The sequence below is a fragment of the Streptomyces sp. NPDC020917 genome (assembly GCF_044333795.1).
In the GTDB taxonomy this organism is placed as follows: Bacteria; Actinomycetota; Actinomycetes; order Streptomycetales; family Streptomycetaceae; genus Actinacidiphila.
In genome coordinates this window covers 106912-212892 of the sequence record NZ_JBIRRR010000002.1, presented here as the reverse complement: position 1 = coordinate 212892, position 105981 = coordinate 106912, and the positions used below count along the sequence as shown (strand labels likewise).

Below are 105981 nucleotides of genomic sequence, written 5' to 3'. Positions count from 1 at the left end.
ACGTACCCCCCCCCCCCCCCCCCCCCCCCCCCCCCCCCCCCACCCCCCCCCCCCCCCCCCCCCCCCCCCCCCCCCCCCCGCCGGCGCGGGGGGGCCCCCCCGCCCCCCCCCCCCCCCCCCGCCGGCATGTGAGGCTGTGTCCATGCCTGTTGTGCGCGACCTTCGCGTGCTGCTGCGGCTGCCCGATTTCCGGCGGCTGCTCGCGGTACGCCTGCTGTCCCAGCTCTCCGACGGCGTCTTCCAGGTCGCGCTCGCTTCCTATGTCGTCTTCTCCCCGGAGAAGCAGACGTCGCCCGCCGCTGTTGCATCCGTCCTCGGCGTGCTCCTGCTGCCGTACTCGCTGCTCGGCCCCTTCACCGGCGTCTTCCTCGACCGCTGGCGCCGGCGGCAGGTGCTGCTCTGGTGCAACCTGCTGCGCGCCCTGCTGTCGTGCGGCACCGCCGGGCTGGTCCTGCTGCACGTGCCGGACTGGCTCTTCTATCTGTCCGCCCTGTCGGTGACCGCGATCAACCGCTTCGTGCTGGCCGGGCTGTCCGCGGCACTGCCCCGTGTGGTGGACGCACCCCGGCTGGTCACCGCCAACTCGCTGTCGCCGACCGCGGGAACGCTGGCGGCCACCGTGGGCGGCGGCGCCGCCTTCGTCGTCCACCTCTTCCTGTCCGAGGGCGCGGGCGCCGACGCGGCCACCGTGCTGCTGGCCGCGGTCCTGTACGCAGGGGCCGGACTGTCCGCGCTCGCTCTGGGCCGCGACCTGCTCGGCCCCGACTTCCAAGAGCGCGTCCCCCGGCTCGCGACGGCGGTCGCCTCCACCGGACGCGGGCTGCTCGACGGGCTGCGGCACCTGAGGCGCCGGCCGGCCGCACGGCGGGCGCTGGCCGCCATGACCGCCATGCGGTTCTGCTACGGCGCGCTCACCGTGATGCTGCTGATGCTGTGCCGCTACACCTGGTCGGACGCCTCCGACAGCCACCACGGCCTCGCCCTGCTGGGCCTGGCGGTCGGCGTGTCCGCGGCCGGATTCTTCACCGCGGCCGTCGTGACCCCCTGGACCACCGGGCGACTCGGCGTGGCCGGATGGATCACGTGCTGCTCCGCGGCCTCGGCCGTACTGTTGCCGCCGCTGGCCCTGCCGTTCCGGGTGGGTCCGATGATGGCCGCCGCGTTCGCCCTCGGAGTCACCACGCAGGGCGCGAAGATCGCCACCGACACCGTCGTGCAGACCCATGTCCAGGACCGTTACCGCGGCCGGGTCTTCTCCCTCTACGATGTCGCCTTCAACGTGGCCTTCGTGGGCGCGGCAGCGGTCTGTGCGCTGCTCCTGCCGCCGGACGGCCGCTCATCAGCAGTGATCATCGCGCTGTCGCTGATCTACGCAGTGGTGGCAGTCGCCATGACCCGCGTGGGCCAGCCGGCGCCGGACACTTCCGACACCGCCCTGCATCCGTAGGCCGGTGTTCGTAGGGGGACTTCGTGGCCACTCCGCCACCCATCGGTCAAGCACCCAACGGCATACCGCAGCACCCTTCGCCGTACCCGCCTCCGCAGGCAGGCGCCCCCGCCTCGGGCGCCCCTGTGACGGGTGGTCAGAACCCGTACGGCCAGAACCCGTTCACCCCGGGCAACCAGAACCCGTACGGTCAGAACCCGTACGGCGCCCCTCCGGCCGGGCAGGCCCCGCAGGGCCAGAACCCCTTCGCTCAGCCTCCCGCCGGACAGCCGCAGTACGGCCAGCAGGGGGCACCCCTGGGCGCCGGCGGCACCTGTACGTTCTGCGGGGGCTACCCCGCCGTGCGGGCCACCGTCCGCGGACACCAGGGCTTCCTGGTCATGATGCGGTTCCTGAAGCTCCCCGGGAACTTCTGCCGTTCCTGCGGGATGGCCACGTACCGCGACATGACCACCAAGACGCTCTACCAGGGCTGGTGGGGCATCGCCTCGTTCATCGTGACGCCGATCACCGTGGTGATGAACCTCATCACCCGCGGCAAGTTCAGCAAGCTGCCGCAGCCGACCGGCAGCGTGCAGCCGCCCCGGGACCCGGGCAAGCCCATCTACCAGCGGGCCGGCGCCCTCGGTGCTCTGGTTCCGCTCGGCGTGATCGTGGCGATCGTCGTCGCGGCCTCCCTGCCGGACCACAGCGCCAGCTCGGCGTCCCCGGGTGACTGCGTCAGCGTCACCGGCGGCGAGTACAACCCCGATGTGAAGGTCGTGGACTGCACGTCCACCGACGCGCGCTACACCGTCGTCAAGAAGGTCAGCGGCAACCACAACGGGGACGCGTGCAGCGAGGCCTACAGCGAGTACGACGAGAGCGGCTCGGACGACTTCGCTCTCTGCCTGAAGCCGCTGCACTGAGTCTGATCCGCTTCGGATCCGCGCGCGGCATCGCGAGCGATGTTCCACGTGGAACATCGCGGTTCCACGCTCAGCCGCGTGGAATGTTCCACGTGGAACATCGGCCGCCGGCGCTCACGGTGGCGGATCGGTCATGCAGACTCAACAGGGCCGGGGCGATGTTCCACGTGGAACATCGCCCCGGCCCTGTTGTCGATCCGCGCCGACCTGCTACTGCTGGGCAGCCCACCAGTCCCGGAGAGCGGCGGCGGCCGCCTCCTCGCCGAGCGGGCCGTGCTCCAGCCGCAGCTCCAGCAGATGCTGGTAGGCCTTGCCCACCATCGGGCCGGGCTTGAGGTCGAGGATCCCCATGATCTGGTTGCCGTCCAGGTCCGGGCGGATGGCGTCGAGCTCCTCCTGCTCCTGGAGTTCGGCGATCCGCGCCTCCAGGCCGTCATAGGTGCGCGACAGGGCGGCTGCTTTCCGCTTGTTGCGGGTCGTGCAGTCCGACCGGGTCAGCTTGTGCAGCCGGTCCAGTAGCGGCCCCGCGTCGCGGACGTAGCGCCGCACCGCGGAGTCGGTCCACTCCCCGCTCCCGTAGCCGTGGAAGCGCAGGTGCAGCTCCACCAGCCGGGCCACGTCCTTGATCATGTCGTTGGGGTACTTCAGCTGGGTCATGCGGGCCTTGACCAGCTTGGCGCCGACCACCTCGTGGTGGTGGAAGGAGACCCGGCCGTCGCTCTCGAAGCGCCGGGTCTTCGGCTTGCCGATGTCGTGCAGCAGCGCGGACAGCCGCAGGACCAGGTCCGGCCCCTCGGTCTCCAGGTCGATCGCCTGCTCCAGCACGGTGAGGCTGTGCTCGTACACGTCCTTGTGCCGGAAGTGCTCGTCCCGCTCCAGCCGCAGCGCCGACAGCTCGGGCAGCACGCGGTCCGCCAGCCCGGTGTCGACCAGCAGCCGCAGCCCCTTGCGCGGGTGCTCGGACAGCAGCAGCTTGTTCAGCTCGTCCCTGACCCGCTCGGCGGAGACGATGTCGATCCGGTCGGCCATCGCGCTCATCGCCGCGACGACCTCCGGGGCCACCTCGAAGTCCAGCTGCGCGGCGAAGCGCGCGGCCCGCAGCATCCGCAGCGGATCGTCGGAGAAGGAGGACTCCGGGGTGCCCGGGGTGCGCAGCACGCGGGCCGCCAGGTCGTCCAGACCACCGTGCGGGTCGACGAAGTGGGTGTCGGGCAGGGCGACCGCCATCGCGTTCACCGTGAAGTCCCGGCGGACCAGGTCCTCCTCGATGGTGTCGCCGTAGGAGACCTCCGGCTTGCGGGAGGTGCGGTCGTAGGCCTCGGAGCGGTAGGTGGTGACCTCCACCTGATAGCCGTCCTTCATCCCGCCGACCGTGCCGAAGGCGATGCCGACCTCCCAGACCGCGTCCGCCCACGGCCGCAGGATCTTCAGCACCTCCGCGGGGCGCGCGTCGGTGGTGAAATCGAGGTCGTTGCCGAGCCGTCCGAGCAGTGTGTCCCGCACCGAGCCCCCGACTAGGGCAAGCTGGAACCCGGCGTCACGGAAGCGCCGGCCGAGGTCCTCGGCGACCGGTGCGATGGTGTGGCGGGCCTGTGTGGTCTGGGCGGCGTTGCTGGCGTTCGGCACAACGTCAAAGGGTACGGGTCCGCGACGATCCGCGGCGCCCGGGTTTCACGCCCGTACGGGCGCGGCGGCCCTTCCGGATGATGGACTCTGTAGCACTCAGGCACAGCGGTGCTCGTTAACATGCGAGCACGCACTTCCGAAGTACCACGAACTATCGAAGACGACGAGGGACGGCGAACGCGTGGGCGAGGCGGCACAGGCACCCCGGACGGCTCCGCCTGCGCGCCGCCGGCGGTGGCTGCGGGTGACGGCGGCCATCTGCGGGGCCACACTCCTCACGGGCCTTCTCCAGGGTCTCCAGGCGACGAGCTCCCAGGCCGGGTCCCCGGCCAAGGCACCCATAGGTTCGCGCACCGCCGTCCTGTCGATCGACAGCCTCAGCCCGCGGGTGCCGACCAAGGACGCCACGGTCACCGTCTCCGGCACGATCAGCAACGCCGGGAAGACGCCGATCACCGACGCCCACGTCGGCGTGGAGATCGCCCCCGGCGGCCCGTTCCAGTCCCGCAGCGACATGAAGGCCGCCGCCGGCCACGTCGGGTACACCCGTCAGGCGGACGGCTCGGAGATCTCCGGCCAGACCCTCGGCGTCCCGACCATCCCGTCCGGCAGCACGGTCCCCTACACCCTCAAGATCCCGGTGAGCGCCCTCGACCTCGGCGACACCGGCGTCTACCAGTTCGGCGTCACGCTCACCGGGCAGGACACCGTCGAGCCCTGGCAGCACGTGCTGGGCATCCAGCGCACGTTCCTGCCCTGGTACGCCGACGGGGAGTCCGCCAAGCCGACCGAGATGACGTACCTGTGGCCGCTCACCGACCGGTCGCACATCGCCGCCCGCGGCGACACCGACACCGCGCAGAGCCCGATCTTCCTCGACGACGACCTCGCCAAGGAGCTGGCCCCGGGCGGCCGGCTGGACCAGATGGTGCAGCTGGCCAAGCAGCTCCCGGTGACCTGGGTCATCGACCCCGACCTGCTGGCGACCGTCGAGGCGATGCTGAAGAGCTACCGGGTGGCCGGCCCCGGCGCGGACCTGACCCACACCACGCCCGGCACCGGCACCGCCGTCGCCCGGCAGTGGCTGAACTCGCTGAAGACCGCGGTCGCGGGCGCCCAGGTGGTGGCGCTGCCCTTCGGCGACATCGATTTGGCCTCGCTGGCCCACCACGGCAAGTCCGTCTCCGGCATCACGAGCCATGTGAAGGACGCCACCGTGCTCGGCAAGAGCACCGTGGACACCATCCTGGGCGTGCAGTCCACGGCGAACGTCGCCTGGCCGGAGCAGGGCGCGATCGACCCCTCGATCGTCTCGGTGGCGCGCACCGGCGGCATGAACCGGGTCATCGCCCGCAGCGACACCTTCCCGGAGAACGACCTGTCGTACACGCCGACCGCGGCCCGCCCGCTGAGCGGCGGCGTCACCGGCGTGGTCTCCGACGCCTCGCTGTCGACCGCGTTCAGCGGCGACATGCTCCACGAGCAGAACGCCAACCTGGCGGTCCAGAGCTTCGTCGCGCAGACCCTGCTGATCACCATGCAGGCGCCGGAGAGGCAGCGCTCCCTGGTGGTGGCGCCGCAGCGGATGCCCACGGTGTCCCAGGCGCAGGCGATGGCCGAGGCGATCGCCACCACCGACTCCAGCCCCTGGACCCAGTCGGTCTACTTCGACGCCGCAGCCACCGCCCACCCGGACGCGCGCGCCTCGCACCGGGTGCCGTCATCGAGCGCCTACCCGTCGTCGCTGCGCAAGCAGGAGCTGCCCACCGACGCCTTCGAGCAGCTCGGTGTGACGCAGAAGAGCCTCAACGACTTCGTGGTGATTCTCACCATCAAGGACCGGGTGACGGTCCCGTTCGGCAACGCGATGCTGCGGGCGATGTCGACGGAGTGGCGCGGCGACCCCAAGGGCGCCGAGGGCTACCGCAACGCGATCGGTGGCTATCTGTACGACCTAATCAGCGCGGTGCACATCCTCCCGAAGAGCACGCTGACGCTGTCCGGCCGCAGCGGCACCATCCCAGTCACGGTCAAGAACGACCTCGGCCAGCCCGTCACCGGACTGGTGCTGCAGCTGCGCTCGGGCACCAACATCCGGCTGGAGATCAGCAACCCCGACCAGCCGATCACCATCGACGGTGGCCACACCCGTACCCTGAAGTTCCAGACCAAGGCCAACGCCAACGGCACGGTCAGGATCACCGCGCAGTTGTACACGCAGAACGCCACGGGACGCGCCTTCCCTGGCACACCCGTCCAGTTCGACGTCAAGATCACCAAGGTCACCGACCTGGTGATGCTGATCATCGCGGCCGGGCTGCTGCTTCTGGTGCTCGCGGGCGTACGGATCTACCGTCAACGGAAGCGGCAGGCTGCCGACGGCGACGACGGCGGCTCCGAGGACGGCAGCACTGGAGGCACGAACAACGGCGACGACGGCACCGGCGGCCGGGCCGGCGGCACGGATCCCGGGCAGCCGGGTGACGCTGCCGGGGACACCGGCCGGAACGCCCCGGAGCGGTCCCCGGCAGGTGAGAAGGTGGACGGATAGCCAGCGGACAATAAGGTGGGGCACTGATGAACGCGCCGTACGACGGTGATCGCGACGCTTCGGGCCACATGCCTCCCTCGCCCGAAGACGGTCCCACGCCACCTGACCCGTATCTGCAGAACACCTACGCCTACGATCCGTACCAGCAACAGGATCCGTCGGCGCAGGACCCCGTAGGAGAGGCGCTCTACGACCGGGCCGCGCACCCGCCGCCCCCGCCTTCCCCGTACGGCCAGCAGCACTGGCAGCAGGCCATGTATCCGCAGATGCCGTACAGCGACAACCCGGCGACCCAGTACCTCGGCATCGACGACTTCGTCGGGCAGACCGGTCAGTTCCCGGTGTACGACGCGTACCAGCACCTGTTCCGCGACCAGGCCCCGGACGGCTACGCGCAGCAGCCGCAGCAGCAGCAACCCCCGCAGCAGGACCCTCGGCAGGGCTACTACCAGCAGCCCGAGGGATACCCGCAGCAGCAGTACGGCCAGCCCCAGGACTACGCCCAGCAGCAGTACGGGCAGCAGCAGTACGGCTACGGCCAGATGCCCGCGGACAACGCCGGCACCGGGTACTCGGAGCCCGTCTACGAGGAGCCGCCCTACGGGCAGCCCACGTACTACCAGGGCACCGAGCAGCAGCCGTACGTCGAGCCGGATCCGCGCTACGCCGACCCGCGGTACCACCAGCAGGCCCCGGCGGCCCCGCCGCACCAGCAGCAGCCCTACCCGCCGCAGGGGTACCAGCAGCCGTACCCGCCGCAGGGTCAGCCGTACCCGCCGCAGTCGCAGACCGGCCCGATGCGGACGGTCGACGCCACCGGGCAGATGCCCGCCGCGGCACCGGCCGCGCCGGCGGCCGGCCGGGGCGGCAACATCCTCAAGTCCAGCGCGCTGATGGCCGCCGGCACCCTGGTCTCCCGGGTGACCGGCTTCGTCCGCACCCTGGTGATCGCGGCCGCGATCGGCGTCGCCACCCTCGGCGACTCCTATGCCGTCGCCAACACGCTGCCGACGATGATCTACATCCTCACCATCGGCGGCGGTCTGAACTCGGTGTTCGTCCCGCAGCTCGTCCGCGCGATGCGGGACGACGACGACGGCGGAGCGGCCTACGCCAACCGCCTGCTGACCGTGGTGATGGTGATCCTGGGCGGCATCGTCGCCGTCACCGTCATCGGGGCGCCGCTGCTGATCAAGCTGATGTCGGCGAAGATCGCCGCCAACCCGGACACCTACAACGTGGCGATCACCTTCGCCCGGTACTGCCTGCCGACGATCTTCTTCATGGGCGTGCACGTGGTGATGGGCCAGGTGCTCAACGCCCGGGGCAAGTTCGGCGCGATGATGTGGACCCCGGTCCTCAACAACGTCGTGGTGATCTTCACCTTCGTGATGTTCATCTGGGTATACGGCTCCTACAGCACGACCCACATGGACGCCACGACCATCACTCCGGAAGGCACCCGGCTGCTGGGCATCGGCACCCTGCTCGGCCTGGTCGTGCAGTCGCTGGCCATGCTCCCGTACCTGAGAGACGCCGGCTTCAAGTTCCGGCCGCGCTTCGACTGGCGCGGCCACGGTCTGGGGCACGCGGCCAAGCTCGCCAAGTGGACGTTCTTCTTCGTGCTGGCCAACCAGGCCGGCCTGATCGCGGTCACCCAGCTCGCCACCTGGGCCGGCTCCAACGCCGACAAGGACGGCTACCAGGGCACAGGCATCACCGCCTACAACAACGCCCTGCTGATCTGGCAGATGCCGCAGGCCATCATCACCGTGTCGGTGATGGCGGCGGTGCTGCCCCGGATCTCCCGGGCCGCGGCCGACAGCGACATCTCCGCGGTCCGCGACGACATCTCCTACGGCCTGCGCACCTCCGCGGTGGCCATGGTCCCGGCCGGCTTCGCCTTCCTCGCCCTGGGCGTGCCGATGTGCGGCCTGCTCTACGCCAGCACCGGCGCCGAGTCGGCACGGAACATCGGCTTCATCCTCATGGCGTTCGGCGTCGGCCTGATCCCCTTCTCCGTGCAGTACGTGATCCTGCGCGGCTTCTACGCCTTCGAGGACACGCGGACCCCCTTCTACAACACGGTCATCGTGGCCACCGTCAACGCCGCCGCGTCGGCGGTCTGCTTCCTGGTGCTGCCCTCGCGCTGGGCCGTGGTCGGCATGGCCTTCTCCTACGGCCTCGCCTACGCGGTGGGTGTCGGCGTGGCCGCCAAGCGGCTGCGCGCCCGGCTCCACGGGGACCTCGACGGACGGCGCGTGGTGCGCACCTACGCGCGGCTGATCGGCGCGTGCGTCCCGGCCGCCGCGATCGCCGGTGCCGCGGTCTACGTCATCACCAAGTCGCTGGGCAGCGGCGCGGTCGGGTCGCTGGCCTCCCTCGTCGTCGGCGGCGGCCTGCTGCTCGGGCTGTTCGTCCTGGCCGCCAAGCGCATGAGGATCCAGGAGATGACCGCGATGATCGGCATGGTGCGGGGGCGCCTCGGGCGCTGAAGCCCGTCCTCGAACGCCTGCTGGAAACTGCTGCGCAACCATCGCGGGCTGCCGCGTGTCGTGCATAGAGCCGGAGTGTGGGCACAATTGTCATCGGCTCGATGTGGGATCGCGCAATGGATGGGGAGGCAGGAACGACGGTGGCGGATCGGAGCACGGCCGCCGTCGGAGTGGCCAGTGAGGGCGGCGAAGCGCCCGGCGCTCAGCAGAGCGGTGCCACTCCCGACGGGACGACGAGGGACGACCAGACCAACGGCGAGCCCCAGGGCGAGGCGACCGAGACCACCGGCGAGGACCAGCGCGACCCCACCGCAGAACCTGACGAGAAGCCCGACGAGAACGTGCGCGAGGGCGTCGAGGACACGGACGACGACGAGGACCTCACCGGCAAGACCGGCGAGACGGCCCTGGACGCCGCTGACGACGCCGAGGACACCACAGTCGGGGCCATCACCCCGGACACCCCCTCCCAGCCCGGCAGCGCGGCGTCTGTGACCGTGGCCGCCGAGCCCGCCGCGGACGGCGAACCCGACGCCACGCAGAAGCTCCTGCCGGAGCCCGAGCCGGGCCCCGCTTCCCGGCCGGCCTCCGCGCCGGCGTCCAAGCCGGCATCCGCGGCCAAGCCCGCCCGCCCGGCCAAGCCCCCCAGGACGGAACTGCACAGCGGTCACAAGCTGGCCCGGCGCTACCAGTTGGAGGAGTGCGTCACCCGCGTCGACGGCTTCAGCAGCTGGCGCGCGGTCGACGAGAAGCTGCGGCGGGCGGTCGGCATCCACATCCTGCCCGCCGACCACAAGCGCTCACGGCAGGTACTCGCCGCGGCCCGTTCCGCGGCACTGCTCGGCGACCCCCGCTTCGTCCAGGTCCTCGACGCCGTCGAGGAGAACGACCTCGTCTACGTCATCCACGAGTGGCTGCCCGACGCGACGTCGCTCGCCGATCTGCTGGCCGTCGCCCCGCTGGAGCCGCACGAGGGCTACCAGATGGTCAGCCAGGTCTCCCAGGCCATGGCCGCCGCGCACCGCGAGGGGCTGGCACACCTGCGCCTCGACCCGGGCGCGGTGCTGCGGACCGTCTCCGGTCAGTACCGGATCCGCGGGCTCGCCGTCGCCGCCGCCCTGCGCGGGCTGAACTCCGACCGGCCCCAGCGCCAGGACACCGAGGCGATCGGCGCTCTCCTCTATGCCTCGCTCACCCAGCGCTGGCCCTACGAGGACGACGCCCACGGTCTGGCTGGGCTGCCCAAGGGCGTCGGCCTGGTCGCCCCCGACCAGGTGCGGGCCGGCATCCACCGCGGCCTCTCCGAGATCGCCATGCGCGCCCTGGTGAACGAGGGCGCGACGGCCTCCCGGGAGGAGCCGCCCTGCACCACGCCTGAGGAACTCGCCAAGGCCGTCGCCGGCATGCCCCGTATCCGGCCGCCGGAGCAGGCGCCGCCGAGCTACCAGCCGGCGGGCTTCACGCGGTTCCCCGCGTCCTCGGCTCCGCCGCACGGCGCCACCCGCGCTCCGGCGCCTGCCCCGGTCCCGCCCCCGGCGCTGCCCGGCCGCACCGGGCAGGTCCTCAAGTGGGCCGTGGCCGCGCTGGTGATCGTCGCCATCGGACTCGGCAGCTGGCAGCTCGCCGACGCCCTGAAGTCCAACGAGAGCCGGACACCGAAGCACACCCCCACCGGGCAGAAGGCCGGCGAGAACACCACGGCACCGGCGCCCAAGCCGATCCCGATCGTCACCGCCAAGGACTTCGACCCCCTGGGCGACCAGACCGAGTATCCGGACCTGGTGTCGAAGGTGTACGACCACGACCCCAGCACCTACTGGCAGACCAGCGCGTACTGGCGGGCGGACCTGGGCGGCCTGAAGCCGGGTGTCGGCGTCATCGTGGATCTCGGGCGCGCCCAGAACGTCAGCAAGGTGCGGGTCGACATGGTCGGCACCACGTCCGTGCAGCTGCTGGCCGCCTCCGGGTCGGCATCCTCCATGCCGACGTCCCTCGACGCCTTCAGCAAGGTCGCCGAGACCTCGGGCGAGCAGGTGACCCTCACCCCCGGCACCAAGGTGACGTCCCGGTTCCTACTGGTCTGGTTGACCAAGCTCCCGGAGATCTCACCCGGCCAATTCCGTGGCAAGATCGGCGAGATCAGCGTGACAGGCTGAGCCGCAGTCGCCGGATCCCGGGGGGAGGGCAGCCATGGAGCAGAACCCGCTGGCGGATGTCGCCGATGCCGACCTCCTGGCTCGGCATGTCGCGGGTGACCGTGACGCCTTCGGTGAACTCGTACACCGCCATCGCGACCGCCTGTGGGCGGTCGCGATGCGGACCCTGGGAGACCGCGAGGAGGCCGCTGACGCCGTCCAGGACGCCCTCGTGTCCGCCTTCCGCAGCGCCCACACCTTCCGGGGCCAGTCGGCCGTCACGACCTGGCTGCACCGGATCACGGTGAACGCCTGCCTGGACCGCGTCCGGCGGGCGGCCAGCCGCCGTACCTCGCCCGTCGCGGACGAGCAGAACTTCGAGGCGCTCCTGGAGCCGCACGAGTCGGCCGAGGCGCCGGCCGAGCGGGACGAGTTGCACCGGGAGCTGATCGCGGCTCTGGCCACGCTGCCGGCCGAGCAGCGGGTCGCGCTGGTGCTCGTGGACATGCAGGGATATCCCGTCGCGGAGGCAGCCGCGGTGCTCGACGTTCCCACGGGGACGGTGAAGAGCCGCTGCGCCCGAGGGCGGGCCCGACTGCTCCCGCTGCTCACCCATCTCCGGATGACGGATGCGGGTAAGGGTGATCATCGCGGGGGAAGGAACCCGGCGGAGGGGAGTTCCGTCCCAGAGACGGGAACGGAAATGGGCGGAGGTGGCCACCGATGACGACGGGAAGTGACGCGCATCCCGAGGTCTCGGAGATCTCCGACTTCACGGAGGGCCTGCTGCGGCCCGAGCGGAGCTGCGAGGTCCAGGCGCACCTCGACGACTGCGACCTTTGCGGGGACGTCCTGCGGTCGCTGGAGGAGATCCGGGGGATGCTCGGCACCCTGCCGGGTCCCCAGCGGATGCCGGCTGACATCGCGGGCCGGATCGACGCGGCACTCGCCGCCGAGGCGCTTCTGGACGCCACGCTGCCGCATGTTCCACGTGAAACATCGGTGGGTGGGTCGACGGCATCGGCTCGGACGAACGGTGTTCCACGTGAAACATCGACGGCACCCCACGGCCGCCCTGGTGGGTCGGCCGGCCCGGGGCGCGGCGGGCGGTCCGGCGATCGGAGAGCTGCCTGGCGGCGGGGCGGCTTCCTCGCCGTAGCGGCAGCCGCCGGCATCGCACTGCTCAGCGGGGTGATCTACGCCATCGCCTCCGGGACCGGGGAGCAGAAGAACGCCGCCAGCAGCGCCCAGCGATCGGGAACGGTCGCGGGCGCCCAGGACACGGTCGGCACCCAGGTGCGGCAACTGCTGGACGAGGCGGGCGCCGGCGGGTCCACCAAGCACCCCTCCGGCACCGATCAGGGCACCACGCCGATGCTCCAGCCGAACAACACGGGGGCTCCTGTCGCACCGAAGGCGTCCCCGGCGGCCCTGCCCTCGTGTGTCATCAAGGCCACGCATCGCTCCCAGCCGCCGCTGGCCGCCGAACGTGAGAACTTCCACGGCACGGATGCGTATCTGGTCGTCCTGCCGCATCCGAACGACAGCAGTCAGGTGGACGCCTTCGTCGTCAACGCCTCCTGCACTCCCGCCAGCCCGGGAGCGGTGCTCTTCCAGGGAACCTATCCCCGTTAGGACGGGCGCCCGGGGCCTGGCGCGAGCGGCGCGCTGCCACGGGAATGCGGGACCCGTAGGATCCGTTAGGCAGGACGAGAGTCCAGCCAGGGCCCCCACCGCAGTTCGCAGAGACGAGGAAGACACCCGTGAGCGACGTCCGTAACGTGATCATCATCGGCTCCGGGCCCGCGGGATACACCGCGGCGCTCTACACGGCTCGTGCGTCCCTCCAGCCGCTGGTCTTCGAGGGATCGGTCACCGCCGGCGGTGCGCTGATGAACACCACCGACGTGGAGAACTTCCCGGGCTTCCGTGACGGCATCATGGGCCCGGACCTCATGGACAACATGCGCGCCCAGGCCGAGCGCTTCGGAGCGGAACTCGTCCCGGACGACGTCGTCGCCGTCGACCTGACCGGTGACGTGAAGTCGGTCACCGACTCCTCCGGCACTGTCCACCGGGCGAAGGCCGTGATCGTCACCACCGGCTCCCAGCACCGCAAGCTGAACCTGCCCAACGAGGACCAGCTGTCGGGCCGCGGCGTCTCCTGGTGTGCCACATGTGACGGCTTCTTCTTCCGCGACCAGGCGATCGCCGTGATCGGCGGCGGTGACACCGCGATGGAGGAGGCGACGTTCCTCTCCCGGTTCGCCGACTCCGTGAAGATCGTGCACCGCCGGGACAGCCTGCGGGCGTCGAAGGCGATGCAGGAGCGGGCGTTCGCCGACCCGAAGATCTCCTTCGTCTGGGACAGCGAGGTCGCCGAGATCCACGGCGATGGGAAGCTCTCCGGTCTGACCCTGCGGAACACCAAGACCGGCGAGACGTCCGAGCTGCCGGTGACCGGTCTGTTCATCGCGATCGGCCACGACCCGCGGACCGAGCTGTTCAAGGGCGTGCTCGACCTGGACGCCGAGGGCTACCTCACCGTCCAGTCGCCGAGCACCCGCACCAACATCCCTGGTGTGTTCGCCGCCGGTGACGTCGTCGACCACACCTACCGCCAGGCGATCACCGCGGCCGGCACCGGCTGTTCCGCCGCCCTGGACGCCGAGCGCTACCTGGCGGCTCTGGCCGACGCCGAGAAGGACGCGGCGAAGACCGCCTGACCCGAGAACTCCACCTCACCCCGCACGCATCACGACCCGAGGAGACTGCCGTGGCCGGCAACACCAAGCCCGTGACCGACGCGACCTTTGCCCAGGAGGTGCTCGCCAGCGACAAGCCCGTCCTGGTCGACTTCTGGGCCGAGTGGTGCGGCCCGTGCCGCCAGATCGCCCCCTCCCTGGAGGCCATCGCGGCGGAGCACGCGGACGCCATCACCATCGTCAAGCTCAACATCGACGAGAACCCGGTCACCGCGGCGAAGTACGGCGTGATGTCCATCCCGACGCTCAACGTCTACAAGGGCGGCGAGGTCGTGAAGACCATCGTCGGCGCGAAGCCCCGTGCCGCCCTGGAGCGTGACCTGTCCGACTACATCGGCTGAACCTGAGGCCGGGCTCCCGCAGCTACGACAGAGGCGGGGGGGGGGTGGGGGGGGGGCACCCCCCCCCCCCCCGCGGCGGGGGGGGGGGGGGGGGGGGGGCGCGGGGGGGGCGGGGGGCGGGCCCCCCCCCCCCCCGCGCGCCCCCGCCCCCCCCCCCCCCCCCCCCCCCCCCCCCGCGGGGGGCCGCGCCCCCCCCCCCCCCGCGGGGGGGGGGGGCCCCCCCCCCCCCCACCCCCCCCCCGCCTCTGTCATGTCGGAGGTCAGAGCGGGCGCAGCGCGGGCTCCTTCTGGACGGCACCCAGCAGCCGGTCGATCGCCATCTCGACGTCCTCCTTCCAGGAGATCGTCGAACGCAGCTCCAGCCGGAGCCGGGGATAGCGGTGGTGAGGCCGGACGGTCTTGAAGCCGACAGCGGTCAGATGGTCGGCGGGCAGCATGCACGAGGGGCCGGACCACTTCGCATCTCCGAATGCCTCGATGGCCTTGAAGCCCCGGCGGACGAGATCCTTGGCGACCGTCTGCACCAAGACCCGGCCCAGCCCCTGCCCCTGGTAGCCGGGCAGCACCCGGGAGGTCATCAGCTGCACGGCGTCGGGGGAGACCGGGCTGGTGGGGAAGGCGGTGGAGCGGGGGACGTAGGCGGCGGGGGCGTAGAGCACGAATCCGGCGGGGACCTCGTCGACATAGACGACCCGGCCGCACGAACCCCACTCGAGGAGAGCCGCGGAGATCCAGGCTTCCTTCTCCAGCTCGGGCTTGCCGGCCTGGACGGCCGCCTCACCGCTGACGGGGTCGAGCTCCCAGAAGACGCAGTTCCGACAGGGCTTGGGCAGATCCGGAAGGTTGTCCAGGGTGAGCGGTACGAGCCGACGTCCCATCGGGCCCAGACCCCATTTCTGTCGCGAACCGAACAGCCCGCTGGCACCCCGGCGATCCGCGCCGGGGTGCCCGTGTGTCATTCGGCTTCGTCCTCGTCGACCTCGTCGTCGAGCTTGTTCTCCAGGACTCGGCCTTCGCCCGGGGCCATCGCCCCCAGGATGCGCTCCAGATCCTCTATCGAGGCGAATTCCACGACGATCTTTCCGCGCTTTTGGCCAAGGTCGACCTTCACGCGGGTGTCGAAGCGGTCGGAGAGCCGGGAGGCGAGGTGGGTGAGGGCCGGTGAGACCCGCCGGCCGGCACGCGGTCCTGCTGCCTTGCGAGCCGTCTTGGGCTCGCTGTTCATCAGGGTGACGATCTCCTCGACGGCCCGGACGGAGAGGCCCTCGGCCACGATCCGGTGAGCCAGCCGGTCCTGCTCTTCGACATCCTCGATGGCGAGCAGGGCCCGGGCGTGCCCGAAGGAGAGCACCCCGGCGGCCACCCGGCGCTGGACCGGGGCGGACAGCTTCAGCAACCGCAGCGTGTTGGAGACCTGGGAACGGGACCGGCCGATCCGGTCGGCGAGCTGCTCGTGGGTGCACGAGAAGTCCCGGAGCAACTGGTCGTAGGCCGCGGCCTCTTCCAGCGGGTTCAGCTGGGCCCGGTGCAGGTTCTCCAGGAGGGCGTCGAGGAGAAGCTTCTCGTCGTCGGTGGCCCGCACGATCGCCGGGATGCGCTCCAGACCGGCGGCCTTGCAGGCGCGCCAGCGGCGCTCACCCATGATCAGCTCATAGCGCTCCGCGCCGATCTGCCGCACCACCACCGGCTGCAGCAGACCCACCTCCTTGATGGAGATGATCAGCTCGTTCAGGGCGTCCTCGTCGAACACCTCACGTGGCTGGCGTGGGTTCGGGGTGATGGACTCCGGGAGCAGCTCCGCGAAGTAGGCACCGGAGGCCGGGATCTTCATCCCGGACAGGTCCGGCTCTGTTTCACGTGAAACAGGGATGTCCACCACGGGCGGCGTCGCGTCCGGGGTCCGACGGTCCGTCAGGCCCGCCACCTTGGCGGCCGCGACACCGCGTTCCGACGTCAACACCGGTGTACTCGCGGGCGCTGCGCCGGTCGATGGCGGCCCGGCCGGGATCAGCGCGCCGAGACCACGGCCGAGCCCTCTGCGTCGATCACTCACTGGATCCCCTCCGACATGCTGTGCGGGTTGTGCTCGTTGTGCTGTTCTTCCTGCGCTTCGTACTCGACCGCCACATTGCCGGGCAGGCCACGAAGCGCCATCTCCCGGGCCGCCTCCAGATACGACAGGGCACCGCTGGATCCCGGGTCGTAGGTGAGGACGGTCTGGCCGTAGCTGGGGGCCTCCGAGATCCGGACCGAGCGCGGAATGCTGGTCCGCAGCACCTCCTTGCCGAAGTGCGTACGGACCTCCTCGGCGACCTGCGACGCGAGCCGGGTCCGGCCGTCGTACATGGTCAGCAGGATCGTCGAGACATGCAGCTTGGGGTTGAGGTGAGCGCGGACCAGGTCCACGTTCTTCAGCAGCTGCCCGAGCCCCTCCAGCGCGTAGTACTCGCACTGGATCGGGATGACCACCTCGGCGCCGGCGACCAGTGCGTTGACGGTCAGCAGTCCGAGGGAGGGCGGGCAGTCGATCAGGACGTAGTCCAGCGGCTGCTCGTAGGCGGCGATGGCCTTCTCCAGCCGACTCTCGCGGGCGACCAGGGAGACGAGTTCGATCTCGGCACCGGCCAGGTCGATGGTGGCGGGGGCGCAGAACAACCCCTCGACATCGGCCACCGGCTGGACCACCTCGGACAGCGGCTTGCTCTCCACGAGGACGTCGTAGATCGACGGGACCTCGGCATGGTGGTCGATCCCCAAGGCCGTCGAAGCGTTGCCCTGCGGGTCGAGGTCGATCACCAGCACCCTGCCGCCGTGCAGCGCCAGAGAAGCGGCGAGGTTCACCGTCGTCGTGGTCTTCCCGACGCCGCCCTTCTGGTTGGCGACCACCATGACTCGGGTCTGGGCAGGACGGGGAAGGCCCTCACCAGTGCGGTTCAGTGCCTCGACGGCCAACTGAGCGGCGCGACCGATGGGGGTGTCATCCATGGGAGGCAATGTTTCACGTGAAACATCACCCCCGAACCCCGGGGGCCCAGCAAGGGGTCCCCCGGCTTGTTCAGCTGAGCGGGGACCGGGGACCGGATCGGCCATCGGCCCCGCGATGTTGGCGTCGGACCGCAAGGACTCACACTCCTCGACTTCAGGCTCGCAATGAGAAGAGCCTGCCATGCCCGAGGGGTGCTGAACCAGCGAGCCCCGGCCAGCTGTGGACAAATCACGAGAACTATCCACAGGGCCAGTCGTTTTAGCAGGTTTATTGGCGCGGGCCTCGGCCGCAGCACGGCCTCGGCTGAGGACTCCAGGAAGCAGTGAGCGACGTTTCACGTGGAACACGATGCACAGCACACCGACGCTATATCCGGAGACACTCCGAATTGCGCACTTTTGCCCGTTTGTATGGCGTAGAACGATCGGTGAAGGAACACGCCGTGCGAGTGGCGCTGCGCCAACGCAGCGCCACCACGGTCAGCGCCACGATCAGCGGCGCCGACGGCCGCCGGGGTTCCGTGTCGCCCGGTTGGCCCTGGCCGCCTTGGCCTTACGGGTCGCCGCCCGCACGCCGCCGGGGCTCTCGCCCACCAGCACCCGCACCACCGTGGACATCGGGTCCACCACGCCCTCGCCCACCTGCACCACATGGGCTTCCACCGCGCCGAGCCGGCTCAGCGCCGCCCTGGCCGCCTTGAGCTCCTCCAGTGCGGTGTCGCCCTTGAGTACCGCCATCTCACCGTGCGGCCGGAGCAGCGGCAGACCCCAGCCGGCCAGCCGCTCCAGCGGTGCCACGGCCCGGGCGGTCACCACGTCCACCGGAGGCAGCTTGCCCAGCACCTCCTCGGCGCGGCCGCGGACCACCGTCACGTTCTCCAGGCCCAGCAGCTTGACCACCTCCTCCAGGAAGGTGGTCCTGCGCAGCAGCGGTTCCAGCAGGGTGATCTGCAGATCGGGCCGGGCCAGCGCGAGGGGGATGCCGGGCAGCCCCGCGCCGGAGCCCACGTCGCAGACCGACACCTCGGGGTCGATCACCTCGGAGAGCACCGCGCAGTTCAGCAGGTGCCGCTCCCACAGCCGCGGCACCTCACGCGGGCCGATCAGGCCGCGCCGGACGCCGGCGTCCGCAAGCAGCTCGGCGTAGCGGACCGCGTCGGCGAGCCGGTCGCCGAAGACCTCGCCGGCCGCTTCCGGTGGCACCGGAAGCTCCGCTGCTGCCTCCGTCACGGGGGCCGTCCTTTCCTTCGCTGGGATCCTTGGCTGGGACATCCGGGGCTCCGGAGTCCTGGGGTCGACTTCCAGGCTTACAAGATTCGGCCCCGCCTGCGAACAGACGGGGCCGACGGGGCAGGCACGGGCCGGTCAGACCGGGAGGACGACCACCCTGCGCTGGGGCTCCTCGCCCTCCGACTCGCTGCGGAGGCCGGCGGCGGCCACAGCGTCGTGCACGACCTTGCGCTCGAACGGGGTCATCGGGTCCAGCTTGACCGGCTGGCCGGTCTCCTTGGCCTCGGCCGCGGCCTGGGCGCCCAGCTTGGCCAGCTCGGCCCGCTTGCGGGCGCGGAACCCGGCGATGTCCAGCATGAGCCGGCTGCGCTCACCGGTCTCGCGGTGCACCGCGAGACGGGTCAGCTCCTGGAGCGCCTCCAGCACCTCGCCGTCCCGGCCGACCAGCTTGTTCAGGTCGCGGCTGGAGCCGTCGCCGATGATCGAGACCGAGGCGCGCTCGCCCTCGACGTCCATGTCGATGTCGCCGTCGAGATCGGCGATGTCGAGCAGGCCCTCGAGGTAGTCGGCGGCGATCTCACCCTCCTGCTCGAGGCGGGTCAGGGTGGCGGACGAGCCGCCGTCGGGTGCCGTGCTGGTGTTGACGTCGCTCACGCCTGGACTCTCCTCTTACTTCTTCTTCGACAGGTTGCTCGGCTTGCCCTTGGAGCCCGCCTTGGGGGCACCCGGCTTGCCGGAGCCCGCCCGCGGAGCACCCGCACGCGGCGCCCCGGACGCCTTGCCACCCGAGCCGGAGCCCTTGGCGCCGCCGCCACCCGGCTTCTTCGCGTCGCCCGGCTTCTTCGCGTCGCCCGCCGGCGTCTTGGTACCGCCCTGCTCCTTGGCGCCGTCATCCGTCTTCTGGGCACCGGAGCCCGGAGCGTGACCGCCGCCGTGACCGCCGCCGTGCCCGCTGCCCTGGGGACCGGTCCGCTGGGACTTCGACTGCCGCTTGGGCTGGGTGCGGTTGGCGCGAGCGGTCTCCACCGCTTCCTTGGCCGCGACCTCCTCCGGCGACTCCACCAGCTTGCCCTTGGCCCGCAGCCGCTCCTGGCGCTGCTGGAAGGCCAGGCTGCCCGGGGTGGGGTTGCGGCGGATGACGACCATCTGCTGGCACATGGTCCACACGTTGGTGGTGAGCCAGTACACCAGGACACCGACCGGGGCGATGATGCCGAAGCCCGCGAAGATCAGCGGGAACACGTACATCAGCATCTTCTGCTGCTGCATGAACGGCGTGTTCACCGACATGTCCACGTTCTTGGTCATCAGCTGGCGCTGCGTGTAGAACTGCGACGCGGACATCAGGACGATCATGATGATCGTGACGGTGCGGACCTCGGTCACCGTGGCGCCGAGGTGGGCCAGGGTGGTCGAGTTGTCCAGGAACTTCGCCGGCAGCGGGGCACCGAAGATGTGGGCCTTCTGCGCGCTCGCGACCAGGTTCTCGTGGATCACGCCGACCGGCTTGCCCTTGGCGATGTTGCTGAGCACGTGGTACAGCGCGAAGAAGAACGGGGACTGCACAAGGATCGGCAGGCACGAGGAGAGCGGGTTGGTGCCCGTCTCCTTGTACAGCTTCATCATCTCTTCGGACTGACGCTGCCGGTCGTTCTTGTAGCGCTCCTGGATCGCCTTCATCTTGGGCTGGAGCGCCTGCATGTTCCGCGTCGACTTGATCTGCTTGACGAACAGCGGAATCAGGGCCGTGCGGATCAGCACCACCAGGGAGACGATCGACAGACCCCACGCCCAGCCACTGTCCGCTTGGAAGATCAGGCTGTAGAACGAGTGGAACTGGACGATGATCCACGAGACGGCGTCGTAGAGGGGGTTCAAGATCCCCACGGTCAGGCTCCTTGTGCGTGAGAGGGTCCGGTGGGCTCGGGCGTGACGGGCCCGTCGGAGCCGCCCCGCAGGTAGCGGCGCAGCCGATCGTGCCATGGCGGTCGCTTACGCGGCGGGACATGGTCCACGCCGCCCGGCGACCAGGGGTTGCATCGGAGGATGCGCCACGCGGTCAGGGCGGTGCCCTTGATCGCGCCGTGCCGGTCGATGGCCGTGTAGCCGTAGTGCGAGCACGAGGGGTAGTACCGGCACACCGGGCCGAGCAGTGGGCTGATCGTCCACTGGTACAGCTTGATCAGTGCCAGCAGCGGGTATTTCATGGGGCCACCCTCCCCTCGGCTTCGCCATGGGTACTTCTCCCCAGCAGCCGCTGGAGTGCGGCATCCAGGTCGAGGGCCAGCTGTGTATGGTCCGCACTGCTCGCTCCGGGCAGTGCGCGTACTACCACCAGGCTACCGGGGGGCAGCAGTGACAGACGGTCCCGGACGAGATGACGCAGGCGACGCTTGACCAGGTTGCGCTGAACCGAGCCGCCGACGGCCTTGCTCACGACGAAACCCGCACGCGCCGGGGGTGTGCTCCCCCCAGGCACATGCGGGTCCGTGGCGTCACGACGCAGATGGACGACCAGCAGCGGGCGGCCCGCCCGGCGTCCGCGGCGAACCGCCGCTGCGAAGTCCTGGCGCCGCCTCAGCCGATTCTCGGTGGGCAGCACGGCCTCATCCTGAGATGGTCAGGACGATCAGGCGGACAGGCGGGCGCGGCCCTTGCTGCGGCGGGTCGCGAGGATCGCGCGACCGGCGCGGGTGCGCATACGCAGACGGAAGCCGTGGGTCTTCGCGCGACGGCGGTTGTTCGGCTGGAAGGTGCGCTTGCTCACTCGGGGGCTCCAGAGAAGAAATCGTGTCCTGCGGAACGTCGCTTGGCTGTCACCGTTCGCCCACGAAAGCTCGCGGACCAGAGGTGTACCGCTTTGACGATCTCCCGGGAGCACCCCGGAGGACCTTCGCCCATCGGTAGGCAGGCGGCAGCAGCCATCGACAACTCGACCTCGATACGGTACGTGCGGCTAGGCCATCCGGTCAAACCCGGACCCGCCCGCCCCGTCATTTGTACACACCCTGTGGACAACGACTTGAACCGCGCCTGCCGCCCTGACTACCGTGGCTGAACTCCGTACTCTTCCCGCCCGTTCCCAGAACCACACTTTCGCGGGAGTTCTCAGCACCGAACAGCGACCGAGAGAGCGTGCACTGTGGCCGACGTGACTGCCGATCTTGCCGCAGTGTGGCCGCGGGTTCTCCAGAAGCTGCTCGTGGACAGCGAGGACCTCAAGCCCAAGGACGCGGAGTGGCTCAAGCGGACCCAGCCGCTGGCCCTGGTCGCCGGCACCGCGGTGCTCTCGGCGCCGAACGAGTTCGCCAAGAGCGTGCTGGAGGGGCGGTTGCTCCCGCTGATCACCGATGTGCTCAGCCGTGAGTTCGGTCACTCCGTCGGGATCGCGATCGCGGTCGCGTCCGGCGGCGACCAGGACGGACCGCCGCCGGGCCCGCCGGCGCCCGTGCAGGAGCACGTCGAGCGGCCCGACCCCTACGCCCACCCCGAGCAGCGCCCCGACCCCTTCGCGCACGGCGACCGCCAGGACGGCGACGGGTCCGACGGCCCGCGGATGCGCCCGGCCTACCCGGAGCACCAGGACTGGCAGCAGCCGCGGCTCGGCAGCTGGGGCGTGCCCGCGCCGTCCGGCTTCGACGGCCGCGACCCCTACGACAGCCGGCGTGACGGATACGACAGCCGGCGCGACGGCTACGACTACCCGACCGTCCCGCACCAGAGCCAGCACCCGGGGCATCAGGCACACCAGCCCTACGTGCCGCCGCCCGCCGCGTACCAGCAGGGCGGACCCGGCGCCGGGAACGAGCCGTCCGGCCCCGCGGGCGGCGCCGGCGGGCGCGACGGCCAGGACCCGCTCGGCGGGCCCGGCGCACACCGGGGTCCCGGACTCCCGGGGATGCCCGGCGGCGGCCCCCACGGCGGCCCCGGCAGCCACCTCGGCGGTCCGGGCGGCGCCGGAGCCCACGGTCACGGCGGTCCTGGCTCACCGGGCGGCGTCGGCGGCTCCGGCTCGTCCAACGGCTCGGTGGAGCCGACCGCCCGGCTGAACCCGAAGTACCTCTTCGACACCTTCGTCATCGGCGCCTCCAACCGCTTCGCGCACGCCGCGGCGGTCGCGGTCGCCGAGGCGCCGGCCAAGGCGTACAACCCGCTGTTCATCTACGGCGAGTCGGGCCTGGGCAAGACGCACCTGCTGCACGCCATCGGGCACTACGCGCGCAGCCTCTACCCGGGCACCCGGGTGCGGTACGTGAGCTCGGAGGAGTTCACCAACGAGTTCATCAACTCCATCCGCGACGGCAAGGCGGACGCCTTCCGCAAGCGGTACCGGGACATGGACATCCTGCTGGTCGACGACATCCAGTTCCTGGCGCAGAAGGAGTCGACGCAGGAGGAGTTCTTCCACACCTTCAACACCCTGCACAACGCCAACAAGCAGATCGTGCTCTCCTCCGACCGGCCGCCCAAGCAGCTGATCACCCTGGAGGACCGGCTGCGCAACCGCTTCGAGTGGGGTCTGATCACCGATGTCCAGCCGCCCGAGCTGGAGACCCGGATCGCGATCCTCCGCAAGAAGGCGGTGCAGGAGCAGCTCAACGCCCCTCCGGAGGTGCTGGAGTTCATCGCCTCGCGGATCTCGCGCAACATCCGCGAGCTGGAGGGCGCGCTGATCCGCGTCACCGCGTTCGCCAGCCTCAACCGGCAGCCGGTCGACCTGCAGTTGACCGAGATCGTGCTCAAGGACCTGATCCCGGGCGGCGACGACTCGGTGCCGGAGATCAGCGGCACCGCGATCATGGCGGAGACCGCGGCCTACTTCGGGCTGGCGGTGGAGGACCTGTCGGGGTCGTCGCGCAGCCGCGTGCTGGTCACCGCCCGGCAGATCGCCATGTACCTGTGCCGGGAGCTGACCGATCTGTCGCTGCCGAAGATCGGCGCGCTGTTCGGCGGCCGCGACCACACGACAGTGATGCACGCCGACCGCAAGATCCGCTCGCTGATGGCCGAACGGCGCTCGATCTACAACCAGGTGACGGAGCTCACCAACCGCATCAAGAGCTGAGCGCACGCGCCACGGGCCGGCCGCACGCCACGGGCCGGCCGCACGCCGCGAACCGGCCGCACGCCGCGAACCGGCCGCGCGCACCCCTGCACACCCCCTGCACATCACCGCGCCCCGGGAGTCCAACTCCCGGGGCGCTTCCTGTTGTTCACCCGCGCGGACACCCGCTGTTCGATTAACGGTCGCTCGCACCCGCTTCTCCACAGGTTGGGGGCGATGCGGCTGTCCACAGGCTGGGGACACCGGAGTTGTCCCGATTCCCTCCACAGCGCACCCTCGCCACGGGCCGTCCGCGCAGCTCAGCCGGTTGGGGATATGTGGGCAACCCGAATCCACAGACTGTGGACGGATCGGACATCCCCCAGGGGGAGTTGGCGGTTGTCCACCGCCTGCCCACAGGATGCCCGGGGTTGTGCACAGCTCAGACCCGCTTCTCCACATCTTTGTCCACTGTTCGGCAACGTAATGCCCTCTGTCCCACCGGAGAGTGAAAGGCGTCACACCAAGGAGGTGGGTTGCCCTGGGGAGAACCTGGGTATTTCTGGGGACAGCGCTGGGGAGAACCCGCGGTCCCCTGTGAATCGGGTGTGCACAACTTCCGCCCGTCCACAGCGAGGGCCGGTTGTCCACGTCCCCCACCCACAGGCGCGGTGGACAAAAAACGCGGCCTGACCTGCGCAGGAACCGGTTATCCACGGTATCCACACCCCCTACTACTACTGCTACACGTAGAGAGCGGGGATCAAGCTTCGAAGCGGGGGCTGTGCACAACTCGGCCCGGAGCCGCTCTGCCGCCACGTCTCGGCTTGACGCCAAGGAGCACCGAGTGTCGGTCCGGTGCGTCAGACTGGTCCCCGACAGCCAGCAACAAGCAGGAGGCGGTTCCGGTGAAGATCCGGGTGGAGCGCGACGTACTCGCCGAGGCAGTGGCTTGGGCCGCCCGCAGCCTTCCGGCCCGTCCCCCGGTGCCCGTCCTCGCAGGGCTGCTGCTGAAGGCGGAGGACGGCAAGCTGAGCCTCTCCGGCTTCGACTACGAGGTCTCCGCCCGCGTCTCGGTGGAGGCCGAGGTGGACGACGAGGGCACCGTGCTGGTCTCCGGCCGGCTGCTCGCCGACATCTCGCGCGCCCTGCCCAACCGGCCTGTGGAGATCGCCGACGACGGCGTGCGGGTCACCGTGGTCTGCGGCAGCTCGCGATTCACACTCCACACCCTGCCTGTGGACGAGTACCCGGCGCTGCCGGCGATGCCCACCGCCTCCGGCACCGTGCCGGGCGAGGTGTTCGCCGCCGCCGCGTCCCAGGTCGCCATCGCCGCCGGGCGCGACGACACCCTCCCGGTGCTCACCGGCGTCCGGATCGAGATCGAGGGCGACACCGTCACGCTGGCCGCCACCGACCGCTACCGCTTCGCCGTCCGCGAGTTCCTGTGGAAGCCGGAGCAGGCCGACATCTCCGCCGTGGCGCTGGTGCCCGCGAAGACCCTGCTGGACACCGCCAAGTCGCTGACCAGCGGCGACACCGTCTCCATCGCCCTGGCGGGCGCGGGTGCGGGCGAGGGCCTGATCGGCTTCGAGGGCGCCGGCCGGCGCACCACCACCCGCCTGCTGGAAGGCGACCTGCCGAAGTACCGCACGCTGTTCCCCACCGAGTTCGCCTCGGTCGCGGTGATCGAGACCGCGCCCTTCGTCGAGGCCGTCAAGCGCGTGGCCCTGGTCGCCGAGCGGAACACCCCGGTGCGGCTGAGCTTCGAGCAGGGCGTGCTGACCCTGGAGGCCGGTTCCAGCGACGATGCACAGGCTGTGGAAAGGGTCGACGCCAAGCTGGAGGGCGACGACATCTCGATCGCCTTCAACCCGACCTTCCTGCTGGACGGCCTGAGCGCCATCGACGCGCCCGCCGCCCAGCTGTCCTTCACCACGTCGACCAAGCCGGCGCTGCTCAGCGGCCGCCCGGCCGTCGACGCCGAGGCGGACGAGGCGTACAAGTACCTGATCATGCCGGTGCGCCTGTCCGGCTGAGCCGGTCCGCCCCGCCCCGCGTTCCGCGCGGGGCGCACGAGTCCGGCCCGGCCCACCCGCTGAGTGCCGTCGCATCCGCCGACGTAGGCTCGTGCTCAGGTCAGGCAGGCACGTGTCCAACGCTTCGAACGAAGGATTTGTGATGGAGCTCGGTCTCATCGGTCTCGGCAAGATGGGCGGCAACATGCGCGAGCGCATCCGCCGCGCCGGCCACACCGTCATCGGCTACGACCGGAACCCGGATCTCGCCGATGTCCACAGCCTCAAGGAGCTTGTGGACACGCTCAAGGGACCGCGCGTGGTGTGGGTGATGGTGCCCGCCGGCGCCGCCACCCAGTCCACCATCGACGAGCTGGGCGAGCTGCTGTCGCCCGGTGACCTCGTCGTCGACGGCGGCAACTCCCGCTGGACGGACGACGAGAAGCACGCCGAGCAACTGGCCGCCAAGGGCATCGGCTTCGTGGACTGCGGCGTCTCCGGCGGCGTGTGGGGCCTGGCGAACGGCTACGCGCTGATGTACGGCGGCACCGAGGAGGACGTCGCCAAGGCGCAGCCGATCTTCGACGCCCTCAAGCCGGAGGGCGACTCCGGCTCGGTGCACGCCGGCAAGGTCGGCGCCGGGCACTTCGCGAAGATGGTCCACAACGGCATCGAATACGCGATGATGCAGGCGTACGCCGAGGGCTGGGAGCTGCTGGAGGCGGTCGACTCGGTCACCGACGTACGCGAGGTGTTCCGCTCCTGGAAGTCCGGCACGGTCATCCGGTCCTGGCTGCTCGACCTGGCGGTGGACGCCCTGGACAAGAACGAGCACCTGGACAACCTCAGGGGTTACGCCGACGACTCAGGCGAGGGACGCTGGACCGTGGAGGCGGCGATCGACAACGCGGTGCCGCTGCCCGCGATCACGGCGTCGCTGTTCGCGCGCTTCGCGTCCCGCCAGGACGACTCGCCGCAGATGAAGATGATCGCCGCGCTCCGCAACGAGTTCGGCGGCCACGCGGTCACCGCGGCCGAGTAGTCCGGCCGGCGGGCGCCGCCGCACACCGCACGTCACAGCAGGGAGGCCGGCGCGGCACAGCGCCAAGCACGCGATGCACGTAGCGCACCTGTCGCTCGCCGACTTCCGCTCCTACGCCCGGGCCGAGGTCCCTCTCGACCCGGGCGTCACGGCTTTCGTGGGCCCCAACGGCCAGGGCAAGACCAACCTGGTCGAGGCGATCGGCTACCTGGCGACCCTCGGCAGCCACCGCGTCGCGTCCGACGCGCCGCTGGTGCGGATGGGCGCCGACCGCGCGATCCTGCGCGCGCAGATCGCGCAGGGCGCCCAGGACGGCGCGCGGCAGCAGCTGGTCGAACTGGAGATCAACCCGGGCCGGGCCAACCGCGCCCGGATCAACCGCTCCTCGCAGGTGCGGCCGCGGGACGTGCTGGGCATCGTGCGCAGCGTGCTGTTCGCGCCCGAGGACCTGGCGCTGGTCAAGGGCGACCCGGGCGAGCGGCGCCGGTTCCTGGACGAGCTGATCACCGCCCGCGCCCCGCGCCTGGCCGGGGTGCGCAGCGACTACGAGCGGGTGCTCAAGCAGCGCAACACCCTGCTGAAGACCGCGGCGCTGGCCCGCCGGCACGGTGGCAAGGGCGCCGACCTGTCCACCCTCGACGTGTGGGACCAGCACCTGGCGAGGGCGGGCGCCGAACTGCTCGCCCAGCGCCTGGATCTGGTGGCCGCGCTGCAGCCGCTGGCCGACAAGGCGTACGAGCAGCTGGCCCCGGGCGGTGGACCGGTGGGCCTGGAGTACCGCGGCTCGATCGGCGAGGAGCGGCTGGCCGCCGCGGCCGGCCGCGAGGACCTGTACGGGCGGCTGCTGGAGGCCCTCGGGGAGGCCCGCCGCCAGGAGATCGAGCGCGGTGTGACCCTCGTCGGCCCGCACCGCGACGACCTGGTCCTCAAGCTGGGCGCGCTGCCGGCCAAGGGCTACGCCAGCCACGGCGAGTCCTGGTCGTACGCGCTGGCCCTGCGGTTGGCCTCCTACGAACTGCTGTGTGCGGACGGCGGCGAGCCGGTGCTGGTGCTGGACGACGTGTTCGCGGAGCTGGACGCCCGGCGCCGCGAGCGGCTGGCGGAGCTGGTCGCCCCTGGCGAGCAGGTCCTGGTCACCGCGGCGGTGGACGACGACGTGCCCGGCGTGCTGGTGGGCACCCGCTTCGCGGTGGAGAACGGGACGGTGGAGCGGCTGTGACCCAGAGCGGAGCGGACCGGCCCGGCGGGGCTGGGCAGGAAGCGGGCGGCGCGGAGCCGGCCGGGGTGGACCTGGCGCGCGTCGCGCTGCGGGCCGCCAAGGAGCAGGCCAGGGCGCGTGGCGCGGCGGCCGCGCAGAAGAAGCAGGCCAGGCGGGGCGGGCTGCGCAGCGGCGCCCGTGCCGACGGCCGGGACCCGCTGCCGCTCGGCGCGGCCATCAGCCGGCTGATCACCGAGCGCGGCTGGGAGGCGCCGGCCGCGGTGGGCGGGGTGATGGGCCGCTGGCCCCAGCTGGTGGGACCCGAAGTGGCGCTGCACTGCGCGCCCGACCGCTACGACGAGGACGAGTGCGTCCTCACCGTGCAGTGCGACTCGACGGCCTGGGCCACGCAGCTGCGGCTGCTCGCCCCGACGCTGGTGGCCCGGTTGAACGCCGATCTGGGCCACGGCACCGTCAAGGTGATCAAGGTGCTGGGTCCCGCGGGACCGAATCGCAGCTACGGCAGGCTGAGGGCGCCGGGCAGCCGCGGCCCGGGTGACACCTACGGGTGATCTGCCCCACTTTCGCCCGCCCGGCTCCGCGTGTGCCCGGCCGGCGTTCCGGCGCCGTACCCCGCGCTCCCCAAGGGCCCCCATCCGCCGCCTGACGGGCCCTGACCCCTCTTCCGCCCTTCCCGGCCCCCTGCCTCGGCGCATCCGCACTGGTGAGCGGCCTGGGACTCAGGGGGCGGCGGTGCCCGTGCTCAGCGTAGCCGGGAGTTGACAGCCGGAAGCCCTGGACGCCCGTGTGAGCCGTTTTGGCCCCGGGTCCGCGTGGAGGGAGTCGGACGACGGCGGTTTTGGGCGGCACATGGGAACTGAGGTACCGCCAAAGCCCCATTCACCGTGCCGGTACCGGTAGACTGATGCGAGACCGCCCTCCTCTGGCAGACCGGCAGAGGGACCCCAGCGGAACATGTCGAACGACAGCTAGAGGACACAGCCGATCCCGCTCGGCGGGAGACGGCTCGTGCTGTGCCAGAAAGGGCGCTTCGTGGCCGATTCCGGCAACCCCAACGAGAACTCCACCAAGTCCTACGACGCCAGCGCGATCACCGTGCTGGAGGGACTCGACGCGGTGCGCAAGCGCCCCGGCATGTACATCGGCTCGACCGGTGAGCGGGGTCTGCACCACCTCGTGCAAGAGGTCGTCGACAACTCCGTCGACGAGGCGATGGCCGGGCATGCGGACACAATCGACGTGACGATCCTGGCCGACGGCGGCGTGCGCGTCGTCGACAACGGCCGCGGTATCCCCGTCGGCATCGTCCCGTCCGAGGGCAAGCCGGCGGTCGAGGTCGTGCTGACCGTCCTGCACGCCGGCGGCAAGTTCGGCGGCGGCGGTTACGCCGTCTCCGGCGGTCTGCACGGCGTCGGCGTCTCCGTGGTGAACGCGCTGTCGAGCCGCGTGGCGGTCGAGGTGCGCACCGACGGCTACCGCTGGACCCAGGACTACAAGCTGGGCGTCCCCACCGCGCCGCTGGCCAGGAACGAGGCAGTGGAGGAGACCGGCACGTCGGTCACCTTCTGGGCCGACCCGGACGTCTTCGAGACCACCGACTACTCCTTCGAGACGCTCTCCCGGCGTTTCCAGGAGATGGCGTTCCTCAACAAGGGCCTGCGGATCCGGCTGACCGACGAGCGCCCGGACCACGTGGACGAGGAGGGCAACCCGCTCCGCGTCGAGTACCACTACGAGGGCGGCATCGTCGACTTCGTGACGTACCTCAACTCGCGCAAGGGCGAGCTGGTCCACCCCACCGTCATCGACATCGAGGCGGAGGACAAGGAGCGGCTGCTGTCGGTCGAGGTCGCGATGCAGTGGAACACCCAGTACAGCGAGGGTGTCTACAGCTTCGCGAACACCATCCACACGCACGAGGGCGGTACCCACGAGGAGGGCTTCCGTGCCGCGCTGACCTCGCTGATCAACCGGTACGCGCGCGAGAAGAAGCTGCTGCGCGAGAAGGACGACAACCTCACCGGTGAGGACATCCGCGAGGGCCTGACCGCGATCATCTCGGTCAAGCTCGGCGAGCCCCAGTTCGAGGGCCAGACGAAGACCAAGCTGGGCAACACCGAGGCGAAGACCTTCGTGCAGAAGGTCGTGCACGAGCACTTCAACGACTGGCTGGACCGCAACCCCAACGAGGCGTCGGACATCATCCGCAAGTCCATCCAGGCGGCCACCGCCCGGGTGGCGGCCCGCAAGGCGCGCGACCTGACGCGCCGCAAGGGCCTGCTGGAGTCCGCCTCGCTGCCGGGCAAGCTGAGCGACTGCCAGTCCAACGACCCGACGAAGTGCGAGATCTTCATCGTCGAGGGCGACTCGGCCGGCGGCTCGGCCAAGTCCGGCCGCAACCCGCAGTACCAGGCGATCCTCCCGATCCGCGGCAAGATCCTGAACGTGGAGAAGGCCCGGCTCGACAAGATCCTGCAGAACCAGGAGATCCAGGCGCTGATCTCGGCCTTCGGCACCGGTGTGCACGAGGACTTCGACATCTCCAAGCTGCGCTATCACAAGATCATCCTGATGGCGGACGCCGACGTCGACGGGCAGCACATCAACACCCTGCTGCTCACCTTCCTCTTCCGCTTCATGCGGCCGCTGGTCGAGGCCGGGCACGTGTACCTGTCCCGCCCGCCGCTGTACAAGATCAAGTGGGGCCGGGACGACTGGGAGTACGCCTACTCCGACCGCGAGCGCGACGCGCTGGTGGAACTCGGCAAGCAGAGCGGCAAGCGGATCCGCGAGGACTCGATCCAGCGCTTCAAGGGCCTCGGCGAGATGAACGCCGAGGAGCTGCGCGTCACGACCATGGACGTCGACCACCGGGTGCTCGGCCAGGTCACGCTGGACGACGCGGCGCAGGCCGACGACCTGTTCTCGGTGCTGATGGGCGAGGACGTCGAAGCACGCCGCTCGTTCATCCAGCGCAACGCCAAGGATGTCCGCTTCCTCGACATCTGAGTCGGCCGCACCGCAAGCGCACCCCGCGAAAGGACTGAACACCACCCATGGCCGACGAGATTCCCCCTGTCACGCCCGAGGGCGTTCCCGCCGCAGACGGCCAGACGCTGCGCATCGAGCCCGTCGGGCTCGAGACGGAGATGCAGCGCAGCTACCTCGACTACGCGATGTCCGTCATCGTCTCGCGTGCGCTGCCCGACGTCCGCGACGGCCTCAAGCCGGTGCACCGCCGGGTGCTGTACGCGATGTACGACGGCGGCTACCGGCCGGAGAAGGGCTTCTACAAGTGCGCCCGCGTCGTCGGCGACGTGATGGGCACGTACCACCCGCACGGCGACTCCTCGATCTACGACGCGCTGGTCCGCCTGGCGCAGCCGTGGTCGATGCGGATGCCGCTGGTGGACTCCAACGGCAACTTCGGCTCGCCGGGCAACGACCCGGCGGCGGCCATGCGGTACACCGAATGCAAGATGGCGCCGCTGGCCATGGAGATGGTCCGGGACATCGACGAGGAGACCGTCGACTTCACGGACAACTACGACGGCCGCAACCAGGAGCCGACGGTCCTGCCGGCGCGCTTCCCCAACCTGCTGATCAACGGATCGGCCGGCATCGCGGTCGGCATGGCCACCAACATCCCGCCGCACAACCTGCGCGAGGTCGCGGACGGCGCCCAGTGGTTCCTGGCCAACCCCGACGCCGAGCCCGAGGAGCTGCTCGAGGCCCTGATCGAGCGGATCAAGGGCCCGGACTTCCCGACCGGCGCGCTGGTCGTGGGCCGCCGCGGCATCGAGGACGCCTACCGCACCGGCCGCGGCTCGATCACCATGCGGGCGGTCGTCGAGGTCGAGGAGATCCAGAACCGGCAGTGCCTGGTCGTCACCGAACTGCCGTACCAGGTCAACCCGGACAACCTCGCGCAGAAGATCGCCGACCTCGTCAAGGACGGCAGGGTCGGCGGCATCGCGGACGTCCGTGACGAGACCTCGTCGCGCACCGGCCAGCGCCTGGTGATCGTGCTGAAGCGGGACGCGGTCGCCAAGGTCGTGCTGAACAACCTCTACAAGCACACCGACCTGCAGACCAACTTCGGCGCGAACATGCTCGCGCTGGTGGACGGCGTGCCGCGCACCCTGTCCCTGGACGCGTTCATCCGCAACTGGGTGAACCACCAGGTCGAGGTCATCGTCCGGCGCACCCGGTTCCGGCTGCGCAAGGCCGAGGAGCGGGCCCACATCCTGCGCGGCCTGCTCAAGGCGCTCGACGCGATCGACGAGGTCATCGCGCTGATCCGGCGCAGCGACACGGTCGAGACCGCGCGCGAGGGCCTGATGGGCCTGCTGGAGATCGACGAGATCCAGGCGAACGCGATCCTGGAGATGCAGCTGCGCCGGCTGGCCGCCCTGGAGCGGCAGAAGATCATCGCCGAGCACGACGAGCTGCAGGCGAAGATCAACGAGTACAACGCGATCCTGGCCTCCCCGGAGAAGCAGCGGCAGATCATCAGCGAGGAACTGCAGGCCATCGTCGACAAGTTCGGCGACGACCGGCGCAGCAAGCTGGTGCCCTTCGACGGCGACATGTCCATCGAGGACCTGATCGCCGAGGAGGACATCGTCGTCACGATCACCCGCGGCGGCTACGTCAAGCGCACCAAGACCGAGGACTACCGGTCGCAGAAGCGCGGCGGCAAGGGCGTGCGCGGCACCAAGCTGAAGCAGGACGACATCGTCGACCACTTCTTCGTGACGACCACCCACCAGTGGCTGCTGTTCTTCACCAACAAGGGCCGGGTCTACCGCGCCAAGGCGTACGAGCTGCCCGACGCCGGCCGGGACGCCCGCGGCCAGCACGTGGCGAACCTGCTGGCCTTCCAGCCGGACGAGCGGATCGCCCAGATCCTGGCCATCAAGGACTACGAGGCGGCGCCGTACCTGGTGCTCGCCACCAAGTCCGGCCTGGTGAAGAAGACCGCGCTCAAGGACTACGACTCCCCGCGCTCCGGCGGCGTGATCGCCATCAACCTGCGGGAGTCCGGCGACGCCGAGACCGGCCACGGATCGGACGAGCTGATCGGCGCCGAGCTGGTCTCCGCCGAGGACGACCTGCTGCTGGTCAGCCGGAAGGCGCAGTGCATCCGCTTCACCGCCACCGACGAGGCGCTGCGGCCGATGGGCCGGGCCACCTCCGGGGTGAAGGGCATGAGTTTCCGCGAGGGTGACGAACTTCTCTCCATGAATGTCGTCAGGCCCGGTACTTTCGTCTTCACGGCTACCGACGGCGGCTACGCCAAGCGGACCCGGGTCGACGAGTACCGGATCCAGGGCCGCGGTGGCCTGGGCATCAAGGCGGCGAAGATCGTGGAGGACCGTGGTTCGCTGGTGGGGGCGCTCGTCGTCGAGGAGAGTGACGAGATCCTCGCCATCACCCTCAGCGGCGGGGTCATCCGCACGCGGGTCAGCGAGGTCAGGGAGACCGGCCGTGACACCATGGGCGTCCAGCTGATCAACCTCGGTAAGCGGGATGCCGTCGTCGGTATCGCGCGGAACGCCGAGGCGGAGGATGATCCGGAGACGGCTGTTCCGGTCGCCGAGGTGGAGCAGGGCGAGCACGAGCAGCACAATCAGCAGGAACAGCACGACGCAGTGGCCGAGGGCACAGCGCCCGCGGCCGGTGAACCGGAGGAGTAAGCCGTGAGTGGAGCCACGGGCGCCGCGGATGGGACCGGGAGGACCGGGGGATCCCATGGCTCCGCCAATATCAGCGGCCAGCAGCAGGGGGGACACACCGTGACGGACACGCGCCAGCCGCCGCAGCCGCACCATCCGCCGTCGGCGTACGCGCCTCCGGCGCCCGCGGCGGCGCCGGGCGGCGGCGGCCAGTCCGCCGCGGCGGCCGGGGTGCGCCGGCCGCGGCCGGCGGCCCGTACCGCGCCGCGCACCCGCAAGGCCCGGCTTCGGGTGGCCAAGGCCGACCCGTGGTCGGTGATGAAGGTCAGCTTCCTGCTGTCCATCGCGCTCGGCATCTGCACGATCATCGCGGTGGCGGTGCTGTGGATGGTGCTGGACACCATCGGCGTGTTCAGCACCGTCGGCTCCACGATCAGCGACGCCACCACCTCCGAGGGGGGCAAGGGCGGTTTCGACCTGGTGTCGTTCCTGTCGCTGCCCCGGGTGCTGACGTTCACCACCGTGATAGCGGTGATCGACGTGGTCCTGGCCACCGCGCTGTCCACGCTCGGCGCCTTCATCTACAACCTCTCCGCCGGCTTCGTGGGCGGCGTGGAGCTGACGCTGGCCGAGGACGAGTAACCGATTTGGGGCACGGCTCCACGTGCGCTAATCTTTCGGTGCAGCGCGGGGCTATAGCTCAGACGGTTAGAGCGCTTCCCTGATAAGGAAGAGGCCACAGGTTCAAGTCCTGTTAGCCCCACTCGCAGCAGTACGAAGGGCACCTCCCCAACTGGGGAGGTGCCCTTCGCCGTTGGAGGGAAGCGCACCGCGTGCCGGGGGTGGCAGGTCACCGTTCGGTATCGGCCGATGTGTATAGTCGGGCGCGTCAGATGCTGTCCCCACGCCAGAAGGAGGAGGTCACGTCATGAAGAAGATTCTCCTGATCGCGTTGGCCGCCGTTGCCGGGCTGTTCGTCTACCGACAGATTCAGGCGGACCGCGCCGAGCAGGACCTGTGGACGGAAGCCACTGACTCGGTCCCGGCGGGTTCCGGCGCGAACGCGTGAGAGAACGCTGAGCCGCCGGAAGGCGGCACAGCACTCTCGGGCCCCGGTCGCACAGCGGCCGGGGCCTTCGTTGTTGCCGGACCGTGACAGCAGCCCCTTGTCTTTGCCTGAGCAAACGTTCTAGGTTGCTTGGGCAAACGACGGCAACGCCATGCGTGCAGTGCGGCTGCAAGGGGGAAGTGACGCCATGGAACGACGACCAGCGCCGATATCCCGGCGCGGTGGAGCCCGGCCGCCGCTCGTCCTCGCCGTGGCGGCCTGCACGGTCCTGGCGGCCCTGGCGGCGGTGCTCGCCCTGCCGGCGCCCGCGGCGCACGCCACGCCGGCCGCCGGCGGCGACCCGGCCCTGATCATCGTGCTGGACTCCTCCGGCTCCATGGCCGGCCCCGACGGCTCCGGCCACACCCGGATCGCCGCCGCCCGCACGGCCGTCGGCGCGGTGGTGGACGGCCTGCCGGACGGCTACCCGACGGGACTGCGGGTCTACGGCGCCGAACGCCCGCACGGCTGCGACGACACCTCGCTGGCCCACCCGGTCACCCCGCTGGACCGCGCGGCGATGAAGACGGCGGCGGCCGCGGTGCGGCCCAAGGGCGACACCCCGACCGCGCTCGCCCTGACCAAGGCCGCGGCGGACCTTCCGGCCGGCAGCCGGGGCACCGTGCTGCTGGTCTCCGACGGCGAGTCCAACTGCGGCACGCCCGCGCCCTGCCAGGTCGCCGCGCAGCTCGCCGGCGACGGCATCGGGCTGCGCATCGACACCGTGGGCTTCCAGGTCGAGGGCGCGGCGCGCGACGAGCTGCAGTGCGTCGCCAGGGCCGGCCACGGCGCGTACTACGACGCCCCCGATGCCGCGGCGCTCGCCCGCCAGCTGGTGCGGGCCTCCCAACTCAGCGCGGACGCCTACCGGTTGCAGGGCGAACGGATCACCGGCGGAAGCAGCGCCCGCACGGCCGCGCCGATCAGGCCGGGCCAGTACGTGGACACCATCGGCCCCGGCGAGACCCGCTGGTACGCCGCGGACCTGGACGCCGCGAGCACCGCCGACCTCTCCGCGACCGCCGTCCCCCAGCCCGGCGTGGCCGTCGGCTACGGCGACGGCATCGAACTGGCCCTGACCGCCACCGGCGGCCACGGCGCCACCTGCGACACCCGGTCCGTGCACTTCGGCCAGGACGAGGGCGCCATGACCCTCAGCGGCGCCGTCAGCCGCGTCCCCAGCCACGATCGCACCGGCACCTGCGACAAGGCCGGCCGCTACCTGCTGGCGGTGCACCGGACCACCGCCGACGGCTCCGACCGCGGCCGCTGGCCGGTCGAGCTGCGCTTCGGCACCGAGGAGCCGCTGCCCGCCGGCACCGTGCCGGCCGGCGCGCGCACCGCGTACGGCACGGCCCCGGCGCCGCTCGCCGGCACCCCGAAGGACGTCACCGGCGGCACCGGCTTCAACGACGCCACGCGGCTGGCCACCGGGGTCTGGCGCGACCGCCTGCTGCCCGCCCAGACCCGCTACTACACGGTCCACGTCGGCTGGGGCCAGCAGCTCAGCTACGCCGCCGAGTTCGCCAACGAGCCGGTCCTCACCGGCGGCACCTCGGTGGTGGCGAGGTCCACGTTCGTGGCGACCTCCGCGTACGCGCCGGACCGGGTGCCGGTGCGGGACTCCTCGCATGCCCGCGGCGACCGCTCGTACGACGGCTCCCCCGTCTCGGTCGGCCTGGGCACGGTCCCGGTCACCTGGACCAACCGCTGGGTGGCCGGCGACCCGGCGCGGACCGTGCACAGCGCGGGCGACTACACGCTGGCGGTCTCGCTCGGCCCGGACGCGGCCGCGCTGGCCCGCGACACCGCCGTCGGCGTCGTCCTGCGCGTGCAGGTCACCGGACAGGAGCTGGCCGGGCCGCAGTTCAAGGCGCCGCCACTGGCCGGCCGGGCCGGCCGCAGCACCGCCGCGGCCGGCCCGACCCAGGCGGCAGCGGCCGCCGGCCCTCCGGGCGCGGGCGGCGGTACGGCCTCGGGCGTCACCGGCACGGACATGATCGCGGCGGGTACGGGCGGCGCGGTGGCGCTCGCCGGAGTCGGGGTGGCGGCGCTGCTGCACCGCTCCCGCACCCGCAACCGGACGAACAGGGGTGGGGCATGAAGCGCACGGTGTTGACCGCGGCGGCCGCCTTGCTGGCGCTCGCCGCCCTCCAGGGACGGGCCGCGGCAGACGGCACGCCCGCACCCGGCGCACCGGCCGCCTGGCAGCCCGCCGGCACCGTCCTGCCGGGCGCGGCCACCACTGCGGACGCGCCCCCGATGAAGCCGGGGACCACCTACCGCGACACCATCGAGCCCGGCGGGACGCGCTTCTACGGGATCGCGCTCGACGCGGCGGCGTCCGCCGCGGTGTCCGCGTTCGCCCTGCCGCCGGCCGGGTCGCGGGTGACCTACGGCGACGGCATCGAGCTGAAGCTGCAGAGCGCGGACGGCACCGACTGCGACACCCGGAACGCGCACTTCCAGGACAACGGCGACGCGCGGCCGATCGGCACGGCCGTCTCGCGGCTGATCACCGGCGACCACGGCGACGCCTGCCAGGACGCCAACCAGTACACGCTGCAGGTGCACCGGACCTCCGACGGCGCCTCGGACCCCGACGCCTGGCCGCTGGAGCTGCGCTACGTCTCCGAGCCGGGGCTGCGGGAGGGCGCGAACGAGTCGCCGTCACCCGTCACGACCGCCTCGGCCCCGCCCACCCCGCTCACCGCCGGCACCCCGCGCCAGGCCGCCGGTGGCCCGTCCTTCGACACCGCGGCCGCGGTCAGGACCGGCATCTGGAAGGACCGGGTGCTGCCCGGCGAGACGCGCTTCTACAAGGTCCCGGTGGGCTGGGGGCAGCAGGCCACCGTCTTCACGGACTTCTCCAGCGCCCAGGCCACGGGCACCGGCACCTACGTCGGCTCCGGCGTGCGGCTGACCGCCTACAGCCCGGTCAGGGAGCTGATCGACGGCGACGACCACGCGTACCAGGGCACGCCGGTCTCGCTGGTCGAGCAGCTGGCGCCGGTGGCGTACGGCAACCGGGCCGCGAACGACGAGAAGGTGCAGCGCGTGCGGTACGCGGGCTGGTACTACTTCGCGGTGACCGTGCACCCCGACGTGGCGAAGGCGGTCACCGGCCCGGTGCCCGTGACGCTGCGGGTCGACGTCCAGGGCACCGCGGAGCCCGGGCCGGTCTACGACGGCGACGCGCGCGCGGCCGGCATCGGCGTCGACGCGCACGACGTGGCGTCCGCGAACGGCACCGCGGACGGCTCGGACGGCCACTCGGGCGCGCTGCGGTTCCTGGCCTTCGCCGCCCTCGGCGCCGGCACGGTGCTGCTGCTCACCCTCGCCGCCTGGTACGCGGCCGCCCGGCTGCGGCCCGCCCGGGCCGGCGACGCGACGGTGCGGCAACCGGGGTACGGTCCGCCCGGCAGCTGGTGAGGCCCCGGGTGGGGCCGGCGCCGGGTGGCGCGCGACGATGCGGCGGCCGGCGCAGGAGCCGCGCGGCGGCGAGGCCGGTCGCCCGGTCGGGAGAGCTGCCCCGAGCCCGGCTGCCGGAGAGCTGCCGGGACGGCCGTCGGAAGGCCCGGACGCCGGGTCAGGACATGACGGTCAGGACATGACCAGCGCGGTGATGCCGACGGCGAAGCAGAGGGCGGCCAGAACGAGGACCGGGACCACCACCTTGGCGGGCGGTCCAGGACGGCGGCGCGTCGCCGCCACGGCCGGCACCAGCGTGGCCTCAGCGGTGGGCGCGGGCTCCGGTCCGGGGCCGGGTTCGGGCGGCTGCGGCTGGGGCAGTGGTGCGGGCAGCGGGCGGGCGCCCGGCGGCTCCGATCGCGTCCTGGTGTGGGTGAGCGGCTCGTGGGCCGGGAGCGGCGCCGCGTGCCGTCCCTTGGGCTGCGGGCGGGCAGCGGGCGGTGCGGCCGCGGGCTGCGGGTCGGCGGCCGGGGCGGCGGCCGGCGCCTCTGCCGGGTCGAGGGCCTCTGCCCGGGCCTGAGAAGGCACCGGTGCCGCGTCCGGCGTCTGCGGCCCGGAGGGCGGCGCCGGCGCGGGACCGTCCGCCACGGCCTCCTGCGCGGCCGGGCCGCCGGTACTGCCCGCAGCCCTCGGACCGTCCGGGCCGAACCCCTCGGGCAGCGCCCCGATCTGGTCGAAGATCTCCACCGGCTCCTCGTCCGGCGCGGCCCCGGGGACGAGCTCGACGGCGGCGGCCAGCGCCTTGCGGGCCCCCGTCGCGGTGCGGAACCGGGCGTAGGGATCCGGCTGCAGCAGCGTGCCGATCACCTGCCACAGGGCCGCGGGCACGCCCACCGGGGTCGGCGGCATGCCGTCCGCCTCGAAGCGCTCGACGATCGCCTGCGCGTCCGGCTTCCGGCCGCTCAGCAGGTACAGGGCGACCAGCCCGACGGCGTACAGGTCCGCGGAGAAGTCGGGCTCGGCACCGGTCATCTGCTCCGGCGCGAAGTAACCGGGCGTGCCGACCACGTAGTTGGTCTCCGTCAGCCGCGCCTCGCCCTTGCGCATGGCGATGCCGAAGTCGGAGAGACGGACGTGCGGGGTGCGGGTGCCGGTGGCCTCCAGCAGGATGTTCGCCGGCTTGATGTCGCGGTGGACGACGCCCTCGGCGTGGACCGCGCTCAGCCCGGCGAGCAGCTGGTCGAGCAGGACGCACACGTAGTACGGCGGCAGCGGGCCGTAGTCGCCGATCAGGTGCGACAGCGAGCCGCCGCGCACCAGGTCCATGGTGAACAGCACCTTGTCGTCGTCCGCGGCCCAGCTGGCGGGGGCCAGCACGTGGGGGTGGTCGATGCGCATCGCCTGCTCGCGGACGAACCGCAGCAGCGCGTGGGCGTCGCTCTGCTGGAGGACCTTGGCGGCGACGTAGCGGCGCCTGCGGTGGTCCCAGGCCCGCCACACCGCGCCGACCCCGCCGCGTCCGATGGGGTCCACCAGCTCGTAGCGGCCCGCGAAGACCTCGCCCATGGTGTGTGTCCGCCCCCTCGCCCGCTCAGTCCTGGTGCGACTTGTAGTGCTCCAGGGCGTCACCCGTGCGCCCTGTGCCGTACACCCGGAGAAACTCTGCCAGGCGCGGGTGCGCGGGCGCGAGGGCCCGGGAGGCGTCGGCGATCTCGTCCGCGGAGGCCACCGAGCGCAGCACCGTCTGGATGCCGTGGACCACCTCGCGGGGCGAGGCGGTGGCGGAGCGGACGGAGCCGGAGTGCGTGGTGCTGAGCACCGAGGCGCCGCCCCACTTCTTGATCTGGTCCATCCGGGCGGCGGCCTCCATCGCGCCCGTGCTGCCCTCGGTGACCTGCCAGGCCAGCTCCTGGAGCATCTGCAGCCGCTGCACCACCGCCGGGTTGCCGATCTTGGCCCGCTGCCCGCTCATCAGCTGCGAGAGCATCGGAGCGGACAGCCCGAGCACGCCCGCGAGCCGCACCTGGTTCTGCAGCCCGAGGTCCGCGATCAGCCGGCGGAACAGGTCGCCCAGCGGCTCCCCGTACCAGCCGCGCTGCAGCTCCATCGCCTCCTGGGCCCGGGTGGTGGGCTCCTGGGCGGGCGTGTCCATGCACACTCCTCTTTGCGGCCGCGAAAACGCAAACCATCCTACGGACCCCGATACCCGGTCGGAGCCGCGCCCGGAAACCGGTACGCTGTCTGCGGCACGGGGCCTTAGCTCAGCTGGTAGAGCGCTGCCTTTGCAAGGCAGATGTCAGGGGTTCGAATCCCCTAGGCTCCACTTTCCCCTTCGCAGGTCATCCGCTCTTCGCCGGGCCCGGTTCCAGGGCTTTGGCGGCGCGTGGCCAGTTCTCCTTCAGATGCGCCAGATAGGTGCCGGCCTGGGATCCGGGTGTGGCGCCGCGGGCGAAGGCGCGCATGGTGGCGGGACCGGTGTTGTAGCCCAGGGCGAGGAGCTGGTCCTCGGTGTACGGGCCGGTGCGCCTCGCGGGGAGCTGCCGCGCGAGGTCGTGCAGGTACCAGGCGGCCGCCTCGACGGCCAGGTCCGGATCGTCGGGGAGCTCCTCCCATGAGCGCCCCGCGAACGGGCGGCCCTTCTTCGTGTCGTCGAAGGCCGCCCGGTGCATGTTCGCGATACCGAACGCGGAATCGGGCTTGAGGCGCTGCCAGGCGCGTTCCAGCGCGGGGTCGTGCGGCTTGTACGCCTCGTTGTAGAGGATCGCCATCAGCAGCTGGGGATCGATGCCGGTCTCGCGGGCGTGGCGGCGGACCTCGGCGGCGTACCCGGCCGGGTCGTAGCCGGATGCCGCGGTGCGGGTCGGGGCGGGGGCGGGGGTGCTGGTGCGGGAGCCGGACGGCTGCGGTGGCTCCGGGGTCGCGGTGGACGAGCCGTGGCGCGTGGCGGCCAGGCCGAGGAGGAGGACGGCTGCCCCGGCAGCGAACCATGGGCGGCCGGATCTGCCGGCCATGCGGACATCTCCTTGCGAGGTGGGGCCGCCCCAAGGGGTGGGGGCGGCCCCGGTCCGGGGACTACGGGCGTGTGCCCGTCAGACGTTGACGCCGTAGTCGCTGGCGATGCCGGCGAGCCCGGAGGCATAGCCCTGGCCGATGGCGCGGAACTTCCACTCGGGGCCGTTCCGGTAGAGCTCGCCGAAGATCATGGCGGTCTCGGTGGAGGCGTCCTCGGTGAGGTCGTAGCGCGCCAGTTCGCGGCCGTCGGCCTGGTTGACGATGCGGATGAAGGCGTTGCGCACCTGGCCGAAGCTCTGCCCGCGTCCCTCCGCCTCGTAGATGGACACCGGGAAGACGACCTTGTCGACCTGCGGGGCGACCGCGGCCAGGTTGACCTTGATCTGCTCGTCGTCGCCGTCCCCGCCGCCGGTGAGGTTGTCGCCGCTGTGCTCGACCGAACGGTCGGGGCTGGCCAGGTTGTTGAAGAAGACGAAGTGCTGGTCGGAGAGCACCCGCCCGTTGGCGTCGCAGAGCAGGGCCGAGGCGTCGAGGTCGTAGTCGGCGCCCGTGGTGGTGCGGACGTCCCAGCCCAGACCGACGGTCACCGCGGTCAGCCCTGGGGCCTCCTTGCTCAGTGAGACGTTGCCGCCCTTGGACAGTGTCACGCCCACGACTACCTCCGGATGCTCTGTTCGCCGGCCAGTGGATTGCTGTGTCTGCCAGGACCAACGCGGGGTCACCTACGATGGTTCCTGGCTTGCGTAACAGCTTAAGCGTCCTGGCCGGGAGTGTGAACGCGCGGGTCGGGACGGCCACTTCGTCAGACGGAGACCATCGGCGGGGCGCGGCTCCGCCCAGGGGGGCATGCGAAGAGTGGGTGGAACGGATCTGCGGCTGGCCGCCGCCGTCGCCGAAGTCGAGGGGCTCTACGCGGCGTTGCTGCGGGCCCGATCGTCCAGGAGGCGTGCCGAGGTGCAGGCCGAGTTATCCCGCGCCGCGGACCGGCTCGCCCGGCTTGCGGCCGTTCCCCGGGAGGAGAGGTCGTCCGCGGACGCGGTGACACGCTCGCGGTGGGGGCGACGCCGGGCGCTGGCCGAGCACGGCGCCCGCTGGATCATGGCCCGGTTCGGGGCCGAGTGAGCGGAGGCCGGGGTGGCCGCGGGGCTCGCGCGGACCGCGGCGTAACGGTTTCGCGGGCCTCGTCCGGGCCCGCGGTCCTCGTCCGGGCCGGAAGCGGGTGGCGGTAGCGGCCAGGGAGGGGAGCCGGGCCGGTACGCAACAATCGGGGCGTGATGTTCGGCATCCTCGGGACCACCCGGGTCATCGGTACGGACGGCGGCGAGGTCGCGCTCGGCGGCCCGCGGCGCAAGGCCCTGCTCGCTCTGCTGCTCCTGGACGCGGGCCGCCTGGTGACCGTGGAGCGGCTGGTCGACGGGCTGTACGGGGAGGAGCCGCCGGCCGGGGTGGGCAACGCCGTGCAGTCCCAGGTGTCCCGGCTGCGGCAGGTGCTGCCGGTGCCGATCGAGGGCCACCCCGCCGGGTACTTGCTGGCGGTCGATCCCGGCGAGGTGGACGCCCACCGCTTCCAGCGCGTCGCGGCGCGCGGGCGGGACGCGCTGGCCGCCGGGGACGCCGCGGGGGCCGCCGCGCTGCTGCGCGAGGCGCTGGGGCTCTGGCGGGGACCCGCGCTGGCCGACGTCGGGGACGCGCCCTTCGCCCCCGCGCAGGCCGTTCGACTGGAGGAGATACGGGTCGGGGCCGTCGAGGACCGGGTGGAGGCCGATCTCGTCCTCGGGCGGCACCGGGAACTGGTCGCCGAACTCGGCGAGTTGGTCACCGCGCACCCGCTCAGGGAGCGGCTGCGCGCTCAGTCGATGAGGGCGCTCTACGGCAGCGGGCGGCAGAGCGAGGCGCTGGAGGCGTACGAGACGGCCCGCCGCACCCTGGCCGACACCCTCGGCGCCGACCCGGGCCCCGAACTGGCCAGGGTTCACTTGGCAGTTCTGCGGGGCGACCCCGAGCTGCTGCCGACTCGTTCCCCCGGCGGATCCGATGTTTCACGTGAAACATCGACGGATGGTGCGGGGTCCGGCGAAACGGGCATCGGCGGTCATGTTTCACGTGAAACATCAGCCGCCCCTTCCGTGCCGGTCTCCCCGGCTGCCGCCGTGCTCACCCCTTCGGCGCCCACCCCTGCTGTCCCCGCCTCCCTCGGCCCGCGCCATGAACTGCCCGCGCAGATCACCAGCTTCGTCGGCCGCGAGCAGGAACTCGACCGAATCGACGCCCAGTTGACCCGCGGTCGGCTGGTCACCCTGATCGGCCCCGGCGGGGCCGGCAAGACCCGGCTCGCCGTGGAGGCGGCCGGCCGCCACCCGCACGACGCCACGTTCGTGGAACTCGCCGGTCTGAGTGGCGGCGACGAGCTGCCGCAGGCCGTGCTGGGCGCGCTCGGTCTGCGCGGGGGCGGCCTGCTGGCCGGTGGCCCCGGCGCCGCGGGGCCCGACCCGGTGGCCCGGATCGCCGCGGCCCTGGACGGCCGGCCCCTGCTGCTCGTCCTCGACAACTGCGAGCACCTGGTGGAGGACGCGGCCCGGTTCGCCCAGCGCCTCCTCGCCGGCTCCCCGCAGGTGCGGATCCTGGCGACCAGCCGGGAGGCACTGGGGATCGGCGGCGAGGTGCTGAGCCCGGTCCCCACGCTGCCCCTGCCGCCGGCCGGCACGGCACGCCGGCAGGCCCTCGCCTCCCCCGCGGTGCGGCTGTTCGGCGAACGCGCCGCGGCCGTCCGCCCCGACTTCGACCCCGCGGCCGACGCGGCCACCGCCGAGGCCGTCCTGCGGCTGTGCACCGCGCTCGACGGGCTTCCGCTGGCCATCGAGCTGGCCGCAGCTCGGCTGCGCTCGCTGTCGGTGTCCGAGATCGCCGACCGGCTCGGCGCCGGATCCGCCGGCGGACCCGGTGCGGGCAGCCCCGACGACGCCTCCCCGTTCAGCCTCGGGGTGCGGCCGGACGCGCTGTTCCGGCTGCTGTCCCGCGGCAGCAGGACGGCCGAGCCGCGGCAGCGCTCGCTGCGCGGGGTCGTCGACTGGAGCTGGGAGCTGCTCCCCGACGACGAGCGGGCGGTGCTGCGCAGGGCCTCGGTGTTCGCCGGCGGCTGGACGCTCGCCGCGGCCGAGGCGGTGTGCGCCGACGGCGACGCCATCGCCGCCGAGGACGTCCTGGACCTGGTGGCGACCCTGGTGGACAAGTCGCTGGTGGCCGTCCAGCAGCCCGACGGCTCGGGCCGGGTCCGCTACCGCTTGCTGGAGTCCATCCGCGCCTACGGCGCCGAGCGCCTCGCCGAGGCGGGCGAGACCGAGGCCGTGCAGCGCGCCCACATCGCCCACTTCCTCGATGTCGCGCTCACCGCCGATCCGCACCTGCGGACCGCCGCCCAGCTGGAGTGGCTGCGGCGGCTGTCCGAGGACCGCGACAACTTCCGGGCGGCCCTGCACCGCAGCCTGGACTCCGGCGACATCCCAGACGCGATGCGGCTGATCGCCGCGCTCTCCTCGTACTGGCTGCTGCGCGGCGTCCGCTACGAGGGCGCGGCGCCGGCCCGGCGGGTGCTCGCGGCGCTCGGCCCGCGGCCGCCCGAGGGGCTGGAGGAGGAGTACGCGCTGTGCGTGATGGCGGTGGTCAGCACCCTGTCCGACCCCGAGGGCTTCACCGAGCACGTCGCCGCGGCCACCCGGGTCGTCGAGGACCGGAACCGGCTCGCCCGGCGCTTCCCGGTGCTCACCCTGCTCTGGGCGCCGTTCGCCGGGGTGCCCGACGACGGCGCCGACACCCTCGCCGTCCTCGAGGAGTTCCTCGCCGAGGACGACGACCCCTGGTACCGGGCGCTGGGACACCTCGGCACCGGCTTCCAGGCGTGGATGGTGACGGCCGACGCGGAGCTGGCCGAGCGCGAGTGCACGCTGTCGCTGGACGGCTTCCGGCGCCAGGGCGACCGCTGGGGGATGATCACCTGCCTCAACGTGCTGGCCGACCTCGCTGACAACCGCGGGGAGGTGCTGCGGGCCGCCGACCTCCTGGGCGAGGCCCTGGTCCTGGCCGAGGAGCTGGACTCGGCCCTCGACATGGCCGAACTCCTCTGCAACCGCGCCGCCTACAGCCGGCAGGCCGGCGACCACCGGGCCGCCGCGGAGTCCTGCGAGCGCGCGGTGGAGCTCTCCCGGCGGGCGGGCGCACCCGAGACACTGGCCATGGCCCATCTGGGCCTGGCCGAGACCCTGCGCCTGCGCGGCGACCTCGACGGCGCGCGGTCCCTGTGCGCGCAGGCTCTGGCCGAGTGCCCGGTGGGCTGGTTCTCCAGCAACTCGACCCGGTCCAAGGTGCTCGTCGCCATGGGCCGGATCGCGGTCGCCGAGGGCGACGCCGCCACCGCCCGGGCCCGGCTCCGGGAGGCCGCCGCCATCGACACGGTCGCCCTCGCCTTCCCGCTCGCCGGGTCCGAGGCCGCCGAGGCCACCGCGGCGCTGGCGCTGCTGGACGGCGCCCCGGAGCGGGCGGCGGAGCTGCTCGGCGCAGCGGAGGCGCTGCGCGGCGGCGCGCTCAAGGGCCGGGACGCGGCCGCCTCGGCCGCGGCGGCCCGCAGCGCCCTCGGCGAGGACGCCTACGCGACCGCCCTGGCGTCCTCCACGGCCCTTTCCCGCGAGGCGGCGGCCGCCCTCCTCGCCTCCTACCTCGGCGCGCGCTGAACGGCCGCGTACGCCCTCGCGAATGCCTCCGAGCGGCCCGGCGGGAGCTGCTGCCGCCCCACGGTCCCGGCGCTGACCGGAAGCTGACCGGGCGCGCACCGGGGGCGGTGCGTGACGCGTCAGGGCGCGGTCAGCGGCCGCGCGCATGCTCCGGGGCATGACATCGCAGACGAACCCCAAGACCCCCGGACCGCGGTCCGGGGCCGCGGCGCCCGCGGCCGCTGCCCACCGCTGGGCCGTGCTGGCCATCTGCTGCGTCGCCGCCGCGCTGCTCGGCATCGACAACAGCGTCCTGAACTACGCCGTGCCGTCGCTGGCGCGGCAGCTGGACCCCACCTCCACCCAACTGCTGTGGATCGTGGACGTCTACGGCTTCGTGCTGGGCGGTCTGCTGATCGTGGCGGGCAACCTCGGCGACCGGATCGGCCGCAAGAAGCTGCTGCTGATCGGTGTGACCGGCTTCGGCGCCGCCTCCGCGCTCACCGCCTACGCCGGCAGCCCGGAGACGCTGATCGCCGCACGGGCCCTGCTGGGGCTCGCGGGCGCCACGATCATGCCGTCCACCCTCTCGCTGGTGCGCGCGGCCTTCACCGACCCCAAGGAGCGCACCACCGCGATCGGCATCAGCAGCGGCATCGCCGCCGCGAGCTTCGCGCTCGGCCCGGTGGTCGGCGGCCTGCTGCTGGACCACTTCTGGTGGGGCTCGGTCTTCCTGATCAACGTCCCGGTGATGGCGCTGGTCCTGGTCGCGGGCGTCCTGCTGCTGCCCGAGTCGCGCAACCCGAACCCGGGCCGGCTGGACTGGGTCAGCGTGCCGCTGTCGATCGCCGGGATGTTCGGCGTCATCTACGCCATCAAGACCGCCGCGCGCGACGGCGTCGGCGCGCACTCCGCCTGGATCGCGGCCGCGGTGGGCGCCGCGTCCCTGCTGGTGTTCCTGCGCCGCCAGACCCGGCTCGCCGACCCGCTGCTGGAGCTGAAACTCTTCCGCAACCCGGCGTTCTCCGGCGCGATCGGCGCGAACGTCGTCACGATGTTCGCCTCGACGACCCTGTCGCTCGGCTTCTCCCTGTACTTCCAGGTGGTGCGCGGCTGGTCGCCGCTCACCGCGGGCCTGGCCCTGCTGCCCGGACCGCTGTCGGCGGCCTTCGCGGCGCCGCTGTGCGCGGTGCTCATCCCCCGCATCGGGCGGGCCCGCACGGTGGCCAGCGGCCTGGTCCTGATGGCCGTGAGCACCGCGGGCCTGGGCATGTCCGACACGCACACCGGCTACTGGCAACTGGTCCCGCTGCTGGTCCTCAACGGCGTCGGGATCATCTTCACCTTCTCCGTCACCTCCGACACGATCCTGGCGAGCGCACCGCGGACCCGTACCGGCGCGGCCGCCGCGATCTCCGAGACGGCGATGGAACTCGGCGGCGCCCTGGGCATCGCGATCCTCGGCTCGGTGCTGAGCGCCTTCTACCGCAGCAACCTGACACTGCCCGGCGGGCTCAGCGGGGCGCAGGTGGACGCTGCCCGCGAGTCGGTCAGCGGCGGCGTCGAGACCGGCGGCCGGCTGGGCGGCACGGCCGGGCTGCAGGTGGCCGACGCGGCCCGCCACGCGTTCGTGGACAGCCTGCACACCACGACGCTGATCGCCGCCGCGATCATGACGCTCGGCGCGGTGGCCGCCCTGGTCACCCTGCGGAACGTCCCCGCGGTGCTGCCCGAGCAGCACGAGTACGGGGCCGGCACGGGTCCGAGCTCCGAGGCCCCCGCCGGGCAGGCGTCGCAGAGCCGGCCGCTGCCGACGGCGTGAGGCATCAGGACGGCACGCGCGGACGAGGCGGTGGGCACCCGGCGGGTGCCCACCGCCTCACCGTCGCCGCGCAGGAGGCATCACGTCACCGCCGCCCCGGCAGGGAAGGCGGGGCGGGACGCGGCGGGCGGGCTCAGCGCTCGTCGTCCTCCGGCCGGTCGGCGTCGGCCTGCTTGGCCTCCACCTCGGCGTCCGGCGATCCGTCGACCCGGTCCACCTTCGGGCCCGAGCCGTTGACGGAACCGGTCTCCTCCAGGGTGTCGACGACGGTCAGCGTCGTCCCGGGGCCGATCCGGTCGCTGACCTCCGTCGGCTCGGACGGCTCCACCAGCCAGTCCGGGTTGGACTGCTTGCTCCACCACTTCACGGCCGCGAACACGGCACCGCCGGCCAGCGTCATCACGACCATCCCGCGCATCGCGCGGCCGGCCCGCTCGCGCCGGAGCCGGCGCCGCACCAGCTTGTCGATCTCGGCCGGGGTCACCTGGCCGCGCAGGGCCTGCAGGGCGGCGGCGCCGCGCACCACCACCTCGTCCTTGGCCGGGCCGGCCACCGAGCGGGTCGTGGCCACCGCGGCGGCGGCGCGGGGCGCGGTGTAGTCGGCGGCCGCCTTGGCCCCCTTGCGGGTGCGGCGGGCCGCGGTCTCCATCGCCTCGGTGACCTTCGGCGGGATGGCCGCGACGGCCTGGGCGCGCGCGTCGTCGACCTTGGCGGCCAGCCGCGCGTCGTACTGCTGCCGGGCGAGTACGCCGGCCTGCTTGCCGAGCACCCCGGCCTGCTTGCCGAGTACGCCGGCCTGCTTGCCGTACAGCACGGCGCTCTCCCGGGCCGTGCTCACGTACGGTGCCGCCACCTCCGCGGCGTGCCGCACGCTGTCCTTCGTCGCGTCGGCTGCGCGGCGCACGCTGTCGTTGCGGGTCACGAGTACCTCCTCCTCGGTGGCGTACGGTTTTCGCCTTTCCACCCGGTTTGAAATCATGCCCGGCCGCCCCGGGTACGGCATGTGCGGCAAGGCATCCGGGTCAGTCGGCCTAGTTCGCGGGGTCCGCCGGGCGCTCGAGCGGGGGGAAGTCGCCGGAGCGGACCGCGCGCGTGCAAGGATTTGTGCCCACTCACCAGAGATCTATGGAAGGTAGACAGTGGCCGAGCAGCTCTACGCCACCCTGAAGACCACCCACGGGGACATCGTGATCCGGCTGCTGCCGAACCACGCGCCCAAGACGGTGGCGAACTTCGTGGGGCTCGCCGAGGGAACCCGCGAGTGGACCGACCCCAGGACCGGCGAGCCGTCGACGGCCAGGCTCTACGACGGCACGGTCTTCCACCGGGTGATCTCCGGCTTCATGATCCAGGGCGGTGACCCGCTGGGGAACGGCACCGGCGGCCCGGGCTACGAGTTCGCCGACGAGTTCCACCCCGACCTGGCCTTCGACCGGCCGTACCTGCTGGCGATGGCCAACGCCGGCCCCGGCACCAACGGCTCGCAGTTCTTTGTCACGGTCGCGCCGACGACCTGGCTGACCCGCAAGCACACCATCTTCGGCGAGGTCGCCGACGACGCCAGCCGCAAGGTCGTCGACTCCATCATCGGCACCCCGACCAACCCGCGGACCGACCGTCCGCTGGAGGACGTGGTGATCGAGTCGGTGGTCGTGGAGAAGCGCACCTCCTGATCGGGGTGCCCCCACGATCCCGTACCCTTCGGGAACACTGCGCCCCGTCCGCTCGTCCTTGTGGACGGGGCGCGAGAGTGCACAGCGGCCGCACAGGGCGGGCCGCCTCCAGGGGAGTGGGCGACATGGACCAGACGGTCTGCTGCTACCGGCATCCGGACCGGGAGACCGGCATCCGGTGCACCCGGTGCGACAAGCCGATCTGCCCCGAGTGCATGGTCAACGCGTCCGTCGGCTTCCAGTGCCGGGACTGCGTCAGCCAGCGCGGCGGCACCCATGTCCAGCCGCGGACGATCGCCGGCGGCAGCGTCTCCGCCGACCCGTTCCTCGTCACCAAGATCCTCATCGGCCTGAACATCCTGGTGTTCGTGCTGGAACTGGCGGTCGGCGACCGGCTGGTGACCGACCTCGGGCTCTATTCGAAGTGCGTGGACCTGCAGACCCTGGCCCCGGCCCGCTGCGGCGTCTCGGACGGCGAGTGGTACCGCGTCCTGACCTCCGCGTTCGTCCATGACCGGACGAACCCGATGCACATCATCTTCAACATGCTCTCGCTGTGGTGGATCGGCGCCCCGTTGGAGCAGCGCCTCGGCCGCGCCCGCTACCTGGCCCTGTACTTCGTCTCAGCGCTCGGCGCCAGCGCCGCGGTGCTGGTCATCGCGCCCGGCTCGCTCACCATCGGGGCGTCCGGCGCGATCTTCGGCCTGTTCGGCGCGACCGCCGTCTACATGCGGCGGATGCGCTACGACATGCGCCCGGTGCTGGTGCTGCTCGCGCTGAACATCGTCTTCAGCTTCACCTGGACCAACATCAGCTGGCAGGGCCACCTCGGCGGCCTGCTCACCGGCACCGTGGTGGCGATAGGGATGCTGTACGCGCCGCGCGACCGCAGAGCCCTGGTCCAGTGGGGGACGTGCGCGGCGATGCTGGTGATCTCGCTCGTCGTCTCCGCCATCGCTGTGGCGCAGGTCACGTCCTGACCCGACGCGAGGCCGTGTCCTTGGCGTTGATCACACGTTATCCACAGCAGGAGGCGCAGCTTCCGCCTGTTGTGCACAGCACGTGGGAACGGCTGTGCGGAGGGTCACCATGACGGGTTTGCCCTGGACAGACCGGGCAAGATCACCTCGGAACGCACGAACGACCGGTGGCCGGTCGTGCGGCCACCGGTCGTACCGGCGTCAACCTCGTAGAGGTTATCCACAGATCTTCCGACCTTTTCCCCACTGTGGATAACCGTGTGGACAAGTGCTGGGCGCGAGCGTGCGCGGGCAGCTACTTCCACTGGGTGGAGACGACGAACCCGCCTGCGATGAAGCCGAAGCCCACCACGATGTTCCAGTTGCCGAGGGCGTCGACCGGCAGGCTGCCCTGGGTCACGTAGAACAGCACGATCCAGGCGAGCCCGACGACGAAGAACGCGAGCATCAGGGGTGCGACCCAACCTCGGCCGCCGAACTTGATGGCCGTGGCGTTCTTCGACGGCGGCGGGGTGAAGTCCGCCTTCTTGCGGATCCGTGACTTCGGCACGAGGAACTCTCCTGTCGATGCGCTGCGTAACCGCGCGGGCGTGGTGGGTAAGCCGGGCGGATATGGGGCTGGTGGATGCGTTTCCGCTGCCGGGCGTCCGTTAGCGTAGTGCTTCCTCGGGTTGTTAAGGAGACAGGGTATTTGGTGACCGGAACCGGTGGCACCTCCCCCACCCCCTCCTCCCGTCCTGCTCATCGCACCGTAGCGCTGCGAGTGCTCAGTGCGGGAGTCTTCGCGCTGGCCGGACTGATCTTCTGGACGAGTTTCGACACCGCGAAGGGCGTGAACATCCGCAGCGACGACCCGCTGCCCAAGCTCTCCGACAACGTCCGGGCCAGGAGCCAGGAGAACGAGCAGCTGGAGAAGCAGGTCGCCTCGGTGCGGGGTGACGTCGACCACCTCGCCGGCGCGGACAGCGGGCTGACCGCCGGTGAGCGGCAGCGCCTGGCCGGCCTCGACAAGGTCGCCGGCACCGCCCCGCTCACCGGCGCCGCGCTGAACGTCACCCTCAACGACGCCCCGCCCAACGCCGTGCCCCTGGTCCCCGGCGTGCCCGACCCGCAGCCGAACGACCTGGTCATCCACCAGCAGGACCTGCAGGCCGTGGTGAACGCGCTGTGGCAGGGCGGCGCGCAGGGCATCCGCGTCATGGACCAGCGGCTGATCTCCACCAGCGCGGTGCGCTGCGTCGGCAACACCCTGATCCTCCAGGGCCGGGTCTACTCGCCGCCCTACCGCATCACCGCCGTCGGCGACCAGGACAAGCTCCGCAAGGCGCTCGCCGACAGCCCGGCCATCCAGAACTACCTGCAGTACGTCCAGGCGTACGGGCTCGGCTGGAAGGTCGGCGCGCAGGGCCGCGTCACCCTCCCGGGGTACTCCGGCTCGGTGGATCTGACCTATGCGAAACCTGTGCCCAATCCCTGACCACGGGCCATCTGCCCGTTCTCGGCTCATGCCGAAGCTTTGTCCAGCCGGGCCCCCTCTGCGGCCGATCTCCCTTTACTCTGTTCCGGGGAGCAGTCAAGGACGTTGAGTGCAGGGAAGGCACGGAATGTACGGCTGGATCTGGCGGCATCTGCCGGGGAACGCATGGGTGAGGGCGTCCCTCTCACTCATCCTGGTCCTGGCCGTCGTGTACCTACTCTTCCAGTACATCTTCCCGTGGGCGGAGCCGCTGCTGCCCTTCAACGACGTGACCGTCGACAACGGGATGGCAGCCGTCCGATGAGCGCACGCATCCTGGTCGTCGACAACTACGACAGCTTCGTCTTCAACCTCGTCCAGTACCTCTACCAACTCGGCGCGCAGTGCGAGGTGCTGCGCAACGACGAGGTCCAACTTGCGCACGCCCAGGACGGGTTCGACGGCGTGCTGCTGTCGCCCGGCCCCGGCACCCCCGAAGAGGCGGGCGTCTGCGTCGACATGGTCCGGCACTGCGCGGACACCGGCGTGCCGGTCTTCGGCGTCTGCCTCGGCGTGCAGTCGATGGCGGTCGCGTACGGCGGCGTGGTGGACCGGGCGCCGGAGCTGCTGCACGGCAAGACCTCGCTCGTCACGCACGAGGGAACCGGCGTCTTCGCCGGGCTGCCGACGCCGTTCACCGCGACCCGCTACCACTCCCTCGCCGTCGAACGGGCCACCCTCCCGGAGGAGTTGCAGGTCACCGCCTGGACGGAGAACGGGATCATCATGGGCCTGCGGCACCGTGACGCCGCCGTCGAGGGCGTGCAGTTCCATCCCGAGTCGGTGCTCACCGAATGGGGGCACCTGATGCTCGCCAACTGGCTTGCGGAGTGCGGCGATCCGGGCGCGGTCGAGCGGTCGCGCGGGCTGGCCCCGGTGGTCGGGGTGAGCGGGCTCAGCGGGAGGGCCGGGGCGTGACCACGCTCCGACCGGAGCGTCCCGCCGACGGCCCGATGTCCTACGAGGACACCGGGCAGTTCAAGGCCGCCGTCGAGCGGCTCGACGACCCCCTCAACGATCCATTGCCCGGCCGGCCGCCGGCCGCCCCCCAGCACGCCGCTCCCCCTCCCGCTCCTTCGCCCGCCCCGGAGCCCGCGTCGCCCGGCGACGGCGGGCAGCCCGGGGCGGCACCCTCCTCGCCGTGGTTCCGCGCCGGCCCGGAGCGCCCCCAGCCGGTGGGCGCCGCCACGTTCGTGGAGCCGCAGCCGGCGGCAGGCGGCCTCTACGCCGAACCGCTGCCCGCCACGGACCCGTTCGCCGAGCCCCAGCAGGCGCCGGACCCCTTCGCCGGCCGGCAGCAGACGGCGGACCCCTTCGCCGCCCTCTACACCGAGCCGCCCCAGGCGGCGGCGGATGCCTACGTCGAGCCGCTGCCCACGCGGGACGACCCGTTCGCGGAGCCCCGGCAGCACCCGCCGGCCGGCACCGGGACGGTCGACGAACCGCAGGCCGAGGACACCGCGGTGCTCCCCGAGGTCGACGCCGCCGCGTCACCGGCCGCCCCGCCCGCGGACGGCGGGCGCGCCGCACGCCGCAAAGCCGCACGCCAGGGCGGGGGAGGCCACCGGGCGCGCGCCCGCGGCGGGGCGCCGGCACCGGCCGAAGAGGCGGCGCAGCCGTCCGCACCGCTCAGCAGGGTCGAGGCCCGCCGCGCGGCGAAGGCCGCGAAGGACAGCCCCTCGGTCGTCATCAGCCGCATCGTCGGTGAGCTGTTCATCACGGCCGGCGTCGTCATGCTGCTGTTCGTCACCTACCAGCTGTGGTGGACCAACGTCCGCGCCCACCAGCAGGCCAACAGCGCCTCGAACAACCTCGAGCACCAGTGGGCGACCACCTCAGGGGACCCGAACCGCGCGCCCGGCGTCTTCCAGCCCGGCCAGGGCTTCGCGATCATGTACATCCCGAAGCTGGACGTCAAGGCGCCCGTCGCGCAGGGCGTCTCCAAGACCAAGGTCCTCGACCACGGGATGATCGGGCACTACGACGGATCGCTGAACACCGCGATGCCCTGGGACAAGACCGGCAACTTCGCTGTCGCCGCGCACCGCAACACCCACGGCGAGCCGTTCCGCTACATCAACCACCTGGTGCCCGGCGACAAGATCGTGGTCGAGACCGCGACGACCTACTACACGTACCAGGTCACCAGTTCGCTGGCCTCCACGCCGCCGTCCAACACCAGCGTGCTGCAGCCCATCCCGACCGGTTCGGGCTTCACCAAGCCCGGCCGCTACATCACGCTGACCACCTGCACGCCGGAGTTCACCAGCACGAACCGGCTGATCGTCTGGGGGAAGCTCGTCGAGGAGCGGCCGCGCAGCAAGGGCAAGCCCGACGCACTGCTCAAGGGCTGAGCCGGGGGCGAAGACACCGACCACGAACGGAAGAGTGTGACCAGCGAAAAACGGGGCGGGCGGGGACCGATCGCTGCCACGATCAGCGTCCTCGGCGAGATACTCATCACTCTGGGCCTGATCCTGGCCCTCTTCGTCGTCTACTCCCTGTGGTGGACCAACGTCATAGCCGACCGGCACGAGAAGAAGGCCGGTCAGGACGTCCGCCACGAGTGGGCCCAGCAGCCGCAGGTCCCGGCGCGCGGCCTGGACACGAAGGACGGCATCGGCTTCCTCCACGTGCCGGCGATGGGCAAGCACTACGAGGTCCTGGTGAAGAAGGGCACCTCCACGAAGGTGCTCAACGAGGGCGTGGCCGGCTACTACACCAAGCCCGTCGCCTCGGCGATGCCCTGGGACTCCACCGGGAACTTCACGATGGCGGCGCACCGCGACGGCCACGGCGCCAAGTTCCACAACATCAACAAGATCCACATCGGTGACCCGATCGTCTTCGAGTCCAAGGACACCTGGTACGTCTACAAGGTCTACAAGATCCTCGACCAGACCTCGAAGTACAACGTGCACGTCACCGACCAGGTCCCGAAGGAGTCCGGCAAGACCAAGCCGGGCCGCTACGTCACCCTCACGACCTGCACCCCCGTCTACACCTCCCGCTACCGCTACATCGTCTGGGGCGAACTCGTCCGCACCCAGAAGGTCGACGCCCAGCGCACCCCGCCGCCTGAACTGAGCTGAGCTGGGCCGGCGCAAGGAGGGCGAACGAAAGGGGGCGGCCCGCACGGTGATCGTGCGGGCCGCCCCTTCGTGTGCGAGCGGTGCGGGGATCAGCCCCCGTTGCCGTTGCCGATGGCCTGAAGCGTGACGGGCTGGCCCTCATTGAGCTGAGAACCGGGCGCCGGGTCGCTGTTGTAGACCCTGGCGTTGTCACCGACGGGGTTGCCACCGGGGCCGACCGCCGAGATCTGCAGGTTCAGATTCAGCTGCTGCAGCTCCTGCTTGACCTCGCCCACCGTCTTGCCCTGGATGTCGGTCGGCATCGTCGCTGGCGGCGCCTGCGTCTGCTGCTGGCCGGAGGAGACGGTGAGCACGATCTGGGTGTCCAGGGAGACCGGGCCGTTGTTCGGGTCGGGCGACTGCTGCATGACGCTGCCCTTGGCCGTGGTGTCGGACGGCATGTCCTGCGGCGCCCTCGTCACGTTGGTGAAGCCCTGCGCCTTGAGCTGGGCCCGCGCGTTGTCGAAGGGAACGCCGGTCACGTCTGCCGGCACGACCTTCTTCGGCGCCTGCGACACGGTCAGCGTGACGGCCGAGCCCTTGGGCTTCTTGGAGCCGCCAGGCGGGTCCTGGCCGAGCACGATGCCCGGCTCGTCGGTGGTCGAGACCTTGGGGTTCACGGTCACCGTGAAGCCGAGGCTGATCAGCTTCTGGCGGGCCGAGTCCACCGGGTCGTTCTTCACGTCGGGGATCTCGATGGGCGCGGCGCCCTTGCAGACCACGACGTGGACGGTCTTGTCGTCCGGCACCGAGGTGTCGGCGGCCGGCTTCTGGCTGGAGATGCTGCCGGCCTGGGTGTTGTCGCAGTACGCCGACGGGTCCTCGACCAGTGTCAGGTTGACGTTGGCCGCCTTGGTCTTCGCCTCGCTCAGCGTGGTGTTGACGAAGTTCGGCACGGCCGAGTCGCTGCCCGGCGACTTTCCGCCGAACAGCGCCTTGCCGAGGAAGATCGCGCCGACGAGCACCAGCACGGCGGCGATCACCAGCAGCACCGTGGAGGTGTGGCTCTTCTTCTGCCGGCGCCGGTCGGGCCGCTCGTCGTAGCCGTAGCCGCCGTCGTCGTCGCGCATCGGCGGGAGCATCGAGGTGCCCTGGTCGCCGCCCTGCGCCGGGAGCGCGGTGGTGGCCGCGGTGTCGCCGTAGCCCTGCGGGTAGCCGTAGCTCATCGCGCCCATGGCGACGGTCGCGCCGACCGGCTGGCCGTCGAGGGCCGCCTCGATGTCGGCGCGCATCTCGTCGGCCGACTGGTAGCGGTAGTCCGGGTCCTTGGTAAGCGCCTTGAGGACGATGGCGTCCATCGCCGGCGTGACCTCGGGGTCGTACACCGACGGCGGCTGCGGGTCCTCGCGGACGTGCTGGTAGGCGACCGCTACGGGTGAGTCGCCGACGAACGGCGGCCGCACGGTCAGCAGCTCGTAGAGCAGGCAGCCGGTCGAGTACAGGTCGGAGCGGGCGTCGACCTGCTCGCCCTTGGCCTGCTCGGGCGACAGGTACTGGGCGGTGCCGATCACGGCCGCGGTCTGCGTCATGGTCATGCCGGAGTCGCCCATCGCGCGGGCGATGCCGAAGTCCATGACCTTGACCTGGCCGGTGCGGGTCAGCATGACGTTGGCGGGCTTGATGTCCCGGTGGACGATGCCCGCCCGGTGGCTGTACTCCAGGGCCTGGAGGATGCCGACGGTCATCTCCATGGCCCGCTCGGGGAGCAGCTTGCGCCCGGAGTGAAGAAGCTCACGCAGCGTCGAGCCGTCGACGTACTCCATGACGATGTACGGGATGGAGACCCCGTCGACGTAGTCCTCGCCGGTGTCGTACACCGCGACGATCGACGGGTGGTTGAGAGAGGCGGCCGACTGGGCCTCACGGCGGAACCGGGCTTGGAAGGACGGGTCGCGGGCGAGGTCCACCCGCAGTGTCTTCACAGCGACGGTACGGCCGAGACGGGTGTCATGGGCGAGGTACACCTCGGCCATGCCACCTCGGCCGAGCACCGAGCCCAGCTCGTACCGGCCGCCGAGGCGACGCGGCTCTTCCATAGCTCTGCCCTCTCCTAAACCCGTTCTCAACCGATGTCCGTCAACCCGTGCTCTGTGCCTGCACCGGCATAGGTTACCGGGCGTGTCGCGTGCAACCTCGTCCTCGCGGTACGCCGATACCTGACCGGTACCTGCGCCCCGCCTCCCACGGACGTGATGTCCGTCTCACCCGTGCGTCAGTGGTTGAGAACCGCCTCCATGACCTGCTTGGCGATGGGGGCGGCCAGGCCGCCACCGGTGATGTCGTCCCGGTTGGCCGAGCCGTCCTCGACGACGACGGCGACGGCGACCGGGGAGCCCTGGTCGGTCATGGCGTACGAGACGAACCAGGCGTAGGGGGCCTTGTCGTTCCCGACGCCGTGCTGCGCGGTACCGGTCTTGCCGCCGACCCGCACCCCGGGGATCTGCGCCTTGGTGCCGGTGCCCTGCTTGACCACCGTCTCCATCATCGACTGGAGCTTCTGCGCGTTCCCCGGCGACAGCGGCTTGCTCAGCTCGCTGGGGCTGGTCTGCGCGATGGTGCTGAGGTTCGGCGCCTCGAGCTTGTCGACCTCGTAGGGCTTCATCAGCGTGCCGTTGTTGGCGATCGCCGCGGCGACCATGGCCATCTGCAGCGGGGTGGCCGCGGTGTCGAACTGGCCGATGGAGGACTGGGCGACGTGGTCCGGGCTCATCTTCTTGTCGAAGTTGCTCGCGGCGGCGCGGACCGGGACGAACTGCTCGGAGTTGAAGCCGAACTTCTCCGCCTCGTCGAGCATGGTCTGCTGGCCCATGTCGGCGCCGAGCTTGCCGAACACCGAGTTGCAGCTGTACCGCAGGGCCACCCGCAAGGTGGCGTTCTTGCAGGGGATGTTGCCCTCGTTCGGCAGCGGGGTGGTGGTGCCGGGCAGCATGTACGGGTCGGGCGACTTGGTGGGCTGGTCGACGTCGGTGACCGCCCCGCTCTCCAGCGCGGCCGCCGCGGTGACCAGCTTGAAGGTCGAACCCGGCGGGTAGGTCTGGCGCAGCGCCCGGTTGAGCGTCGGGTCGTCGGCGTCGCTCTTCTTGTCCACCGCGGTCCAGTTCTTGGTGTCCGTGGTGGAGTTGCCGGCGAACGACCCCGGGTCGTACGACGGGGTGCTCGCCATCGCCAGGATGGCGCCGGTGCGCGGGTCGATCGCGGCGACCGCGCCCTTCTTGCCGCCCAGCCCGTCGTACGCGGCCTTCTGCGCCTTGGCGTTGAGGGTCGTGACGACGTTGCCGCCCTTCTTCTCCTTGCCGGTCAGCAGGTCGATGGTGCGGTTGAAGAACAGCCGGTCGTCGTTGCCGGTGAGGAACTTGTCCTCCACGCCCTCCAGCATCGTGGTGCCGAACGCCTGCGACGCGAACCCGGTCACCGGCGCCCACATCGGGCCGTTGACGTAGGTCCGCTTGTACTTGAAGTCGCTGCCGGTGGTGGTCGTGTGGCCGGTGACCGCCTTGCCGTCGACGATGATGTCGCCGCGCGGCTGGGCGTACTGGTTGATCGCCACCCGCCGATTGTGGACGTCGCTGGACAGCTGGTCCGCCTGGACGAACTGCACGTAGTTCACGCGCGCCAGCAGGGCGAGGACGAGCAGACCGCAGAAGACCGCGACCCGTCGCAGGGGCTTGTTCACTGGCTACGCACCACCTGGGTCGCTTCGGCGTCGGGGGAGGGGGCGGGGCTGGGAGCCGGCCGCCTGGCGGTGTCGCTGATCCGCAGCAGGATCGCGACGAGGGCCCAGTTGGCGATCACCGACGAACCGCCCTGGGCCAGGAACGGCATCGTCATACCGGTCAGCGGGATGAGCCCGGTCACACCGCCGGCGACCACGAAGACCTGCAGCGCGAACGCGCCGGACAGGCCGACGGCCAGCAGCTTGCCGAACGGGTCGCGGGCCGCCAGCGCGGTGCGCATGCCCCGCTCGATCAGCAGCGCGTACAGCAGCAGGACGGCCATCAGGCCGGCCAGGCCCATCTCCTCGCCGACCGTGGCGAGGATGTAGTCGCTCTTCGGGGCGATGCCGCCGATGAGCCGGGAGTAGCCCTGGCCGAGGCCGGAGCCGAACAGGCCGCCGGAACCGAACGCGTACATCGACTGCGCGGTCTCGGTCACACCGCCGTTGGACGCCAGCTGCAGCGGGTGCAGCCAGTCGTGGACGCGGACCTTGACGTGCGGTTCCGCACTGCCCACCACACCGGCGCCGACCGCGCTGAGCAGCAGGCCGAAGACGATCCAGCTGGTCCGCTCGGTGGCGACGTACAGCATGATCACGAAGAGGCCGAAGAACAGCAGCGAGGTGCCCAGGTCGGTCTCGAAGACCAGGACGAGCATGCTCATCGCCCAGATCACCAGGATCGGGCCCAGGTCGCGGCCGCGCGGCAGGTACAGGCCCATGAAGCGGCGGCTGGCCAGCGCCAGCGCGTCCCGCTTGACCATCAGGTAGCCGGCGAAGAAGACGGTGATGATGATCTTCGCGAACTCGGCCGGCTGCAGCGAGCCGATGCCGGGCAGGGTGATCCAGATCCGGGCGCCGTACACGGCGGGGAAGAACACCGGCAGCACCAACAGGACCAGCGCCACGAACATCGAGATGTAGGTGTAGCGCTGCAGGATGCGGTGGTCCTTGAGGAACACCAGCACGCACACGAAGAGGGCCACGCCGAGCGTGGACCACATCAGCTGCTTGGGCGCCATCGCGGCGCCCAGCACGGGCTCCTGGTCGAGCCGCCAGATCAGCACCAGGCCCAGGCCGTTGAGCAGTGTGGCGATGGGCAGCATCAACGGGTCGGAGTACGGCGCGAACTTGCGCACCAGCAGGTGCGCGATCCCCGCGAGCAGGCCCAGGCCCAGGCCGTAGCCGAGCAGCCCGGCCGGCACCGAACCGTGCTTCGCCAGGCCCACGTTGGCGTAGGCGAAGACCGGGATGGCCACTGCGAAGACGAGCAGGGCCAGCTCGGTGTTGCGGCGGTTGGGTGCGCCGATCGACGTGATGGTGGTGGTGTTGCTGGCGCTCATGAAGTGCCGGCTCCTCCTGCTGATCCCGGCATCACTGCTGGCCCGTACCGCACTGCTCGGCCAGCTTCTTCTCGTCGGGCGACAGGGACGGGGTCGGGGTGGGGGTCGGGGTCGGGGCAGTGGTGGTCGGGGTGGTGGTGGACTTCTTCGCGCCGGCGGACTTGCCGCCGGTGGCGGATCCGACGCTGCCCTCGACGGCCTTCGCGGCGTCCGAGGCCTTGCCGGGCAGGCTCCCCGCGGTGGTGCCCTTGGGGGCGGTGCTCGTGGTGCTCTTGGAGGCCGCGAGCTTCTTGCAGACGTCGGCCTGCGCCGCCAGCTCGTCGGCCTTGTCCCGGGCCTGGCCGAGGCTGCTCACCGCGATGGTGTCCTCGACCTGCTTGCGCTGGTAGGCCGGCAGGTACTTGAGTTCGATGTCGGGGCGGTCCTTGTTGACCCGCGACAGGTTCACCCAGGCCAGCTTCTGGTCGATGCCCTGGTAGACGGCGACGTGGTCGCCCTTGGCGCCGACGTAGTACTGGGTCTGCGTCCAGGCGTACGCGCCGTACAGGCCGCCGCCGACGACCGCCAGCACGACCACCGCGATCAGGCTGCGCTTCAGCCACTTGCGCTGGCCGTCCGGGGCGTCCTTCTCGTTGTAGGACTCGTCGTAGGCGCCGAAGGTGCCGAGCGGGCCACCCGCCACCGGGTCGCCGCTCCCGGGCGGCCCGAAGGTGCCCGAGGGGCCCGCCTGGTGCGGGGTGCGGCCGAGTTCCGAGGCGCGTCCGGCCGGGGTCTGCAGATGGCGCGGGTCGTGCAGCGCGTGCTGGGTGTCGGCCACCGCCCCGACGACCACCGGGGTGTCATTGAGCTGCGACGCCAGCGTGTCGCCGTCGTCGGTGTCCAGGACATCGGCGACGATGCACGTGATGTTGTCGGGTCCGCCGCCGCGCAGGGCGAGCTGGATCAGTTCCTGCACGGTCTCGTGCGGGGCCTGGTAGCCGGCGAGGGTGTCCTCGAGGGTCTGGTGGCTGACGACGCCGGACAGCCCGTCGGAGCAGATCAGATAGCGGTCGCCGACCCGCACCTCGCGGATGGAGAGGTCGGGCTCGACCCGCTCGCCGCTGCCCAGCGCGCGCATCAGCAGCGAGCGCTGCGGATGCGTGGTGGCCTCCTCCTCGGTGATCCGGCCCTCGTCGACCAGGCGCTGCACCCAGGTGTGGTCCTGGGTGATCTGGGTGAGGACGCCGTCGCGCAGCAGGTACGCGCGGGAGTCGCCGACGTGCACCAGGCCGAGCCGCTGGCCGGTCCAGAGCAGGGCGGTGAGCGTGGTGCCCATGCCCTCCAGCTGCGGGTCCTCCTGGACCATCTGCAGCAGCTGGTCGTTGGCCCGCTGCACCGCGGTGCCCAGCGAGGTCAGGATGTCGGAGCCGGGGATGTCGTCGTCGAGCGAGACGATGGTGGAGATCACCTCGGAGGAGGCGACCTCGCCGGCGGCCTGGCCGCCCATGCCGTCGGCGATCGCGAGCAGACGGGGGCCGGCGTAGCCGGAGTCCTCGTTCCCCTCGCGGATCATGCCCTTGTGCGAACCGGCGGCGAAACGCAGGCTCAGAGACATGCGTACCTCCCCCGTCGGTTCCGGGTACATCCGCACGCTGCCCACCCTCTCGCTCGCGCGTCGTGGCTCCGCTCGCCCATTGTGCGACTACTTCCGCAGCTCGATGACGGTCTTGCCGATGCGGATCGGCGCACCCAGCGGGACCGGTGTCGGCGTGGTGAGCCGGTTCCGGTCCAGATAGGTGCCGTTCGTGGATCCGAGGTCCTCGACGATCCACTGGCCGTCGCGGTCCGGGTAGATCCTGGCATGCCTGCTGGACGCGTAGTCGTCGTCGAGCACAATCGTCGAGTCGTGCGCCCGGCCCAGGGTGATCGTCTGTCCCTGGAGCGCGACCGTGGTGCCGGCCAGCGACCCCTCGGCCACCACCAGCTTGGTGGGGGCGCCGCGCCGCTGGCGGTTGGCCTGCGGCTGCTGCCGCGGGGCCGCCTGCTGCACCTGCTGGCGCTGCTGCGGCGGGCGGGAGCCGGTGTCGCCGCGGCGCGCGGCGCGCTGGGTCACCCGGGTCCCGAACAGGTCACTGCGGATGACCTGCACCGCGACGATGACGAACAGCCACAGCACGGCGAGGAAACCCAACCGCATGACCGTCAGGGTCAGCTCTGACATTGGCCCCGCTTCACCCTTCGGCTTGCCGGTAGACGATGGTCGTGCTCCCCACGACAATGCGGGAGCCGTCGCGGAGCGTAGCGCGCTGGGTGTGCTGCCCGTCCACCACAATGCCGTTTGTGGAACCGAGGTCCTGCACCACCGAGGGGGTGCCGACCCTGATCTCGCAGTGCTTTCTGGACACTCCGGGGTCATCGACCCGCACGTCGGCCTCGGTCGAGCGGCCGAGGATGAGGGTCGCCCGGGTGATCTGGTGGCGCGTGCCGTTGATCTCGATCCAGCGGCGCACGGACGCTGCGGCGGAACCGGGCGCGAAGCCGGTGCCGGGCAGTCGCGTCACGTTGCCCGCGCCACCGGCGGCGGCACGGCCGGCACCGGGCGGCGGACCGCTGGGCATCGGCGGAGCGGCGGCCGGACGCGGCGGCATGCCCTGGCCGCCCTGCGGGTGGCCCGGTTGCTGCCGCGGCTGCTGCTGCGGCTGGTGAGGGGGCTGCTGGTAGCCCTGGGCCGGCTGCGCGGCCGCGTGCTGCGACTCGCTGGACGCCAGGGTCCGGCTGCGCACCCGGTACAGGCCGGTGTCGAGGTCGTCCGCCCGCTCCAGGTGCACCTTGATGGTGCCCATGAAGGTGTAGCGCTGCTGCTTGGCGTAGTCCTTCACCATGCCGGCCAGCTCGTCGCCGAGCTGCACCGCGTACGGGCTCAGCCGCTCGTAGTCCGAACCGCTCAGCTCCACGATGAAGTCGTTCGGCACCACGGTCCGGTCGCGGTTCCAGATGGTGGCGTTGTTGTCGCACTCCCGCTGCAGCGCGCCCGCGATCTCGACGGGCTGCACCTCGCTCTTGAAGACCTTGGCGAAGGTGCCGTTCACCAGGCCCTCCAGCCGCTGCTCAAAGCGCTTCAGTACACCCACCGGGCACCTCCCTCCTCGGGGCCGTCCTTCGAGTCATGTCGATACTGCTTACTGATCGTATCCACGCACGGGAAAAACCAGTGGTTCCCCGATTCTGCGGGGCAGGCCAGTGTCAACCCTCACACCGCGCCGTGCCCTGGCGTTCCCCTGGCTTCCCCTGCCCACAAGCGATGGTAGGGGCGCCGTACGCCGCCGGTCCCCGGTTCACCGGCTGCGGACGGGCGCTCCCCGGCCTCGTCTGTCCAGTGTCCCCCACGCCATGCCCGCTCTCTGCCTCCTCCTCTCCGGGCGGGGGGAAACCGATGTGAAGGCACCACGTACAGCGTGCTAATCTTCTGCATGTCGGGAGGCGCTCCCACACCGCAAGGACAAGCCAGTCCGCCGGATGTGTGACAATCGAACGGCAGCACCCATGCGCGGGTGGCGGAATAGGCAGACGCGCTGGATTCAGGTTCCAGTGCCCGAAAGGGCGTGGGGGTTCAACTCCCCCCTCGCGCACCAGCCAGAGGTAGCAGAACGGGCCTCTGATCGTGACAGACGTCACGATCAGAGGCCCGTTCTGCGTTTCCCGGGCGCCGGGCGGTCAGGGGCGGCGCGACGCCGTACCGGGCGCGGTGCGGGGGGTCTTCCGAGTCCGGCGGTGGATGCGGCCGGATACAACCGTTTCCACGTTCCGCCCGTCTTCCTTGCACTGCCGCCCCCGGCCCAAGTCACGCCAGGTGGGCGGGCTCAGGGGAGGGGAGACGATGGACGACAGATCAGAGGGTGCGCCCCGCAGACGCCGGACCGGGAGGGGTGTCCGGGCGCTGGGCGGGGCCGTCGCGGCCTGCACGGCCGCAGCGGGACTCGCATTGGCCACGGGGACGCCGGCGCACGCCGCGACGCGGCTGACGCTCGCCGCGGACACACCGGTGTCGCTGGCGGCGGGCCTCGGGGGGCAGCCGGGACCGGCGAACGACCTGCGTGCCTGGGCCAACGGGCCCGGCCTGCAGCCCGATGCGCGGATCCAGGTCAGGGCCGACGTGAGCGGCCTGGCCGGACTGGCCACGGTGTCGTGGCCCGCCGGCTGCACGCCCGACGGCGCGGGCGCCGCCGCGCTGTGCGACGTTCCGGCCGTCGCGCACCCCGACGACCCCGGACTCGTCCTGAGCCTGCGGGCCGCCCCGGGGGTCACCGGGGGGAAGGGCACCGTCACCTTCACGGGGGTGTCCGGCAACGTCGCGGGCCAGACCGTCACGTCGTCGGTCGCCGTCGCCGGCGGGCCCGTCGCCCTGGACGGGATGCCGGTGCGGGTGTCCGCCAAGCCCGGCGAGGCGGTGCCGCTGCCGTTCCGGCTCGCGAACTACGGCGCCCAGGCCGCGGACGGCGAGATCCTGGAGCTGATCCCCTCGCACGGCCTGGACATCGTGGGCCGCTCGTCCGGCTGCGGGTACGAGGAGGGCAAGGACGGGCACGCGACGTGGATCGTCTGCTACCTCGACGCGGTGCCCTCGGGCCGGACCGTCGACTACGGGCACGCGGTCGCCTTCACCGCGACCGCCTCCTCCCTCATCGAGGACGTGGAGGCCCACGTGTACCGGGACACCCCCGAGACCCGGCAGCAGCTCGCCCGCCAGCACCAGTTGACGCCGGGCACCGGCCCCGCCCTCGCGCCCGACGGCAGCACCGAGGGCGTGCCCGCCGCGACCCCGGTCACCTGGGCGGACCCGAAGATCGACGTGGACAACGTCGCGGACCTGTCCGTCGGCACGCCCTCGCCGCGCACGGCCGCCAAGGGCGCCACGCTCGACATCGACCTGTCCGTCACCAACCACGGCCCCGCCGACTACATCGACGCGTGGAACGAGAACCCGGCCGCGTACGTCGAGTTCGTGCCGCCGCCCGGCACGACGGTCACGGGCTTCAACGGGGACACGGGGTGCCTCATGCTGGCCGCCGACGACCGGACCGTGGTGTCCGGCCGCGACCGGACCCGTCCCGGCGAACGCGTCGTGTGCCCGACGGGCTACTACTTCCTGCACGGGGTCACCATGCACCCCGCCGTCAAGCTGCACGTCGACACGGTGGTGCCGAACGCCACCGGCAAGGCGTTCTTCCGTCACCTCTCCCCGGGCGGGGCGCCGATGCCCTGGGACGGCAACGCCGCGAACGACACGGCGACCCTGGTGCTCAACCCCACCACGGAAGGCGGCACTTCGGACGGCGGGACGGCGAGCTCCGGCGGCGGTTCGACGGGCGGCTCCGGCACGTCGGGCGGTACGACCGGCACCACCGGAACGACCTCGGGCGGCACGACCGGCTCGGCGACGGCCGGCACGTCGGGCTCCTCGGTCACGTCGGGCTCCTCGGGGGACGGCTCGCTGGCGAGCACCGGCACCGGCGCGGCGCCGCTGCTCGCCGCCATGGCGGGGACGGCCTGCGCGGCCGGCGCCGCGGTCCTGTTCGTGGTCCGCTCGCGCCGGCGCGGGGACCGCGGCACGGGCGGCGCGACCGGCGTCTGACCGGCCCGAACGGGCGCCCCCGTGAACGGGCGGGACACGGGGGCGCGTTCGCGCCGGCTCACCGGCCGGGCGTCCTGGCGCCCGGGCCGCCCCTCCCTTATTCCCCCTTTGACCTGTCAAGGGTGGAAGGTAGGGTGGGGGCATGAGTCTTCGACATGCGGTGCTGGGTCTGCTCACGGAACGTCCGGCCAGCGGCTACGACCTGATGAAGCTGTTCGAGACCTCGCTGGCCAACGTCTGGCCGGCCACCCAGAGCCAGGTCTACGGGGAGCTGGGCAAGCTGGCGACGGCGGGCCTGCTCACGGTCTCCGCCGAGGGCCCGCGCGGGCGCAAGGAGTACGCCGTCACCGACACGGGCCGGGCCGAGCTGCACCACTGGCTGGTGGAGACGGAACCCGATCGGGTGCGGCGCAGCGAGACGATGCTGCGGGTGTTCTTCCTCGGCCTGATGAGCGACCCCGAGGCCACCGCGTTCCTCGGTCTGGAGGCGGCCCGGGCGGCCGAGGAGGGCGCCGCCCTGCGGGAGTTGGAGGAGTCCGTCGACTGGGGCGACGACCCGCTGTCGGTGCACGGGCGGCTCGCCCTGGAGTACGGCCTGCGGCTGTCCGCCATGCAGGAGGAGTGGGCCCGCTGGGCGGCCGGTCAGATCGCGTCGAGGGCCGGTTCGGCGGGCTGACGGCGCCCCGGCGGCCCCTGCCGGCGCCCTTTCGGGACCTTTCGGGACCTTTTGGAGCCCGGCGGCACCCTGACGGGACGTGGACGTTCCGCGCTGGCGAGTCGGTGGCACGCCGGCGGGAACCGGTGCAGGGTGGTGTCCGTTGGAGCCATAGGGCAAAGGAATCGTCAAGAGGCGCGGCCCGCGCCGAACCGAGCAGGGAGATCCACGATGGGTGTCAGCCTTTCCAAGGGCGGCAACGTCTCACTGACGAAGGAGGCCCCCGGTCTCACGGCGGTCACCGTCGGCCTGGGCTGGGACGTCCGCACGACCACCGGCACGGACTTCGACCTCGACGCCAGCGCGCTGCTGCTCAACGCAACGGGCAAGGTCGTCTCGGACAAGCACTTCGTGTTCTTCAACAACCTCAAGAGCCCCGACGGGTCCGTCGAGCACACCGGCGACAACCTCACCGGTGAGGGCGAGGGCGACGACGAGTCGATCAACGTGAACCTGGCGACCGTCCCGGCCGACGTCGACAAGATCGTCTTCCCGGTCTCCATCTACGACGGCGAGACCCGGCAGCAGAGCTTCGGCCAGGTGCGCAACGCGTTCATCCGCGTGGTGAACCAGGCCGGCGGCACCGAGATCGCCCGGTACGACCTCACCGAGGACGCCTCGACGGAGACCGCCATGGTCTTCGGCGAGCTGTACCGCAACGGAGCCGAGTGGAAGTTCCGCGCCGTCGGCCAGGGCTACGCCTCCGGCCTGCGCGGCATCGCCCAGGACTTCGGCGTCAACCTCTGACGCGACGTGCGACGCCGGGGCGGCCGTGACGGCCGCCCCGGCCCACGAACGGCCGTGTGCACCGGGCGCTTCCACCGCCCGGTGCGCACGGCCTTCGTGCGTGCGCAGCCGCTTCCCGCCGGTCCTGCCACTCGGGCAGCACGCGTGGTGCGGCCGGTTCAGGCCGCGAACCGCTCGGCGAGCGTCTTCGCCTTCTGGACCGCGGCCTGCCGCGCCTCGGACCGCGACGCCTCGGCGGCGTCGATCAGCGGGGCCATCGCCGGCACGGTCTTCGCCAGCGTCAGCTCGGGGATGATGAACTCCACCTCGAGCGAGAGCATCCCGGTGAGCACCTTCTCCAGGTACGTCGTGACGAACTCGAAGCTCTCGCGCGGGGTTCCGGGGCCGTAGCCGCCGCCGCGCGCCGCCACCACCGTGACCGGCTTGCCCGCCACCGAGCCGCCCTCGCCCCCCGTCCGGCCGACGATGATGACCTGGTCCAGCCACGCCTTGAGCGTGGACGGGATCGTGAAGTTGTACATCGGGGTGCCGATGAGGATCGCGTCCGCGCGCTCCAGCTCGTCGGCCAGCTCGGCGCGCAGCGCCCCCGCCGCGGCCTGCTCCGCGGTGTGCGAGTCGGCGGGCGCGCCGGTGGCGACGATGCCGTCGGCGGTCAGGTGGGGCACCGGGTCCTTCGCCAGGTCGCGGTAGATCACGGTGCCGTCCGGGTGCCTGGCCTCCCACTCGCGGCGGAAGGTCGCGGTGACCTCACGCGAGACCGACGGCTCGTGGAAGGCGGAGGAGTCGAGGTGCAGAAGCGTGGCCATGGGAGCCTCATTCGCTGTGTCAGGGGGTGTTCGCGGCATGCCGGAGCACGTCGTACGACGTCAGTGGTGCCGCGATTTCGTACGTAGCTATTGATAACACAGAAGCTTACTTTTTTGCAGTGACCCCTGCGTTGCCGGGGTACTCTTTCTGCATGGAACGGGGACAGCAAGTGCCGGCGCGCGTGCCCTGTGTGGGCGTCGATGTCGCGCTCACCCGCGTCTTCGAGCTGTTCGGCAAGCGGTGGACCGGCCTGATCGTGGCCGTGCTCACCCACCGCCCCGCGTACTTCGCCGAAGTGCGCCGGGCCCTCCCCAAGATCAGCGAGCGCATGCTCTCCGACCGGTTGTCCGAACTCGTCGACGCCGGTCTCGTCGTGCGCGAGGTCGACCCCGGCCCGCCGCTGCGCGTCAGCTACGGGCTCACCGAGGCGGGGCAGGCCATCCGGCCCGCGCTGCACGAACTGGGCAAGTGGGCCGAGCGGTACCTGCCGGAGGACGGCCCGTGCACCGAACCGGGCGTGAACGGCCTAGTCACCCCGGGCGTGAACGGCCTGGTCACCCCGGACAGCCTGGCCCCCGACCCCTGCGACGGCGCGGCCTGAGCCCCGCGCTGCCGCGATCCCGCCCGGGACGGCCCGAGGCCGTGAGTTCCAGGTGGTGTCTCAGGGGTGCGACGCGGCGTCCGCGTTGTAGCGCACCAGGTCGGCGGCGAACCGCGTGAGGTCGGCCTGGTCCCATGCGGACAGCCGCTCCTCGAAGGTGTCCCGGCGGCTGGCGCGAGCGGTGGACAGGATCTCGTTGCCGTGCGGCGCCAGGTGCAGCACCTGCACCCGGTGGTCCGAGGGGTCGACCCGGCGCTCGATCAGCCCGAGCCGTTCCAGCGCCGCCACCTGCCGGCTGACCGTGGACTTGTCCAGCAGGTAGTGGGCGGCCAGATCGGTGGCCCGGCAGCCCTGCTGCTCCTCGATGTGCGCCAGGATCGTGTACGCGACCAGCGAGAGTTCGGGATGCATCTGCGCGGCGGTCGCGCGCGCCCGGCGGGCGATCGCCGTCAGTTCGCGCTGGATCGTCTCCAGCGCCGCGTCCCGTGCCGACATCGCTGCTGCTCCCGCTGTCCGTTCAGTGAAGAGTCGTGTACGCAAAGAGTTGTATACTACAACGATATCACTCTCGGGACGGCAACGGGAGTTCGAACCAGACGACCTTGCCGACCGCCTTGCGGCTGGTCCCCCACCTCCTGGACAGGTGCGACACCAGCGCCAGCCCGCGGCCCTCGGTGTCGTCGGCCTCGGCGCGCTGCAGCTGCGGCAGGTTGTGGTTGTCGTCGCTGACCTCCACCAGCAGCTTGCCGACCCGCATCAGGCGCAGCTCCACCTCGTACGACGCGGCCCTGATCGCATTGGTCACCAGCTCGCTGACCAGCAACTCCGCGGTGTCGCTGAGGCGTTCCAGACCCCACGCGGCGAGCTGGCCGCGGGTCAGCAGGCGGGCCGCGGCGACCTCCTCGTGGTCCAGCCGCAGCCGCCAGCTCGCCACGTCGTCCGGCGCGATCCCCTCGAACCGGGCGACCAGCAGGGCCACGTCGTCGCCGCGGTCCTCGGTGTGCACCCGGGCGAGGATCTGCGCGCACACGTCCTCGGGCGTCTGCTGCGGCTCGATGACGTTCCCGCACAGCGCGGCCAGCCCGGCGTCTATGCCCTGCCCGCGCACCTCGACCAGGCCGTCCGTGCACAGCACCAGCCAGCTTCCGTCCGGCACCGGCATCTCGACCGTCTCGAACGGCACCCCGCCGACGCCGATCGGCGCGCCGCCGGGGATCTGCAGCAGCTCGCTGTGCCCGTCGTAGCCGGCCAGCACCGGCGGGATGTGGCCCGCGTTGGCGAGCGTCAGGGTGCGCAGGATGGGGTCGTAGACCGCGTAGACGCACGTGGCCAGGTGCTCGGTGCCCAGACGGTGCGCCAGGTTGTCCAGGTGCCGCAGCAGCTGGGCCGGCGGCAGGTCGAGCGCGGCCATGGTGATCACGGCGGTGCGGAACTGGCCCATCACGGCCGCCGCCTGGAGGCCGTGCCCCATGACGTCGCCGACGATCAGCGCGACCCGGCCGCCCGGCAGCTGGATGGCGTCGAACCAGTCGCCGCCGACCTGGGCCTGCCGGTCGCCGGGCATGTAGTGGTGGGCGATCCGCACACCGGGCAGGCGCGGCGGCCTGGTGGGCATCATCGAGCGCTGCAGGGTGGCGGCGGCACGCGACTCCTGGCGGTGCAGGCGCGCGTTGTCGATGTGCACGGCGCCGCGGGCGGCGACCTCGGAGGCCGTCGCCGCGTCCCGCACGTCGAACGGGCGCCGCTGCGGCCCGCGCAGGAAGCACACCCGGCCCAGGACCGTGCCGCGGGCGGTGAGCGGCGCCACGATCAGCGAGTGCCCCGGCAGCAGCTCGGCCAGCCCCGGCACGCCCATGTCGACGGCGATGTCGGGGGCCAGCACGGGGTCCACGACCGGCAGGAGCACGGGTTCGCCGAGCCGCGGGACGATCTCGTCCGTGGCCAGCGCCAGCAACTCCCCCTCGGGCAGGGCGTTCTCCCACACCCCCGGCGGACCCTGGTGGGCGGCGATGGCCACCCGCCGGACCAGGACGGTGTCTGAGGGCCGGTCGTCCTTGTGCGGCTCGGCGTCCGAGAACAGCTGGTCCACGACGAGGACCACGGCGACGTCGGCGAACCGCGGAACCGTTACCGCGCACAGCTCGCGGGCCGTGGTGTGCAGATCGAGGGTGGACCCGACCACGGCGCCGGTCTCGCGCAGCAGAGCCAGCTGCTCGTCCAGGGCGTTGCCGGCGCGAGGGGTGCGGGGCGGCGCGGCGGCGATACCCGAGGCCGTGGCGGCCGAGGCGAGACCGGGCGCGGTGTCGTCGGGCGCGGTGACGTCGGGCGCGGTGACGTCGGGCGGGGCAGCGTCCAGGGGTTCGGCCGCGCGGACGTCCGCGGTACCCGGGGGTCCGTGGGAGGCGGCGTCGGCGCCCGCAACCGTGCCCGTGCCTGAACCCGTTCCCAGTCCTGCTCCTGGGCCCGTTCCTGCTCCTGGGCCCGTTCCCGGGCCCGCGCCGCGGCCGCCGAGGCCCGGCGGGGGCACGGCGGTGAGCGAGGTGGCGCGGGACAGGTCCGCGGTCTGCGCGGCGGTGCCTCCGGTGGTGGGTCCGGTGGGGCGGGGGCCGGGCAGCAGCTCCCGGCGCGGGGTGCGTTCGGCGCGGGCCGCCGCGGTGACCCAGGGGAAGTCGTGCGGGACGATCGGCAGCCGGGTGCCGCCGTCGACCTCCAGCGCGGGCAGGCCCAGCGGCACCAGCTGCCGCAGGATGCGGTCGAGTCGGCCGGGGCTGGCGCCGGGCAGCACGCCGCGGAAGCGGGCGGCGAGGGCGTATCCGCGGTCCTGGTCGGCGGCGCTGCTGAGGACGGCGGCGACTGCGATGTCCTGCCGCTGCGGGCCCTCGGCGACGTAGGGCAGCAGCCGCCCGCCGAGCGCGATCCGCAGCCCGCCGGTACGCAGCGGCTTGGCGTGGGTGGCGATGGCCAGCAGGCTGCGGCCGGTCGGCTCCACCAGGCGGTACGTCCACCACAGCACGTCGCGCAGGGCGCCGTCGCGGTCGGTGGCGGCCAGCGCACCGGCCCACGCCGGGTCGGTCAGGTCGTCCAGCAGGTCGAGGGTGTCCAGGTGCGGGGCCGCGGGGCGGCCGGAACCGGGCGAGCTGTGCGAGCGCATGGCGGTGAGCAGCCCGGACGCGCGGTGGCCGAAGACGTTCTCCCAGCGGTGGCCGAACAGCTCCTCGGCGCCGCGGTTCCAGTAGGAGATCCGGCCGTCCGGGTCCACGCAGATCACGGCCAGCCGCAGCAGCGCGGCCACTTCGGGGTCGGGAATGGTGGCGGGGACGCCGGCCAGGGCCGTCAGCGCGGGGGAGAGGTCAGCGGCGTCGTCGAGCGCGGGCGGGAGCGGGTTCGCAAGCGCGGCGGGCGTCGGCGTCGGTGCCCTCTCCGGTACGGCGGCGGGAGCGGGTAGGTCGCGAGCGGGCACGGCAGCAGGAACGGCGGGATCCTGCACGGCGGGATCCGGCACGGTGGCAGGGACGGGCACCCCCGCCGGCGCGGGGTGATCGTGGGGGTGCCCGGAGGCGTCCCCCGCGGTGGTGAGGATGTGCGGCTGCCGGTGCTCGCGCTGTTGGTGGCTGGTGGGACGCTCGGCAGAAGGGTCCATGTCATTGGCTCCGGGGAGCCTGGTGATCTCGTCCAACGTCCTGCACCTGCGGTTCGGCGCTTGAGTAGATTCCTGACTCAAGGCAAGCACGAATATGCGGGCAGCGGCGACCGAATTGCCGGATTGCCCCTCGGCGGTGGGACGGTGACGGGACGTCCGCTGACCCTGGCGAACGCGGGAGGTGGCGGCGCGCGCCTCGGTGCCGTCTCCGTACGCGCCCAATGCAAGGTTCCACGTGGAACATCACGGGTGCGGGGGGGTGCGCGGATGGTCCTCGGCCGGTGACGGATCCAGCTCCTGGGTGACGTGCTGGATCGGGTGGGCTGACGTCGATGGAGTGCCGTGCCAGGTGCGGCAGTCGGGCTTCGGGACGGCGGTTCCGCATCTCCGGGCGAGCGCTGGGTGAAGTGTCGACCTGGCTTCTCCGGTCACTGGGTGCTGTGCGCGCTCCAGCGCCGGCGGGGCCCCCGGGGGTTGCGAGCCGCAGCGGCAGAAGCGAGGAGCGCGGCGGGGCGGCGCGGGGTTCCCGCCAGGTGCGGCGCTGGGCGCGGCCGGCCGCTGGACGGACGGTCGGGCGGGGGCGATCCGGCCGGTGGACGGACGGTGCGGGCGCGGGGGCGAGCCGGTCGGTGGACGGAGATGGGGGCGCGGGGGGTGCCTCTATGTCTTTCGTCAAGCTTGGTCTGGTCATGCGGTGACCGCTTCGGGGAGGCGTGATTCGTAGAAGGTGCCGTCGCGGAGCATGGCGAACAGGACGCTGATGCGGTGGCGGGCGAGGCGGAGGAGGGCCTGTGTGTGGGTCTTGCCGCGGGCCCGGCAGCGGTCGTAGTAGCCGCGGGACGCGGGGTCGTGCAGGGCAGCGAACGCGGACAGGAACATCGCGCGTTTGAGTTGCCGGTTGCCACCTCTGGGCGCGTGTTCGCCGTGGATGGAAGTGCCTGACTGCTTCGTGGCCGGTGCGAGGCCGGCGTAGGAGGCCAGGTGCGCGGCGGTGGGGAAGCTGGTGCCGTCGCCGACCGTGACCAGGAGGACTGCGGCGGTCCTGACGCCGACGCCGGGCAGCGACGTCAGGACCTGGGAAGGAGGGTGGGCCTCCAGCAGCTCGTTGATCTGGGCTTCCAGGGCCCGGCGTTGCTCGTGGACGGCCGCGAGGGAACGGGCCAGGGACGGTATGACGATGTCGAGGGTGGCGGTGCCCGGGACGATGACGGTCTGCTCGTCCAGGGCGGTGAAGACGTCGTCGATGAGCCGGGTGGCCATGCGCGGGGCCTTCGGGCGGATCAGCTCGAGCAGTCTGCGGCGGCCGGCTCTCCTGAGGGCGGCCGGGGATCCGTAGCGTTCCAGCAGCCAGGTGACGGCCTGGTGATCGAGGCGGGGGCCGAGGACGCGTTCCAGGCTGGGATGGAACTGGGTGAGCAGACCGCGTATCCGGTTGGAGGTGCGGGTGGCCTCGGCGGCGAGGTCCTGGTCGAAGCCCACGAGGACGGTGAGCTCGGCGGTGATCTCGTCGGTCAGTTCCAGCGAGCGCAGGGTGTGTGGCATGGTGCGGGCGGCGTCCGCGATCACCGTGGCGTCCTTGGCGTCGGTTTTCGCCTCGCCCGGGTAGAGGTCGGCGATCCGCCGCATGGCAAGGCCTGGCAGGTAGGCGACCTGGCAGCCCGCGTCCCGGGCGACAGTCAGTGGCAGGGCGCCGATGGAGGCGGGCTGGTCCACGATCACCAAGACGGTGCCGAATTTCGCGGCGAGCTTGTCGAAGACGGCCCGCAGTTTCGGCTCGCTATTGGGCAGGGGCTTGTCGAAGACCTTCTTGCCGGCCGGGGTCAGTCCGTGGCCGTGATGCGTGGTCTTGCCGACGTCCAGGCCGAGGAAGACGCCCACGCTGTTGATGTCAATCACGGTGCCCCCACTTGCTCAATGCCGTGCTGGCCTGGGCGTCGGGGCCGTTCTCGCGCATCCACGTTATGCAGGCCTGTCGCCCGCAGATGGCCGGGCATTGCGCCCGGCCGGGCGGTGGCCGGACCTCTCATCAGCGTCTCCGACGGCACCCCTCGGGCCCGGTGACACCACCCCCCAGGTCATCCGTTCGACAGGGGGCAAAAGTCATGCCGGGCCCGGAGGCCAGCGGCCCTCTTGCAGGACCGCGAAAAACATAACGGGGCGAGCCGATCGCTGGACCCTGGCGCGGTTGCCGGTGGCGGGTGGGGTGGTGCCGCGTGGCGGCCGGTGGCTGTGGAGGTGTGCGGTGCGTGCTCCGGCCAGGACCGGTGGGACAGGGCCTAGGCTGTCCGGGTGACGAACTCCCCCGGAACCGAATCGTCCGCGACCGCGTCCGCCCCCTCCGACGGGGGCGAGGACCGGCTGGCCAAGGCGGTACGCGCGGCCGAGCAGGCCCTCATCGAGTTCGAGATCGCGGTGGAGACCTTCCGGGTCGAGGTGGAGAACTTCTCCCGGCTCCACCACCAGCGCCTCGGCCCGATGTACGCGCGCCTCGACGAGCTGGACGCCCTCATCGCGGAGGCCGTCGCCGCCCACAGCGGTGACCGGGCGGACATCGAGCGCGCCTGGGAGGCCCGGGCCCTCGTCATGCCGATGCCGGGGGTCGAGGAGCTGTTCGGCGGGATGCTCGGCTCGGACGGCGTGCGGCCGGCGGAGGACGCCAACCCGCCGCGCCGGGTCCGCCCCGGCAAGGAGGCGCAGCGCCTCTACCGCGAGCTGGCCCGCAAGGCGCACCCGGACCTGGCCCAGGACGACGCCGAGAAGGAGCGCCGCAGCGCCTTCATCGCCCGCGTCAACGAGGCGTACGCCTACGCCGACGAGGACGCCCTGCGGGCCCTGTCGGCGGAGTGGGACGCCGGTCCGGAGCCGGAGGAGGCGCCCGCGAGCCAGGCCGAGGTGCTCTACGCCCGGCTGGAGTGGCTGGCCGAGCGCAAGGAGAAGCTGGCGGCCCTGGCGGCCGAGCTGGACCAGAGTGCCATCGGCCAGATGATGCGGCTGGCCCCCGACGACCCCGACGCCCTCCTCAACGAGATCGCCGAGCAGCTGCTGACCCAGGTCTCCCAGCGGGAGGCGCGGCTGGCCGAGCTGGTCCGCCGGCCGAGCAGGCGCAAGGAGTCCGCGGTGTCCGCGCCCTCGCCCTCGCCCGACGAGGAGCCGCAGGCCGGGACGGAGTCCGGGGACGACGGTTCCGGCAGCGACTGAGGTACGTTTGCCGGGTTCCCCGCGAGCGGTCCGCCCCCACCCGGGCTCCGGCCGCCGCGCTCCCGTATCCCAGGAGGCCGCTGCCGATGTTCCGCCCCCAGATCCCCGCGGTGGATGCCGCCGCCGTCCCGGCCGACGCGATCCTGCTGGACGTCCGGGAGAACGACGAGTGGGCCGCGGGGCACGCCGAGGGCGCGGTGCACATCCCGATGAGCGAGGTCGTGGCCCGCATCGCCGAGGTGCCGGACGGCGGCCGGGTCCACGTCGTGTGCCGGGTCGGCGGCCGCTCCGCGCAGGTCACCCAGTACCTGATCGCCCAGGGCATGGACGCCGTCAACGTCAACGGCGGCATGCTCGACTGGGAGGCCGCCGGCCGCCCGGTCGTCGACGGCGCCGGCGGCGGCTACGTCCTGTAGGTCGAGGTCCAGGTCGTCCTGGCCCCGCGTGCCCTGGAGGCTCCGCAGGCCCCCCGGCCCCGCCCGCTGCCGGTACGCCGCCGGCAGCGGGGGTGCCTCAGGCGTCGAAGTCGACCTCGACCACCGGCGTCACCGGGTGCGACTGGCACGCCAGCACGTAGCCCGCCTCGGTCTCCTCCGGCTCCAGCGCGAAGTTGCGGTCCATGCGCACCTCACCGGAGAGCAGCTTCGTCCGGCACGTCCCGCACACCCCGCCCTTGCAGGCGTACGGGGCGTCGGAGCGGTTGCGCAGCACCGTCTCCAGCACCGACTCGCCGTCCTGCGAAGGCCAGCTGCCGCCGCGGCCGTCGAGCGTGGCCCGGATCGTGGCCCCGCCGGCCACCGCGGGCGCCGGCGCCGCCGGCACCTCGTCCACGTGGAAGATCTCCTGGTGGACCCGGGAGCGCGGCACGCCCAGGCTGCGCAGCGCCCGCTCGGCAGAGCCGACCAGCCCCAGCGGACCGCACAGGTACCAGCCGTCCACCTCCGCCACCGGCAGGATCACCGGCAGCAGCGCGGCCAGCCGGTCCGCGTCGAGCCGGCCCGACGGCAGTCCCGCCTGCTGCTCCTCGCGGGACAGCGCGGACACCAGCTGGAAGCGGTCGGGCCACCGGTCCTTCAGGTCCGCCACCTCCTCCAGGAACATCGTGGAGGCGGCCGTCCGGTCGCTGCGCACCAGGCAGAAGGAGGCCTTCGGCTCCCTCGCCAGCACCGTGGAGATCTGCGACAGCACCGGGGTGATGCCGCTGCCGCCGACCACCGCGGCGAACCGTCCGGGCCGCGGCTTCAGCACGAACCGCCCGGCCGGCGTCATCACGTCCAGCACGTCGCCCGCGGCCAGTTCCTTGAGCGCGTAGGTGGAGAACTCGCCGTCCTCGACCAGCCGCACCCCCACCCGCAGCCGCCGCGGGCCGGGCTCGGCCGCGACCGGTACCGGGTCGCACAGCGAGTACGTCCGCCGGGTCTCGGCGCCGCCCACCCGCCGGCGGATCGCGATGTGCTGGCCGGGCGCGTAGCGGTACTGGGCGCGCAGTTCCTCGGGGACGTCGAAGGTGATGGTCACCGAGTCGTCGGTCAGGGGGCGGACCTCCGCCACCCGGAGCGGATGGAACACTCACACCTCCTTGAAGTGGTCGAACGGCTCCCCGCACGACGCGCAACTGCGCAGGGACTTGCACGCGGTGGAGGAGAACCGGCTCAGCAGCCGGGTGTCCGTCGAGCCGCAGTGCGGGCAGCGGATCGCCAGGTCCACGGCCACCGGTCCGGACCCCGCGGGACCGCCCAGCGTCTGCGGGCGCGGCGGCGCCACGCCCGCCTCGGCGAGCTTGCGGCGGCCCTCCTCGCTGATGGCGTCGCTGGACCAGGCCGGCGACAGCACCGTGCGCACGGTGACCTCGGACATCCCGGCGCCCTTCAGCACCTCGGTGACGTCGGCGGCCATGCTCTCCAGTGCCGGGCACGCCGTCCACGTCGGCGTCAGCTCCACCTCGACCCGGCCGGGCCCGAGGACCTGTATGCCGCGCAGCACGCCGAGTTCGGCGAGCGAGACCACGGGCAGCTCCGGGTCCGGCACCTCGCCGGCCAGGCGCAGCAACTCCTTTTCGAGCGAGCTGAGTTCGGCCGTCGGGTTGCTCTGTGCGATGCGGGTGATCACCATGACGCCCCCGGGTGTGCGCGGTGCAGGTACTGCATCTCGGCGAGCAGCCGCCCGAACGACTCGGTGTGCACGCCCTGCCGGCCGGCACCGGCCGACCACGGCGTCCGGTCCGGGCCCTGCGGCAGGGTGAGGGTGGCCCGTTCGACCACCGCTGCCACCCGCTCCAGCCACGGCTCGCGCAGCGCGGGCAGGTCCACGGGGAGGCCGTCGAGCGGCGCGAACAGCTCGCCGGTGTGGCGCCACAGCCCGTCCAGGGCCTGCTGCATCCGCTGGTGGCTCTCCTCGGTGCCGTCGCCCAGCCGCAGCGTCCACTGCTCGGCGTGGTCACGGTGGTAGGCGACCTCCTTGACCGCCTTGGCGGCCAGCGGGGCCAGGTCGCCGCCTTGGTCGGCCAGCGCCCGGTACAGCAGCTCCTGGTAGACGGAGAAGTACAGCTGGCGGGCGATGGTGACGGCGAAGTCCCCGTTCGGCTGCTCCACCAGCTGGACGTTGTGGAACTCGTGCTCCTCGCGCAGGTACGCCAGTTCGTCCTCGTCGCCGGTCAGCGACAGCAGGGTGCGGGCCTGGCCGAGCAGGTCGAGGGCGATGTTGGTGAGGGCGACGTCCTCCTCCAGCACCGGCGCGTCGCCCGCCCACTCCCCCAGCCGCTGGGCGAGCACCAGGGCGTCGTCGCCCAGCGCGCGGGCGGCGGCGCGGGCGGCCCCGGCGAGCACCGTCGCGTCCGGCTCCGGCGCCGCGGACCCGGCGTGGGTCGGCCCGGTGGCGCTCTGCTCGGTGGCGGTCACAGGTGCTTCACCCCTTCCGGGATCTCGTAGAACGTCGGGTGCCGGTAGGGCTTGTCGGCGGCCGGCTCGAAGAACGGGTCCTTCTCGTCGGGGGAGGAGGCGGTGACGGCCGAGGACGGCACGACCCAGATCGACACGCCCTCGGCCCGCCGGGTGTACAGGTCGCGGGCGTTGCGCAGCGCCATCTCCGCGTCGGGCGCGTGCAGGCTGCCCGCATGGCTGTGGCTCAGGCCGCGCCGGCTGCGGACGAAGACCTCCCACAGCGGCCACTGGCCGCTGCCGGCCGAGGCGTCCGCCGCGGGGTCGGCGGCGCTCCGCCCGGCCGGGGACTCGCCGCTCGCGGACCGGCCCGTCTGCCCTGTCATGCCTGTGCCTTCCTGTGCTTGGCCGCATAGGCGGCGGCCGCCTCCCGAACCCAGCTGCCGTTCTCGTGTGCGGTGCGGCGCCGCTCCAGGCGCTGCTCGTTGCACGGGCCGTTGCCCCGCAGCACCTCCTGGAACTCCGTCCAGTCGATCGCCCCGTAGTCGTAGGAGCCGCGCTCCTCGTTCCAGCGCAGGTCGGGGTCGGGGAGGGTGAGCCCGAGGACCTCGGCCTGCGGGACGCATATGTCCACGAAGCGCTGGCGCAGCTCGTCGTTGGAGTGGCGCTTGATCTTCCACGCCATGGACTGGGCGGAGTGCGCGGACGCGTCGTCGGGCGGGCCGAACATCATCAGCGACGGCCACCACCAGCGGTCCACCGCGTCCTGCGCCATGGCGTGCTGGGCCTTCGTGCCGCGGCTGAGGGCGAGCAGCAGCTCGTACCCCTGGCGCTGGTGGAAGGACTCCTCCTTGCAGATCCGCACCATCGCCCGGGCGTAGGGGCCGTAGGAGCAGCGGCACAGCGGGACCTGGTTGGTGATCGCGGCGCCGTCCACCAGCCAGCCGATCGCGCCGACGTCGGCCCAGGTGAGGGTGGGGTAGTTGAAGATCGAGGAGTACCGCTGGCGTCCGGCGTGCAGCTTGTCCAGCAGCTCGTCCCGGCTGACGCCGAGGGTCTCCGTGGCCGAGTACAGGTAGAGGCCGTGCCCCGCCTCGTCCTGCACCTTGGCCATCAGGATCGCCTTGCGCCGCAGGGACGGGGCGCGGGTGATCCAGTTGGCCTCGGGCTGCATGCCGATGATCTCGGAGTGGGCGTGCTGGGCCATCTGGCGGACGAGGGTGGCCCGGTAGGCGTCCGGCATCCAGTCCCGGGGCTCGATCCGGCTGTCGGCCGCCACCGCGGTGTCGAACTCCGCCAGCAGGGCGTCCAGGGCGTCCTGGTCCGGCCCCGCCGGGGCGGTGGCCGCGCCCGGCTCTGCCGTGGTCGTCATCGGGCCCTCCCTCTCTCGTCTGTCCGCTCGTCCGTCCGTCACCTGCCGGGAAACGTCCGCAGAACCTCTGCCGGCGTCCCCGACCGGTTCGCCCGGTTCTGTGCGCAGTCTGGCGCGCACAGGCCCGGCCTGCTCCCCGACCGGACTCCCGGCCGCGTCCCCCGCCGTCCGCCGTCGGCTCGGCGTGTCCGCCAGCCGTCCGCCGACCCGCTCGCCGGCCCGTCGTGCAGGCCGTCCGCCCGGCTGCCGGCCCGGTCGGCCATGCGGTCCGTCCGCCCTCCCGACCGATCGTTCGGTTGCTTCCATGGTCGGTGGCGAGAGATGGGGTGTCAAGCCATTCCAGAGGCTGTGGATAACTCGGTATGGTCACCGCCGGAGCCCGCATCGTCGGTAGCGTGCTGGCGGCACCCGGGCGCCCCCTCGGCGCGGCACACGACCAGTGCACGACCGGGTCCAGGGCCGATCGTGCGCAACGCAAGGGGAGGGCGGAGGGACGATGGACTCGCTGGAGGGGCCGCCTTCACGGGTGGCCGCGCTGTCGCTGCCCGGGCGAATAGTGGTGGCCGTGACGATCGGCGCGGTCGCGGTGGCCGCGCTGTACCACCTCGCGATGGTGTTCCTGCACGTCGCACCGTCGAACACGCTCAGCAAGGAACACGCCACCGCGGTCAACGACTACATCTATCCGGAGTTCGAGCAGAACTGGAAGCTGTTCGCTCCCGATCCGCTGCAGCAGAACATCCACGTCGAGGCCCGCGCCGAGGTGCGCAAGCCCGGCGGCGCGACCGAGACCACCGGCTGGGTCGACCTGACCGGCATGGACATCGCCGCGATGCGCCACGACCCGCTGCCCAGCCACTCGCAGCAGAACGAGCTGCGCCGGGCCTGGTCCTTCTACACCGACACCCACGACACCTCCGAGCAGCCGACCGCCGGCGACCGCAGCGACCTGAGCCGCACCTACCTGCTGCGGATCATCGAGGAGCGCTTCGGCCGGCAGCTCAACGGCGGCCAGGTCGTCCGGGTCCAGGCGCGCGCGGCGACCACTCCCGTCCCGCAGCCGCGGTGGATCAGCGGCTCCTCCGGCACCAGCACGCAGTACCGGCAGCTTCCGTGGTGGATCGTCGACACCCCCTCGACCGGGCAGGAGAAGGCCTCGTGACCACCCCCGGCAGCCACCTCGCGGGCGGCGCCCACCTCCCCGACCCCGCCCGCGGCCCGGCGCAGGACGGCCCCGCGGCCGCCACGGACACCGTGCCCTCGCCGTTCGCCTCGCTGGGCGCGGGCTTCGACCGGGCGCTCAGCCGCGGTCTGCAGCGGGTGACCGGCAGCGCCCTCGCGCCGTACCAGAGCGCCATCGTGCGCATCGGCTTCGGCCTGACCTGGATGCTGTTCCTGCTGCGCGAGTTCCCGCACCGCGCGGAGCTGTACGGCCCCGGCAGCCCGTGGGGCTTCGACCTCGCCAAGCGGCTGCTGGCGAGCAACCACGCGTTCAGCGTGCTGATGTGGAGCGACAGCCGCGGCTGGTTCGAGCTGGTCTACGCGCTCGCGGTGGTGTCCTCGGCGACGCTGATGCTCGGCTGGCGCACCCGCACCTCGTCGCTGCTGTTCATGGTCGGGGTGCTGTCCCTGCAGAACCGCAGCATCTTCATGGGGGACGGCGGGGACAACGTCGTCCACATCATGGCCATCTACCTCGCCTTCACTCGCTGCGCGCAGGTGTGGTCCCTCGACCACCGGCTGGCGGTGCGCCGCGCCGCGGCCCGGCAGGACGATGAGGAGTCAGCCGGCCGCACGGTGCGCGACGCCGACCCGGTGGGCATCGCGCTGTGGGCGGTGCTCGGCGCGGCGCTGGTCGCCGCCTCGGTCGCGGGCAAGCTCACCACCGGCTGGGCGGTCATCTTCTGGCTGTGCTGGATCGGCCAGGCCCTGTGGTGGGCGGTGCGCCGCTACGCGCCGGGCGAGCCGCGCACCCTGATGGCGATCATGGGCGACATCGTGCACAACGGCGCGATGCTGGTGATCGTCGCCGAGGTGTGCCTGATCTACTCCACCGCCGGCTGGTACAAAATCCAGGGCAGCCGCTGGGAGGACGGCACCGCGCTGTACTACCCGCTGCACCTGGACGACTTCACGCCCTGGCCCGCCCTGTCGCACGCCCTGGCCGGCAACGACGTGATGGTCATGCTCATCACCTACGGCACGGTGATCGTGCAGGTGGCCTTCCCCTTCACCCTGTTCAACCGCCGGGTGAAGAACGTCCTGCTGACCGGCATGATGATCGAGCACGCGTCCATCGCGATCGTGCTCGGGCTGCCCTTCTTCTCGCTGGCGATGATCGCCGCCGACGCCGTCTTCCTGCCGACCGGGTTCCTGCGCTGGGCCGGACAGCAACTGGGCCGGGCGCTGCGGCTGCGCAGGCCCGCCCAGGCGGTGGTGATCCATCCGCAGCGCGCCCCGGACGCCTCGGAGTCCGTGCAGGGCGATCCGGCGGCGGAACCCGCGGCCGGGTAGCCGTCGCGGGGCACTCCGGGGTGACCGGCCGGGCCACGGCGGCCCGTAGGGTGGCGCCATGAGCGACGACCCGGGCCGGGCGGCAGCGGCCGCCGCAGCGACGGCAGCCGGCCCGACCGGCCCGACCGGCCCGATCGATGGTGCCCGCGCCGTACGCCGCTGGCAGGACGCGGGTGAGGACGCGGTGCTGCTCGACGGCTTCCACGCCCTCAAGCACGCCCTGCGGTTCGGCGCTGACGTGCGGGTGGCGCTGTGCGCCGACAAGGCCGGCACGCTGCGGCTGGCCGCCGAACTGGCACCCGACCTGGTGGATCGGCTCACCGAGCGCCTCACCGAGGTGCCCGCCGGGGTGCTGCGGGACCTGATGGCCCGGGTGCACCCGACGGCCGTCGCCGCGCTCGCCAACCGCCCGAGCCGCGAGGCCGACCTCGCCGCGCTGTCGGCGCGGCCGCGCCGCGCGCCGGTGGTCGTCCTGGACAACCCCCGCAACCTCGGGAACGTCGGCGCCGTGGTGCGGCTGGCGGCCGGCTTCGCCGCGACCGGCGTCGTCACCACCGGCGACGTCGACCCCTGGCACCCCAACGCCGTACGAGCCGGAGCCGGACTGCACTACGCCACCGCGGTGGAGCAACTGGACCCCGACGCGCTGCCGGACGGGCCGCTGTACGTCCTCGACCCCGAAGGGCACGACATCCGCTCCACCGCCCTGCCCGACGACGCGCTGGTCGTCTTCGGCTCCGAGCGGCACGGGGTCTCCGACGCGCTGCGCGGCCGGGCGGACGCGCTGGTGGCGCTGCCCATGCGCGACCAGGTGTCGAGCTACAACCTGGCCACCAGCGTGGGCATGGCCCTCTTCCACTGGTCGGCGACGTCGGCTTCCCCCCGCGTCCCGCGGCCGGCCGGGCACTGAGCCGCAGGGGGAGACCGGCGGATCACGCGGGCCTGCGCACCTCCACCATCCGGAAGCGGCTTGCCACGAACGCCCCGTCGCACAGGGCGGCGTTCGCGGCCGGGTTGCCGCCCGAACCGTGGAAGTCGGAGAACGCGGCGGTCTGGTTGACGTACACCCCGCCCGTCAGGTTCAGGGACAGCTGGGCGCACTCCTCCCAGCAGACCTCCTCCAGCTTCCGCTCCACCTCGGGCGAGGTGGTGTAGGCGCCGACCGTCATGGCGCCCTTCTCCCGCACGGTGCGGCGCAGCAGCTCCAGGGCGGCGTCGGTGGAGTCGACGGCCACCGCGAAGGACACCGGACCGAAGCACTCGGCCATGAACGCCGACTCCGCCTCGGGCTTGGCGCTGTCCAGCTTGAGCAGCGCCGGGGTGCGCACGACCGCGTCGGGGAACTCCGGGTGGGCGACCGACCGGGACGCGAGCGCGACCTCGCCGATGCCGGGCGCCGCGTCGAGCCGCGCCTTGACCTCCGGGTTCACCAGCGCGCCCAGCAGGGCGTTGGCGCGCGCGTCGTCGCCCAGCAGGCCGTCGACCGCGGCGGCGAGGTCGGCGACCACCTCGTCGTAGCTGCGCGGCCCGGCGTCGGTGGTGATGCCGTCGCGAGGGATCAGCAGGTTCTGCGGGGTGGTGCACATCTGCCCGCTGTACAGGGACAGCGAGAACGCCAGGTTGGAGAGCATGCCGCGGTAGTCGTCGGTGGAGTCGACGACCACGGTGTTCACCCCGGCCTTCTCGGTGAAGACCTGCGCCTGGAGGGCGTGGGACTCCAGCCAGTCGCCGAAGGCGGTGGAGCCGGTGTAGTCGATGACCCTGACCTCGGGGCGCAGCGCCAGGGCCTTGGCCAGGCCCTCGCCCGGGCGCTCCACGGCCAGGCACACCAGGTCGGGGGAGAAGCCCGCCTCGGCCAGCACCTCGCGGGCCACCGAGACGGTGAGCGCGAGTGGCAGCACGGCCCGCGGGTGCGGCTTGACCAGGACGGCGTTGCCGGTGGCCAGCGATGCGAACAGCCCCGGGTAGCCGTTCCACGTCGGGAAGGTGTTGCAGCCGATCACCAGGCCGATGCCGCGCGGCACGGCGGTGAAGGCCTTGCGCAGGGTCAGCGGGTCCCGCTTGCCCTGCGGCTTGACCCAGTCCGCGGTGTCGGGCGTGCGCACCTGCTCGATGTAGGCGTACGCCACCGCCTCGAGCCCGCGGTCCTGCGCGTGCGGGCCGCCGGCCTGCAGGGCCATGGTGAACGCCTGGCCGGAGGTGTGCATGACCGCGTGGGCGAACTCGTGCGTGCGGGCGTTGATCCGGGCCAGGATCTCCAGGCAGACCAGGGCGCGGGCCTCGGGCCCCGCGTCGCGCCATGCCGGCATGGCCGCGCGCATGGCCGGCAGCAGCACGTCCGCGTTCGGGTGCGGGTACTGCACGCCGAGATCCAGGCCGTACGGCGAGTGCTCGCCGCCCGTCCACTCGTCGGTGCCGGGCTGGTCCAGGTCGAACCGGCGGCCGAGCAGCGCCTCGAACGCGGCCCGGCCCTCATCGGCATCGGTGTACGCCTTGGGGTGCTCGGGATAGGGAGACCAGTAGGCGCGGGTCCTGACGGCCTCCAGCGCCTTGTCGAGGGTGCCGCGGTGGCGTTCGACCAGCAGCACGGTGGACAGTTCGGCAGGCATGGGACCAACTCCTCGTCGAGCTGGGCTGAGTGGCTGAGACACCGATAGATTAACCGAATGTTCGGTCGGGACAAGGGGGACCTTCCCGGCCTGTGGACAACTTCGGGACACTCCTGAGTCCAGCCTGGACACCGGGACCTGATTCGCCAGGGAGTCGATCAACCGTGACCGCACTTGACAGCAACAGCACCGTGGCCGTCGTCGGCGCCGGGACGATGGGCCAGGGGATCGCGCAGGTCGCATTGCTCGCCGGCCACCGCGTACTGCTCCACGACGCGCTGCCCGGGCGCGCCCGGGCAGCCGCGGACGGCGTCGCCGGACGGCTGGACGGGCTGGTCGCCAAGGGGCGGCTCGGCGCCGCCGACCACAAGGCGGCGCTCGCCCGGCTGCTGCCCGTCGAGAGCGCCGCGGACCTGGCCGAGTCCGCCCTGGTGGTGGAGGCCGTGGTCGAGGACCTCGCGGTCAAGCAGCAGCTGCTCGCGGAACTGGAGGCCGTCGTCGGCGACGGCTGCCTGCTCGCCACGAACACCTCCTCGCTGTCGGTCACCGCGGTCGCCGGCGGCCTGCGGGTGCCCGGCCGGCTCGTGGGCCTGCACTTCTTCAACCCGGCCCCGCTGCTGCCGCTGGTCGAGGTCGTCGCGGGCGCGGCCAGCGACCCGGCCGCCGTGACCGCGGCCTTCGACACCGCCGCGGCCTGGGGCAAGACGCCGGTGCGCTGCACCGACACCCCCGGCTTCCTGGTCAACCGCATCGCCCGCCCCTTCTACGCCGAGGCCCTGCGCGTCTACGAGGAGCGCGCGGCCGATCCCGCCACCATCGATGCCCTGCTGAGCGAGTGCGGCGGCTTCGCGATGGGCCCGTTCGCCCTGATGGACCTGATCGGGCAGGACGTCAACGAGGCCGTCACCCGCTCGGTGTGGGAGGCGTTCTTCCGGGACCCGAAGTTCACCCCGTCGCTCGCCCAGCGCCGCCTGGTGGAGTCGGGCCGGCTGGGCCGCAAGAGCGGCCGCGGCTGGTTCCCCTACGAGCACGGGGCCGCGGCCGGCGAGCCGGCGCCGGAACCGCACACCGCCGAACCCGCCGCCGCCCCCGCGTACGTGACCGTGCGCGGCGATCTGGGGCCGGCCCGGGTCCTCGCCGAGCTGGCCGGGGCCGCCGGGGTCGAGGTGCGCCGGGAGGCGGCAGCCGGGCCGGGCGCGCTGGTGCTGCCCGGCGGAACGTCACTGCACCTGGCGGACGGCCGGCTGCCCGGGGGCCAGGCGATCCAGTTCGACCTGGCGCTGGACTACCGCACCGCCGCGCGTGTCGGCATCGCCCCGTCCGCGGGCGTGCACGCGGGCGCCGTGGCCGAGGCGACGGGCCTGTTCCAGGCCATGGGCAAGAAGGTCAGCGTCATCAGGGACGTGCCCGGCATGGTGGTCGCCCGCACCGTCGCGCTGCTCGTCGACCTGGCGCTGGACGCCGTCGCGAAGGAGGTGGCCTCCGCGCACGACGTCGACACCGCGATGCGGCTCGGCGTGAACTACCCCCTGGGCCCGCTGGAGTGGGGCGAGCTGCTGTCCGCCGCCTATGTGCAGGATCTGCTCGACGGCCTGCACGCGTGGTACCCCACCGGACGCTACGCACCCTGCACGGAGCTGAGGCGGCGTGCAGCGGCGGCCGAAGGTGTGATCTCCTCATGACCATGCCCAAGCGCGACACCTATACGCCGGAATCGCTCCTCGCCGTGGCCGTCGAGGTCTTCAACGAGCGCGGCTACGACGGCACGTCCATGGAGCACCTCTCCCGCGCGGCCGGCATCTCCAAGTCGTCGATCTACCACCATGTGCGCGGCAAGGAGGAGCTCCTGCACCGCGCCGTGGGCCGCGCCCTGGAGGGGCTGTTCGGGATCCTCGACGAGCGGGGGGCGCGTGAGGGCCGCGCGGTGCGGCGACTGGAGTACGTCACCCGGCGTACCACCGAAGTGCTCATGGACGAACTTCCCTACGTCACCCTGCTGCTGCGGGTGCGCGGCAACACCTCGACCGAGCGGTGGGCGATGGAGCGCCGCAGGGAGTTCGACCAGCGGGTCGCGGCGCTGCTCAAGGACGCCGTAGCGGAAGGCGATCTGCGGGCGGACGTCGAAGCCAGGCTGGCCACCCGCCTGCTGTTCGGAATGATCAACTCGCTGGTGGAGTGGTACCGACCCGACGGCCGGGCCTCGGCCGACGCGCAGCAGGTCGTCGACGCCGTCGTGCGGCTGGCCTTCGACGGGCTGCGTGCGTAGACGCGCGCCCCGCTGACCTGGCGATCCGTCGAGGCTGCGGTCCAGACCATTGACCCCCAGTGGTCAAGACCGCCAGGATCCGGCCATGCTGACGGCTGATCGCTTCCTCGCACGCCTCCGCCCGCCGGCCGGCGCCCCGGTCCGCGCCGTGGCCGCCGCCGGGGTGGCCGTGTCGTTCCTGCTGCTCGCCGGCTGCGGCGGAGGAGGCGGGGGCGGCAAGGCCACCGCCGCGCCGGCGTCCAGTCCCACCGCCACCGCAGACGACTTCGGCTGCCTGTCACCCGAACAGGCCAAGGCGCACTCGGTGACCTTCCCCAGCTCCAGCGGCCAGGACGTCGAGGCGTTCGCCGACGGGACCGGCCACACCGCGCTGATCCTCACCCACCAGGCCGACGGCGACGTCTGCCAGTGGGTGCCGCACGCGATGGAACTGGCGAAGGACGGCTACAAGGTGGTCGCGGTCGACTCCGTCGGCGACGATGTCGCCGAGGTGACCGCGGCGGTGACCTGGGCCCGCGCCAAGGGCGCGACGAAGGTGCTGCTGGTCGGCGCCTCCAAGGGCGGCACCGCGGTACTGGAGGCCGCCGGTTCGATCACCCCGCCGGTGGACGGGGTCGTCTCGCTGTCCGCGCCCACCTCCTACGGCACCATGGACGCCGCCTCGGCCGTGCCGAAACTGACCATGCCCGTCTTCTACATGGCCTCCGACCTCGACTCCCAGTTCGCCGACGCCGCGAAGGAACTGCACAGGACCACCAAGAAGGCCAAGGAGAACGACCTGACCATCGTCGACGGCACCAACCACGGCGTGAGCATGCTGAACGACGGGACCAACTACACCAAGGTCAAGGACTTCCTGAAGAAGTACGGCAGCTGACCCGCGCGGGCCGGCGCGGCGTGCCCCGAACGGCGGGTCAGTCGCCCACCACCAGGTCCGTCTCCTCGAAGACCAGGAGCGTGCGGCTGCTCAGCACCTCCTCGATGGCCTGGAGCCGGGTCAGGACCAGTTCGCGCAGGCTGCGGTTGTCGACGGTGTGCACCAGCAGCAGTACGTCGAAGTCACCGCTGACCAGCGCGATGTGCACGACGCCCGGGAGGGTGACCAGCTTCTCGCGGACGGTCCGCCAGGAGTTCTGGACGATCTTGAGCGTGATGTACGCCGACGCGCCGTGACCCGCCCGCTCGTGGTCCACTCGAGCCGTGAAGCCTCGGATCACCCCGTCCTCGATGAGCCGGTTGATGCGGGCGTACGCGTTGGCCCGCGACACGTGCACGCGCTCCGCGACCGAGCGTATCGACGCCCGTCCGTCCTCCTGGAGCAGGCGCAGGATCGTGCGATCGATCGGGTCCAGAGGTCGGACCGTCGGTTCCTCTTCGGCCATCTGTTCTCTCGCCATCCCCCCGGGGCTCCCTACCATGGACGTACTGGCTCCATCTCAGGCTGTGCAGAACCGTTTGTCCACAGGCAGAACGACCCCGTAGCCAAAATGCCTCCGGCGACCGAACAATCGGTTGGGAGAGCGAGACCCGCTCCCGCCCGACCTGTTTCGGTCACCGATCACAAGGAGGTGCTCGCGATGACCGTGCTGGACACCCCTGCCTGGCGCCCCCGCACCGACGCCGCGCCGCTGCTGCCCGACCCCGAGCCGCACCGGCTGCTGGGCACCCCCGAGGCCGGCGAGCTCGACCCCGCCCTGCTCAGGGCGCTGTACGGGCAGCTCGTCCGCGGACGCCGCTACAACGCGCAGGCCACCGCGCTCACCAAGCAGGGCCGCCTGGCCGTCTACCCGTCGAGCACCGGCCAGGAGGCGTGCGAGGTCGCCGCCGCCCTGGCGCTGCAGCCGCAGGACTGGCTGTTCCCCAGCTACCGCGACACCCTCGCCGTCGTCGCCCGCGGCGTCGACCCGGTCGAGGCGCTGACGCTGCTGCGAGGCGACTGGCACACCGGATACGACCCGCACACCCACCGCGTGGCGCCGCTGAGCACCCCGCTGGCCACCCAGCTGCCGCACGCCGTCGGCCTCGCGCACGCCGCGCGGCTCAGCGGCGACGACGTGGTGGCCCTGGCCATGGTCGGCGACGGCGGCACCAGCGAGGGCGACTTCCACGAGGCCATGAACTTCGCGGCGGTCTGGCAGGCCCCGGTGGTCTTCCTGGTCCAGAACAACGGCTTCGCCATCTCCGTGCCCCTCGCCAAGCAGACCGCCGCCCCCACGATCGCCCACAAGGCCGTCGGATACGGCATGCCCGGCCGGCTGGTCGACGGCAACGACGCCGCCGCCATGCACCAGGTCCTGACCGAGGCCGTCGAGCGCGCCCGCGCCGGCGGCGGCCCCACCCTCGTCGAGGCCGTCACCTACCGCATCGAGGCCCACACCAACGCCGACGACGCCACCCGCTACCGCGACGACACCGAGGTCGCCGCATGGCGCGAACACGACCCCATCGCCCTGCTCGAACGCGAACTGACCTCCCGCGGCCTGCTCGACGACGCCCTGCGGACCGGCACGGCCGCCGACGCCGAGGAGATGGCCGCGTCCCTGCGTGAACGCATGCACAGCGAACCGCAGCTGGACCCCATGGACCTGTTCGCCCACGTCTACGCCGAGCCGACCCAGCAACTGCGCGAGCAGCAGGCCCAGCTGCAGGCCGAACTCGAAGCGGAGCGGCAGTCATGACCACCGCCACCCACGAGGCCGGGCGCACCGGCACGGCCGCCCGCAAGCCCGCCACCATGGCGCAGGCGCTCAACCAGGCGCTGCGCGACGCGTTGGCAAGCGACCCGGCCGTGCACGTCCTTGGCGAGGACGTCGGCACCCTCGGCGGCGTCTTCCGGATCACCGACGGGCTCACCAAGGAGTTCGGCGAGGACCGCTGCACCGACACCCCCCTCGCCGAGGCCGGCATCCTCGGCACGGCGGTCGGCATGGCGATGTACGGGCTGCGGCCCGTGGTGGAGATGCAGTTCGACGCCTTCGCCTACCCGGCGTTCGAGCAGCTCGTCAGCCACGTGGCCCGGATGCGCAACCGCACCCGCGGCACCATGCCGCTGCCGCTGACCATCCGCATCCCCTACGGCGGCGGCATCGGCGGCGTCGAGCACCACAGCGACTCCTCCGAGGCGTACTACCTGCACACCCCCGGCCTCCACGTGGTCACCCCCGCGACCGTCGAGGACGCCTACGGGCTGCTGCGGGCCGCCATCGCCTCCAACGACCCGGTGGTGTTCCTGGAACCCAAGCGCCTGTACTGGTCCAAGGCGCAGTGGTCGCCGCAGGCGCCCAGCGAGGTCGCGCCGATCGGCCGGGCCGTGGTGCGGCGCCCCGGCCGCACCGCCACGCTCATCACCTACGGACCCTCGCTGCCCGTGTGCCTGGAGGCGGCCGAGGCCGCCAAGGAGGAAGGCTGGGACCTGGGCGTCGTGGACCTGCGCAGCCTCGTGCCGTTCGACGAGGAGACCGTCGCGGCGGCGGTGCGCGGCACCGGACGCGCGGTCGTCGTCCACGAGTCCTCCGGGTTCGGCGGCGCCGGCGCCGAGATAGCCGCCCGGATCACCGAGCGGTGCTTCCACCACCTGGAGGCCCCGGTCCTGCGGGTCGCCGGGTTCGACATCCCCTACCCGCCGCCGATGCTGGAACGGCACCACCTGCCCGGAGTCGACCGGATCCTCGACGCGGTCGGCCGCCTGCAGTGGGAGGAAGGGTGATGGCGGTCGTCAAGGAGTTCACCCTGCCCGACCTGGGCGAGGGCCTGACCGAGGCCGAGATCGTCCGCTGGCTCGTCGAGGTCGGCGAGGTCGTCGCCATCGACCAGCCGGTCGTCGAGGTGGAGACCGCGAAGGCCGTGGTGGAGGTCCCCTGCCCCTACGGCGGCGTGGTCACCGCCCGCTTCGGCGAGGAGGGCGACAGCCTGGCGGTCGGACGGCCCCTGGTGACGGTGGCCGTCGGCTCGGGCGTCGGCGCAGGCCCGGACCTGGGCCCGGCCGACGGGTCCGCACCCGGCGGGGAGCCGGGAGCCGGCGAGGGCTCGGGGAACGTCCTGGTCGGCTACGGCACCGCCGCGGCGACCGCCCGGCGGCGCAACCGGGTCCGCGCGGTCAGCGCGGCGGCCGGCCACGCCGTGGCGGCACCTGCTGCCCCCGCCCCGGGCGCCACCGCCCTCGCACCCGCACCGGCCGCGCCGGAGCCCGCGGCCGCCCCGGCGCCCGTACCGGCCGCCCCGCAGGCGTCCGATGCCGGCCCCGTGGCGGTGATCTCGCCCCTGGTCCGGCGCCTGGCCCGCGAGAACGGCCTGGACCTGCGGGCACTGGCCGGATCCGGCCCCGAGGGGCTGATCCTGCGCGCCGACGTCGAGCGCGCGCTGGCCGGCGACACCACCCTCGCACCGGCCGCGGCTCCCGCGGCGACGGCCCCGGGCACCGCGGCGCCTCAGGTGGCGGGCGCGGGCGCCGACCGTGGCGTCGAGCGCATCGCCCTGCGCGGCATACGCGGCGCCGTCGCCGAGAAGCTGACGCGCAGCCGCCGGGAGATCCCGGACGCCACCTGCTGGGTCGACGCGGACGCCACCGAACTGCTCGCCACCCGGGCCGCGATGAACACCGCCCTCTCGGCGGCCGGCGGCGCCACGATCCCCGTCCTCGCGCTGTTCGCCCGCATCGTGACGGCGGCCCTGGCCCGCCACCCCGAGCTGAACGCCACGGTGGACACCGCCCGCAGCGAGATCGTGCGGCTGCCCGCCGTGCACCTCGGCTTCGCCGCGCAGACCGACCGCGGCCTGGTCGTGCCCGTCGTCCGCGACGCGCACGCCAGGACCACGGCAGGGCTGGCGGCGGAGATCCGCCGCCTCACGGACGCGGCCCGCGGCGGCACACTGACCCCCGCCGACCTGACGGGCGGCACGTTCACCCTCAACAACTACGGGGTGTTCGGGGTCGACGGCTCGACGCCGATCATCAACCACCCCGAGGCGGCGATGCTCGGCGTCGGCAGGATCACCCCCAAACCCTGGGTGCACCAAGGGGAGCTGGCGGTCCGGCAGGTCGTCCAGCTGTCGTTCACCTTCGACCACCGGGTGTGCGACGGCGGTACGGCGGGCGGCTTCCTGCGGTTCGTCGCCGACTGCGTGGAGAACCCGGCGGTGCTCCTCGCCACGGTGTGACATCACGGCGGCGTCTTGCGTGAGGCGCCGCCTTTCCACCGGCAAAGGGCGCGGAGGGCGTTCCGCGCCGGGTGCGGTGCCGGACCTCCTGCTCCCGCGTGCTGCCGGAAGGTGCGGACACCGGAGGCGCGGGCCACCGGTCCCCGGCGGTGCCGGCGGGAACCGACCGGCTGGTGACGCCCCTCGGTGCATCGTTCCCGGCCACCGCGGTGCGGGTCGTCCGCGGCACCTCACCGCGGCGAGCGGCCGACGGTGAGCGGCAGGGGACCGCACGGCAACGCGGCGGAGGCATACTCGCGGGCATGACGAGGAGCTACGACGCGCTGGTGCTGGCAGGCGGCGCCGCCCGGCGGCTCGGCGGAACCGACAAGCCCGCCCTGGCCGTCGGCGGTCTCATGCTGCTCGACCGTGTACTGGCCGCCTGCGCCGACGCCCGCACCACCGTCGTCGTCGGCCCGCGCCGGCCCACCGCCCGGCCGGTGCGATGGACCCGCGAGGAGCCGGCGGGCGGCGGCCCGCTGCCCGCACTCGCCGCCGGGCTGGCCGCACTCGACGCGGCGCACGCAGCCCCGGGCCGGCCCGGCACACAAGGGCAGCACGGCACCCTCGTCCCGCACGCCGCGCCCGGCCTCGACAACACCGGCCTCGATGGCGGCACCGGCCTCGACAGCCCAGTCCTCGACGGCACAGTCCACGACGGCGGCATCGTCCTCGTCCTCGCCGCCGACCTGCCCTTCCTCACCGCCGCGACCACCGGCGCCCTGGCCGACGCCCTCACCGGCGACCGGGAAGGCGTGCTCCTCACCGACGCCGGCGGGCGCGACCAGCCGCTGGCTGCCGCCTACCGCAGCGAGCCGCTGCGCCGCGAACTCGCCCTGCTCAGAGCCGAACACGGCCACCTGACCGGTCTGCCGCTGCGCCTGCTGACCGGCGAACTCGCCCTCCACCGCATCGCCGATCCGACCGGGGACGCGTCGTTCGACTGCGACACCTGGGAGGACGTGGCCGTCGCCCGCGCCCGGCTGGACGGTGGAACCCCGGAGTGAGCCTCTCCACCTCAAGGGCACCGATCGGCGACCATAGGCATGTGTTGGACGAATGGATCGCAGCAGCCAAGACCGAACTGGGCATCGACCTCGATGTGGACACCCGCGTCCTGCTCGACCTGGCCCGTGACGCCGCGCACGGCGTCGCCCGCCCGGCGGCGCCGCTGACCACGTTCCTCGTCGGGTACGCGGCCGCGCACGCGGGCGGCGGCCCGGACGCCGTGAGGGAAGCGGCCGCCAAGGCCGCCGCCCTCGCGCAGCGCTGGGCCGACGAGCAGGCCGACGCACCGTCATCCGGCACAGCGGACAGCGCCGGATGACCCCGCCCGGCGGCGACGCGGCCGACCGCGCACTCGACGACGCCCTCGCGCTGGCCAACGAACCGCGCGCAGGCGCCGGACCCGCCGGGCCACCGGCGAACGACCCGCTGGCCGTCGCCCTCGGCCACGAGCCCGGCACCCGCACCCCGCAGCCCGGCGCCCGCACTCCGCAGCCCGGCGCCCGGACTCCGCAGGACGGCGCCCGCCGCCCGGCCGCACACCCCCCGGCCACCAGGCCCGCGCCCATGCCCCGGCCCGGGACCGGCCGCCCCGCCACCGATCCCCTCACCGTGGCCTTCGGCGACGACCAGTCCGAGCCCCAGAGCGCCGCCGCCCGGAACGCCTCCCTCCCCGCAAGGCCCGCCGCGGGCGACGCATCGCGCGGGTCCGGCAGCAGGCGCCCGGGCGGGGATCCGCTGGCCGTACTGTTCGGGAACGGCGCGGACGACGATCCGGGCGTCCGCCAGGCGAGGCCGGTCGCCGAGCGCGACCAGGCGCCGGCTACCCCGCGGCAGGAGGAGCGCGGCGGTGCGGTGCCCTTGCCCGCTTCACCTGCTCAACCGCCCCCACCCGCCGAGCCGTCCGCGCCCCTCGATGCCTTCCGGCCCTCCCCGTCCGGCCGCGGACGGACGTCCGGCCCGTGGGCGCCGGCCGACCCCGTCGACGTGGCCCTGTCCCTCGGCGACGAAGAGCACGGCGCCCGGCGGGCCTCCCGCGCGTCGCACGCCACTCCCCCGCCGGGTTCGGCGCCCGACCCGTCGCACGGCTCGCGCGCCGGTACGCCCTCGACACCGCCCGGCACCGGAGTGGCCCGGCCGGACGACGGGCGGGACGGACGCGGGACGCGGGAAGGGCAGGCCCACCCCGCGATCCCGTGGCCCAAGGCCCGGCGTATCGCCCGCCAGTCCGGACGGCGGCTGGCCGCCCGGGCGACGCCGCTGGGGGACCAGGCGCTGGGCACGGCCCTCGCCCGGAGCCTGGTCGCGCTCACCGACCTGCCCTCCTTCGACTCCTCCGCCATGGACGGCTGGGCGGTGGCCGGGGAAGGCCCCTGGCTCGTCAAGGGCCAGTTGCTCGCCGGCCAGCGGCCCCCCGGCGCCCTCCACGGCGGGCACGCCGTCCGGGTCGCCACCGGCTCCGCGCTGCCGGCCGGCACCACCGCCGTCCTGCGCAGCGAGCACGGCCGCACCGAGGAGCGCACCGACGGGGCCTGGCTCGTGGTGCGGGCCCCGCACCTCGCCCCCGTCCCCGGCCAGGAGATCCGGCGCCGCGGTCAGGAATGCCGCAGCGGCGACGAACTCCTGCGCGCCGGAACCCTGGTGACCCCCACGGTGCTCGGCCTCGCCGCCGCCGCGGGATACGACGAACTCACCGTCACCGCCCGCCCCCGCGTCGAGGTCCTGGTACTCGGCGACGAACTGCTCGACCAGGGCCTGCCGCGCTCCGGGCAGGTACGCGACGCGCTCGGCCCCATGCTGCCGTCGTGGCTGCGCGCTCTCGGCGCCGAGGTGAGCGCCGTCCGGCGCCTGGTGGACGACGCGAACGCGCTGCACGACGCGGTCACCTCAAGCCGCGCCGACGTCATCGTCACCACCGGCGGCACCGCGGGCGGCCCCGTCGACCACGTCCACCCCGTCCTGGCCGCGATCGGCGCGCGGCTGCTGGTCGACGGCGTCGCCGTACGCCCCGGGCACCCGATGCTGCTGGCCGCGCTGCCGCCCGGCATCCCCGCAGGCGGCGGGCACCTCGTCGGACTGCCCGGCAACCCGCTCGCCGCCGCCTCGGGGATGCTCACCCTCGTCGCCCCCCTACTGCGCACGCTCGGCGGCCGTCCCGTCCCCGCGCCGTACGCCGCTCCGCTCACCGAGGACGTGCAGGGGCATCCGAGCGACACCCGGCTCGTGCCCGTGGTCTTCGACGACGAGTCCGCGGCCCGGCCGCTGCACTTCGCCGGCCCGGCGATGCTGCGGGGGCTGGCCGCCGCCGACGGCATGGCCGTCATCCCGCCCGGCGGTGCGCGCGCCGGTGACGAGACGGCCGTGCTGGACACCGGGGCGCTCGGCCCGGCCTGGGGGAGCGGCGCCTGAACGCCGACCGGCCGTCGCCGTGCATCGGGGGCCGGTTGCCGGTGGGAGACACGGGCCTGTCCGGGGCGCGGGCCGGCCTGCGGATCGGCGCGCGAGCCGGGCCGTGAGCAGGCCCGCGAACATGCCACGGGCCGGCCGCGAACGTGCCACGGGCCGGCCTGCGAACCGGCCTGGACACCCGCCCGCGAGCCGGCCGGCGCACAGTGCTCGTTGCCGCCTGCGAAGACGGTTCGGCCTCCCGGCCCCGCGCCCCGCCCGTATTGCCTAGCCTTGACCTTGAGTCGGCACCGCCCGCCCGACAACGAGCCCGCACCGCCGCAGAGGAGACGCCATGGCCGCCCGGGTCAACGTCAGCATCGACGCGCACCTCGCCATCGAGGTCATGCTCCTGACCGGCACCAGGAACCCGCAGGACGCGGTCGAGCTGATCGTCCGCGACTACCTGGAGCGCGCCCAGCGCACCGAGTCGCGCACCGGCGACCCCGACGATGGCAGGCGTACCGGCGACCTCCAGCCGTACCAGCCGCCGGAGGGCTGACCCCGGGCCTCACCGCCCTACCCACCGGCCCGAGGACGCCGCCCCGGCCCCGACCCGCACCGACCGGCACGGACCGGCACGGACCCGCGCCGACCGGCACCGCCTCACGTCCCACCGGTGCCGTCCCCCGGGCGCGCAACCGCGCCGGAGTAGCCTCGCCGGCATGTACGCCATCACGATTCCGCAGCCCGGCGGGCCGGAAGCGCTCATCTGGACCGAGGTGCCCGATCCCGTCGCCGGCGAGGGCGAGGTGGTCGTCGAGGTGGCGGCCACCGCCGTCAACCGGGCCGACCTGCTCCAGCGCCAGGGCTTCTACGACCCGCCGCCCGGCGCCTCCCCGTACCCCGGACTCGAATGCTCGGGCCGGATCGTCGAGATCGGGACCGGCGTCTCCGGCTGGAACGTCGGCGACGAGGTCTGCGCCCTGCTGGCCGGCGGCGGCTACGCGCAGAAGGTGGCCGTCCCCGCCGGCCAACTCCTCCCCGTGCCCAAGGGAGTCGACCTGGTCGCCGCCGCGGCGCTGCCGGAGGTGGCCTGCACCGTCTGGTCGAACGTCTTCATGGTCGCCCACCTGCTGCCCGGCGAGACGCTGCTGGTGCACGGCGGATCCAGCGGCATCGGCACGATGGCCGTGCAGCTCGGCAAGGCGGTCGGCGCGAAGGTCGCGGTCACCGCGGGCACCGCCGCCAAGCTGGAGGCGTGCCGCGAACTCGGCGCGGACATCCTGGTCAACTACCACGACGAGGACTTCGTCGCCGCCGTCACCCCCGACGTCATCCTCGACATCATCGGCGCCAAGTACCTGCAGCGGAACGTCGACGCCCTCGCGGTCAACGGCCGCCTGGTCATCATCGGCCTCCAGGGCGGCCTCACCGGCGAACTCAACCTGGGCACGCTGCTGTCCAAGCGGGCCGCCGTCGCCGCCACCTCGCTGCGCCCGCGCCCGCTGGAGGAGAAGGCCGCGATCGTCGCGGCCGTCCGCGAACACGTCTGGCCGCTGATCGAGGCCGGTGTGGTGCGGCCGGTCGTCGACCGCGTCATGCCGATCGCCGAGGCCGGCGAGGCGCACCGCGTCATCGAGGCGAGCACGCATGTGGGCAAGGTGCTGCTCACGGTCTGAACCGCACCGGTCGAACCGCGGCAGTGGCTGAACATGCATCGTGTGAACGCGGTGAGGCCGGACCGCGGCACGGGCTGAGCGTGGACCGTACGAACGGGCTCGGGCCGAACCGCGGCACGGGCTGAGTGTGCACCGTACGAATGCGCTGGGCCGGACCGCGGCACGGGTTGAAGTGTCCAGCCACCGCCGGGCTGCCGGACCGCCGGACCGCCGAACCGCCGATCACCACGACCGCACGCGCACCTGACCCCCACAAGCCCGCCCGGCCCCGCAAGCCCTCCCGGCGGCCCGGCCCTGCGGCCGGCGCCGCCGCCGCGCTCCACTCCGATCCGCGCGCCCCTTGGGCCATCTGGCGCCCGGGATGCCGGAATTGCCCCCGCGTGTGAGGCTGAATCGACACCGGGTTCCGGCGGAAGGCGGAGGCGTGCGACGGGCAGCGGGCGGCGGTCGGGGCGCGAAGCGGTCCGCCGTACGGCCCGCGGAACGCGGCGCCGCCGGGACGACACTGCGCGCGGGGGTCCGCGCCTCCGCGCTCTCGCTGGTGGCCGGGGCCTTTCTGCTGCTGGGCGGTGTTCCCGCCGGTGCGGCGCAGCGCCCGCCCTCTCCCTCCGGCGCGGCCCAACTCCCGCACCCCGGTGGGCCTCTCCAACTCCCGCCCGGCCTCGACGGGGGACCGCCACTGCACGTGCCGACGCCGTCGCCCCCGCCGAACGCCGGCCGTCCGTCGCTACCCGCGGGGCGGCCGCCGGGGCCGGGTCCCGTGCTGGGGGCTCCCCCCTCCCCCTCCCGCCCCACCCACCCCGCCTCCCCTCCTCCCGCGCGTCCTTCGGCCGCGGTGCCGGAGCCCGGGCCGGTGCGGCCGGGGACGTCCGCCGGCGGAGGGCCGTCGCAGGGCGCGCCGCGGCCGACGGCGGTGGCTCCCACCGCGAGTCCGCCGAAGCCGCCGGCGCCCGCGGCCGGTCCGTCGGCGTCCGCGGTGGCGCCGCCCGGTCGCCGTCCGGGCCGTGACGGTTCGCTGTTCGAACGGCCGTACCGGCCCGGCAGCGGCGGCTCCGTGACGGCGCTGCCGCAGGTGCCCGCCGAGACGGCGCCGCTGCCGGCCGACTCGCCGGCCGCGGCGCCGTCGGTGCAGCACGATCAGGACTCGGACTCGGTGTACGGGTCGGCGCGGCGGGCGATGCGGGTCCTGCCGCTCGGTGCCGGGCTTGCGCTGGTCGGACTCGGACTGGGCTTTCTCGGACTGCGGTTGAGACGGTGATTGCCGGCCGCGGGCCGGTTCATGCGCGCCGCCGGAATCGATCACTCGTTCGTGTGAAAGGTGAGGTCGGAGGGTCTGCGGGCCTTGATGCGTCCGGCCATACTCGGTATACATACTCAGTATGTCGATCCGTCACGGCCTGCTGGCCCTCCTCGAACTGGGGCCGCGCTACGGCTACCAGCTCCGCACCGAGTTCGAGTCGCGCACTGGTTCCACCTGGCCGCTGAACGTCGGTCAGGTGTACACGACGCTCGCCCGCCTGGAGCGGGACGGCCTCGTGGTGCCCGCGGGTGAGGACGAGGGCGGGCACGCGCTGTACGCGATCACCGACGACGGGCGCTCGGAGCTGCGGCACTGGTACGCCAGTCCCGTGGACCGGGCGAGCCCGCCGCGCAACGAGCTGGCGATCAAGCTGGCCATGGCCGTCGGCGCGCCCGATGTGGACGTGCGGGCGGTCATCCAGGCGCAGCGGATGCACACCATCAAGGCCATGCAGGACTACACGCGCCTGAAGGCCCAGGCGCTGGAGGCGGTCACGCGGGGGGAGTCCGTCCCCGATGCCGACGACGTGGCCTGGCAGCTCGTCCTGGACCAGCTGATCTTCCAGGCCGAGGCCGAGGCGCGCTGGCTGGACCACTGCGAGACCCGGCTGGCCCGGCTCGCGGCGTCGGGTCCGGCGCGGGTGGCCCCGCCGCCGGACGCTCCCGCGGAACCGCCGTCCGGTGCGGCTCGCCGGGAGGCCGGATCGGCGAGCAGGACGGGCCGGAGGCGCTGAGGGGCGCCGCCGCCGAGGAGCTGCCCGGGCGGCTGACCACCGCCCGGGCACGGAAGACGAGAGGGGGCGCCGGCCGGCGAGTGCCGGCAGGTGGCCGGGGCTCACCCGGCTCACGGCCACCGGCGCCACGGAGTTCACGACCCAGGGGGAGCAGTACCGATGTCCAGCACGAGCACACCGTCCGACCAGCCCGACCAGCCCGATCCGCGCAGGAGGCCCGGCCGGTTCCGAAAGACCGAGCGGCCCGATGCGGTCGGCCGGCCCGCGTCACCGGCGGTACCGGCGCCGTCCACACCGTCCACACCGTCCTCGCCGTCCTCGCCGGCCGCGTCCGGTTCACCGGCGTCGCTGCCCTTGTCGTCCTCGCCGCCGTCCGCGGCGACGGCGGCCCGGCCGGTGCTCCGGTTGGAGGAGCTGACCCGGGTGCACGGCAGCGGGGCCACCGAGGTGCACGCGCTGCGCGGGGTGGATCTCGACGTGTTCCCCGGTGAACTCGTCGCGGTGATGGGCCCGTCGGGTTCGGGCAAGTCGACGCTGCTGACGATCGCGGGCGGGCTGGACCTGCCGACGTCGGGCCGGGTGCTGGTCGAGGGCACGGATCTGACGACGGCGAGCCGCAAGGAGCTGGCCGCGCTGCGGCGGCGCAGCATCGGCTACGTCTTCCAGGACTACAACCTGATCCCGGCGCTGACCGCCGCGGAGAACGTGGCACTCCCCCGCGAGCTGGACGGCGTCCCGGCGCGCCGGGCCCGCAAGGAGGCGCTGGCCGCGCTGGAGGAGATGGGCCTGGGGCACCTCGCGGACCGGTTCCCCGACGAGGTGTCGGGCGGGCAGCAGCAGCGGGTGGCGATCGCCCGGGCGCTGGTGGGGGACCGGCGGCTGGTGCTGGCCGACGAGCCGACGGGCGCGCTGGACTCGGAGACCGGCGAGGCGGTGCTGGCGCTGCTGCGGTCGCGGTGCGACGCGGGTGCGGCCGGGGTGCTGGTGACGCATGAGCCGCGGTTCGCCGCGTGGGCGGACCGGGTGGTGTTCCTGCGGGACGGGTCGGTCGTCGACATGACGCTGCGGTCGTCGGCGGAGTCGCTGCTGACCGGTGGTGCGGCGTCATGATCGGGCGGCCGGGGCGTATGGAGGCGGGCCGCTTCCATGCGTGGCGGGCGGCGATCCGGATCGCGCGGCGGGACGCGTGGCGGTCCAAGGGCCGCAGTGCGCTGGTGCTGGCGATGATCGCGCTGCCGATCGTGGGGGTGAGCGCGGCCGACATCACCGTCCGCAGCGCGCAGTTGACGAAGCAGCAGCGGATCACCCGGGACATCGGTGCCGCGGACGCCCGGGTGACCGGCGGCGGGATGGGGCATCAGCCGCTGCTGCAGTCCCCGGTGGACGGGTCGGCGGTCCCGGCGGACCGGAAGGCCGCCGAGGACGGCGGGTCGGCGCCGCAGGACGGGCAGGACGACGTGGTCGATCCGCGGGTGGCGTTGCCGCCGGGTGCGCGCTGGATCAGCGACCAGCAGACGTACGCGCGGATCAGGACGCCGTCGGGGCTGCTGGACACCGAGGTGCGGGAGCTGAAGGCGGACGACCCGATCGCGAAGGGGCTGCTGGATCTGTACCGGGGGCGGTTCCCGGCCGCGCAGGACGAGGTGATCGCGACCAGGTCGTTCCTGAAGTCCAGCGGCCTGCACGTGGGTTCGGTGCTGCGGGCGCGGGGCTTCGACCGCGCGTACCGGATCGTGGGGTCGTACGAGTTGCCGGACCTGCTGCAGGCCGAGCAGGTGACGGCGCTGCCGGGGGCGTTCATCGCGGCGTACACGAGCGCGATGAAGGCGTCGGGCGGGCTGTACGACCACGGGGGCCTCTCGCCCTCGTATCTGGTGTCGGTGCCGGGCGGTTTCTCCTGGCCGATGGTGGAGCACGCCAACTCCCTGGGCGTTGTGGTGGATTCGCGTCAGGTGATGCTGCATCCGCCGGCGGACGCGGACGTGCCGTTCTACCGGGTGGTGGGGTTGCCGGGCAGCGGCGCGCAGGGCGGGGTGCGTCAGGCGGAGGCGTTCGCGGCGCCGGCGACGGTGGGCGGCCTGGCGATCCTCGAGGTGTGCCTGCTGGCGGGTCCGGCGTTCGCGGTGGGGGCGCGGCGTTCGCGCCGGCAGCTGGGCCTGGTCGGGGCGAACGGCGGTGACCGCCGGCACATCCGGGCGATCGTCCTCTCCGGCGGGCTGGTCATCGGGATGGTGGCGGCGGTGGTGGGCACGCTGCTGGGCCTGTCGTTGACGGTGCTGCTGCGCGGGGTGCTGGAGGAGTACGTGGGCAAGCGGTTCGGCGGGTTGACGCTGCGGCCGCTGGAGTTGCTGGCGATCGCCGGGCTCGCGGTGCTCACCGGGGTGCTGGCGGCGGTGGTGCCGGCGATCAACGCGTCGCGGCAGAGCGTGCTGTCGTCGCTGACCGGGCGGCGCGGGGTGCGGCAGGCGGGCCGGACGATGCCGGTGATCGGGCTGGGCGCGGTGTGCCTGGGCGGCGGCCTGGCGGTGGTCGGGTCGACGCGGTCCGACAGTGTCGTGGTGGTGGGTCTGGGCTCGGGCATCGCGGAGCTGGGCGTGGTGGCGCTGACGCCGGTGCTGGTCGGCGCGTTCGGCCGGCTGGGGCGGTGGCTGCCGACAGCGCCGCGGCTGGCGCTGCGGGACGCGGTGCGCAACCGGGGCCGTACGGCGCCGGCGGTGGCCGCGGTGCTGGCGGCGGTGGCGGGCTCGGTCGCGGTGGCCACGTTCGCGACGAGCCAGGACCGGCAGGACCGGGACGCGTACGAGGCGCGGGCGCCGCGTGGCGTGTACGCGGTCAGCAGCGGTGGGGACCAGGGCCGGGAGCTGGGTGCGGTGCGGGCGGCGGTGGAGAAGCGCTTCCCGGTGACGGGACGGGCGGACGTGTGGCGGCTGGTGTACGGCTCGAAGACGTGCGACCTGCACAGTGACGGCGCGGGCTGCGGCGGGTTCCAGCTGCGGGTGCCGGCGGCGAACCGGTGCCCGGCGGAGCGGGCGGACGACACGGCGCAGCTGAGCCTGGCGCAGCGCCGGTCGTTCGCGTCGGATTGGCGGTGCGCGGGGGACGGCGGGCAGGCGGCGATGGACACCGACGGCGGGGTGACGGTCGGCGGGCCCGCGGTGCTGCACGCGCTGGGGATCAGGGACGGTGCCGCGGAGCGGGCGCTGGCCCGGGGTGAGACGGTGCTGTTCGACCGGCGGTACGCCGACCACGGCTCGATCGGGCTGGTGCTGATCGGTGACATGGGCAAGCAGCCGGTGGCCGGCCCGGACGGCCCGTCCGGGCCGGTGCGCAGGGTGCCGGTGCACATGGCCGCGGAGGGCTCGCCGTACGGGCTGGTCGCGGTGATGCCGCGGCAGGCCGCGCAGGCGGCGGGGTTCCGCACGGTGCCGCTGGGCTCGTACTACACGACGTCGCGGATGCCGACGGGGGCGCAGCAGCAGGCGCTGACGGGTGATCTGGCGGAGTTCGGGTCGGACGCGCAGACGTATCTGGAGAAGGGCTTCCGGAGCAGCAAGAACCTGGTGCTGCTGGTGCTGTCGATCTTCGCGGGGCTGGTGACGGTGGGCGCCGCGGGCATCGCGACCGGGCTGGCGCAGGCCGATGCGGAGCCGGACCTGAAGACGCTGGCGGCGATAGGCGCCGCGCCGGGGGTCCGGCGCCGGCTGTCGGGCTTCCAGTGCGGGCTGATCGCGGCGATGGGCGTGGTGCTGGGGGCGGTGGCGGGGGTGCTGCCCGCGATCGGTCTGCGGCGGGCGCAGCTGCGGCAGGAGTGGAAGTCGTACCACGCGGCCGTCGACAGCGGCTGGGGTGCGGCGCTGGACGTGCCGCACGTGCCGGTGGTCGTGCCGTGGGGGACGCTGGCGGTGCTGCTGGTGGCGGTGCCGCTGGGGGCGGTGCTGCTGGCCGCGGCGGTGACCCGCAGCCGCCCGCAGCTGACCCGCCGCTCGGACGGTTAGCCGGGGTGCGGGACAATGGGCGCATGGAGATGCCGATGAACGAACGCTCGCCGGAGAATTCTCAGAATCCGCAGGTCCTGGTCGTCGGACCGGACGGTATGGCCCTCGGCGGCGCCCTGTCGGGCGAGGGGGACGAGTCCCGGGAGATCCCGGTGACGGAGATGGTCGAGCAGCCGGCGAAGGTCATGCGGATCGGCAGCATGATCAAGCAGCTCCTGGAAGAGGTGCGGGCAGCTCCTCTGGACGAGGCGAGCCGGGTGCGGCTCAAGGAGATCCACGCCAGCTCGGTCAAGGAGCTGGAGCAGGGCCTGGCGCCGGAGCTGGTGGAGGAGCTGGAGCGGCTGTCGCTGCCGTTCACCGACGACAGCGTGCCCAGTGAGGCGGAGCTGCGGATCGCGCAGGCCCAGCTGGTGGGCTGGCTGGAGGGGCTGTTCCACGGCATCCAGACCGCGCTGTTCGCCCAGCAGATGGCTGCCCGGGCCCAGTTGGAGCAGATGCGCCGCGCGCTGCCGCCGGGCCTCGGCGGTGGGGACGAGGAGCAGCAGGGACACCAGGGCCGCTCGGGCGGCCCGTACCTGTAGCCCCTGGTCCCGCGCCCGTGGCCTCCGGTCCCGCACCGGTTTTGCGGGGCTGCCGGACCGACGGAGCCGGTCAGGTGCCGATCCGGTCGTGCCCGGCCGTCAGGCCGTGACATGGACAAGGGTGGCCGTACCGCGGGAGGGATCCCGCGGTACGGCCACCCTTCGCCGTGTGCGCCAGGGGGCCGGAACGCGTCAGGAGGAGCCCTTGCCGGTGGACACCCAGATGGTGACCTTCTTGCCGGACTTGGGGTCGTAGTCGCCGAGGTACTTCGGGTTCTGGTCGGTGACCGTGCCCTGGCCCCACTGCTGCTCGTCGACGTGCTTGATCGTGTAGGGCCAGTCCGCGGCCTTGAAGCAGGCGACGACGGAGTCGACGTACAGGAACTGCACGTTGGGCATCGTCACCATGTTGGGCTTGCCGGGGTTGATCAGGTCGTTGTGGGCGTTGGTGCACTGGCTGGCGTCGATGGTGCGGCTCTGGTCGCCCTTGACGATGCTGTCCGAGCCGGTGGTGCTGGTCGGCTCCGCGCTGGTCGTGGTGGTGACCGGCGGTGTGGTGTGGTCGCCGTTCGCGTCGTTGCCGCTGCCGCCCCCGCTCATCGCCACGATGATCACGATGATGACCACGACGGCCGCGGCCGCGACGATCGACCCGATGATCACCGGCATGTTGGCGGGACGGCCGCCGCCTCCGGTGCCGCGGCCGCCTCCGCCGCCGCCGGGCATGCCCGGGCCTCCGGGCCGCTGCTGCGGCACGGGCGTGGGCGCGGGCGCGGCCATGTTGTAGGCGGGGGTGGGCGGCGGGGTCTGCGGGCCCTGCTGCGGGTAGCCGTACGCCGACGGCGGCGGCGTCGACGGGGTGGCCGGTCCGTAGGGGCTGGGCGTCGGCGCGTACGGGGTCTGGATGTGCGGCGGCGGGGTCTGCACCTGGCCGCCGGCGGACGGGAACACCGAGGCGGCGACGCCCTCGCCGCGGCCGGTGGCGGTGCCGCCGGCGGTGATCAGCGGCATGGTGTTGCGGGCGGTGCCGCCCAGCACCCGGTCGGTCTCGTCGTGCATCGCGTCGGCGGTGGGGAAGCGCTCCGCCGGGTTCTTGCGCAGCGCGCGGGCCACCAGGGCGTCGATGCCGGGGCCCAGCGCGGAGTTGAAGGAGGACGGCGCGGGCGGCGTCTCCTGGACGTGCTGGTACGCCATCGCCAGCGGCGAGTCCGCGTCGAACGGCAGCCGCCCGGTGAGCAGTTCGAAGAGCATGCAGCCGACCGAGTACAGGTCGGAGCGCTCGTCGACGCCGCGGCCGAGGGCCTGTTCGGGCGACAGGTACTGCGGGGTGCCGACGACCATGCCGGTCTGCGTCATCGACGTGACGCCGGACTGCATGGCGCGGGCGATGCCGAAGTCCATCACCTTCACGACGCCGCGCTTGGTGACCATCACGTTGCCGGGCTTGATGTCGCGGTGGACCAGGCCCATTTCGTGGCTGACGGAAAGCGCGGCCAGCACGTCGCCGGTGATCTTCAGCGCCTTGTCGGCGGGCATCGCGCCGAACTGGGCGATGTCGGCGGCCAGTACGTCGCCGAGCGGCTTGCCCTCGACGTACTCCATGACGATGTAGGGGACGAGCTGGCCGTCTATCTCGTCCTCGCCGGAGTCGAAGACGGAGACGATGTTGGTGTGGTTGAGCTTGGCGACGGACTGGGCCTCGCGGCGGAAGCGTTCGCGGAAGGACTGCTCGTTGCCGAGGTTGGTGTGGAGGGTCTTGACGGCCACGGGCCGGTCCAGCACCGTGTCATGTGCCAGGTGCACGGAGGCCATGCCGCCCTGGCCCAGCAGATCGCGCAGCACGTACCGTCCGCCGCCGACCGAGCGCCCCGTGTACCCGCCCTGCGTGGCGTCCCCGCTCATCAGTACCGCTACCCCCGTGAAAGGTGATCCGGGACAGACCCGTCCCCGAGCTTGCCCGCCAAGTCTGGCCTATAGCACCGTGACGTCAAGTTCGTTGACCATCTCGTCACCTGATGCGCATCGTGCACGCACAATGCCGTGACCCGGGCCGGACGCGGTGCCCGGGTGCCGCCGGAGCCGGACGGCGCGGGCGGGGCGGACCGGGGGCGCGCGGGTGCGGGGGAACGTTTGATCGGGCGGATCGTGAGCAGACGCCCCACCAGGCTGACGCAGGCCGGCGGCCCGCACCGGGCCGTGCCCGCCCTGCGGACGCGCCGTGGCCGGTGGCCGAAACACGGTACGGTGGCGCAC

88 protein-coding genes, 3 tRNA genes and 1 pseudogene are annotated in these 105981 nt (G+C 72.5%); 58 read left to right on the top strand and 34 right to left on the bottom strand.

Features of this window, described 5'->3' with window-relative positions:
• Positions 1–142 precede the first annotated feature (142 nt).
• The gene (locus ACH4TG_RS04865) at positions 143–1447 is read left to right on the top strand and encodes an MFS transporter (protein WP_398240723.1); all 1305 of its coding nucleotides are present in this window, start codon (positions 143–145) and stop codon (positions 1445–1447) included.
• Between the two features lie 125 nt (positions 1448–1572).
• On the top strand, positions 1573–2355 hold the full coding sequence (locus ACH4TG_RS04860; RefSeq protein ID WP_398240722.1) for a hypothetical protein: 783 nt from the start codon (positions 1573–1575) through the stop codon (positions 2353–2355).
• A 210-nt stretch (positions 2356–2565) separates the two neighbouring features.
• On the opposite strand, the gene ACH4TG_RS04855 is transcribed toward ACH4TG_RS04860, so the two are convergent.
• Complete coding sequence (locus ACH4TG_RS04855; RefSeq protein ID WP_398240721.1) at positions 2566–3981, bottom strand: CCA tRNA nucleotidyltransferase; 1416 nt, start codon at positions 3979–3981, stop codon at positions 2566–2568.
• Positions 3982–4225: 244 nt separating this feature from the next.
• Between ACH4TG_RS04855 and ACH4TG_RS04850 the strand changes: the two genes are divergently transcribed.
• From ACH4TG_RS04850 to trxA, 7 genes are all read left to right on the top strand, one after another.
• Positions 4226–6532 (top strand): DUF6049 family protein, encoded by a 2307-nt coding sequence (locus ACH4TG_RS04850; protein ID WP_398240720.1) that lies wholly within the window; start codon positions 4226–4228, stop codon positions 6530–6532.
• Positions 6533–6558: 26 nt separating this feature from the next.
• Positions 6559–9027: a murein biosynthesis integral membrane protein MurJ gene (gene murJ / locus ACH4TG_RS04845; RefSeq protein WP_398240719.1), complete on the top strand. Its 2469-nt coding sequence runs from the start codon at positions 6559–6561 to the stop codon at positions 9025–9027.
• A gap of 449 nt (positions 9028–9476) precedes the next feature.
• Positions 9477–11183 carry a protein kinase family protein gene (locus ACH4TG_RS04840; protein ID WP_398241181.1) on the top strand — a complete coding sequence of 569 codons (1707 nt, stop codon included), beginning with the start codon at positions 9477–9479 and terminating at the stop codon, positions 11181–11183.
• Positions 11184–11217: 34 nt separating this feature from the next.
• Entirely contained in the window at positions 11218–11889 is a 672-nt protein-coding gene (gene sigM / locus ACH4TG_RS04835; protein ID WP_398240718.1) for an RNA polymerase sigma factor SigM, read from the top strand.
• The gene (locus ACH4TG_RS04830) at positions 11886–12797 is read left to right on the top strand and encodes a hypothetical protein (protein ID WP_398240717.1); all 912 of its coding nucleotides are present in this window, start codon (positions 11886–11888) and stop codon (positions 12795–12797) included. The genes sigM and ACH4TG_RS04830 overlap by 4 nt, the downstream gene beginning before the upstream one ends.
• Before the next feature lie 128 nt (positions 12798–12925).
• Complete coding sequence (gene trxB / locus ACH4TG_RS04825) at positions 12926–13888, top strand: thioredoxin-disulfide reductase (RefSeq protein WP_398240716.1); 963 nt, start codon at positions 12926–12928, stop codon at positions 13886–13888.
• Positions 13889–13938: 50 nt separating this feature from the next.
• Positions 13939–14268 carry a thioredoxin gene (gene trxA / locus ACH4TG_RS04820; protein ID WP_398240715.1) on the top strand — a complete coding sequence of 110 codons (330 nt, stop codon included), beginning with the start codon at positions 13939–13941 and terminating at the stop codon, positions 14266–14268.
• A gap of 260 nt (positions 14269–14528) precedes the next feature.
• Here trxA and ACH4TG_RS04815 read toward each other — a convergent pair whose 3' ends face one another.
• The 9 genes from ACH4TG_RS04815 to rpmH form a co-directional block, all read right to left on the bottom strand.
• On the bottom strand, positions 14529–15146 hold the full coding sequence (locus ACH4TG_RS04815) for a GNAT family N-acetyltransferase (protein ID WP_398240714.1): 618 nt from the start codon (positions 15144–15146) through the stop codon (positions 14529–14531).
• A gap of 77 nt (positions 15147–15223) precedes the next feature.
• Positions 15224–16321, bottom strand: coding sequence for a ParB/RepB/Spo0J family partition protein (locus ACH4TG_RS04810; RefSeq protein ID WP_398240713.1), 1098 nt, complete (start codon positions 16319–16321; stop codon positions 15224–15226).
• Positions 16318–17436, bottom strand: a complete 1119-nt coding sequence (locus tag ACH4TG_RS04805) for an AAA family ATPase (RefSeq protein ID WP_398240712.1) — start codon at positions 17434–17436, stop codon at positions 16318–16320. Before ACH4TG_RS04805 ends, ACH4TG_RS04810 begins: the two co-directional genes overlap by 4 nt.
• Before the next feature lie 309 nt (positions 17437–17745).
• On the bottom strand, positions 17746–18483 hold the full coding sequence (gene rsmG / locus ACH4TG_RS04800; RefSeq protein WP_398240711.1) for a 16S rRNA (guanine(527)-N(7))-methyltransferase RsmG: 738 nt from the start codon (positions 18481–18483) through the stop codon (positions 17746–17748).
• Between the two features lie 135 nt (positions 18484–18618).
• A complete protein-coding gene (locus ACH4TG_RS04795; RefSeq protein WP_398240710.1) occupies positions 18619–19137 on the bottom strand; it encodes a protein jag in 519 nt (172 codons plus the stop codon).
• A gap of 15 nt (positions 19138–19152) precedes the next feature.
• Entirely contained in the window at positions 19153–20370 is a 1218-nt protein-coding gene (yidC, locus tag ACH4TG_RS04790; protein ID WP_398240709.1) for a membrane protein insertase YidC, read from the bottom strand.
• A 2-nt stretch (positions 20371–20372) separates the two neighbouring features.
• Positions 20373–20690 (bottom strand): membrane protein insertion efficiency factor YidD, encoded by a 318-nt coding sequence (yidD, locus tag ACH4TG_RS04785; RefSeq protein ID WP_075016398.1) that lies wholly within the window; start codon positions 20688–20690, stop codon positions 20373–20375.
• Positions 20687–21085, bottom strand: coding sequence for a ribonuclease P protein component (gene rnpA, locus ACH4TG_RS04780; protein ID WP_398240708.1), 399 nt, complete (start codon positions 21083–21085; stop codon positions 20687–20689). The genes yidD and rnpA overlap by 4 nt, the downstream gene beginning before the upstream one ends.
• A 27-nt stretch (positions 21086–21112) precedes the next feature.
• The gene (rpmH, locus tag ACH4TG_RS04775) at positions 21113–21250 is read right to left on the bottom strand and encodes a 50S ribosomal protein L34 (RefSeq protein ID WP_003975051.1); all 138 of its coding nucleotides are present in this window, start codon (positions 21248–21250) and stop codon (positions 21113–21115) included.
• 375 nt (positions 21251–21625) lie between these two features.
• On the opposite strand from rpmH, the gene dnaA reads away from it, so the two are divergent.
• The 12 genes from dnaA (at position 21626) to ACH4TG_RS04715 (ending at position 38024) form a co-directional block, all read left to right on the top strand.
• Positions 21626–23548, top strand: coding sequence for a chromosomal replication initiator protein DnaA (dnaA, locus tag ACH4TG_RS04770; protein WP_398240707.1), 1923 nt, complete (start codon positions 21626–21628; stop codon positions 23546–23548).
• Between the two features lie 887 nt (positions 23549–24435).
• Positions 24436–25566 (top strand): DNA polymerase III subunit beta, encoded by a 1131-nt coding sequence (dnaN, locus tag ACH4TG_RS04765; protein ID WP_398240706.1) that lies wholly within the window; start codon positions 24436–24438, stop codon positions 25564–25566.
• Positions 25567–25639: 73 nt separating this feature from the next.
• Complete coding sequence (gnd, locus tag ACH4TG_RS04760; RefSeq protein WP_398241180.1) at positions 25640–26587, top strand: phosphogluconate dehydrogenase (NAD(+)-dependent, decarboxylating); 948 nt, start codon at positions 25640–25642, stop codon at positions 26585–26587.
• Between the two features lie 73 nt (positions 26588–26660).
• Positions 26661–27806, top strand: coding sequence for a DNA replication/repair protein RecF (recF, locus tag ACH4TG_RS04755; RefSeq protein ID WP_398240705.1), 1146 nt, complete (start codon positions 26661–26663; stop codon positions 27804–27806).
• On the top strand, positions 27803–28357 hold the full coding sequence (locus ACH4TG_RS04750; protein ID WP_398240704.1) for a DUF721 domain-containing protein: 555 nt from the start codon (positions 27803–27805) through the stop codon (positions 28355–28357). The genes recF and ACH4TG_RS04750 overlap by 4 nt, the downstream gene beginning before the upstream one ends.
• 457 nt (positions 28358–28814) lie before the next feature.
• Positions 28815–30815: a DNA topoisomerase (ATP-hydrolyzing) subunit B gene (gene gyrB, locus ACH4TG_RS04745; RefSeq protein ID WP_398240703.1), complete on the top strand. Its 2001-nt coding sequence runs from the start codon at positions 28815–28817 to the stop codon at positions 30813–30815.
• Positions 30816–30862: 47 nt separating this feature from the next.
• Positions 30863–33505, top strand: a complete 2643-nt coding sequence (gene gyrA, locus ACH4TG_RS04740; protein WP_398240702.1) for a DNA gyrase subunit A — start codon at positions 30863–30865, stop codon at positions 33503–33505.
• Positions 33506–33508: 3 nt separating this feature from the next.
• Complete coding sequence (locus ACH4TG_RS04735; RefSeq protein ID WP_398240701.1) at positions 33509–34126, top strand: DUF3566 domain-containing protein; 618 nt, start codon at positions 33509–33511, stop codon at positions 34124–34126.
• A 47-nt stretch (positions 34127–34173) separates the two neighbouring features.
• Positions 34174–34247 (top strand) — tRNA-Ile (locus tag ACH4TG_RS04730).
• Positions 34248–34412: 165 nt separating this feature from the next.
• Complete coding sequence (locus ACH4TG_RS04725; RefSeq protein ID WP_398240700.1) at positions 34413–34553, top strand: DLW-39 family protein; 141 nt, start codon at positions 34413–34415, stop codon at positions 34551–34553.
• 187 nt (positions 34554–34740) lie between these two features.
• Positions 34741–36696 carry a VWA domain-containing protein gene (locus ACH4TG_RS04720; protein ID WP_398240699.1) on the top strand — a complete coding sequence of 652 codons (1956 nt, stop codon included), beginning with the start codon at positions 34741–34743 and terminating at the stop codon, positions 36694–36696.
• The gene (locus tag ACH4TG_RS04715; protein ID WP_398240698.1) at positions 36693–38024 is read left to right on the top strand and encodes a hypothetical protein; all 1332 of its coding nucleotides are present in this window, start codon (positions 36693–36695) and stop codon (positions 38022–38024) included. Before ACH4TG_RS04720 ends, ACH4TG_RS04715 begins: the two co-directional genes overlap by 4 nt.
• 171 nt (positions 38025–38195) lie before the next feature.
• On the opposite strand, the gene ACH4TG_RS04710 is transcribed toward ACH4TG_RS04715, so the two are convergent.
• Complete coding sequence (locus tag ACH4TG_RS04710) at positions 38196–39569, bottom strand: serine/threonine-protein kinase (protein ID WP_398240697.1); 1374 nt, start codon at positions 39567–39569, stop codon at positions 38196–38198.
• A gap of 25 nt (positions 39570–39594) precedes the next feature.
• The gene (locus ACH4TG_RS04705; protein WP_398240696.1) at positions 39595–40155 is read right to left on the bottom strand and encodes a DNA-binding protein; all 561 of its coding nucleotides are present in this window, start codon (positions 40153–40155) and stop codon (positions 39595–39597) included.
• A gap of 98 nt (positions 40156–40253) precedes the next feature.
• Here ACH4TG_RS04705 and ACH4TG_RS04700 point away from each other — a divergent pair.
• A tRNA-Ala gene (locus ACH4TG_RS04700) sits at positions 40254–40326 on the top strand.
• A gap of 16 nt (positions 40327–40342) precedes the next feature.
• On the opposite strand, the gene ACH4TG_RS04695 is transcribed toward ACH4TG_RS04700, so the two are convergent.
• Complete coding sequence (locus ACH4TG_RS04695; RefSeq protein ID WP_398240695.1) at positions 40343–41014, bottom strand: transglycosylase SLT domain-containing protein; 672 nt, start codon at positions 41012–41014, stop codon at positions 40343–40345.
• Between the two features lie 78 nt (positions 41015–41092).
• Positions 41093–41668 carry a TerD family protein gene (locus tag ACH4TG_RS04690; RefSeq protein WP_398240694.1) on the bottom strand — a complete coding sequence of 192 codons (576 nt, stop codon included), beginning with the start codon at positions 41666–41668 and terminating at the stop codon, positions 41093–41095.
• Positions 41669–41861: 193 nt separating this feature from the next.
• Between ACH4TG_RS04690 and ACH4TG_RS04685 the strand changes: the two genes are divergently transcribed.
• The 3 genes from ACH4TG_RS04685 to ACH4TG_RS04675 all read left to right on the top strand — a co-directional run bounded on the left by ACH4TG_RS04685 (position 41862) and on the right by ACH4TG_RS04675 (position 47540).
• Entirely contained in the window at positions 41862–42137 is a 276-nt protein-coding gene (locus ACH4TG_RS04685) for a hypothetical protein (RefSeq protein ID WP_398240693.1), read from the top strand.
• A 152-nt stretch (positions 42138–42289) separates the two neighbouring features.
• Entirely contained in the window at positions 42290–45739 is a 3450-nt protein-coding gene (locus ACH4TG_RS04680) for an AfsR/SARP family transcriptional regulator (RefSeq protein WP_398241179.1), read from the top strand.
• Between the two features lie 157 nt (positions 45740–45896).
• A complete protein-coding gene (locus ACH4TG_RS04675; protein WP_398240692.1) occupies positions 45897–47540 on the top strand; it encodes an MFS transporter in 1644 nt (547 codons plus the stop codon).
• A 133-nt stretch (positions 47541–47673) separates the two neighbouring features.
• Here the strand turns inward: ACH4TG_RS04675 and ACH4TG_RS04670 are convergent, their stop codons facing one another.
• Positions 47674–48462, bottom strand: a complete 789-nt coding sequence (locus tag ACH4TG_RS04670; protein ID WP_398240691.1) for a DUF5324 family protein — start codon at positions 48460–48462, stop codon at positions 47674–47676.
• A 217-nt stretch (positions 48463–48679) separates the two neighbouring features.
• On the opposite strand from ACH4TG_RS04670, the gene ACH4TG_RS04665 reads away from it, so the two are divergent.
• Together ACH4TG_RS04665 and ACH4TG_RS04660 are read left to right on the top strand one after the other, a co-directional pair.
• A complete protein-coding gene (locus ACH4TG_RS04665) occupies positions 48680–49213 on the top strand; it encodes a peptidylprolyl isomerase (RefSeq protein WP_398240690.1) in 534 nt (177 codons plus the stop codon).
• A 125-nt stretch (positions 49214–49338) separates the two neighbouring features.
• Positions 49339–50193 carry a rhomboid family intramembrane serine protease gene (locus ACH4TG_RS04660; protein ID WP_398240689.1) on the top strand — a complete coding sequence of 285 codons (855 nt, stop codon included), beginning with the start codon at positions 49339–49341 and terminating at the stop codon, positions 50191–50193.
• 295 nt (positions 50194–50488) lie between these two features.
• Here the strand turns inward: ACH4TG_RS04660 and crgA are convergent, their stop codons facing one another.
• Positions 50489–50743 carry a cell division protein CrgA gene (gene crgA / locus ACH4TG_RS04655; protein ID WP_398240688.1) on the bottom strand — a complete coding sequence of 85 codons (255 nt, stop codon included), beginning with the start codon at positions 50741–50743 and terminating at the stop codon, positions 50489–50491.
• A gap of 144 nt (positions 50744–50887) precedes the next feature.
• Here crgA and ACH4TG_RS04650 point away from each other — a divergent pair, with 144 nt between their 5' ends.
• From ACH4TG_RS04650 to ACH4TG_RS04630, 5 genes are all read left to right on the top strand, one after another.
• Positions 50888–51670 (top strand): DUF881 domain-containing protein, encoded by a 783-nt coding sequence (locus tag ACH4TG_RS04650; protein WP_398240687.1) that lies wholly within the window; start codon positions 50888–50890, stop codon positions 51668–51670.
• A 127-nt stretch (positions 51671–51797) separates the two neighbouring features.
• Positions 51798–51974 (top strand): hypothetical protein, encoded by a 177-nt coding sequence (locus tag ACH4TG_RS04645; RefSeq protein WP_398240686.1) that lies wholly within the window; start codon positions 51798–51800, stop codon positions 51972–51974.
• On the top strand, positions 51971–52627 hold the full coding sequence (locus ACH4TG_RS04640; RefSeq protein WP_398240685.1) for an aminodeoxychorismate/anthranilate synthase component II: 657 nt from the start codon (positions 51971–51973) through the stop codon (positions 52625–52627). The genes ACH4TG_RS04645 and ACH4TG_RS04640 overlap by 4 nt, the downstream gene beginning before the upstream one ends.
• A gap of 35 nt (positions 52628–52662) precedes the next feature.
• Positions 52663–54063, top strand: a complete 1401-nt coding sequence (locus ACH4TG_RS04635; protein ID WP_398241178.1) for a class E sortase — start codon at positions 52663–52665, stop codon at positions 54061–54063.
• Between the two features lie 36 nt (positions 54064–54099).
• Positions 54100–54801: a class E sortase gene (locus ACH4TG_RS04630; protein WP_398240684.1), complete on the top strand. Its 702-nt coding sequence runs from the start codon at positions 54100–54102 to the stop codon at positions 54799–54801.
• An 89-nt stretch (positions 54802–54890) separates the two neighbouring features.
• Here ACH4TG_RS04630 and pknB read toward each other — a convergent pair whose 3' ends face one another.
• The 6 genes from pknB to ACH4TG_RS04600 form a co-directional block, all read right to left on the bottom strand.
• A complete protein-coding gene (gene pknB, locus ACH4TG_RS04625; RefSeq protein ID WP_398240683.1) occupies positions 54891–56876 on the bottom strand; it encodes a Stk1 family PASTA domain-containing Ser/Thr kinase in 1986 nt (661 codons plus the stop codon).
• A gap of 176 nt (positions 56877–57052) precedes the next feature.
• Positions 57053–58513, bottom strand: a complete 1461-nt coding sequence (locus ACH4TG_RS04620) for a peptidoglycan D,D-transpeptidase FtsI family protein (RefSeq protein WP_398240682.1) — start codon at positions 58511–58513, stop codon at positions 57053–57055.
• On the bottom strand, positions 58510–59895 hold the full coding sequence (locus ACH4TG_RS04615; protein WP_398240681.1) for an FtsW/RodA/SpoVE family cell cycle protein: 1386 nt from the start codon (positions 59893–59895) through the stop codon (positions 58510–58512). The genes ACH4TG_RS04620 and ACH4TG_RS04615 overlap by 4 nt, the downstream gene beginning before the upstream one ends.
• Before the next feature lie 31 nt (positions 59896–59926).
• Positions 59927–61519 carry a Stp1/IreP family PP2C-type Ser/Thr phosphatase gene (locus ACH4TG_RS04610; protein ID WP_398241177.1) on the bottom strand — a complete coding sequence of 531 codons (1593 nt, stop codon included), beginning with the start codon at positions 61517–61519 and terminating at the stop codon, positions 59927–59929.
• Between the two features lie 57 nt (positions 61520–61576).
• Positions 61577–62095: an FHA domain-containing protein gene (locus ACH4TG_RS04605; RefSeq protein WP_398240680.1), complete on the bottom strand. Its 519-nt coding sequence runs from the start codon at positions 62093–62095 to the stop codon at positions 61577–61579.
• Positions 62096–62105: 10 nt separating this feature from the next.
• Positions 62106–63005, bottom strand: a complete 900-nt coding sequence (locus tag ACH4TG_RS04600) for an FhaA domain-containing protein (protein WP_398240679.1) — start codon at positions 63003–63005, stop codon at positions 62106–62108.
• Between the two features lie 414 nt (positions 63006–63419).
• Here ACH4TG_RS04600 and ACH4TG_RS04595 point away from each other — a divergent pair.
• The 4 genes from ACH4TG_RS04595 (at position 63420) to ACH4TG_RS04580 (ending at position 66968) form a co-directional block, all read left to right on the top strand.
• A tRNA-Leu gene (locus tag ACH4TG_RS04595) sits at positions 63420–63506 on the top strand.
• 350 nt (positions 63507–63856) lie between these two features.
• On the top strand, positions 63857–65506 hold the full coding sequence (locus tag ACH4TG_RS04590) for a hypothetical protein (protein ID WP_398240678.1): 1650 nt from the start codon (positions 63857–63859) through the stop codon (positions 65504–65506).
• Positions 65507–65648: 142 nt separating this feature from the next.
• Positions 65649–66182, top strand: a complete 534-nt coding sequence (locus ACH4TG_RS04585; RefSeq protein ID WP_398240677.1) for a PadR family transcriptional regulator — start codon at positions 65649–65651, stop codon at positions 66180–66182.
• A gap of 210 nt (positions 66183–66392) precedes the next feature.
• Positions 66393–66968 (top strand): TerD family protein, encoded by a 576-nt coding sequence (locus tag ACH4TG_RS04580; RefSeq protein WP_398240676.1) that lies wholly within the window; start codon positions 66393–66395, stop codon positions 66966–66968.
• A 158-nt stretch (positions 66969–67126) separates the two neighbouring features.
• On the opposite strand, the gene ACH4TG_RS04575 is transcribed toward ACH4TG_RS04580, so the two are convergent.
• Complete coding sequence (locus ACH4TG_RS04575) at positions 67127–67774, bottom strand: FMN-dependent NADH-azoreductase (RefSeq protein WP_398240675.1); 648 nt, start codon at positions 67772–67774, stop codon at positions 67127–67129.
• A gap of 152 nt (positions 67775–67926) precedes the next feature.
• On the opposite strand from ACH4TG_RS04575, the pseudogene ACH4TG_RS04570 reads away from it, so the two are divergent.
• Positions 67927–68286: pseudogene (locus ACH4TG_RS04570) on the top strand (winged helix-turn-helix transcriptional regulator); the annotation flags it as partial.
• A gap of 150 nt (positions 68287–68436) precedes the next feature.
• Here ACH4TG_RS04570 and ACH4TG_RS04565 read toward each other — a convergent pair.
• From ACH4TG_RS04565 to ACH4TG_RS04555, 3 genes are all read right to left on the bottom strand, one after another.
• Positions 68437–68871, bottom strand: a complete 435-nt coding sequence (locus ACH4TG_RS04565) for a MarR family winged helix-turn-helix transcriptional regulator (protein ID WP_398240674.1) — start codon at positions 68869–68871, stop codon at positions 68437–68439.
• 67 nt (positions 68872–68938) lie between these two features.
• Positions 68939–72016: a SpoIIE family protein phosphatase gene (locus ACH4TG_RS04560; RefSeq protein WP_398240673.1), complete on the bottom strand. Its 3078-nt coding sequence runs from the start codon at positions 72014–72016 to the stop codon at positions 68939–68941.
• Between the two features lie 687 nt (positions 72017–72703).
• Positions 72704–73912, bottom strand: coding sequence for an IS110 family transposase (locus ACH4TG_RS04555; protein WP_398240672.1), 1209 nt, complete (start codon positions 73910–73912; stop codon positions 72704–72706).
• A 393-nt stretch (positions 73913–74305) separates the two neighbouring features.
• On the opposite strand from ACH4TG_RS04555, the gene ACH4TG_RS04550 reads away from it, so the two are divergent.
• Positions 74306–75214: a hypothetical protein gene (locus ACH4TG_RS04550; protein WP_398240671.1), complete on the top strand. Its 909-nt coding sequence runs from the start codon at positions 74306–74308 to the stop codon at positions 75212–75214.
• 86 nt (positions 75215–75300) lie between these two features.
• Positions 75301–75630 carry a rhodanese-like domain-containing protein gene (locus ACH4TG_RS04545; RefSeq protein ID WP_398240670.1) on the top strand — a complete coding sequence of 110 codons (330 nt, stop codon included), beginning with the start codon at positions 75301–75303 and terminating at the stop codon, positions 75628–75630.
• A 97-nt stretch (positions 75631–75727) separates the two neighbouring features.
• Here the strand turns inward: ACH4TG_RS04545 and ACH4TG_RS04540 are convergent, their stop codons facing one another.
• From ACH4TG_RS04540 to paaA, 5 genes are read right to left on the bottom strand one after another with little or no spacing between them, the layout of a single operon-like run.
• Positions 75728–76783 (bottom strand): 2Fe-2S iron-sulfur cluster-binding protein, encoded by a 1056-nt coding sequence (locus ACH4TG_RS04540; protein ID WP_398240669.1) that lies wholly within the window; start codon positions 76781–76783, stop codon positions 75728–75730.
• Positions 76784–77326, bottom strand: coding sequence for a 1,2-phenylacetyl-CoA epoxidase subunit PaaD (gene paaD, locus ACH4TG_RS04535; RefSeq protein WP_398240668.1), 543 nt, complete (start codon positions 77324–77326; stop codon positions 76784–76786).
• The gene (paaC, locus tag ACH4TG_RS04530; RefSeq protein WP_398240667.1) at positions 77320–78111 is read right to left on the bottom strand and encodes a 1,2-phenylacetyl-CoA epoxidase subunit PaaC; all 792 of its coding nucleotides are present in this window, start codon (positions 78109–78111) and stop codon (positions 77320–77322) included. The genes paaD and paaC overlap by 7 nt, the downstream gene beginning before the upstream one ends.
• Positions 78108–78476, bottom strand: a complete 369-nt coding sequence (paaB, locus tag ACH4TG_RS04525; protein ID WP_398240666.1) for a 1,2-phenylacetyl-CoA epoxidase subunit PaaB — start codon at positions 78474–78476, stop codon at positions 78108–78110. Before paaB ends, paaC begins: the two co-directional genes overlap by 4 nt.
• Entirely contained in the window at positions 78473–79462 is a 990-nt protein-coding gene (gene paaA / locus ACH4TG_RS04520; RefSeq protein WP_398240665.1) for a 1,2-phenylacetyl-CoA epoxidase subunit PaaA, read from the bottom strand. The genes paaB and paaA overlap by 4 nt, the downstream gene beginning before the upstream one ends.
• Positions 79463–79958: 496 nt before the next feature.
• Between paaA and ACH4TG_RS04515 the strand changes: the two genes are divergently transcribed.
• The 3 genes from ACH4TG_RS04515 to ACH4TG_RS04505 are packed head-to-tail and all read left to right on the top strand — an operon-like array spanning position 79959 to position 82886.
• Complete coding sequence (locus ACH4TG_RS04515) at positions 79959–80624, top strand: DUF5819 family protein (RefSeq protein ID WP_398240664.1); 666 nt, start codon at positions 79959–79961, stop codon at positions 80622–80624.
• On the top strand, positions 80621–81976 hold the full coding sequence (locus ACH4TG_RS04510; RefSeq protein WP_398240663.1) for an HTTM domain-containing protein: 1356 nt from the start codon (positions 80621–80623) through the stop codon (positions 81974–81976). The genes ACH4TG_RS04515 and ACH4TG_RS04510 overlap by 4 nt, the downstream gene beginning before the upstream one ends.
• A gap of 58 nt (positions 81977–82034) precedes the next feature.
• The gene (locus tag ACH4TG_RS04505) at positions 82035–82886 is read left to right on the top strand and encodes a TrmH family RNA methyltransferase (RefSeq protein WP_398240662.1); all 852 of its coding nucleotides are present in this window, start codon (positions 82035–82037) and stop codon (positions 82884–82886) included.
• Between the two features lie 22 nt (positions 82887–82908).
• Here ACH4TG_RS04505 and paaN read toward each other — a convergent pair whose 3' ends face one another.
• Complete coding sequence (gene paaN / locus ACH4TG_RS04500; protein ID WP_398240661.1) at positions 82909–84585, bottom strand: phenylacetic acid degradation protein PaaN; 1677 nt, start codon at positions 84583–84585, stop codon at positions 82909–82911.
• A 164-nt stretch (positions 84586–84749) separates the two neighbouring features.
• Between paaN and ACH4TG_RS04495 the strand changes: the two genes are divergently transcribed.
• The 3 genes from ACH4TG_RS04495 to ACH4TG_RS04485 all read left to right on the top strand — a co-directional run bounded on the left by ACH4TG_RS04495 (position 84750) and on the right by ACH4TG_RS04485 (position 87728).
• Positions 84750–86267: a 3-hydroxyacyl-CoA dehydrogenase gene (locus tag ACH4TG_RS04495; RefSeq protein WP_398240660.1), complete on the top strand. Its 1518-nt coding sequence runs from the start codon at positions 84750–84752 to the stop codon at positions 86265–86267.
• Positions 86264–86851, top strand: coding sequence for a TetR/AcrR family transcriptional regulator (locus ACH4TG_RS04490; RefSeq protein WP_398240659.1), 588 nt, complete (start codon positions 86264–86266; stop codon positions 86849–86851). Before ACH4TG_RS04495 ends, ACH4TG_RS04490 begins: the two co-directional genes overlap by 4 nt.
• Positions 86852–86936: 85 nt before the next feature.
• Positions 86937–87728, top strand: a complete 792-nt coding sequence (locus ACH4TG_RS04485) for an alpha/beta hydrolase family protein (protein ID WP_398240658.1) — start codon at positions 86937–86939, stop codon at positions 87726–87728.
• Between the two features lie 37 nt (positions 87729–87765).
• Here ACH4TG_RS04485 and ACH4TG_RS04480 read toward each other — a convergent pair whose 3' ends face one another.
• A complete protein-coding gene (locus ACH4TG_RS04480) occupies positions 87766–88248 on the bottom strand; it encodes an Lrp/AsnC family transcriptional regulator (protein WP_398240657.1) in 483 nt (160 codons plus the stop codon).
• 180 nt (positions 88249–88428) lie between these two features.
• Here ACH4TG_RS04480 and pdhA point away from each other — a divergent pair, with 180 nt between their 5' ends.
• From pdhA to ACH4TG_RS04415, 13 genes are all read left to right on the top strand, one after another.
• Complete coding sequence (gene pdhA / locus ACH4TG_RS04475) at positions 88429–89529, top strand: pyruvate dehydrogenase (acetyl-transferring) E1 component subunit alpha (RefSeq protein WP_398240656.1); 1101 nt, start codon at positions 88429–88431, stop codon at positions 89527–89529.
• On the top strand, positions 89526–90557 hold the full coding sequence (locus tag ACH4TG_RS04470) for an alpha-ketoacid dehydrogenase subunit beta (protein WP_398240655.1): 1032 nt from the start codon (positions 89526–89528) through the stop codon (positions 90555–90557). Before pdhA ends, ACH4TG_RS04470 begins: the two co-directional genes overlap by 4 nt.
• Entirely contained in the window at positions 90557–92008 is a 1452-nt protein-coding gene (locus ACH4TG_RS04465; RefSeq protein ID WP_398240654.1) for a dihydrolipoamide acetyltransferase family protein, read from the top strand. The genes ACH4TG_RS04470 and ACH4TG_RS04465 overlap by 1 nt, the downstream gene beginning before the upstream one ends.
• A gap of 302 nt (positions 92009–92310) precedes the next feature.
• The gene (locus tag ACH4TG_RS04460; RefSeq protein WP_398240653.1) at positions 92311–93054 is read left to right on the top strand and encodes a molybdenum cofactor guanylyltransferase; all 744 of its coding nucleotides are present in this window, start codon (positions 92311–92313) and stop codon (positions 93052–93054) included.
• Between the two features lie 41 nt (positions 93055–93095).
• A complete protein-coding gene (locus tag ACH4TG_RS04455; RefSeq protein ID WP_398240652.1) occupies positions 93096–93374 on the top strand; it encodes a DUF6457 domain-containing protein in 279 nt (92 codons plus the stop codon).
• Positions 93371–95461 carry a molybdopterin-binding protein gene (locus ACH4TG_RS04450; protein ID WP_398240651.1) on the top strand — a complete coding sequence of 697 codons (2091 nt, stop codon included), beginning with the start codon at positions 93371–93373 and terminating at the stop codon, positions 95459–95461. Before ACH4TG_RS04455 ends, ACH4TG_RS04450 begins: the two co-directional genes overlap by 4 nt.
• A gap of 331 nt (positions 95462–95792) precedes the next feature.
• Positions 95793–95999, top strand: coding sequence for a DUF2191 domain-containing protein (locus tag ACH4TG_RS04445; protein WP_398240650.1), 207 nt, complete (start codon positions 95793–95795; stop codon positions 95997–95999).
• A 163-nt stretch (positions 96000–96162) separates the two neighbouring features.
• Complete coding sequence (locus ACH4TG_RS04440; RefSeq protein WP_398240649.1) at positions 96163–97119, top strand: NAD(P)H-quinone oxidoreductase; 957 nt, start codon at positions 96163–96165, stop codon at positions 97117–97119.
• A 976-nt stretch (positions 97120–98095) separates the two neighbouring features.
• On the top strand, positions 98096–98377 hold the full coding sequence (locus ACH4TG_RS04435; protein WP_398240648.1) for a hypothetical protein: 282 nt from the start codon (positions 98096–98098) through the stop codon (positions 98375–98377).
• A 121-nt stretch (positions 98378–98498) separates the two neighbouring features.
• Complete coding sequence (locus tag ACH4TG_RS04430; RefSeq protein WP_398240647.1) at positions 98499–99152, top strand: PadR family transcriptional regulator; 654 nt, start codon at positions 98499–98501, stop codon at positions 99150–99152.
• A 348-nt stretch (positions 99153–99500) separates the two neighbouring features.
• A complete protein-coding gene (locus tag ACH4TG_RS04425; protein WP_398241176.1) occupies positions 99501–100262 on the top strand; it encodes an ABC transporter ATP-binding protein in 762 nt (253 codons plus the stop codon).
• Positions 100259–103147 (top strand): FtsX-like permease family protein, encoded by a 2889-nt coding sequence (locus ACH4TG_RS04420; RefSeq protein ID WP_398240646.1) that lies wholly within the window; start codon positions 100259–100261, stop codon positions 103145–103147. The genes ACH4TG_RS04425 and ACH4TG_RS04420 overlap by 4 nt, the downstream gene beginning before the upstream one ends.
• Before the next feature lie 23 nt (positions 103148–103170).
• Positions 103171–103728 carry a bacterial proteasome activator family protein gene (locus ACH4TG_RS04415; protein WP_398240645.1) on the top strand — a complete coding sequence of 186 codons (558 nt, stop codon included), beginning with the start codon at positions 103171–103173 and terminating at the stop codon, positions 103726–103728.
• 192 nt (positions 103729–103920) lie between these two features.
• Here ACH4TG_RS04415 and ACH4TG_RS04410 read toward each other — a convergent pair whose 3' ends face one another.
• Positions 103921–105630, bottom strand: a complete 1710-nt coding sequence (locus ACH4TG_RS04410; protein WP_398240644.1) for a protein kinase — start codon at positions 105628–105630, stop codon at positions 103921–103923.
• Positions 105631–105981 lie beyond the last annotated feature (351 nt).

Excerpts from the sequence above, each read along its gene's own strand:
- ACH4TG_RS04445 (WP_398240650.1), top strand. The coding sequence starts at position 95,793 with ATGGCCGCCCGGGTCAACGTCAGCATCGACGCGCACCTCGCCATCGAG.
- gyrA (WP_398240702.1), top strand. The coding sequence starts at position 30,863 with ATGGCCGACGAGATTCCCCCTGTCACGCCCGAGGGCGTTCCCGCCGCA.
- ACH4TG_RS04725 (WP_398240700.1), top strand. The coding sequence starts at position 34,413 with ATGAAGAAGATTCTCCTGATCGCGTTGGCCGCCGTTGCCGGGCTGTTC.
- ACH4TG_RS04715 (WP_398240698.1), top strand. The coding sequence starts at position 36,693 with ATGAAGCGCACGGTGTTGACCGCGGCGGCCGCCTTGCTGGCGCTCGCC.
- ACH4TG_RS04440 (WP_398240649.1), top strand. The coding sequence starts at position 96,163 with ATGTACGCCATCACGATTCCGCAGCCCGGCGGGCCGGAAGCGCTCATC.
- yidD (WP_075016398.1), bottom strand. The coding sequence starts at position 20,690 with ATGAAATACCCGCTGCTGGCACTGATCAAGCTGTACCAGTGGACGATC.
- ACH4TG_RS04505 (WP_398240662.1), top strand. The coding sequence starts at position 82,035 with ATGAGCGACGACCCGGGCCGGGCGGCAGCGGCCGCCGCAGCGACGGCA.
- ACH4TG_RS04815 (WP_398240714.1), bottom strand. The coding sequence starts at position 15,146 with ATGGGACGTCGGCTCGTACCGCTCACCCTGGACAACCTTCCGGATCTG.
- pdhA (WP_398240656.1), top strand. The coding sequence starts at position 88,429 with ATGACCGTGCTGGACACCCCTGCCTGGCGCCCCCGCACCGACGCCGCG.
- ACH4TG_RS04580 (WP_398240676.1), top strand. The coding sequence starts at position 66,393 with ATGGGTGTCAGCCTTTCCAAGGGCGGCAACGTCTCACTGACGAAGGAG.
- pknB (WP_398240683.1), bottom strand. The coding sequence starts at position 56,876 with ATGGAAGAGCCGCGTCGCCTCGGCGGCCGGTACGAGCTGGGCTCGGTG.
- ACH4TG_RS04485 (WP_398240658.1), top strand. The coding sequence starts at position 86,937 with ATGCTGACGGCTGATCGCTTCCTCGCACGCCTCCGCCCGCCGGCCGGC.
- ACH4TG_RS04420 (WP_398240646.1), top strand. The coding sequence starts at position 100,259 with ATGATCGGGCGGCCGGGGCGTATGGAGGCGGGCCGCTTCCATGCGTGG.
- murJ (WP_398240719.1), top strand. The coding sequence starts at position 6,559 with ATGAACGCGCCGTACGACGGTGATCGCGACGCTTCGGGCCACATGCCT.
- ACH4TG_RS04465 (WP_398240654.1), top strand. The coding sequence starts at position 90,557 with ATGGCGGTCGTCAAGGAGTTCACCCTGCCCGACCTGGGCGAGGGCCTG.
- ACH4TG_RS04635 (WP_398241178.1), top strand. The coding sequence starts at position 52,663 with ATGTCCTACGAGGACACCGGGCAGTTCAAGGCCGCCGTCGAGCGGCTC.
- sigM (WP_398240718.1), top strand. The coding sequence starts at position 11,218 with ATGGAGCAGAACCCGCTGGCGGATGTCGCCGATGCCGACCTCCTGGCT.
- ACH4TG_RS04585 (WP_398240677.1), top strand. The coding sequence starts at position 65,649 with ATGAGTCTTCGACATGCGGTGCTGGGTCTGCTCACGGAACGTCCGGCC.
- ACH4TG_RS04470 (WP_398240655.1), top strand. The coding sequence starts at position 89,526 with ATGACCACCGCCACCCACGAGGCCGGGCGCACCGGCACGGCCGCCCGC.
- ACH4TG_RS04410 (WP_398240644.1), bottom strand. The coding sequence starts at position 105,630 with ATGAGCGGGGACGCCACGCAGGGCGGGTACACGGGGCGCTCGGTCGGC.
- ACH4TG_RS04545 (WP_398240670.1), top strand. The coding sequence starts at position 75,301 with ATGTTCCGCCCCCAGATCCCCGCGGTGGATGCCGCCGCCGTCCCGGCC.
- ACH4TG_RS04645 (WP_398240686.1), top strand. The coding sequence starts at position 51,798 with ATGTACGGCTGGATCTGGCGGCATCTGCCGGGGAACGCATGGGTGAGG.
- ACH4TG_RS04610 (WP_398241177.1), bottom strand. The coding sequence starts at position 61,519 with ATGTACCCGGAACCGACGGGGGAGGTACGCATGTCTCTGAGCCTGCGT.
- ACH4TG_RS04710 (WP_398240697.1), bottom strand. The coding sequence starts at position 39,569 with ATGGGCGAGGTCTTCGCGGGCCGCTACGAGCTGGTGGACCCCATCGGA.
- ACH4TG_RS04720 (WP_398240699.1), top strand. The coding sequence starts at position 34,741 with ATGGAACGACGACCAGCGCCGATATCCCGGCGCGGTGGAGCCCGGCCG.
- ACH4TG_RS04605 (WP_398240680.1), bottom strand. The coding sequence starts at position 62,095 with ATGTCAGAGCTGACCCTGACGGTCATGCGGTTGGGTTTCCTCGCCGTG.
- ACH4TG_RS04640 (WP_398240685.1), top strand. The coding sequence starts at position 51,971 with ATGAGCGCACGCATCCTGGTCGTCGACAACTACGACAGCTTCGTCTTC.
- ACH4TG_RS04615 (WP_398240681.1), bottom strand. The coding sequence starts at position 59,895 with ATGAGCGCCAGCAACACCACCACCATCACGTCGATCGGCGCACCCAAC.
- recF (WP_398240705.1), top strand. The coding sequence starts at position 26,661 with ATGCACGTAGCGCACCTGTCGCTCGCCGACTTCCGCTCCTACGCCCGG.
- paaA (WP_398240665.1), bottom strand. The coding sequence starts at position 79,462 with ATGACGACCACGGCAGAGCCGGGCGCGGCCACCGCCCCGGCGGGGCCG.
- ACH4TG_RS04660 (WP_398240689.1), top strand. The coding sequence starts at position 49,339 with ATGGACCAGACGGTCTGCTGCTACCGGCATCCGGACCGGGAGACCGGC.
- ACH4TG_RS04450 (WP_398240651.1), top strand. The coding sequence starts at position 93,371 with ATGACCCCGCCCGGCGGCGACGCGGCCGACCGCGCACTCGACGACGCC.
- ACH4TG_RS04830 (WP_398240717.1), top strand. The coding sequence starts at position 11,886 with ATGACGACGGGAAGTGACGCGCATCCCGAGGTCTCGGAGATCTCCGAC.
- ACH4TG_RS04430 (WP_398240647.1), top strand. The coding sequence starts at position 98,499 with ATGTCGATCCGTCACGGCCTGCTGGCCCTCCTCGAACTGGGGCCGCGC.
- ACH4TG_RS04575 (WP_398240675.1), bottom strand. The coding sequence starts at position 67,774 with ATGGCCACGCTTCTGCACCTCGACTCCTCCGCCTTCCACGAGCCGTCG.
- ACH4TG_RS04805 (WP_398240712.1), bottom strand. The coding sequence starts at position 17,436 with ATGGCAGGCTCTTCTCATTGCGAGCCTGAAGTCGAGGAGTGTGAGTCC.
- ACH4TG_RS04490 (WP_398240659.1), top strand. The coding sequence starts at position 86,264 with ATGACCATGCCCAAGCGCGACACCTATACGCCGGAATCGCTCCTCGCC.
- ACH4TG_RS04705 (WP_398240696.1), bottom strand. The coding sequence starts at position 40,155 with ATGGACACGCCCGCCCAGGAGCCCACCACCCGGGCCCAGGAGGCGATG.
- ACH4TG_RS04685 (WP_398240693.1), top strand. The coding sequence starts at position 41,862 with ATGCGAAGAGTGGGTGGAACGGATCTGCGGCTGGCCGCCGCCGTCGCC.
- paaB (WP_398240666.1), bottom strand. The coding sequence starts at position 78,476 with ATGACAGGGCAGACGGGCCGGTCCGCGAGCGGCGAGTCCCCGGCCGGG.
- ACH4TG_RS04415 (WP_398240645.1), top strand. The coding sequence starts at position 103,171 with ATGGAGATGCCGATGAACGAACGCTCGCCGGAGAATTCTCAGAATCCG.
- paaN (WP_398240661.1), bottom strand. The coding sequence starts at position 84,585 with ATGCCTGCCGAACTGTCCACCGTGCTGCTGGTCGAACGCCACCGCGGC.
- ACH4TG_RS04480 (WP_398240657.1), bottom strand. The coding sequence starts at position 88,248 with ATGGCGAGAGAACAGATGGCCGAAGAGGAACCGACGGTCCGACCTCTG.
- ACH4TG_RS04515 (WP_398240664.1), top strand. The coding sequence starts at position 79,959 with ATGGACTCGCTGGAGGGGCCGCCTTCACGGGTGGCCGCGCTGTCGCTG.
- ACH4TG_RS04460 (WP_398240653.1), top strand. The coding sequence starts at position 92,311 with ATGACGAGGAGCTACGACGCGCTGGTGCTGGCAGGCGGCGCCGCCCGG.
- ACH4TG_RS04560 (WP_398240673.1), bottom strand. The coding sequence starts at position 72,016 with ATGGACCCTTCTGCCGAGCGTCCCACCAGCCACCAACAGCGCGAGCAC.
- ACH4TG_RS04680 (WP_398241179.1), top strand. The coding sequence starts at position 42,290 with ATGTTCGGCATCCTCGGGACCACCCGGGTCATCGGTACGGACGGCGGC.
- ACH4TG_RS04675 (WP_398240692.1), top strand. The coding sequence starts at position 45,897 with ATGACATCGCAGACGAACCCCAAGACCCCCGGACCGCGGTCCGGGGCC.
- ACH4TG_RS04695 (WP_398240695.1), bottom strand. The coding sequence starts at position 41,014 with ATGGCCGGCAGATCCGGCCGCCCATGGTTCGCTGCCGGGGCAGCCGTC.
- ACH4TG_RS04865 (WP_398240723.1), top strand. The coding sequence starts at position 143 with ATGCCTGTTGTGCGCGACCTTCGCGTGCTGCTGCGGCTGCCCGATTTC.
- ACH4TG_RS04565 (WP_398240674.1), bottom strand. The coding sequence starts at position 68,871 with ATGTCGGCACGGGACGCGGCGCTGGAGACGATCCAGCGCGAACTGACG.
- paaD (WP_398240668.1), bottom strand. The coding sequence starts at position 77,326 with ATGGTGATCACCCGCATCGCACAGAGCAACCCGACGGCCGAACTCAGC.